Source organism: Streptomyces sp. NPDC102270, from assembly GCF_044766405.1.
GTDB lineage: Bacteria > Actinomycetota > Actinomycetes > Streptomycetales > Streptomycetaceae > Streptomyces.
The window spans coordinates 1-113910 of record NZ_JBIWLX010000011.1; the positions used below are offsets into that span (position 1 = coordinate 1).

At 70.8% G+C, this 113910-nt stretch carries 102 protein-coding genes, 3 tRNA genes, 3 pseudogenes and 1 riboswitch (1 of these 109 only partly in view); of the genes and pseudogenes, 69 read left to right on the plus strand and 39 right to left on the minus strand.

The annotated features are described in order from the left end of the window. Together ACIRP7_RS23445 and ACIRP7_RS23450 are read right to left on the minus strand one after the other, a co-directional pair. The coding region (locus ACIRP7_RS23445) for an amidohydrolase family protein (RefSeq protein WP_403662754.1) at window positions 1-566 on the minus strand (566 nt) is incomplete at its 3' end. Between the two features lie 278 nt (window positions 567-844). Beyond that, window positions 845-1444 (minus strand): TetR/AcrR family transcriptional regulator, encoded by a 600-nt coding sequence (locus tag ACIRP7_RS23450; protein WP_403662757.1) that lies wholly within the window; start codon window positions 1442-1444, stop codon window positions 845-847. Window positions 1445-1587: 143 nt separating this feature from the next. Here ACIRP7_RS23450 and ACIRP7_RS23455 point away from each other — a divergent pair, with 143 nt between their 5' ends. From ACIRP7_RS23455 to ACIRP7_RS23505, 11 genes are all read left to right on the plus strand, one after another. Next, on the plus strand, window positions 1588-2382 hold the full coding sequence (locus tag ACIRP7_RS23455; RefSeq protein ID WP_403662760.1) for an alpha/beta fold hydrolase: 795 nt from the start codon (window positions 1588-1590) through the stop codon (window positions 2380-2382). Window positions 2383-2410: 28 nt separating this feature from the next. After that, complete coding sequence (locus ACIRP7_RS23460) at window positions 2411-2782, plus strand: antibiotic biosynthesis monooxygenase family protein (RefSeq protein ID WP_403662763.1); 372 nt, start codon at window positions 2411-2413, stop codon at window positions 2780-2782. Between the two features lie 193 nt (window positions 2783-2975). Beyond that, entirely contained in the window at window positions 2976-4067 is a 1092-nt protein-coding gene (locus tag ACIRP7_RS23465; protein WP_403662766.1) for a chitinase, read from the plus strand. A 196-nt stretch (window positions 4068-4263) separates the two neighbouring features. Next, the gene (locus ACIRP7_RS23470) at window positions 4264-5562 is read left to right on the plus strand and encodes an extracellular solute-binding protein (protein WP_403662769.1); all 1299 of its coding nucleotides are present in this window, start codon (window positions 4264-4266) and stop codon (window positions 5560-5562) included. Beyond that, complete coding sequence (locus tag ACIRP7_RS23475; protein ID WP_403662772.1) at window positions 5562-6503, plus strand: carbohydrate ABC transporter permease; 942 nt, start codon at window positions 5562-5564, stop codon at window positions 6501-6503. Before ACIRP7_RS23470 ends, ACIRP7_RS23475 begins: the two co-directional genes overlap by 1 nt. Beyond that, window positions 6500-7321: a carbohydrate ABC transporter permease gene (locus ACIRP7_RS23480; RefSeq protein WP_403662775.1), complete on the plus strand. Its 822-nt coding sequence runs from the start codon at window positions 6500-6502 to the stop codon at window positions 7319-7321. Before ACIRP7_RS23475 ends, ACIRP7_RS23480 begins: the two co-directional genes overlap by 4 nt. Further along, a complete protein-coding gene (locus ACIRP7_RS23485; protein WP_403662778.1) occupies window positions 7318-8628 on the plus strand; it encodes a carboxylesterase family protein in 1311 nt (436 codons plus the stop codon). The genes ACIRP7_RS23480 and ACIRP7_RS23485 overlap by 4 nt, the downstream gene beginning before the upstream one ends. Further along, window positions 8622-9767, plus strand: coding sequence for an ROK family protein (locus tag ACIRP7_RS23490; RefSeq protein WP_403662781.1), 1146 nt, complete (start codon window positions 8622-8624; stop codon window positions 9765-9767). Before ACIRP7_RS23485 ends, ACIRP7_RS23490 begins: the two co-directional genes overlap by 7 nt. 30 nt (window positions 9768-9797) lie before the next feature. Further along, window positions 9798-11306 (plus strand): GMC oxidoreductase, encoded by a 1509-nt coding sequence (locus ACIRP7_RS23495; protein WP_403662784.1) that lies wholly within the window; start codon window positions 9798-9800, stop codon window positions 11304-11306. A gap of 22 nt (window positions 11307-11328) precedes the next feature. Beyond that, the gene (locus ACIRP7_RS23500; RefSeq protein WP_403662787.1) at window positions 11329-11940 is read left to right on the plus strand and encodes a nucleoside deaminase; all 612 of its coding nucleotides are present in this window, start codon (window positions 11329-11331) and stop codon (window positions 11938-11940) included. Next, window positions 11937-12905 carry a sugar phosphate isomerase/epimerase family protein gene (locus ACIRP7_RS23505; protein ID WP_403662790.1) on the plus strand — a complete coding sequence of 323 codons (969 nt, stop codon included), beginning with the start codon at window positions 11937-11939 and terminating at the stop codon, window positions 12903-12905. Before ACIRP7_RS23500 ends, ACIRP7_RS23505 begins: the two co-directional genes overlap by 4 nt. On the opposite strand, the gene ACIRP7_RS23510 is transcribed toward ACIRP7_RS23505, so the two are convergent. After that, a complete protein-coding gene (locus ACIRP7_RS23510) occupies window positions 12852-14150 on the minus strand; it encodes an MFS transporter (RefSeq protein WP_403663574.1) in 1299 nt (432 codons plus the stop codon). The genes ACIRP7_RS23505 and ACIRP7_RS23510 overlap by 54 nt on opposite strands. Before the next feature lie 156 nt (window positions 14151-14306). On the opposite strand from ACIRP7_RS23510, the gene ACIRP7_RS23515 reads away from it, so the two are divergent. Both ACIRP7_RS23515 and ACIRP7_RS23520 read left to right on the plus strand, forming a co-directional pair. Beyond that, entirely contained in the window at window positions 14307-16361 is a 2055-nt protein-coding gene (locus ACIRP7_RS23515) for a phosphocholine-specific phospholipase C (RefSeq protein WP_403662793.1), read from the plus strand. Between the two features lie 63 nt (window positions 16362-16424). Further along, the gene (locus ACIRP7_RS23520; protein ID WP_403662796.1) at window positions 16425-17297 is read left to right on the plus strand and encodes a phospholipid scramblase-related protein; all 873 of its coding nucleotides are present in this window, start codon (window positions 16425-16427) and stop codon (window positions 17295-17297) included. A 6-nt stretch (window positions 17298-17303) separates the two neighbouring features. On the opposite strand, the gene ACIRP7_RS23525 is transcribed toward ACIRP7_RS23520, so the two are convergent. Continuing rightward, complete coding sequence (locus tag ACIRP7_RS23525) at window positions 17304-18251, minus strand: hypothetical protein (protein ID WP_403662799.1); 948 nt, start codon at window positions 18249-18251, stop codon at window positions 17304-17306. Then, window positions 18248-19051 (minus strand): phosphatase PAP2 family protein, encoded by an 804-nt coding sequence (locus ACIRP7_RS23530; RefSeq protein ID WP_403662802.1) that lies wholly within the window; start codon window positions 19049-19051, stop codon window positions 18248-18250. The genes ACIRP7_RS23525 and ACIRP7_RS23530 overlap by 4 nt, the downstream gene beginning before the upstream one ends. 233 nt (window positions 19052-19284) lie before the next feature. Between ACIRP7_RS23530 and ACIRP7_RS23535 the strand changes: the two genes are divergently transcribed. Beyond that, on the plus strand, window positions 19285-19899 hold the full coding sequence (locus ACIRP7_RS23535; protein ID WP_403662805.1) for a TetR/AcrR family transcriptional regulator C-terminal ligand-binding domain-containing protein: 615 nt from the start codon (window positions 19285-19287) through the stop codon (window positions 19897-19899). A 149-nt stretch (window positions 19900-20048) separates the two neighbouring features. Here ACIRP7_RS23535 and ACIRP7_RS23540 read toward each other — a convergent pair whose 3' ends face one another. Further along, window positions 20049-21059, minus strand: a complete 1011-nt coding sequence (locus ACIRP7_RS23540; RefSeq protein WP_403662808.1) for a DUF2510 domain-containing protein — start codon at window positions 21057-21059, stop codon at window positions 20049-20051. A 248-nt stretch (window positions 21060-21307) separates the two neighbouring features. Continuing rightward, complete coding sequence (locus tag ACIRP7_RS23545) at window positions 21308-21709, minus strand: hypothetical protein (RefSeq protein WP_403662812.1); 402 nt, start codon at window positions 21707-21709, stop codon at window positions 21308-21310. 93 nt (window positions 21710-21802) lie between these two features. Here ACIRP7_RS23545 and ACIRP7_RS23550 point away from each other — a divergent pair, with 93 nt between their 5' ends. Continuing rightward, complete coding sequence (locus ACIRP7_RS23550; protein ID WP_403662815.1) at window positions 21803-24820, plus strand: ATP-binding protein; 3018 nt, start codon at window positions 21803-21805, stop codon at window positions 24818-24820. On the opposite strand, the pseudogene ACIRP7_RS23555 reads toward ACIRP7_RS23550, so the two are convergent. From ACIRP7_RS23555 to ACIRP7_RS23590, 8 genes and pseudogenes are all read right to left on the minus strand, one after another. Continuing rightward, window positions 24736-25269 (minus strand): annotated as a pseudogene (locus ACIRP7_RS23555) (SDR family NAD(P)-dependent oxidoreductase); the annotation flags it as partial. The gene ACIRP7_RS23550 and the pseudogene ACIRP7_RS23555 sit on opposite strands and share 85 nt — an antisense overlap. Window positions 25270-25318: 49 nt before the next feature. Continuing rightward, window positions 25319-26440: a 3-oxoadipate enol-lactonase gene (gene pcaD, locus ACIRP7_RS23560; protein ID WP_403662818.1), complete on the minus strand. Its 1122-nt coding sequence runs from the start codon at window positions 26438-26440 to the stop codon at window positions 25319-25321. Beyond that, window positions 26437-27768 (minus strand): 3-carboxy-cis,cis-muconate cycloisomerase, encoded by a 1332-nt coding sequence (gene pcaB, locus ACIRP7_RS23565; protein WP_403662821.1) that lies wholly within the window; start codon window positions 27766-27768, stop codon window positions 26437-26439. Before pcaB ends, pcaD begins: the two co-directional genes overlap by 4 nt. After that, window positions 27765-28370 (minus strand): protocatechuate 3,4-dioxygenase subunit alpha, encoded by a 606-nt coding sequence (gene pcaG, locus ACIRP7_RS23570; RefSeq protein ID WP_403662824.1) that lies wholly within the window; start codon window positions 28368-28370, stop codon window positions 27765-27767. The genes pcaB and pcaG overlap by 4 nt, the downstream gene beginning before the upstream one ends. A 7-nt stretch (window positions 28371-28377) precedes the next feature. After that, window positions 28378-29151 carry a protocatechuate 3,4-dioxygenase subunit beta gene (pcaH, locus tag ACIRP7_RS23575; protein ID WP_403662826.1) on the minus strand — a complete coding sequence of 258 codons (774 nt, stop codon included), beginning with the start codon at window positions 29149-29151 and terminating at the stop codon, window positions 28378-28380. An 18-nt stretch (window positions 29152-29169) separates the two neighbouring features. Continuing rightward, the gene (locus tag ACIRP7_RS23580; RefSeq protein WP_403662829.1) at window positions 29170-30372 is read right to left on the minus strand and encodes a thiolase family protein; all 1203 of its coding nucleotides are present in this window, start codon (window positions 30370-30372) and stop codon (window positions 29170-29172) included. Then, a complete protein-coding gene (locus ACIRP7_RS23585) occupies window positions 30369-31013 on the minus strand; it encodes a CoA transferase subunit B (RefSeq protein ID WP_403662832.1) in 645 nt (214 codons plus the stop codon). Before ACIRP7_RS23585 ends, ACIRP7_RS23580 begins: the two co-directional genes overlap by 4 nt. Beyond that, a complete protein-coding gene (locus tag ACIRP7_RS23590) occupies window positions 31013-31795 on the minus strand; it encodes a CoA transferase subunit A (RefSeq protein ID WP_403662835.1) in 783 nt (260 codons plus the stop codon). Before ACIRP7_RS23590 ends, ACIRP7_RS23585 begins: the two co-directional genes overlap by 1 nt. A 148-nt stretch (window positions 31796-31943) precedes the next feature. On the opposite strand from ACIRP7_RS23590, the gene ACIRP7_RS23595 reads away from it, so the two are divergent. Further along, window positions 31944-32408 (plus strand): MarR family transcriptional regulator, encoded by a 465-nt coding sequence (locus ACIRP7_RS23595; protein WP_352380817.1) that lies wholly within the window; start codon window positions 31944-31946, stop codon window positions 32406-32408. Here ACIRP7_RS23595 and ACIRP7_RS23600 read toward each other — a convergent pair whose 3' ends face one another. Next, on the minus strand, window positions 32409-33428 hold the full coding sequence (locus ACIRP7_RS23600) for a DUF3048 domain-containing protein (RefSeq protein ID WP_403662839.1): 1020 nt from the start codon (window positions 33426-33428) through the stop codon (window positions 32409-32411). A gap of 205 nt (window positions 33429-33633) precedes the next feature. On the opposite strand from ACIRP7_RS23600, the gene ACIRP7_RS23605 reads away from it, so the two are divergent. Beyond that, window positions 33634-34824: a zinc-dependent alcohol dehydrogenase gene (locus ACIRP7_RS23605; RefSeq protein WP_403662842.1), complete on the plus strand. Its 1191-nt coding sequence runs from the start codon at window positions 33634-33636 to the stop codon at window positions 34822-34824. Between the two features lie 185 nt (window positions 34825-35009). Here ACIRP7_RS23605 and ACIRP7_RS23610 read toward each other — a convergent pair whose 3' ends face one another. Beyond that, window positions 35010-36071: an ATP-dependent DNA ligase gene (locus ACIRP7_RS23610; RefSeq protein ID WP_403662845.1), complete on the minus strand. Its 1062-nt coding sequence runs from the start codon at window positions 36069-36071 to the stop codon at window positions 35010-35012. Window positions 36072-36136: 65 nt separating this feature from the next. On the opposite strand from ACIRP7_RS23610, the gene ligD reads away from it, so the two are divergent. After that, the gene (gene ligD / locus ACIRP7_RS23615) at window positions 36137-37168 is read left to right on the plus strand and encodes a non-homologous end-joining DNA ligase (RefSeq protein WP_403662848.1); all 1032 of its coding nucleotides are present in this window, start codon (window positions 36137-36139) and stop codon (window positions 37166-37168) included. Here ligD and ACIRP7_RS23620 read toward each other — a convergent pair. Both ACIRP7_RS23620 and ACIRP7_RS23625 read right to left on the minus strand, forming a co-directional pair. Beyond that, complete coding sequence (locus ACIRP7_RS23620) at window positions 37155-39347, minus strand: OmpL47-type beta-barrel domain-containing protein (RefSeq protein WP_403662850.1); 2193 nt, start codon at window positions 39345-39347, stop codon at window positions 37155-37157. The two genes, ligD and ACIRP7_RS23620, sit on opposite strands and share 14 nt — an antisense overlap. After that, complete coding sequence (locus ACIRP7_RS23625; protein WP_403662853.1) at window positions 39347-41845, minus strand: ThuA domain-containing protein; 2499 nt, start codon at window positions 41843-41845, stop codon at window positions 39347-39349. Before ACIRP7_RS23625 ends, ACIRP7_RS23620 begins: the two co-directional genes overlap by 1 nt. 198 nt (window positions 41846-42043) lie before the next feature. On the opposite strand from ACIRP7_RS23625, the gene ACIRP7_RS23630 reads away from it, so the two are divergent. Both ACIRP7_RS23630 and ACIRP7_RS23635 read left to right on the plus strand, forming a co-directional pair. After that, a complete protein-coding gene (locus tag ACIRP7_RS23630; RefSeq protein ID WP_403663577.1) occupies window positions 42044-43015 on the plus strand; it encodes a multicopper oxidase domain-containing protein in 972 nt (323 codons plus the stop codon). 14 nt (window positions 43016-43029) lie between these two features. Continuing rightward, entirely contained in the window at window positions 43030-43944 is a 915-nt protein-coding gene (locus ACIRP7_RS23635) for an ornithine cyclodeaminase family protein (RefSeq protein ID WP_403662856.1), read from the plus strand. Between the two features lie 6 nt (window positions 43945-43950). Here ACIRP7_RS23635 and ACIRP7_RS23640 read toward each other — a convergent pair whose 3' ends face one another. Then, window positions 43951-44163 (minus strand): hypothetical protein, encoded by a 213-nt coding sequence (locus ACIRP7_RS23640; RefSeq protein WP_403662859.1) that lies wholly within the window; start codon window positions 44161-44163, stop codon window positions 43951-43953. A gap of 21 nt (window positions 44164-44184) precedes the next feature. Between ACIRP7_RS23640 and ACIRP7_RS23645 the strand changes: the two genes are divergently transcribed. Next, window positions 44185-45210 (plus strand): LacI family DNA-binding transcriptional regulator, encoded by a 1026-nt coding sequence (locus ACIRP7_RS23645; RefSeq protein WP_403662862.1) that lies wholly within the window; start codon window positions 44185-44187, stop codon window positions 45208-45210. Window positions 45211-45223: 13 nt separating this feature from the next. On the opposite strand, the gene ACIRP7_RS23650 is transcribed toward ACIRP7_RS23645, so the two are convergent. Further along, window positions 45224-46018 (minus strand): VOC family protein, encoded by a 795-nt coding sequence (locus ACIRP7_RS23650; protein WP_403662865.1) that lies wholly within the window; start codon window positions 46016-46018, stop codon window positions 45224-45226. A 229-nt stretch (window positions 46019-46247) separates the two neighbouring features. On the opposite strand from ACIRP7_RS23650, the gene ACIRP7_RS23655 reads away from it, so the two are divergent. The 5 genes and pseudogenes from ACIRP7_RS23655 to ACIRP7_RS23675 all read left to right on the plus strand — a co-directional run. Continuing rightward, entirely contained in the window at window positions 46248-46520 is a 273-nt protein-coding gene (locus ACIRP7_RS23655) for a WhiB family transcriptional regulator (protein WP_403663580.1), read from the plus strand. 14 nt (window positions 46521-46534) lie between these two features. Next, window positions 46535-46608, plus strand: a tRNA-Gly gene (locus ACIRP7_RS23660). 10 nt (window positions 46609-46618) lie between these two features. After that, window positions 46619-46690, plus strand: a tRNA-Glu gene (locus ACIRP7_RS23665). A gap of 7 nt (window positions 46691-46697) precedes the next feature. Further along, window positions 46698-46770: transfer RNA gene (locus tag ACIRP7_RS23670), tRNA-Ala, on the plus strand. A gap of 28 nt (window positions 46771-46798) precedes the next feature. Then, window positions 46799-47323 (plus strand): annotated as a pseudogene (locus tag ACIRP7_RS23675) (short-chain dehydrogenase); the annotation flags it as partial. A 403-nt stretch (window positions 47324-47726) separates the two neighbouring features. Here the strand turns inward: ACIRP7_RS23675 and ACIRP7_RS23680 are convergent. From ACIRP7_RS23680 to ACIRP7_RS23690, 3 genes are all read right to left on the minus strand, one after another. After that, window positions 47727-48707 (minus strand): acyl-ACP desaturase, encoded by a 981-nt coding sequence (locus ACIRP7_RS23680; protein ID WP_352380790.1) that lies wholly within the window; start codon window positions 48705-48707, stop codon window positions 47727-47729. A 205-nt stretch (window positions 48708-48912) separates the two neighbouring features. Next, window positions 48913-49689, minus strand: coding sequence for a dimethylargininase (ddaH, locus tag ACIRP7_RS23685; RefSeq protein WP_403662868.1), 777 nt, complete (start codon window positions 49687-49689; stop codon window positions 48913-48915). A 211-nt stretch (window positions 49690-49900) separates the two neighbouring features. Next, window positions 49901-51523 carry an ABC-F family ATP-binding cassette domain-containing protein gene (locus tag ACIRP7_RS23690; protein WP_403662871.1) on the minus strand — a complete coding sequence of 541 codons (1623 nt, stop codon included), beginning with the start codon at window positions 51521-51523 and terminating at the stop codon, window positions 49901-49903. Between the two features lie 283 nt (window positions 51524-51806). On the opposite strand from ACIRP7_RS23690, the gene ACIRP7_RS23695 reads away from it, so the two are divergent. After that, on the plus strand, window positions 51807-52454 hold the full coding sequence (locus ACIRP7_RS23695) for a GPP34 family phosphoprotein (protein ID WP_403662874.1): 648 nt from the start codon (window positions 51807-51809) through the stop codon (window positions 52452-52454). A gap of 450 nt (window positions 52455-52904) precedes the next feature. On the opposite strand, the gene ACIRP7_RS23700 is transcribed toward ACIRP7_RS23695, so the two are convergent. After that, on the minus strand, window positions 52905-53321 hold the full coding sequence (locus tag ACIRP7_RS23700) for an SsgA family sporulation/cell division regulator (RefSeq protein WP_403662877.1): 417 nt from the start codon (window positions 53319-53321) through the stop codon (window positions 52905-52907). A gap of 242 nt (window positions 53322-53563) precedes the next feature. Here ACIRP7_RS23700 and ACIRP7_RS23705 point away from each other — a divergent pair, with 242 nt between their 5' ends. Together ACIRP7_RS23705 and ACIRP7_RS23710 are read left to right on the plus strand one after the other, a co-directional pair. Continuing rightward, window positions 53564-54676: a WD40/YVTN/BNR-like repeat-containing protein gene (locus tag ACIRP7_RS23705; RefSeq protein ID WP_403662880.1), complete on the plus strand. Its 1113-nt coding sequence runs from the start codon at window positions 53564-53566 to the stop codon at window positions 54674-54676. Between the two features lie 50 nt (window positions 54677-54726). Next, window positions 54727-55056 (plus strand): plasmid stabilization protein, encoded by a 330-nt coding sequence (locus ACIRP7_RS23710; RefSeq protein ID WP_352380776.1) that lies wholly within the window; start codon window positions 54727-54729, stop codon window positions 55054-55056. A gap of 3 nt (window positions 55057-55059) precedes the next feature. On the opposite strand, the gene ACIRP7_RS23715 is transcribed toward ACIRP7_RS23710, so the two are convergent. Continuing rightward, entirely contained in the window at window positions 55060-55356 is a 297-nt protein-coding gene (locus ACIRP7_RS23715) for a YciI family protein (protein ID WP_403662883.1), read from the minus strand. A gap of 42 nt (window positions 55357-55398) precedes the next feature. On the opposite strand from ACIRP7_RS23715, the gene ACIRP7_RS23720 reads away from it, so the two are divergent. Further along, window positions 55399-56100 (plus strand): endonuclease V, encoded by a 702-nt coding sequence (locus ACIRP7_RS23720; RefSeq protein ID WP_403662886.1) that lies wholly within the window; start codon window positions 55399-55401, stop codon window positions 56098-56100. 73 nt (window positions 56101-56173) lie between these two features. Next, window positions 56174-56332: a morphogenic membrane protein MmpA gene (gene mmpA / locus ACIRP7_RS23725; RefSeq protein ID WP_403662888.1), complete on the plus strand. Its 159-nt coding sequence runs from the start codon at window positions 56174-56176 to the stop codon at window positions 56330-56332. A 43-nt stretch (window positions 56333-56375) separates the two neighbouring features. Here the strand turns inward: mmpA and ACIRP7_RS23730 are convergent, their stop codons facing one another. Next, window positions 56376-57554, minus strand: coding sequence for a saccharopine dehydrogenase family protein (locus ACIRP7_RS23730; protein ID WP_403662891.1), 1179 nt, complete (start codon window positions 57552-57554; stop codon window positions 56376-56378). A gap of 90 nt (window positions 57555-57644) precedes the next feature. Here ACIRP7_RS23730 and ACIRP7_RS23735 point away from each other — a divergent pair, with 90 nt between their 5' ends. The 5 genes from ACIRP7_RS23735 to ACIRP7_RS23755 all read left to right on the plus strand — a co-directional run bounded on the left by ACIRP7_RS23735 (window position 57645) and on the right by ACIRP7_RS23755 (window position 63882). After that, complete coding sequence (locus ACIRP7_RS23735; protein ID WP_403662894.1) at window positions 57645-58025, plus strand: MmcQ/YjbR family DNA-binding protein; 381 nt, start codon at window positions 57645-57647, stop codon at window positions 58023-58025. Between the two features lie 116 nt (window positions 58026-58141). Then, window positions 58142-59272: a CaiB/BaiF CoA transferase family protein gene (locus ACIRP7_RS23740; RefSeq protein WP_403662897.1), complete on the plus strand. Its 1131-nt coding sequence runs from the start codon at window positions 58142-58144 to the stop codon at window positions 59270-59272. Further along, window positions 59269-60411, plus strand: a complete 1143-nt coding sequence (locus tag ACIRP7_RS23745) for an acyl-CoA dehydrogenase family protein (protein WP_403662900.1) — start codon at window positions 59269-59271, stop codon at window positions 60409-60411. The genes ACIRP7_RS23740 and ACIRP7_RS23745 overlap by 4 nt, the downstream gene beginning before the upstream one ends. A 21-nt stretch (window positions 60412-60432) precedes the next feature. After that, complete coding sequence (locus ACIRP7_RS23750) at window positions 60433-61647, plus strand: acetyl-CoA C-acetyltransferase (RefSeq protein WP_403662903.1); 1215 nt, start codon at window positions 60433-60435, stop codon at window positions 61645-61647. A gap of 42 nt (window positions 61648-61689) precedes the next feature. Further along, the gene (locus ACIRP7_RS23755; protein ID WP_403662906.1) at window positions 61690-63882 is read left to right on the plus strand and encodes a 3-hydroxyacyl-CoA dehydrogenase NAD-binding domain-containing protein; all 2193 of its coding nucleotides are present in this window, start codon (window positions 61690-61692) and stop codon (window positions 63880-63882) included. 66 nt (window positions 63883-63948) lie between these two features. Here the strand turns inward: ACIRP7_RS23755 and ACIRP7_RS23760 are convergent, their stop codons facing one another. After that, on the minus strand, window positions 63949-64680 hold the full coding sequence (locus ACIRP7_RS23760; RefSeq protein WP_403662909.1) for a MerR family transcriptional regulator: 732 nt from the start codon (window positions 64678-64680) through the stop codon (window positions 63949-63951). A 221-nt stretch (window positions 64681-64901) separates the two neighbouring features. On the opposite strand from ACIRP7_RS23760, the gene ACIRP7_RS23765 reads away from it, so the two are divergent. Continuing rightward, window positions 64902-66368 (plus strand): amino acid permease, encoded by a 1467-nt coding sequence (locus ACIRP7_RS23765; protein WP_403662912.1) that lies wholly within the window; start codon window positions 64902-64904, stop codon window positions 66366-66368. Window positions 66369-66403: 35 nt separating this feature from the next. Further along, a pseudogene (locus tag ACIRP7_RS23770) lies at window positions 66404-66658 on the plus strand (adenosine kinase); the annotation flags it as partial. A 60-nt stretch (window positions 66659-66718) separates the two neighbouring features. On the opposite strand, the gene ACIRP7_RS23775 reads toward ACIRP7_RS23770, so the two are convergent. Then, complete coding sequence (locus ACIRP7_RS23775; protein ID WP_403662915.1) at window positions 66719-68212, minus strand: M1 family metallopeptidase; 1494 nt, start codon at window positions 68210-68212, stop codon at window positions 66719-66721. A gap of 161 nt (window positions 68213-68373) precedes the next feature. On the opposite strand from ACIRP7_RS23775, the gene ACIRP7_RS23780 reads away from it, so the two are divergent. The 4 genes from ACIRP7_RS23780 to ACIRP7_RS23795 all read left to right on the plus strand — a co-directional run bounded on the left by ACIRP7_RS23780 (window position 68374) and on the right by ACIRP7_RS23795 (window position 75096). Beyond that, window positions 68374-70350, plus strand: coding sequence for a Xaa-Pro dipeptidyl-peptidase (locus ACIRP7_RS23780; RefSeq protein WP_403662918.1), 1977 nt, complete (start codon window positions 68374-68376; stop codon window positions 70348-70350). A 129-nt stretch (window positions 70351-70479) separates the two neighbouring features. Continuing rightward, window positions 70480-72180 carry a BCCT family transporter gene (locus ACIRP7_RS23785; protein WP_403662921.1) on the plus strand — a complete coding sequence of 567 codons (1701 nt, stop codon included), beginning with the start codon at window positions 70480-70482 and terminating at the stop codon, window positions 72178-72180. A 195-nt stretch (window positions 72181-72375) separates the two neighbouring features. Beyond that, on the plus strand, window positions 72376-73404 hold the full coding sequence (locus tag ACIRP7_RS23790) for an oxidoreductase (protein ID WP_403662924.1): 1029 nt from the start codon (window positions 72376-72378) through the stop codon (window positions 73402-73404). A 48-nt stretch (window positions 73405-73452) separates the two neighbouring features. Beyond that, the gene (locus tag ACIRP7_RS23795) at window positions 73453-75096 is read left to right on the plus strand and encodes an ABC-F family ATP-binding cassette domain-containing protein (RefSeq protein ID WP_403662927.1); all 1644 of its coding nucleotides are present in this window, start codon (window positions 73453-73455) and stop codon (window positions 75094-75096) included. A gap of 55 nt (window positions 75097-75151) precedes the next feature. Here ACIRP7_RS23795 and ACIRP7_RS23800 read toward each other — a convergent pair whose 3' ends face one another. From ACIRP7_RS23800 to ACIRP7_RS23810, 3 genes are all read right to left on the minus strand, one after another. Beyond that, on the minus strand, window positions 75152-77518 hold the full coding sequence (locus ACIRP7_RS23800) for a Tex family protein (RefSeq protein ID WP_403662930.1): 2367 nt from the start codon (window positions 77516-77518) through the stop codon (window positions 75152-75154). A 93-nt stretch (window positions 77519-77611) separates the two neighbouring features. Beyond that, on the minus strand, window positions 77612-77743 hold the full coding sequence (locus tag ACIRP7_RS23805) for an LPFR motif small protein (protein ID WP_403662933.1): 132 nt from the start codon (window positions 77741-77743) through the stop codon (window positions 77612-77614). A gap of 88 nt (window positions 77744-77831) precedes the next feature. Next, window positions 77832-78701 (minus strand): hypothetical protein, encoded by an 870-nt coding sequence (locus tag ACIRP7_RS23810; RefSeq protein ID WP_403662936.1) that lies wholly within the window; start codon window positions 78699-78701, stop codon window positions 77832-77834. Between the two features lie 113 nt (window positions 78702-78814). Here ACIRP7_RS23810 and ACIRP7_RS23815 point away from each other — a divergent pair, with 113 nt between their 5' ends. Together ACIRP7_RS23815 and ACIRP7_RS23820 are read left to right on the plus strand one after the other, a co-directional pair. Continuing rightward, entirely contained in the window at window positions 78815-79774 is a 960-nt protein-coding gene (locus ACIRP7_RS23815; RefSeq protein ID WP_403662939.1) for a GlxA family transcriptional regulator, read from the plus strand. 11 nt (window positions 79775-79785) lie between these two features. Further along, window positions 79786-80421 carry a DJ-1/PfpI family protein gene (locus ACIRP7_RS23820; protein WP_403662942.1) on the plus strand — a complete coding sequence of 212 codons (636 nt, stop codon included), beginning with the start codon at window positions 79786-79788 and terminating at the stop codon, window positions 80419-80421. Here ACIRP7_RS23820 and ACIRP7_RS23825 read toward each other — a convergent pair. Beyond that, window positions 80408-81166, minus strand: a complete 759-nt coding sequence (locus tag ACIRP7_RS23825; protein ID WP_403662945.1) for an enoyl-CoA hydratase/isomerase family protein — start codon at window positions 81164-81166, stop codon at window positions 80408-80410. The genes ACIRP7_RS23820 and ACIRP7_RS23825 overlap by 14 nt on opposite strands. 69 nt (window positions 81167-81235) lie before the next feature. Between ACIRP7_RS23825 and ACIRP7_RS23830 the strand changes: the two genes are divergently transcribed. Both ACIRP7_RS23830 and ACIRP7_RS23835 read left to right on the plus strand, forming a co-directional pair. After that, window positions 81236-81841 carry an HdeD family acid-resistance protein gene (locus tag ACIRP7_RS23830; protein WP_403662948.1) on the plus strand — a complete coding sequence of 202 codons (606 nt, stop codon included), beginning with the start codon at window positions 81236-81238 and terminating at the stop codon, window positions 81839-81841. Between the two features lie 126 nt (window positions 81842-81967). After that, on the plus strand, window positions 81968-82537 hold the full coding sequence (locus ACIRP7_RS23835) for an ATP-binding protein (protein WP_403663583.1): 570 nt from the start codon (window positions 81968-81970) through the stop codon (window positions 82535-82537). Between the two features lie 15 nt (window positions 82538-82552). Here the strand turns inward: ACIRP7_RS23835 and idi are convergent, their stop codons facing one another. The 3 genes from idi to galE all read right to left on the minus strand — a co-directional run bounded on the left by idi (window position 82553) and on the right by galE (window position 85401). Then, the gene (idi, locus tag ACIRP7_RS23840) at window positions 82553-83146 is read right to left on the minus strand and encodes an isopentenyl-diphosphate Delta-isomerase (protein WP_403662951.1); all 594 of its coding nucleotides are present in this window, start codon (window positions 83144-83146) and stop codon (window positions 82553-82555) included. A 202-nt stretch (window positions 83147-83348) separates the two neighbouring features. After that, window positions 83349-84290, minus strand: coding sequence for a cation diffusion facilitator family transporter (locus ACIRP7_RS23845; RefSeq protein WP_403662954.1), 942 nt, complete (start codon window positions 84288-84290; stop codon window positions 83349-83351). Between the two features lie 142 nt (window positions 84291-84432). Continuing rightward, complete coding sequence (gene galE / locus ACIRP7_RS23850) at window positions 84433-85401, minus strand: UDP-glucose 4-epimerase GalE (RefSeq protein WP_403662957.1); 969 nt, start codon at window positions 85399-85401, stop codon at window positions 84433-84435. Window positions 85402-85678: 277 nt separating this feature from the next. Between galE and ACIRP7_RS23855 the strand changes: the two genes are divergently transcribed. From ACIRP7_RS23855 to ACIRP7_RS23950, 20 genes are all read left to right on the plus strand, one after another. Then, complete coding sequence (locus ACIRP7_RS23855; protein ID WP_403662960.1) at window positions 85679-87487, plus strand: DUF5941 domain-containing protein; 1809 nt, start codon at window positions 85679-85681, stop codon at window positions 87485-87487. Continuing rightward, entirely contained in the window at window positions 87484-88245 is a 762-nt protein-coding gene (locus ACIRP7_RS23860) for a sugar phosphate nucleotidyltransferase (protein WP_403662963.1), read from the plus strand. The genes ACIRP7_RS23855 and ACIRP7_RS23860 overlap by 4 nt, the downstream gene beginning before the upstream one ends. Then, the gene (locus tag ACIRP7_RS23865) at window positions 88233-89294 is read left to right on the plus strand and encodes an iron-containing alcohol dehydrogenase family protein (RefSeq protein WP_403662966.1); all 1062 of its coding nucleotides are present in this window, start codon (window positions 88233-88235) and stop codon (window positions 89292-89294) included. The genes ACIRP7_RS23860 and ACIRP7_RS23865 overlap by 13 nt, the downstream gene beginning before the upstream one ends. Continuing rightward, window positions 89272-90051, plus strand: a complete 780-nt coding sequence (locus ACIRP7_RS23870) for a CDP-alcohol phosphatidyltransferase family protein (protein ID WP_352380721.1) — start codon at window positions 89272-89274, stop codon at window positions 90049-90051. The genes ACIRP7_RS23865 and ACIRP7_RS23870 overlap by 23 nt, the downstream gene beginning before the upstream one ends. A gap of 8 nt (window positions 90052-90059) precedes the next feature. Beyond that, window positions 90060-90932, plus strand: coding sequence for a glycosyltransferase family 2 protein (locus ACIRP7_RS23875; protein WP_403663585.1), 873 nt, complete (start codon window positions 90060-90062; stop codon window positions 90930-90932). Between the two features lie 95 nt (window positions 90933-91027). After that, entirely contained in the window at window positions 91028-91957 is a 930-nt protein-coding gene (locus tag ACIRP7_RS23880; RefSeq protein WP_352380717.1) for an ABC transporter permease, read from the plus strand. Further along, a complete protein-coding gene (locus tag ACIRP7_RS23885; RefSeq protein WP_403662969.1) occupies window positions 91950-92729 on the plus strand; it encodes an ABC transporter ATP-binding protein in 780 nt (259 codons plus the stop codon). The genes ACIRP7_RS23880 and ACIRP7_RS23885 overlap by 8 nt, the downstream gene beginning before the upstream one ends. Before the next feature lie 388 nt (window positions 92730-93117). Continuing rightward, window positions 93118-94020, plus strand: coding sequence for a squalene synthase HpnC (gene hpnC / locus ACIRP7_RS23890; protein WP_403662972.1), 903 nt, complete (start codon window positions 93118-93120; stop codon window positions 94018-94020). Then, window positions 94017-94967: a presqualene diphosphate synthase HpnD gene (hpnD, locus tag ACIRP7_RS23895; RefSeq protein ID WP_403662975.1), complete on the plus strand. Its 951-nt coding sequence runs from the start codon at window positions 94017-94019 to the stop codon at window positions 94965-94967. Before hpnC ends, hpnD begins: the two co-directional genes overlap by 4 nt. Then, the gene (locus tag ACIRP7_RS23900) at window positions 94967-95116 is read left to right on the plus strand and encodes a DUF6380 family protein (RefSeq protein ID WP_352380709.1); all 150 of its coding nucleotides are present in this window, start codon (window positions 94967-94969) and stop codon (window positions 95114-95116) included. The genes hpnD and ACIRP7_RS23900 overlap by 1 nt, the downstream gene beginning before the upstream one ends. Next, complete coding sequence (hpnE, locus tag ACIRP7_RS23905) at window positions 95113-96507, plus strand: hydroxysqualene dehydroxylase HpnE (RefSeq protein ID WP_403662978.1); 1395 nt, start codon at window positions 95113-95115, stop codon at window positions 96505-96507. The genes ACIRP7_RS23900 and hpnE overlap by 4 nt, the downstream gene beginning before the upstream one ends. 71 nt (window positions 96508-96578) lie before the next feature. Next, window positions 96579-97643, plus strand: coding sequence for a polyprenyl synthetase family protein (locus ACIRP7_RS23910; protein ID WP_403663588.1), 1065 nt, complete (start codon window positions 96579-96581; stop codon window positions 97641-97643). Window positions 97644-97764: 121 nt separating this feature from the next. Continuing rightward, entirely contained in the window at window positions 97765-99756 is a 1992-nt protein-coding gene (shc, locus tag ACIRP7_RS23915) for a squalene--hopene cyclase (protein WP_403662981.1), read from the plus strand. Further along, window positions 99756-100397: a 1-hydroxy-2-methyl-2-butenyl 4-diphosphate reductase gene (locus ACIRP7_RS23920; RefSeq protein ID WP_403662984.1), complete on the plus strand. Its 642-nt coding sequence runs from the start codon at window positions 99756-99758 to the stop codon at window positions 100395-100397. The genes shc and ACIRP7_RS23920 overlap by 1 nt, the downstream gene beginning before the upstream one ends. Window positions 100398-100402: 5 nt before the next feature. Next, entirely contained in the window at window positions 100403-101425 is a 1023-nt protein-coding gene (gene hpnH, locus ACIRP7_RS23925) for an adenosyl-hopene transferase HpnH (RefSeq protein ID WP_352380702.1), read from the plus strand. Window positions 101426-101429: 4 nt separating this feature from the next. Continuing rightward, the gene (ispG, locus tag ACIRP7_RS23930; RefSeq protein WP_403662987.1) at window positions 101430-102587 is read left to right on the plus strand and encodes a flavodoxin-dependent (E)-4-hydroxy-3-methylbut-2-enyl-diphosphate synthase; all 1158 of its coding nucleotides are present in this window, start codon (window positions 101430-101432) and stop codon (window positions 102585-102587) included. 27 nt (window positions 102588-102614) lie between these two features. Continuing rightward, complete coding sequence (dxs, locus tag ACIRP7_RS23935; RefSeq protein ID WP_403662990.1) at window positions 102615-104513, plus strand: 1-deoxy-D-xylulose-5-phosphate synthase; 1899 nt, start codon at window positions 102615-102617, stop codon at window positions 104511-104513. After that, a complete protein-coding gene (locus tag ACIRP7_RS23940; protein ID WP_403662993.1) occupies window positions 104510-105895 on the plus strand; it encodes an aspartate aminotransferase family protein in 1386 nt (461 codons plus the stop codon). The genes dxs and ACIRP7_RS23940 overlap by 4 nt, the downstream gene beginning before the upstream one ends. 75 nt (window positions 105896-105970) lie before the next feature. After that, the gene (locus tag ACIRP7_RS23945) at window positions 105971-106576 is read left to right on the plus strand and encodes a helix-turn-helix domain-containing protein (protein WP_403662996.1); all 606 of its coding nucleotides are present in this window, start codon (window positions 105971-105973) and stop codon (window positions 106574-106576) included. Further along, window positions 106573-106695: a DUF6126 family protein gene (locus ACIRP7_RS23950; protein WP_037716072.1), complete on the plus strand. Its 123-nt coding sequence runs from the start codon at window positions 106573-106575 to the stop codon at window positions 106693-106695. The genes ACIRP7_RS23945 and ACIRP7_RS23950 overlap by 4 nt, the downstream gene beginning before the upstream one ends. A 12-nt stretch (window positions 106696-106707) precedes the next feature. Here the strand turns inward: ACIRP7_RS23950 and ACIRP7_RS23955 are convergent, their stop codons facing one another. Then, window positions 106708-107505, minus strand: coding sequence for a tyrosine-protein phosphatase (locus ACIRP7_RS23955; RefSeq protein ID WP_403663000.1), 798 nt, complete (start codon window positions 107503-107505; stop codon window positions 106708-106710). A 207-nt stretch (window positions 107506-107712) separates the two neighbouring features. Between ACIRP7_RS23955 and ACIRP7_RS23960 the strand changes: the two genes are divergently transcribed. From ACIRP7_RS23960 to ACIRP7_RS23970, 3 genes are all read left to right on the plus strand, one after another. Continuing rightward, a complete protein-coding gene (locus tag ACIRP7_RS23960; protein WP_403663003.1) occupies window positions 107713-109788 on the plus strand; it encodes an alpha-galactosidase in 2076 nt (691 codons plus the stop codon). A 306-nt stretch (window positions 109789-110094) separates the two neighbouring features. Continuing rightward, a riboswitch (cyclic di-AMP (ydaO/yuaA leader) is annotated at window positions 110095-110256 on the plus strand. A 4-nt stretch (window positions 110257-110260) separates the two neighbouring features. Then, complete coding sequence (locus ACIRP7_RS23965; protein ID WP_403663006.1) at window positions 110261-111175, plus strand: peptidoglycan DD-metalloendopeptidase family protein; 915 nt, start codon at window positions 110261-110263, stop codon at window positions 111173-111175. A gap of 258 nt (window positions 111176-111433) precedes the next feature. After that, window positions 111434-112219 carry an SGNH/GDSL hydrolase family protein gene (locus ACIRP7_RS23970; RefSeq protein WP_352382485.1) on the plus strand — a complete coding sequence of 262 codons (786 nt, stop codon included), beginning with the start codon at window positions 111434-111436 and terminating at the stop codon, window positions 112217-112219. Between the two features lie 92 nt (window positions 112220-112311). On the opposite strand, the gene ACIRP7_RS23975 is transcribed toward ACIRP7_RS23970, so the two are convergent. Together ACIRP7_RS23975 and ACIRP7_RS23980 are read right to left on the minus strand one after the other, a co-directional pair. Next, window positions 112312-112920: a TetR/AcrR family transcriptional regulator gene (locus ACIRP7_RS23975; protein ID WP_403663009.1), complete on the minus strand. Its 609-nt coding sequence runs from the start codon at window positions 112918-112920 to the stop codon at window positions 112312-112314. Window positions 112921-112968: 48 nt separating this feature from the next. Then, on the minus strand, window positions 112969-113910 hold the 3' portion of the coding sequence (locus ACIRP7_RS23980) for a Glu/Leu/Phe/Val dehydrogenase dimerization domain-containing protein (RefSeq protein WP_403663012.1). Its footprint extends 237 nt past the window's final position; the window shows 942 of its 1179 coding nt (coding positions 238-1179); its start codon lies off the right edge, out of view; the stop codon is at window positions 112969-112971.

Here is a 113910-nt window from a genome sequence, read left to right on the forward strand (position 1 = left end):
TACAGCGGCGCGAAGGAGGGATCGCCCAGGTAGGTGCCCTGGTAGTTGGTGAGCAGGCAGATGCCGTCGAGATCCAGTTCGCCGAGCGCGCGGTCCACCTCGGCCACCGAGCCCTCGATGTCGGGCATCGGGGTGACCGCGAAGATCCCGAAGCGGTCGCCGCGGGCCTGCACGAGGTCGCGGGCGTAGTCGTTGACCGCGCGGGCGGTGGCGCGCCGGTCGTCGACCGGGCCGACGGTGACCTGGAGGTCGCCGAACGACAGGACACTGGCCTGGATCCGGTACTGGTCCATGAAGGCCAGGTGCCGCTCGACCGACCACGGACCGTACGCCCCGGTGATGGCCCCGAGCAGGCCGTAGCGCTTCAGGTAGTCGTTGTACACGTCGGGGCTGTAGTGCGCGTGGGTGTCGATACGCCAGTTGCCCTTCGGCAGCCCCGGCCCGGACGCCGTCGCCTCCGGACTGGCCATGGCGGCAGGCATCGTCGCCGCGGCCGCCGTGACAAGTGCCGCCGCCGATGCCCCTTCGATCATCCTTCGACGCGAGATGTTCCGTCGCAGGTTCATGTCCAGGTCTCCTCTTCACGCTGTGCGCGTCGGGTCGTATGTGCGTGCGTCACTGCGGAGGCCGCTGCCGCGGGTAAGTCGCGCCTGGGCAGGGCCAATTGCCGCCGACAGCGATCCCGCGCCCGGGCGTGGGAGCCGACGTGTCCCCGTCGGCCGGCCGTCGCCTGCGGAGCGGACCGTGTGCGGCGGCACCGAGTGCGTGCATGACCGCCAGGCAACAGCCGCCTCATCAAGCACGTACCGCTCAGCGCATGAAGCTTCTATGAAGGCAGTGACCGCTACCGGGAGTCCTGCGGTGCGTCGGCGGGCCGCAGCGTGGTGAGCCACTGGGTCACGACGGCGTCGATGAAGGCGTCGGTGACCTGGCCGCGGTCGAGGAAGAGCCGGGCGAGAAGGGGCCCGTACAGCAGAGTGAACTCGTCCTCGCTGATCTGGACGCCCGCAGGCTCCAGCAGCTTGTTGAAACCCGCGTGGCGGTCTTCGCCGATGCGGACGAGCGCCCGGGCGCTGTCGGGGTCGTGGTCGGCCTGGGCGGTGACCGCCAGGGCGGCGGTGCGCACGGACGGCACGCTGACGCCGGCGCGCAGGCTCTTCAGCCAGGCGGTGGCCACCTCGCGCACGTCGCTGCCCGGTTCGGGATAGGTGCCGAGATCGGGGCCTTCGAGGACGAGGTCGAAGAGCAGCGCGGCTCGGGTGGGCCAGTGCCGGTAGAGCGTCTGGCGGGTGACGTCCGACCGCTCGGCCAGCAGGGCGTAGGTCAGCCCGGCCGGTCCGACCTGAGGCAGCAGTTCCCGCGCGACGGCCAGTACACGGTTGCGGGTGCGCTGCACGCGCGGGTTGCCCGGGGTCGGCTGACGGCGGTGAAGGGGCTGCTTCATGCGGCCACCCTACCGGCACATCATACGGTGCGTGTGATTGACGTCACAGGCCCGAATCATACGCACTGTGTGATAGACCTTAGGGAGTAATCACACGCACTGGATGATTCCAGTGTGTCGGCGCATTCGAAAGGCAGACGGCCATGTCACCTCGCACCCTGAGCGCACCCACTTTCGCCCGCACTCGCCTCGGCTCCGGCCCCGGCCTGCTCCTCGCCCACGGCGCCGGCAGCAGCCTGGCCGGCACCTACGGCCCCGTCCTGGAAGCCCTCGCCTCCCGCCACACCGTCGTTGGCGTCGACTACCCCGGCAGCGGCGACACCCCCCGCTCCACCACCGCGCTGTCCGTCGACGACCTCGCCGGCCAACTCGTCGCCGCCGCCGACGCGGAGGGTCTCGACCGCTTCGCCGTGTCCGGCTACTCCCTCGGCGGTCCGGTCGCCGTGCGCGCCGCCACCCGCCACCCCGAGCGCGTCAGCGCACTCGTCCTGACCGCCGCCTTCCCGCACCGCGACAACCGGCTCGCGCTCGCCTCCTCGGTCTGGAGCAAGATCGCCGCCTCCGGCGACCGTGAGCTGCTCGCCGAATTTCAGCTCCTGATGGCCCTCGGTACCCAGGCGCTGGAGTCGATGCCGGCCGAGCACCTCCAGCAGACCCTCGGCTACGTCGCCGCCGGTTCGGCCGACGGCAGCTCCGAGCAGACCGACCTAGTCGGCCAGGTCGACGTCCGGGACGACCTCGCCGGCATCACCGTCCCCACCCTGGTCGTCTCGACCACCGACGACCGCCTCGTCTCCACCGCCCTGCACCGCCACCTCGTCGAGGCCATCCCCGGTGCCCAGCTCGCGGAAATCGCCACCGGTCATCTGCCGATGCTGGAGCGGACCGACGAGTGGCTGCAGCTCGTCACCGACTTCCTCGACAAGCACAACGCCTGATCACCACACGAGAGTTCTTGGAGGAACCATGCTCACCTTCGGCCACCTCGACGCGTCCACCCACTTCCGCGACCAGCAGAAGGAGGAGACCGGTCCGGTCACCATCATCAACACGTTCGTCGCCCCGGAAGGCAAGGAGGACGAGGTGCTGGCCGCCTGGGCGGACGACGCGGACTACATGAAGAGGTCGGGGAACCTGCTCTCGGTGCAGCTGTACCGGGGCATCGGCGGCAGCCGGCTGTTCACCAACGTCGCGGTCTGGAAATCCACCGGGCACCTCCGCGCAGCGCTCGGCACACCGGAGTTCGCCTCGCACCTCGCGAACTACCCCGACGGCACCGTCGCCTACCCGCACCTGTACCAGAAGTTCGCGGTCGAGGGCGTCTGCGAAGGGGAGTGACGACCGCTTCCGGGGGTTCGGGCCCCGAGGGACGGAGGAGGAAGGCCGGGCACCGCGCCCGGAACGGACTCGGCAAGCTAACTGTAAAGAACCTTGACAGTTATGTGGTCTAGTCCAATCATGGGCACGGTTCCTCTTCCCGCGGTTCGGCCATTCCGCTGTCCCCGCATGCCCATTCCCCCTGGGAGCGTCAGTGAGACGACCTGGTCACCTTCGTGCGTTGCTGTCCTGTCTGAGCGTCAGCGCGCTGTCCGCAGGGCTCGTCGGACTCGGGGGAGGGGGCGCGCTCGCGGCGCCGCTCTCGCCTTCGCCGGCGTCCTCGCCCGCGGCCTTCGGCAAGCCCCTGCCGGCCCATGTGGCCGCCCCCTACGTCGAGTCGTGGACCGGCGAGAGCCCGGCCGCGCTCGCCGCCGCCTCCGGCAACAAGTACCTCACGCTGGCTTTCCTCCAGACGGCCACGGCGGGTTCGTGCACCGCCTACTGGAACGGCCGGACGGACCAGCCGATCGCCAAGGCGTCCTTCGGCCGTGACATCGCCGCCATCCAGGCACGCGGCGGCGATGTCATCCCCTCCTTCGGCGGCTGGTCCGCGGACACCACCGGCACCGAACTGGCCGACAGCTGCGCCAGTGTCGACGCCGTCGCCGGGGTGTTCGAGAGCCTCGTGACGACGTACGGCATCAGCCGCATCGACCTCGACGTCGAGGGCGACTCGATCAACAACGCCGCCGGGATCGACCGCCGCAACAAGGCGATCGCCCAGGTCCAGCGCTGGGCCGAGCGCACGGGCCGCACCGTGCGGTTCTCCTACACCCTCCCGACCTCCACGAAAGGCCTCGAGGCCAACGGCCTCGCCGTGCTCCGGAACGCCGTCGACAACGGCGCGCGTGTGGACGTCGTCAACCTCATGACCTTCGACTACTACGACGGCGCCACGCACGACATGGCCGCCGACACCCGGACGGCCGCCGAGGGTCTGCACGGCCAGCTCGCCGCGCTCCACCCGCACAAGAGCTCCGCGAAGCTGTGGAGCATGATCGGCATCATCGAGATGCCCGGCATCGACGACTACGGCCCCGAGGAGACCTTCACCGTCGAGGACGCGGTCGCGGTGGAGAAGTGGGCCGAGGCCAAGCAGATCAACACGCTCTCCTTCTGGGCGCTCCAGCGTGACAACGGCGGCTGCCCGGGCACCGGCGGCTCCGACTCCTGCTCCGGCATCACCCAGGACACCTGGGCCTTCAGCCACGCCTTCGAGAAGTTCACGAGCGGCGGTCACAGGTAAGGGGACACCCCGCGAGGCGAGGGCCCGGTGCGCGTCTCCTGCGCACCGGGCCCTCGTCACGCCGATTTCGCTACAAGTTCCGAAATTATTCGGGGCGAGGACCGCCACGTGGCCGAAACACGCGGTTCATAGCGTCGGGACACATCACGCCACCGCCCTCAGTACTCGTGAGGAATCTCGTGTCACAGGAGTCCCCGTGCCCAACCTCTCCCGTCGCACCGCCCTGCGGCTGACCGCCGGACTGGCGCTCGGCGCCGCGCTTCCCCTGGCCGGCTGCGGGCGCGACAACGACGCGCCCGCCGCTTCCGCCGCAAAGAAGGTCGACGCGTCCCCGGCCACCGGCACCGTGAACGTCTGGGCCGCCCAGGGCGACGCCGACGTGCTCGGCACGGTCGTCAAGCCGTTCAAGGCCGCCAACCCCGACCTGGTCGTGAAGACCACGCTGATCCCGAACGCGGAGTACTACACCAAGCTCCAGGCGGCGATCGCGGCGGGCAAGGGACCCGACATCGCCCAGTTCTTCCCCGAGTCGCAGGCGCAGTTCCTCAACCCGTCGACCCTGCATCCGGTGCCGGACGGCCTGGTGGATCCGGGCGGCTTCTTCAAGAGCCTCTGGGACGCCGGAGTGGTGGACGACGTGGCCTACACGGTGCCCTGGTACGCGTACACGTACGCGCTCGTGTACCGATCGGATCTGGCCAAGAAGGCGGGCGTTCAGGCGCCGACCACCTGGGCCGGCATGGAGCCCTTCCTCAAGGCCCTCCAGGGCGCCGGAGCTTCCGACGCGCTCGGGGCCGACATCGGGTGGGACATCTTCAACGGCCAGGACGTCGCCATGTACGCCTGGCAGGCCGGAGGCTCCCTCGTCACCTCCGCCGGCAAGTGGAACCTGAACACGCCCCAGATGGTCGACGCCCTCGACTACAACGCGTCCTTCTTCACCGCCGGGACCGCCGACACCGGCGGGCCGACCTTCCTCGACGCGCAGCCGTACTTCGTCTCCGGCAAGACGGCGAGCATGATCACCGGGCCCTGGGTCATCGGCCAGCTCGACACCGCCGCCAAGAAGAGCGGCTGGACGGCCTCCCATGTCGCCACCGCTCCGCTGCCCGCCGGTGCGTCGAGCGGCGTCTCCTTCTCCGCGGGCGGCACCTGGGGCGTCCTCGCCGACAGCGGCAACACGGACGCCGCCTGGAAACTCGTCCGGCATCTGGCCGAGCCCAGCACACAGGTCGCGCAGTACAAGGCGTACGGCTCTCTGCCGGCCGTCATCTCCGCCTGGGACGACCCGGCGATCAAGGGCCAGCCGCTGCTGGCCGCCTTCTTCACCCAGCTCAAGAACACCCGCGCCTTCCCGCAGGTCAGCACGTGGCAGCAGGTCGCGACCCGGCTGGGCAAGGAGGTGGAGGCAGTCGCCAAGGGCAAGCAGACCGCGGCGAAGGCGGCCGCGAACATCCAGGCCTACGCCGAGAGCGTCGGCACGGGCACGCAGTGATGACCACGACGCTCGCACCGGCCGCCCAGAAGGCGACGGCCGTACCGAAGCCCGCGGCACACAGGACGTCCCGCGCCCGCCGCACCGCCGTCGCCTGGCTCTTCCTCGCCCCCTTCGGCCTCGTCTTCCTGGTCTATACGGCGATCCCCACGGTCGCCGCGCTCGCCCTGAGCCTCACCGACATCCGCGGCGCCGACCTGCGCACCCCGTTCGCCGTCGACTTCACCGGAATCGACAACTACCTGAGGCTGTTCCAGGACGACACCTTCGTACGGGACATCCTCAACACCGCCCTCTTCGTGGGCGTGGGCGTACCCCTGACGATGGGCATCGGCTTCGCCCTGGCCCTCGCGCTGAACTCCGGCATCAGCCGGCTGCGCGGTGTCCTGCGCACCGTGTTCTTCGCGCCCGTCGTCACCAACGTCGTCGCCGTCGCGCTGATCTGGCAGTACGCCTTCCACATCGACGGCACCGTGAACAAGCTGCTCGGCGCGGTCGGATTCGCCGGACCGAACTGGCTGGACGACCCCCACCTGGCCATGCCGGTGGTCATCCTCCTCGGCGTCTGGCGCAACTTCGGCATCGCGATGGTGCTGTTCCTCGCCGGTCTCCAGGCCGTCCCGCGGGACGTGTACGAGGCCGCCGCCCTGGACGGGGCCGGCCGGTGGCGCCAACTCCGGCACATCACCCTGCCGTTGCTGCTGCCCACCACGCTCATGGTCTCCGTCCTGCTGACCGTCTTCTACCTCCAGGTCTTCGACGAGCCCTACCTCCTCACCGGCGGCGGCCCGCTCGGCTCCACCGAGTCGGTCGCGCTGTACACCTACCGCCAGTTCGGGGCGGGCGAGTTCGGGATGTCCTCGGCGGCGTCCTTCGTGACGCTCGCGCTGGTGACCGTGGTGAGCGTCGTCCAGTTCCGGCTGCTGAGGTCCCGCACATGAACCGTGCCGCCCGCCCCGCGCTGTACGCCGCCCTCGTGCTGTGCGCCCTGCTCACCACGCTGCCCTTCGCCTGGGGCGTGAGCGGCTCGCTGCGCAGCCTGGACGAGATCCGCTCCGACCCCGGGGCCCTGTTCCCGCACCACCTCACCTTCGGCAACTTCACCCGGCTGTTCGAGACCCAGGGCTTCGGCCGGTTCCTGGTCAACAGCGTGGTCGTCGCGCTGATCGTGGTGGCCGGGAACATCGTGGCCGCGTCGGCCGCCGGATACGCCCTCGCCAAACTCGACTTCGCGGGTCGGCGGCTTGCGTTCGGCGCGGTCATGGCGGCGATGATGGTGCCGTTCACCGCGGTGTTCGTCACCCAGTTCGTGATCACCGTGGACCTGGGCCTCGCGGACACCCTCACCGGAATCGCCCTGCCCGGCGCGGCACTTCCGCTGTCGGTGTTCATCGTGCGCCAGTACGCCCTGTCGGTCCCCGACGAACTCCTCGAAGCGGCCCGCATCGACGGCGCGGGCGAGTTCCGGATCTTCTTCAGGATCTTCCTGCCGCTGGCCGGTCCCGCCGTCGCCACCATCACGATCATGTCGTTCCTCAACTCCTGGAACAACTTCATCTGGCCGCTGGTGGTCGCCCAGAGCATGTCCACCTACACCCTCCCGGTCGGCCTCGCCGCCACCAGCCAGGCCGCCGCCCACGTCACCGACTACGGCCTGCTGCTCGCCGGAGCGATCGTCGTGATGCTGCCGGTCCTCGTGCTCTTCCTCTTCCTGCAGCGGTACTTCGTGCAGGGCATCGCGGGAACGGGGCTGCGATGAGCACGCCGGTCACCGTCCGGACCCCGGCGGGCACGGTCGTCGGCCGCCGACACCGGGGCGTGCGGCGCTTCTCGGGCATCCCGTACGCCGAAGCACCCACCGGCCCACGGAGGTTCGCCGCGCCGTTCCCACGCGGGCCCTTCACGGAGCCGTACGACGCCTCCCGCCCCGGCGCCACCGCGCAGCGCGTGCCGCTGTTCGCCACCACCACCATCCCGGAACCGACGGTGCCGGGCGACGACATACTGAACGTCTCCGTCACGACCCCTGACGCGGACGGCTGCCCGGTGCTCGTGTGGATCCACGGCGGCGGCTTCCTCGCGGGCAGCCCGGCCGGCCCCTGGTACGACGGCCGCGCCTTCGCCCGCGACGGAGTCGTCACCGTCACCGTCGGCTACCGGCTCGGCGTCGACGGATTCGCCGTACTGGACGGTGTCCCCACCAACCTCGGGCTGCGGGACGTGCTCCTCGCGCTCGACTGGGTGCGGGAGAACATCGCCGCGTTCGGGGGCGACCCGGACCGGATCACCGTCGCGGGCCAGTCGGCCGGGGGAGCGATGGTGCTCGCACTGCTGTCGTCACCCGCCGGACGCGGCCGGTTCCAGCGGGCGGCCAGTCTGTCCGGCGGCCTGTTCGAGGTGGAGGCGACCCGGACCCGCGACCTCCTCGCACGGCTCGGCGAGCACCTGGGCGTGCCGCCCACCCGGGCCGGATTCGCCCTGTGCACAACTGAGTCGCTCCAGCGGGGCGTGCTCGACCTGCGCAGGGACGACGACCAACTCCTGCTCGGCCCGGTCGTCGGCGACGACCTCCTGCCGCTGCCGCTCGCCGAGGGGCTGGCCGGGCACGGACAGGACGTCCCGCTGCTGCTCGGCGCCACGGGCGACGAGTTCGACGGCGACGGGGGGCGCGGGTCACGCGCGGCCGGCACCCGGATCACGGACACCCTGTTCCGCTCCGCGTGCCCCCGCACGGCGGCCGCCCGCCGCGAGGCACCCGCCGGTACCTGGCTGTACTCCTTCGAATGGCCCTCCCCGACCCTCGGCGGCGCCGTCCACTGCGTCGACCTCCCCTTCTTCTTCGATGTGCTCGACGCGCCCGGCGTCCCCGAGGCGCTCGGCCCGAACCCGCCCGCTGAACTGGCCGCCCGGATGCACGCCGACCTCGCCACCTTCGTCCGCGGCGAGACCCCGGCCTGGGGGAGGGCGACCGGACGGCTCGGCGACCCGGCCCGTGAGTACGGCCGACCGCTCGTGGCCGACACCCGGGGCCTGTACGACCCGGTGACCGGAGGCGACACGTGCTGACGGCGGGAATGAACCAGAGCGCCGTACGGCGGGTCAACACCTCGGTGATCCTACGGGCGTTGGCGGTATCGGCCGGGCCGCGCAAGCTCACCGAACTCGCCGCGCAGACCGGCCTGTCCCGCCGCACGATCGAGCTGATCCTGGACTCGCTCGTCGAGGCGGGCTGGGTCGCCGAACTCGACCGGACACCGCACAGCGGCTGCGCCGGACGCCCGGCCCGTCGCTACGAACTGCGTGCCGAACACGCCCTGTTGGCGGCGGTACGGGTCACGACCGTCGACGCCTCCGCCGTCGTCGCCGATGTCCGCGGCCACATCCTCGGCCGGGCACACCGGCCGCTGCGCGCCTACAAGGACCCGCACACCACCCTCGACGACGCCGCTGAACTGGTCCTCCGCGCCCTCGACGACGCCGGCGGCTCGGTGGACCGGCTGCGCGCCGGGGCCATCGCGGGCGGCGGTGCCATCGACGACGACGGAGTCGTACGGCGCCTGGTGCACACCACGCGCTGGGAGGGCGTGCACCTGCCCGAGGAACTCGGCCGTCGCGTCCCGGTGCCCTGGTTCGCCGACAACGACACCAACCTCGGTGCGCTGGCGGAGCGTTGGCGGGGAGTGGCCGCCGATCACGACAACGTCGTCTGGGCGATGCTCGGCAACCGGACCGGCCTCGGCATTCTCATCCGGGGGGCCGTGCACCGCGGACTCGACGGTGCCGCGGGCGAGATCGTCGAGGCCCCCTCGATGCCCGCCGGGTCGGTCGAGAACCGGCCCGTCGCCGCCCTCACCTCACCGCTGCCCGCAGGACGCGCCCTCGCCCTGGCCCGGTTCGAGGCGGCCCGCAAGGGCGACGCCGCCGCACTCGCCGAGGTCGACGAGTTCGTGGAGAACATCGCGTCGATCCTCACCACCCTGTCCTGGACGGTCGCCCCTTCGCTGATCGTCCTCGGCGGCGGCCTGGAGGACGCGGCCGACGTCCTGTTGCCCCGGGTGCGGGCAGCGCTGCGGGCCGCCCGCGCCCCCGCGGTCGAACTGCGCGCCACCGCGCTCGGCCACGACGCCCCGCTCATCGGCGCGGTGAAACTCGCCCTGGACCGCATGGACACCGAACTCTTCGGACCGCTCGCCCCGGTCGACTGACCCCCACAACCCACTTACCCGGAGCTCCAGTTGACCCACACCCCCCGTACCGACGTCCTCGTCGTGGGCAGCGGCATCATGGGAGCCCTCGTGGCCCGTCTCCTGCGCGAGAGCGATCCCGCCCTGCACATCACCATGGCCGACGGCGGCACCCCGATCGGCGGCACGCCGGGACGGCATCTGCACGACCTCGACGACCCCGACCTGTGGTCCCGCTACAACGAAAGGGTCGCCACCGGCATCCAGGGCATGTACACGGGAGCGGAGGTGGTCCGAGAGGTCGCGGGCAGCCTCCCCGATCTCACCCCCGGCATGTTCCACGCGCTCGCCTTCGGTCAGGACGCCGAGGCGATGCCGCAGGCCGCGCTCGCCTGGAACACGGGCGGCATGGGCGTCCACTGGACCGCCGCGACCCCATGGCCCGCCGGGGACGAGGTCTTCGACTTCGGTGCCCCCGACGCCTGGGCGGCCGACCTCGCCACCGCATGCCGCCTGCTCGCCGTCACCCCCGCGGCGATCGGCCCGACCAAGGTCGGCGAACTCGTCCTCGACGTCCTGCGCCGACGCTACGGCGGTGTCGGGCCCGCCGACCGGGCCCCGCAGCCCATGCCCATGGCCGTCACCCCCACACCCTCGGGCCCCATGCCCCGCACGGCACCCGGGACGATCCTCCCCGCACTCGCGCAGGGCGGCGATCCGGCCTTCACCCTGCTCACCGGCACACTCGTGACCGCCCTCCTCCGGGACGCCGGCCGGGTCACCGGGGCCCGGCTGCGCCGCGTCGCAGACGGCACCGAGACCGAACTCCGCGCCGACACCGTGGTGGTGTGCGCCGACGCCCTGCGCACCCCGCAACTCCTGTACGCCTCCGGCATCCGCCCCGAGGCCCTCGGCCGTCACCTCAACGAGCACGCCTTCGTCACCGCCCGCGTCCTGCTCGACCTCGACCGGTTCGGCCTCGACCCCGACGCGCTGCCCCTGCCGCGCCCCGGCGAGTTCAGCACGGACTCGCTGTGGCTGCCGCGCAACGGACCCGCCCAGCCCTTCCACGGCCAGATCATGAACCGTACCTACGTCGACGAGACCGGCCGGCCCCTCGCGCACTCCGTCGGCCTGTCGCTGTATGTCCCCGTCGAGTCGCGCCCCCAGAACCGGCTGGTGTTCTCGGCGAGCGAGACCGACCTCGCCGGGCTGCCCCGCATCCGCGTCGAGTTCGACTACTCCGAGACCGACCGCGCGCTGATCCGGCGGGCGCTGGACGAAGTGCGTTCCGTGGCCGAGGAGTTCGGCCCCTTCGATCCGGCGACCGAGTCCACGGTGCTTCCGCCGGGCTCGTCGCTGCATCTCACCGGCACGGTCCGGGCAGGCGTCACCGACGACGGCACCAGCGTGTGCGACCCGGACGGCCGGGTGTGGGGCTTCGACAACCTGTTTCTGGCGGGCAACGGAGTCGTCCCCACGGCGATGGCCGCCAACGTCACCCTGACCGGCGCCGTCACCGCGGTACGGGCCGCCCGTGCCGTCACCGCACGCACCTGAACCATCCGAGAGGAACAGCACAGTGATCGACATCGCCAAGGAATACCGCGTGGCCCTGCCCGCCTGGATCGACGACGAGCTCACCGACGTCCCCGCCACCGTCCCCTTGCGCGAGGACCGGATGCGTCTCGTGCACCGCCTCGCCGACCGCAACTGGCGCGAGGGCAACGGCGGCCCGTTCGCGGCACTGGTCGCCGAGCGCGACTCCGGCCGGATCGTCTCCGTCGGCGTGAACGTCGTCCTGTCCAGCGGAGTCTCCAGCGCGCACGCCGAGGTCGTCGCGCTCGGCCTCGCGCAGATGGCGACCGGCAGCTGGGACCTCGGCGGCGAGGGCCTGCCCTCGCACGAACTGGTCGTCAACTGGCGCCCCTGCGTGCAGTGTTACGGCGCCACGATGTGGTCCGGGGTACGCGGCCTGGTGGTCGCCGGTCAGGGCCCGGAGCTGGAGGAGATCACCACGTTCGACGAGGGCCCGCTCGGCGCGGACTGGGCCGAGCAGTTCGAGACCCGGGGCATCGAGGTCGTGGGCGACGTCCTGCGGGACGAGGCGCTCGCGGTGTTCCGCAACTACCGCAAGGCCATTGACGAGTCGGACGAGGTCGTCGTCTACAACGCGCGCGGGGGAACGGAATGAGCCCTCGCTACGCGACCGACGTCATCACCTTCTACCACCCCGGATTCTGGGACCTCGACTCCGCCGCCGCGGTCCGCTCCTGGGCCGCGGATCACCCGGACCGCTTCTGGCAGCGGGTCATGCACACCCTCGCCGAGACCGAAGTGACCGGCATCGAGCTGACGTTCGCGCCCGGGGACGCGGACTCGGCCCTGCGCGCCTTCGGCAGCGCGGAGGCGTTCCGCCGTGAACTGTCCGCGCGGGGCCTGGCCGTGGTCAGCGCCTTCGTCGCCGACAGCGACGCCCCCGACTGGCGACAGGGCGACCTGCCCGCGATCGTCGCCGACGCCGAGCGCCGCGCCGCCTTCCTCGCCGAGGTGGGCGCCGAAATCCTCGTCACCGGACTGCCGATGAGGACGACGTACGGCACCCGACCGCCCTTCTTCGTCGACGCCGCCTACATGACCCGCATGGCCGACATCGCACACGCGGTGGGCGAGGCGGTGTCCCGGTACGGGGTGCGGCTGGCCTTCCACACCGAGTCCCACAGCACCCTCTGGTACGAGCGGGACATCGACCTGTTCATGGCCCTGACCGACCCGCGCTACGTGTGGCTGTGCCCCGACTCCTGCCACATCGCCCTGGGTGGCGGCGACCCCGTCGCGGTGGCCCGCCGCCACGCCCCGCGCACCGCGCTGGCCCACTGGAAGGACGCGGTCGGCCCGATCGACGTCCACCTCACGATCGACGACACGGTGTACTCCCAGCAGCAGCCGTACATGACGGAGTTGGGCACGGGAATCGTCGACTGGGCGGGCTGGGCGGACGCCATGTCCGGGACGCCCGGCGCGGACACGGTCCTGATCGAACTGGACGAGGCCGCCGATCCCGTGGCCGCGCTGAGGGCTGGCACAGCGGTGGCGAAGCGGGTGCTAGCGGCGCAGTTCAGTGTGGGCGGTCTCCGGGAGGCGCAGATAGACCAGTGACGAGCCGAGGCACAGGACGGCCACATACCACGGGAACAGTCCCGTGTGCCCCAACTCCTTGAACAGCGTGCCCACATACGGTGCCGTCCCGCCGAACAACGCCACCGTCAGGGAGTACGGGAACCCGATCCCGGCCGCCCGCACCCGCGCAGGGAACACCTCCGCGTTCACCGCCGCACTGATCGATGTGAACCCGGTCAGCAACACCATCCCCGCGCACTGCACGAGCAGCAGCACCACGAACGAGTCCCGCAGCGCGTGCAGCAGCGGCACGCTCAGCAGCGCGAAACCCACCCCGAAGAAGAGCAGCAGCGGCCGCCGCCCGAAGCGGTCCGACAGCAGCCCGCCCAACGGCTGGAGCACTCCGAAGAAGGCGAGCGAGATCGTTCCCGCGAGCAAGGCGTCCGACGTGTCGACACCGGCGTTGAGTTCGGCGTACGTCGGCAGGTACGAGGTCCACGTGTAGTACGCGATGGTGCCGCCCATCGTGATCCCGCAGATCAGCAGGGACTCGCGCGGATGGCGCCGCAGCCCGTCCAGCAGCCCGGGACGTGGCGCCCGCCGCTGCTCCTCGCTGCGTGTCTCCTGGGCACCCTGCCGGATCCAGAACCCGACCAGGGACAGCACGGCCCCGAGCACGAACGGCACCCGCCACCCCCAGGCGTCCATCCGGCCCTCGCTCACCGTGTCCACCAGCAGCGTGGCGATCCCGGACGCGAGGAGCTGCCCCGCCGTGGTCGACACGTACTGGAAGCTGGAGAACAGCCCGCGCCGGCCGGGCGCCGCCGACTCGACGAGGAAGGTCGTCGAAGCCGCGAACTCACCGCCCACGGACAGCCCTTGGAGCAGTCGCGCGAGCACCAGCACGACCGGAGCGAGGACGCCGACCGCCGCGTACGTGGGTGTCAGCCCGACCAGCAGACTGCTGCCGCCCATCAGCAGGATCGTGACCGTCAGCGCGGCCCGCCGCCCGTGCCGGTCCGCGATCGCCCCCATCAGCAGGCCGCCGACCGGCCGCATGAAGAACCCCACTGCGAACACCGCGAACGTCGAAAGGAGCGGCACCAGCGAGTTGTCCGCGCCCTTGGGGAAGACCGCGGCGGCGATATAGGTCGCCAGGAACGTGTAGGCGTACCAGTCGTACCACTCGACCGCATTGCCCACGGAGGCGGCGAGCAGCTGGCGTACGGGCCGTTTCGTGGGCGGCGCGTCCGGAAGTGGCGTCTCTGTCATGATCGCGACCATCCCCCGATCGAGGTCCGGCACACCTCCCGTACCCGCGACTTTCACATCAGCGACACCGGACCCTTCCCTGACGTTTGGTGCACTTGGAACACTCGCTGCGCGCACCTTCCGTCACCTTCGGGCCATCGATGCGCAGGATTGAGAGGTCCCTCACTCATGTCCGACGTCAACCGGCGCAGATTCCTGCAACTCGCGGGCGCCACCACCGCCTTCACCGCCCTGTCGAACAGCATCCAGCGCGCCGCCGCCCTTCCGGCCCACCACCGCACGGGCACGATCGAGGACGTCGAGCACGTCGTCGTCCTGATGCAGGAGAACCGGTCCTTCGACCATTACTTCGGCTCGCTCAGGGGAGTTCGCGGCTTCGGCGACCCGCGCCCGGTGACGCTGGAGAACGGCAAGTCGGTCTGGCACCAGACGGACGCCAACGGCAAGGAGATCCTGCCGTTCCGCCCCCAAGCCGACGATCTGGGCCTGCAGTTCATCCAGGACCTCCCGCACGGCTGGAACGACGGACACGCCGCCTTCAACGGGGGTAAGTACGACAAATGGGTCCCGAACAAGGGGTCCACGACCATGGCGTACCTGACCCGCGAGGACATCCCCTTCCACTACGCCCTCGCCGACTCCTTCACCGTCTGCGACGCCTACCACTGCTCGTTCATCGGCTCCACCGACCCGAACCGCTACTACATGTGGACGGGTTACACGGGCAACGACGGCCAGGGCGGCGGCCCGGTCCTCGGCAACGACGAGGTCGGCTACGGCTGGACCACCTACCCCGAGCGCCTGGAGAAGGCCGGCGTCTCCTGGAAGATCTACCAGGACGTCGGCGACGGCCTCGACGCGAACGGCTCCTGGGGCTGGATCCCGGACGCCTACCGGGGCAACTACGGCGACAACTCGCTCCTCTACTTCAACCAGTACCGGAACGCCAAGCCCGGCGACCCGCTGTACGACAAGGCCCGCACCGGCACCGACTACACCAAGGGCGAGGGCTACTTCGACCGGCTGAAGGCCGACGTGAAGGGCGGAAAGCTGCCCCAGGTCTCCTGGATCGTCGCCCCCGAGGCCTTCACCGAGCACCCCAACTGGCCCGCGAACTACGGCGCCTGGTACATCGCCCAGGTCCTGGACGCGCTCACCTCCGACCCGAAGGTGTGGGCGAAGACGGCCCTGTTCATCACCTACGACGAGAACGACGGCTTCTTCGACCACGTGGTCCCCGCCTTCCCCGCGGGTTCCGCGGCGCAGGGCAAGTCCACGGTCGACCCCGCCCTCGACCTGTACAAGGGCGACACCGGCCACCCGGCCGGCCCCTACGGCCTCGGCCAGCGCGTGCCCATGCTCGTCGTCTCCCCCTGGAGCAAAGGCGGTTACGTCTGCTCCGAGACGCTCGACCACACCTCGATCATCCGCTTCCTGGAGACCCGCTTCGGCGTCCACGAGCCCAACATCTCGCCCTGGCGGCGCACGGTCTGCGGCGACCTGACCGCCGCCTTCGACTTCTCCCGCAAGGACACCAGGCCGGTCGCCCTCCCGGACACCGACGGCTACGAGCCGCCGGACCGCGAGCGCCACCCCGACTACGTGCCCGTTCCGCCCGCTGTCGGCGCCGTTCCGAAGCAGGAGCGCGGCCTGCGCCCCGCCCGCCCCCTCAAGTACGCCCCGCACGTGGACGGTTCGGTCGACGCGAGGACCGGCAGGTTCACGCTCACCTTCGCCTCCGGCGCCAAGGCCGGTGCCGCGTTCCTGGTGACCTCCGGCAACCGCACCGACGGACCCTGGAGTTACACCACGGAGGCCGGAAAGACCGTCTCGGACACCTGGAACTCCGCGTACTCCAAGGGGTCGTACGACCTGACCGTGCACGGCCCGGCCGGTTTCCTGCGCGTCTTCAAGGGGCCGAACAAGAACGCCGGTCCCGAGGTCACCGCCCGTCACACCGGCGACGACGTCGAGCTGACCTTCTCCAACAAGGGCTCCGGCACGGCCCGTCTGAAGGTCGTGAGCGGCTACGGCGCCCCCGCGAGGACCTTCACCGTGCGGGCCGGCGCCACCGCCCGGCACACCTTCCGTCTCGCCAGGAGCCGTCGCTGGTACGACCTCACGGTCACCTCCGACGCCGACCCGGCGTTCCTGAGGCGATTCGCCGGACATGTCGAGAACGGGCGTACAGGAGTGAGTGATCCGGCCGTCATCACCAGGTAAAGCCGCGGCCGGAGCTGTCGTTCACCTGGCCGGATCGCTGTGGTCCCGGGGTAGTGTGCCCCGGTGACCACGCATTCGAACACACCTACAGGCTGGTACCCCGATCCGCACGGGGCGGCCCAGACGCTCCGGTACTGGGACGGCGCGCAGTGGACCCAGCACACCCACCAGGACCAGCAGGGGGCGGGCCAGGGTACCGCTCAGGTCGTGCAGGCCCCACCCGCCCCGCCGGTCCAGCAGGCACCGCAGATGCCTCAGCAGTCGGCCGGTCCCGACCAGCGCGTGCAGCGTCAGGTGCAGCAGCAGGCCGGGGTCAGCGGGGGCGGGGCGGGCGGCGGCACGCTGTTCACCGAGCCGGTGCTCGTGGTCAACCAGAAGGCCAAGCTGATCGAGCTGACCAACGAGTACAAGGTCATGGATCAGAACGGCAACCAGCTCGGCTCCGTCACCCAGGTCGGGCAGAGCGCCTTCCGGAAGATCGTGCGGTTCTTCTACAGCATCGATCAGTTCATGAAGATCAAGCTGGAGATCCGCGACGCCCACGGGCAGCCGCTCATGCTGCTGACCCGGCCGGGGAAGATCTTCAAGTCGCGGGTGATCGTGGAGCGTCCGGACGGTTCGCCGGTCGGTGAGATCGTCCAGCAGAACATGATCGGGAAGATCAACTTCGCGCTGATGGTGAACGGGCAGCAGGTCGGCGCGATCAAGGCGGAGAACTGGCGGGCCTGGAACTTCGCGATCGTCGACCACACGGAGAACGAGGTGGCCCGCATCACGAAGACGTGGGAGGGGCTCGCCAAGACGATGTTCACGACCGCGGACAACTACGTGCTGCAGATCCACTACCAGCTGCCCGAGCCGCTGTTGAGCCTGGTCGTCGCCACCGCGTTGACCGTGGACACGGCGCTGAAGCAGGACGCGCGCGGGTTCGGCTGAGCCTGTCTAGAGCGGTGTGAGGTGCCCCGGCTCCTGTTGCCGGGGCACAGTCATGTCCCGCAGGGACGGTTCCACGGACGCCGTCGACGGCTCCAGGGCCAGCACGGCCGCCACCGGGTGGTCGTCGTCCGCCGGCACCGGGGGCTTGCGGGTCAGCAGCACCACACCCCAGGCCGCCAGGCCCGCTCCCGCCAGCGCGAGCAGCATGCCCGCCGCGCCGCCCCGCAGGCCCTCGCCCAGCAGGGACAGGCCGATCACCGCGGCGGCCAACGGGTTGGCCAGGGTCACCACCGCCAGCGGGGCGCCCAGTCCGTCACGGTAGGCGGTCTGGGAGAGCAGGAGTCCGCCCGCGGCGAAGGCCGCCACGAGCAGGGCCACGCCGATCACCTGGACGCTGAGGAGCGACTCGGAACGGTCCGTCGCGGCCACCGTCACGGTCTGGGTGAGCGCGGAGGCCACGCCCGAGGCGACCCCGGACGCCGAGGCGTGCCGTATGCCGGGCCGGGTGCCCGGACGGGCCAGGAGACCGATCAGCGCCGCCGTAACGGCGGCCACGGCCACCGCCTCGGAGGTGCTCAGCACCCTCCCGGGCGTGGATCCGGACGCCACCACGAGGATCGCGGCGAGACCGGCCAGCGTGTACGCGGTGCCCCGCCACTCCGTCGCGCTGACCCGGCGCCCCGCGATCCGCGCGCCCAGCGGCACCGCGGCGACCAGGGTGAGGGCGCCGAGCGGCTGGACCACGGTCAGGGGGCCGTACTTGAGGGCGACGACGTGCAGCAGTGCGGCCGCCGCGTTGAGCGCGACCGATCCCCACCATGCGCCCGAACTCAGCATCCGCAGCACACCGGGGCCGGGGTCGCGGGAGGCGAGGCGCTCCTGGGCGACGGCGGCGGCCGCGTAGGCGACGGAGGAGAGCAGGGAGAGGGCCAGGGCGAGCAGGGTGGCGTTCATCGGCCCGCTCCGACCAGAACGTTGCTCTCGGGTTCGGCCGGGGTGAGCTTCTCCTGCGCCCGGCCCGCGGTCGTGGCCGTGCGCTGCGGCACCTGGATGACCGCCAGGGCGATGCCGAGCAGGGCCGTGGCCACGATCGCGTCCATCCAGTAGTGGTTCGCCGTCCCGACGATCACCAGCAGGGTCACCAGCGGATGCAGCAGCCACAGCAGGCGCAGGCGCGAGCGGGTCGCCACGATCAGGCCGATCGCCACCATCAGCGCCCACCCGAAGTGCAGCGAGGGCATCGCGGCGAACTGGTTGGAGAGGGTGTCGGTCTGCGGCGGGCCGTACACCGAGGGGCCGTAGACCTTCGCGGTGTCGACCAGGCCGGCCGCCGCGAGCATCCGGGGCGGGGCCAGCGGGAAGACGAGGTGCAGTACCAGGGCGGCGCCGGTGAGGGCGGCCAGGACGCGGCGGGCCCAGACGTAGTGGGCGGGGCGCTTCAGGTACAGCCAGACCAGGAAGGCGACCGTGGCCGGGAAGTGAACGGTCGCGTAGTAGGTGTTCGCGAGGTGCGCGAGGGTGTCGCCGTGCAGCAGCAGCGACTGCACCGAGCCCTCCGAGGGCAGGTGCAGGGCCCGCTCCCAGTCCCACACCCGGCCGGCGTTGCGGAAGGCCTCGGGGGTGTGGCCCGTGACCAGTTGCCGGCCGAACTTGTAGACGAGGAAGAGTCCTACGACGAGCAGGAGCTCACGGACGAGCGGCGGCCGCGCTGTGGCGCCCGGCTCCGCTTCTGAAGGCTCGGTGCGGGCGTTCATTCCCCCGGCCCTTTCGCTGGCGGTGGTGCAGGTGGGGAATCCGAACAAGGTGGTGACCCGTTCCGATTCCAAAAACTCATCGGTACGACACCGTACCGATACGCCAGTGTACCGATACGGTCGGGTACCGGTACACTGGCGTTTCGATTGACATACGACACACTGGAATCCGGGAATGAAACGCGACGGCCGTGCAGCAGGCCGGCCGGCGGAGCGAGTGAAGGGGAGAGCTGATGACGTCGCAGGCCGCGGACGGACCGGAGACGGTCGCCGCCTCGCGCCGCTCCAAGATCACGCCCGAGCGTGAGCAGGAGTTCTTCGACGCCGTGCTCGAACAGGTCCGCGAATGCGGATACGACGCTGTGACCATGGAGGGCGTGGCCGCCAGCACCCGCTGCAGCAAGTCCACCCTCTACCGGCAGTGGAAGACCAAGCCGCAGTTCGTGGTGGCCGCCCTGCGCTCCCGCCGCAGGTCGAAGTTCGACGGGATCGACACCGGTTCGCTCGCCGACGACCTGCGCGAGGCCGCCCGGGCCGCGGGCCGGTGGTCGATGCAGGACACCAAGCTGCACCAGGCCCTCGGCCACGCCGTCACCCAGGACGCGGAGCTCGCGCAGGCCCTGCGTGAGGCGCTGATCGACCCGGAGATCGCCGCGCTGAGGCACATCCTCCAGCGTGGGGTCGACCGGGGAGAGATCGCCGGCGGACACCCGGCGCTGGAGTACATCCCGGCCCAGATGTTCGGCGTCATCCGGGCCCGGCCCGTCATCGACGGTGAGTACGCCGACCCGGACTACCTGGTCCGCTTCGTGGAAGCCGCTCTGCTTCCGGCACTCGGGCTGAGCTGAGACCCAGGCCGCCGTCCACGGGATGACCGGACGGTGACCTGCTCGCGCCGCACCGTGGGGACGGGGGCGGCGCGCACCCCCCGGCCGGGTGGGGTTCCTCTCGAGCGGAGAGGCGCCCCTCCCGGCCGACCGGGTGTGCGGGGCCGGCGTCAGACGCCCTGGCCGCTGCCGCCGCCCGTCGACACCTTGATCCCCTTGGTGATGTCGTCGATCACGCTCTGGCCCTCCTCGACGTCGACACCGAAGCGCACCACGACGATCTGCTGCGGGTTCGCGGGGGACGGGAAGGCCAGCGACTCGACATAGCCGTCGGAGCCCTTGCTGGTGACCGCCTTCCAGCGGACCAGATAGCCCTTCTGTCCGGCCACGGTCACCGCCTTGGAGGCGAGGACGTCGTGCGAGGTGATCGAACCGTAGGTCTTGCCGCCGTAGGACTGCTTGGCGTTCGCCTCGATGTCGGCCTTGGCGACCGCCTCGGGCGTACTGCCCTTGGTGCGCAGGGCCAGCGCGGGCGCCGAGTAGGCACCGCCCTTCGTGCACTTCTCGGAGGTGTCGCCGGGGCAGGCGTAGGAGGCGTTCGAGGTCACGGACGCGCCGACCTGGATCTCCTGGCCGTACCAGTCGTCCGGGATGGGCAGGCTGATCCCGTCGATCGAGTCGGTCACCGAACCGCTCTCGATCTTCGGTGCCTCGGACCCCTGCGGGGAGGGCGACGCGCCCCCGGAACCCCCACTGCCGCCGGAGCCGCCGGACCCTCCGTTGCCGCCGAAGGGCCCGCCCTGGCCCCCCGTGCCGCCCGGGCCGCCCTGGCCTCCCGGCCCCTGCGAGGTGGCGGAGTCACCGTTGTCGTTGCCGCTGTCGGCCAGTGCGTAGACACCCACGCCTATGCTCGCCAGGACCACGACCGCCACCGCCACGGCTATGCCCATGCGGCCGCGCCGCGATCCGGCCGGCGGCTGCGCGGGATACGGCGGAAAGGCCGGGTACTGCCCGGCGTCCCCGGGGCTCGCGACCTGTTCCGGGGGACCCCATGCGGCGGCCGAGCCGGCGGGCCGGGTCCGCTCCGTCCACGCCTTGCCGTCCCACCAGCGCTCGGCGGCGGGACCGTCACTTGTCTGCCCGGGATCGGGGTACCACCCGGGGGGAGTCTCCTGCGTCATGCCCCCACCGTATGAGCACTCGGTGAAAGAGGGATGAGAGGGCACCGGCCGATTCCGGACGACCCGCACGGGAACGCCCGGGGCGGCGCGTGCGCGGGCGCGTGTGCCGGGCACGTGTGCTCGCCGGTCCGCTGCCGGGAAGGCTGTTGCGTGGTCAGCGCGTGGGCGACCGTGCGCGCCGTGCGGAAGGGTGGCGACGACGCCCGCCGACAGCCTGTCGAGCCCGGCCGGCGCCTGTCGCAGAGGTCTCAGGTGGAGCGGGTGGGGCGCTTGCCGATGGGCTGCGGGGTGCTCTGCGGGATGTCGAGGTCGAGGCGGTCGCGCAGGACGAGGTGGCGGCCCTCGTCGGCGACGTCCTGGTCGTGGAGGCCGACGGCGATGGGTGGCCTCCCGCAGTTCGGCCAACCCGAGTTCGACAAAGGTGTCCGCCTCGGTGCGCGCGGTTTGCGCGCGGCCTTCGGGGCGAGCACGATCCCGGGCCTCGGTGTCCCGCGCCCGCCGCTGCCGTGCGAGGTGATCAACTCGGCGCGGACGAAGCACAGTTCGCCGGCGGCGTGTGCGGTGGCGCACGGCTGACTGCCGGTCAGGTGCGTCGGCGGCAGGTCGCGGGCAGGGCGCGTCGCCTGCCCGTACCGCAGGTCACCCGTCAAGGCAACAGGTACCCCGACCGTCCTCCGCTTCCGCACCCGGACGGCTACGCTCGAGATCTGCACGTCGTTCGGGCGACTTGGGGAGGTAGCGGGATGACGGAGGTACGGCCCATTGCGGCCGCCCCGGCCTCGCTGTGGGAGCGTGACGAGGAACTCGCCGCCGTCGAAAGGGTTATTGACTCCCTGTGCGCGGACCGCGCGTCCTCGGGCAGCGTGCTGGTGATCCGCGGCGAGGCGGGCTTCGGCAAGACCGCCCTGCTCGCCGAGACCCGCCGCATCGCCGAGGCCCGCGGCTGCACGGTCTGGTCGGCCCGCGGCGGCGAGACCCTCAGGTCGGTCCCCTTCAACGTCGTACGACAACTGCTGCAGCCCGCCCTCCTGTCGCTGATGCCGGAGGAGGCCCGCGAGTACCTCGGCGACTGGTACGACATCGCAGGCCCCGCCCTCGGCATCGCGGACCCGGGGGAGCGCCAGGCCGACCCGCAGGGCGTGTGCGACGGACTGGTCGCCGCGGTGCGCCGGCTGGCCCGCCGGGACTGGCCGCTCGTGCTGATGGTCGACGACGCCCACTGGGCCGACCAGGAGACCCTGCGCTGGCTCGCCGCCTTCGCCGAGCGCCTGGACGACCTGTCCGTCCTGGTCGTGGTGGCCCGTCGCCCCGGTGAGGCCGACGGCGAGCGCGCCCGCCTCCTGGAGACCGTGGCCGGCGCCGCGGGCCGCCCCGTCACCAGCCTGAGCGCCCTCACCCCGGAGGCCACCGCGGGGCTCACCCGCGCCACCCTGGGCGAACACGCCGACTCCCCGTTCTGCCGCGAGGTGTGGGCCGTCACCGGCGGCAACCCGTACGAGACCGTCGAGCTCCTCGCCAAGGTCCGGGACAGCGACATCGAGCCCAGCGAGGGCTCGGCGAACGAACTGCGCGAACTGAACCGCTCCGCCCGCGGCGGCGGACTCGTCGCCCGCCTGGAGGAACTCGGCATCGACGCCACCCGGTTCGCCTGGGCGGCCGCGATCCTCGGCACCGACATCTCCGTCGGCCTGGTGGCCAGGCTCGCCACCCTCAAGCCGGACCAGGCCGCGCTCTGCGCCGAACTCCTGCGCAACGCCCGCATCCTGACCGATTCCGGCGCGGAGGACGACGAGCTGGAGTTCGTGCACCCGCTGATCGCCACCGCCGTCTACGAGTCCATCCCCGACGCCCTGCGCAAGGCCATGCACGGCATCGCCGCCCAACTGGTCACCGACTCCGGGCTCGGCGCCGCGGCCGCCTCCCGGCACCTGCTCCAGGTCCACCCGGACGACGACGAGGAACTCGTCGAGCAGCTGCGCGAGGCCGCCCGCGAACACCTCCTCGTCGGCGCCCCCGACGCCGCCCGCCGCTGCCTGGAGCGCGCGCTGCTGGAACCCCCGCCGCCCGAGGTCCACGCACGCGTGCTCTTCGAACTCGGCTGCGCCACCCTCCTGACCGCCCCCGCCAAGACCATCGGCCACCTCCAGACCGCGCTCGCCATGCCGGGCCTGGAGGGCTCCGCGCGAGTGGACGCCGTCGTCCGCCTGTCCCAGGCACTCATGCACAACAACCAACTGGAGGAGGCGGTCCGCACGGTCGAGGCGGAGGCCGCCCGGCACGACGAAGGCACTGCCCGACTGCGCCTCCAGGCCGTGCAGTACACCTGGGAAGGCCTCTACCCGGGCGAGGCCACCTCCCCGGCGCGCTCCGAGCGCCTCGCCGCGCTGGCCGCCACCTGCACCGGCCGGGACAACTCCGAGCGGGCTCTGCTCATCCTGCGCGGATTCGACGCGATGGCCCACGGCGAGAGCGCCGAGGAGATCGCCGAAGTGTGCGACCGCGCCCTGGTCAACGGCCGCCTCGCGCCCGGACTCGGCTGGACTGACACCGAGTGGGGCCTCGAACTTCCGCTGATGCTGGCCAGCGCCTACGCCTTCACGGACCGGCTCGACCGTGCCGAGGCCCTGTACACCGACGCCCTGCGCACCTACGAGTCGGCCGGCTGGAGCGGCGGCCACCTGGCGCTCGCCCATGCCTACGTCGGCCTGGGCCACCGGCGGCGCGGGCGGCTCCGGGAGGCGGAGACCTCCCTGCGCGAGTCTCTGCGGCTCGCCGAGCGAGTGGGGCGAGGACTGCCCCTGTACTGGTCGGCGACCTGCAACCTCGTCGACACGCTGCTCGCGCGCGGGCATGTCGAGGAGGCGTGGGCGATCGCCGAGCAGTACGGGTTCGCGCCGCCGTATCCGTCCACGATCGTGCTGCCCGATCCGCGGTCCGTGCGGGGGCGGCTGCTGCTGGCCGTCGGCAGGACCAAGGACGGGATCAACGAACTGGAGGCCGCGGAGAAGGCGGCGGCGGTCCGGGGACACCACAATCCAGTGCTGGTGCCGTGGGCCGTCGATCTCGCGCGTGCTCTCGCCGTCGAGGACCCGGTGCGGGCCGCCCAGTTGGCCACGGAGGTGCGCCGGCATGCCGAGCGGCTCGGCACGGACACGGCGATCGGCGAGGCGCTCAGGTGCGCTGCCGCGCTGGAGACCGGGCAGCGGGCGGTACGGCTCGCCGCGCAGGCGGTCGCCTACCTGGAGGCGTCGCCCTGTCAGTACGAGCATGCGGCGGCGCGGGTGGAGTACGGGATCGCGGCACGGTCCGTGGCGGAGCTCAACCGGGGCCTGGCGCTGGCGCGTTCATGCGGGGCGGACGGGTTGGCGGCGCAGGCCAGGGAGGTGCTGGAGACGGGTCGGGGACTGCGGGGACCGGCGTTTTCGCCTCCTCAGGACACCAGTAGCCGGTCGGTGACGGCCGACAGGCGCTTCTGCACCTCCCTGTCGTACGTCCCCTCGTGTGCCCGCGCCGGATTCGTCCCGTCGAAGAAGCCGCCCGTGCCCAGGTCCTGGGTGGCCAGGGCCAGCACACCCGGAGCCCCGTCCGCCACCGTCGACCACGGAGCCACCCCGCCCTCGCGGACCATGGCCGTGTCCATGAAGGTCGCCGGGTGCAGGACGTTGACCGCGACCTCCGTTCCCGCCAACTCCTCGGCCAGGGCGAAGGTGTGGGCCGCCAGGGCGAACTTGGCGCGGCGGTACGCGGTGAAGCCGTTGTAGCCGCGGGTGAACTCGACGTCGTCGAAGTCGACCGGCTCCTGGCCGACCGACCCGACGTTGACGATCCGCGCCGGCCGCGTCGGCAACAGTGCTCTGGTCAGCGCGACCGGCGCCAAGTAGTTCACCGCCAGCCGCAGTTCATGCCCGTCCGCGCTCACCTCCCGCCCCGAGCCGGGCGAACCCGCGCCCACACCCGCATTGTTGATCAGGACATCGAGCCCGGGGTGGGCCTCGGCGACCCGCGCGCCCAGCTCGCGCACCTGGGCCAGGGAGGCGAGGTCGGCCACGAAGCCCTCGGCCGCCCCCTCGGAGCGCAGCTCCTCCACCAGGGTCCCGGTACGGCCCGGGTCCCGGCCGTGCGCGAGGACGGTGTGACCGGAGCGGACCAGTTCGAAGGCGACGTAGCGGCCGAGACCGGAGGTGGCACCGGTGATCAGAATGGTCGACATGCCCCTACCGTAGGCACATCCGCGCAGCCGGCGCCTGTCCCTGCCGGGGTCACCCTTCCGTCTCCTCCGCCAGCACCCGCTGCGCCGTGGCGAACGCCGAGTTCGCCGCCGGCACCCCGCAGTAGACGGCCGTCTGGAGCAGTACGGCCCCGATCTCCTCCGGCGTGAGGCCGTTGCGCCGCGCCGCCCGCACATGCATGGCCAGCTCGTCGTAGTGGCCGTGCGCGACCAGCGCCGTCAGCGTGATCATGCTGCGCTCGCGGCGGCTGAGCGTGGGGTCGGTCCAGATCTCGCCCCACGCGTAGCGGGAGATGAAGTCCTGGAAGCGGGCGGTGAACGGCGTCTGCCGGGTCTGCGCCCGGTCCACGTGCGCGTCCCCGAGCACCTCGCGCCGCACCTCCATGCCCCGCTTGGCACCCCCGTCGAGGTGTGCGCGCAGCGCGGTGAGGACGGCTTCCGGGCACTGCGCCGGTGCCAGATGCGAGGCCCCCGGGAGTTCGACGAGCGTGGCGCGCGGCACCGCGTCGGCGATCTCCCGCAGATGGGGCGGCGGGGTAGCCGGGTCCTGGCGGCCGGCGATCAGCAGGGTCGGCGCGGAGATCTGGGCGAGCCGGTCGCGCAGGTCGAAGGAGCCCAGGGCGTCACAGCAGGCGGCGTACGCGGAAGGATCGGCCTCGGCGTGGTCCCGCACGAGCTCCGGCACGGTGAAGTCGCCCGCGAACCAACGGGAGTTCGCGCTCTCCAGCAGCCACTCCAGCCCCTCCCGGCGGACCCGCTCGGCCCGCTCCTCCCAGGGGCCCGGCCCGTTGAAGTGGGCACTCGAACAGATCACGGCCAGCGACCGGACACGTTCCGGGTGGTGCACGGCCAGGTGCAGACCGACCGCGCCGCCCAGCGACACCCCGGCATACGCGAACCGCTCCACGCCGAGCGAGTCGGCGAGCGCCAGTACCAGGTCGGCGAGGTCACCCACGGTGGCACCGGCACCGATCAGACCGGCCGCCGAACCGCCGTGTCCGGGCAGGTCCCAGCGGACCACCCGGTGGCTGATGGACAGCTCGGGCGCCACCTTGTCCCACAGGGCGTACGAGGTCCCGAGCGAGGGCCCGAGCAGCAGCGGGGGAGCGGAAGCGGGGCCCTCGGCGCGGTGGTTGAGGAGTTTCTCGGTCAACGTCGCTCCAGAGCACGATCGGTGAGGGCACCGGCGGAGCCGGTGTAGCGGGTGGGGTCGGTGAGCTCGTCGAGGTCGACGTCCTTCAACTCGGGCTCCTGGGCGAGGAGTTCCCCCAGCGACACGCCTTCGGCATAGGTCCGCTCGGCGAGCTGCGTGAGCAGGGCCTTGGCGCGGGCGCGGCCCAGCACGGACGCCAGCTCGGCGGAGAGCCGCTCGGAGACGATCAACCCGTGGGTGAGGTCGAGGTGTTCGCGCATGGTGTCCGGGTGGACCCGCAGCCCCTCGGTCAGTTCGGCGGTGTCCCGGGCGGCTCCGCCGACCAGCCGCAGCAGGTCCCTGAGCGGCTCCCACTCGGCGTGCCAGGCACCGGCCGGCCGCTCGTCCTCGGCGGCGAGGGAGCCGTACAGCGTGGCGGCGAGCTGCGGCGCGCGCCGGGCGGCGGCGGCGATCAGCGTGGACCGTACGGGATTCGCCTTGTGCGGCATGGCCGAGGAGCCGCCTCCGCTGCCTTCCGCGAGCTCGGCGATCTCGGTACGGCCGAGCACGAGGACATCCGCGGCGATCTTGCCCAGCGCGCCGGCGGTGAAGGCGAGACATCCGGTGAGGTCGGCGACCGGGGTACGGAGGGTGTGCCAGGGAAGCAGCGGCGTCCGGAGTCCCAGCTCCGCGGCGAAGGCCGCCGTAAGCGCCTGGGTGTCCTCGCTGCCGTACGCCGTGAAGGCCGCCGAGGTCCCGGCGGCGCCGCCGAGTTGGGCGGGGAGGGAGTCCCGTACGGCCGCGACCCGGTCCCGCGCGTCCAGCACCAGGGACCGCCACCCGGCCGCCTTCAGCCCGAACGTCGTCGGTACGGCGTGCTGGGTGAGCGTTCGCCCCGCCAACGCGGTGTCCCGGTGCTCCGCGGCCAACCGGGCCAGGGCCTGCTGGGCGCGGTGGAGGTCCGCCAGCACGAGGTCGAGCGTGCGCGCCGCCACCAGCATCGCCGCGGTGTCCAGGATGTCCTGGCTGGTCGCGCCTCGGTGCACATACGGGCCGTACTCCTCGCCGACCGCCTCGGTGAGGTCGGCGACCAGGGGGATGACCGGGTTGCCGCCGCCGCGCGCACGCCCGGCGAGGGACCGTACGTCGAAGCGGTCCGCGTGGGCCGCCTCGGTCACCGCGTCGGCCGCCCCGTCCGGGGCGAGACCCAGCCGGGCCTGTACCCGGGTCAGTGCGGCCTCCGCGTCGAGCAGCGCCTGGAGGTAGGCGCCGTCGGCGGTCGCGGCGGCGGCGGGGGAGCCTGCCCATCCGGGGGCGAGCAGGCCGGTGTCGGGATCGGGAGAAGTCACTGGTACTCCAGGAAGACCGTCTCGCCTTCGCCCTGAAGGCGGATGTCGAAACGGTAGGTGCCATCACCCTGCCGGCGTGCGATCAGCGTGTCGCGCCGCTCGGCCGGGACCCGGGCCAGCAGCGGGTCGGCGGCGAGGACCGTTGCGTCGTCCGGCAGGTAGATCCGGGTGTACAGGTGCACCAGCAGCCCGCGCGCGAAGACGCATACGCTGATGTACGGGGCGCTCCGCCCGCGCGCGCCCGGCCGCAGTGTCCGCGCGGTCCAGTGGCCGTTGGCGTCGGTCTGGATGCGGCCCCAGCCGGTGAACTCCACGCCGTTGCGGCCCAGGTAGCCGCCGCTCGCGGGGTCGCGCCGGATGGAACCGTCGGCCTGCGGGATGTTGCCGTCCGGGTCGGCGCCCCACAGCTCCACGAAGGCGTCCGGCAGCGGGTTGCCCTCGCCGTCGGTGATGTAGCCCTGGAGGGTGATGGTGTCCGGGTGGCCGACGGGCGCGATGTCGCCGCCGCCGGGGAAGGGCAGGGCATGGCCGTAGAAGGGGCCGACCGTGTGCGACGGGGTCGGCAGCACGGTCTCCGGACGACTGGTGTCGATCTTCGTCATGGCTGGGTCAGCGTCCTTCTTCGATCCAGGTGGCCTGCGGTCCGTCGAGCACGATGTCCCAGTGGTAGCCCATCGAGAACTCCGGCACCGACAGGCTGTGGTCGTAGGTGGCCACGAGCCGCTGACGGGCCGCGTCGTCCGTCACGGACTGAATGATCGGGTCGTACGGGAACAGCGGGTCGCTGGGGAAGTACATCTGCGTCACGAGCCGCTGGGTGAACGCCGTGCCGAAGATCGAGAAGTGGATGTGGGCCGGCCGCCAGGCGTTGACGTGCTGGCGCCACGGGTAGGGGCCCGGCTGGACGGTGGTGAAGCGGTAGCAGCCGCTGTCGTCGGTCAGCGTGCGGCCGACGCCCGTGAAGTTCGGGTCCAGCGGGGCGTCGTGCTGCTCGCGCTGGTGGGCGTAGCGGCCGGCCGAGTTCGCCTGCCAGATCTCGACCAGCTGACCGCGCAGCGGACGGCCGTCGCGGTCGAGGAGCCGGCCCTCGACGGTGATCCGCTCGCCGATCGGCTCCCCGGTGTGCTGCCGGGTCAGGTCGTTGTCGACCTCGGTGATGTCCCGCTCCCCGAAGGCGGGCGAGTGCAGCTCCACCAGCTCCGGGTCCTGGGACACGTCGATGCCGATCGGCTGCTGTTTCGGGTGCCGCAGCACCGAGGAGCGGTAGGGCGCGTAGTCGCGGCGCGGCTGGTGTTCGACGGGAGCGCCGTCGGCGAGCCGTTTCTCGTAGGCGGCGTGCTCGGCGGCGATTTCCCGGTCGATGTCGTGCTGGGTGAGAGTCATGGCGATTCCTGCGTTCCGTTAACGTTCGAGGACGAGAGCGAGACCCTGGCCGACGCCGATGCACAGGGTGGCGACGCCGACTCCGCTGCCCCGGCGGGCGAGTTGATGGGCGACCGTGCCGGCCAGACGCGCGCCGGATGCACCCAGCGGATGGCCCAGCGCGATCGCCCCGCCCTGCGGGTTGAGGATCGCCGGGTCGAACTCGGGCCACTCGGCGACGCAGCCCAGCACCTGGGCCGCGAAGGCCTCGTTCAGCTCCAGTACTGACAGGTCGTCAAATCCCTTGCCCGCCTTGGCAAGTGCCCGGTTGACCGCCTCGACGGGGGCGAGCCCGAAGTAGTGCGGGTCGAGCGCGTCGACCCCGGTCGCGGAGATCCGGGCCAGCGGCTCGCGACCGGTCGCGGCAAGGCCTTCGTCGTCGACGAGCAGCAGAGCGGCGGCCCCGTCGTTGAGCGGAGACGCGTTGCCCGCGGTGACCGTGCCCCCGTCCTCGCGGAACGACGGCTTGAGCTTCGCCATCGCCTCCAGCGACGCGTCCGGCCGTACGCACTCGTCGGCACCGAAGACGACCGGCTCACCCTTGCGCCGCGGGATCGACACCGGCGCGAGCTCGGCGTCGAACAACCCTGCCGCCTGGGCCGCGGCCGCCTTCTGGTGCGAGGCCAGCGCGAACTCGTCCTGCTGCTCGCGGCCGATCTTGTGCTTGTCGGCGATGAGCTCGGCCGACTCGCCCAGCGGGATCGTCCACTGCGGCTCCATCCTCGGGTTGACCATGCGCCAGCCCAGCGTGGTCGAGTACAGCTCGGTGTGCCCGGCCGGGAACGGCTTGTCGGACTTGGGCAGCACGTACGGCGCCCGGGTCATCGACTCCACGCCACCGGCCACGGCGATGGAGGCGTCCCCGAGAGCGATGGCCCGGGCCGCCTGGATCACGGCTTCGAGGCCCGAGGCGCACAGGCGGTTGACGGTCACGCCGGGCACACTGGTCGGCAGGCCCGCCAGCAGCGCGGACATACGGCCGACGTTGCGGTTCTCCTCGCCCGCGCCGTTGGCGTTGCCGAAGTACACGTCCTCGATCCGGGCCGGGTCCAGGTCGGGCGTACGGCCGAGCAGTTCACGGATCGCGTGTGCGCCCAGGTCGTCCGGGCGTACCGAGGAGAGAGCTCCGTTGTAGCGGCCGACCGGAGTACGGACCGCGTCGACGATGTAGACGTTCTTCACTTGAGGCCCTCCGCGACACTCAGCTCGGCGTCGGTCTTGGCGGTGATCTCCTCGACGCCCACCCCGGGCGCCGTCTCGACCAGCACCAGGCCGTCCCCGGTGACGTCCAGGACGCCGAGGTCGGTGATGATCCGGTTCACACACGCCTTGCCGGTCAGCGGCAGCGCGCACTCGGTGAGGATCTTGGGCGAGCCGTCCTTGGCGGTGTGCGTCATCACCACGATGACCGTGCGGGCGCCGTGGACCAGGTCCATCGCCCCGCCGATCCCGGTGATCAGCTTGCCGGGGATGGCCCAGTTGGCCAGGTCGCCGGTCTCGGACACCTGCATGGCGCCCAGTACGGCCACGTCGATGTGCCCGCCCCGGATCATCCCGAAGGACAGCGCCGAGTCGAAGAAGGACGCCCCCGGCAGCACGGTGACGGTCTCCTTGCCCGCGTTGATCAGATCGGGATCGACCTGGTCCTCGGTGGGATAGGGGCCGGTGCCCAGGATGCCGTTCTCGGATTCGAGGATCACCTCGACGTCCTCGGGGAGGTAGTTCGGGATCAGCGTCGGCAGGCCGATGCCGAGGTTGACGTACTGACCGTCCTGGAGCTCGCGTGCGGCCCGCGCGGCCATCTGTTCCCGTGTCCAGGCCATCAGCCGCTCACCGTCCCTCGTGCCGCAGGCGTGGAAACCGTCCGCTGCTCGATCCGCTTGTCCGCCGCCTGCTCCGGCGTCAGCGCGATCACCCGCTGCACGAAGATGCCCGGCAGGTGCACTGCGTCCGGATCGATCTCGCCGGGCTCCACCAGTTCCTCCACCTCGGCGATCGTGACCCTGCCCGCCATGGCCGCGAGGGGGTTGAAGTTCCGGGTGGATTTGTTGAAGACCAGGTTGCCGTGCCGGTCCCCGCGAGCCGCCCTCACCAGGGCGAAGTCGGTCCGGATGCCGCGCTCCAGGACGTACTCGGTGCCGTCGAACTCGCGGACCTCCTTCGGCGGGGAGGCCACCGCGACGCCGCCGGAGCCGTCGTAGCGCCAGGGCAGGCCGCCGTCGGCGACCTGGGTGCCCACACCGGCCGGCGTGAAGAACGCCGGGATCCCGGCGCCGCCCGCCCGCAGCCGCTCGGCGAGCGTGCCCTGCGGGATCATCTCGACCTCCAGTTCACCGGCCAGGTACTGGCGGGCGAACTCCTTGTTGGCGCCGATGTAGGAGCCGGTCACGCGGGCGATCCGTCCGGCGGCGAGCAGGACCGCGAGGCCCGACTCCATCGCCCCGCAGTTGTTGGAGACCACCGACAGCGAGCCGGTGCCCTGCTCGTACAGGGCCTGGATGAGTACGTTCGGAACACCGCTCAGCCCGAAACCGCCGACCGCGAGCGACGCGCCCTCCGGCACATCCGCCACCGCCTCGGCGGCTGTGGCGACCACCTTGTCCATCCGCGTAGCCTCATCTCTCCAACTGCTCAGTGCACTGAGTATTTCAGCGAGGTTTCTCTTAAGCTGCCACTGTGGCAGCCTGGCGTCAAGGCTCACTACTCTTCAGTGCACCGACCAAAACGCCCACCAACCTGACTCGGGAGCGCACATGGCCGCGGTGGATCTCACCACCCACCCCGGGCACCTCGCCCGGCGGCTCCAGCAGGCGCACTACCTGCTGTGGAACACGATGGTCTCCGAGGAGATCACCTCGCCCCAGTTCGCGGTCCTGAACGCGCTCGTCGCCGAGCCGGGGCTCGACCAGCGCACGGTGGGGGAGCGGGTGGGGCTCGACCGGTCCACCATCGCCGAGGTGATCAGCCGGCTCGGCCGGCGCGGACTGCTCGACAAGGTGCGCGACCCCCAGGACGGCCGCCGCTTCCTGCTGCGCCTGACCGAGGACGGGGTGCGCACCCACCGCAAGCTGACCGTGCGCACCGCCCGGATGAACCAGGTCTTCCTGGCCCCGCTCTCCGCCGAGGAACAGGGTCGCTTCTTTGAGCTGATCCGCCGGGTCGCGGACGCGGCGGAGGGGCTCCGCAATCCCGCGGAACCCCTTCTCACCCAGCGCTGATCAGGACGCCTTCGCGAAGACGACCCACACCTGGCCCTCGGCGAAGTTCACCGCGGAGCCGTCCTTCGTGGTGAACTCCGTACCGTCCGTGGCCTTCGCCCGCTTCCAGTTCACGTCGTAGGCGCGGCCGTCGCGCAGCACCTTCGCCTTGCCGGAGCCCACGGTCACCGTGTAGGGCGTGTAGTTGCCGAGGAAGTCGTGGAAGGCGGACTTGCGGACCTTCACGTACTGCACGACGACCGTGGCCGGGGCCAGCCGCTTCCCGTCGGCCGTGATGTCCGGGGCGCCGTCCATCGAGACCAGCCAGCGCTCCCGGCTCTGTGACCAGGTGAAGGAGAAGCGGGCGGCCGGGAAGCGGACCGTCTCCGAGGTGTCCTTGGTGCCGCCGGCGGGCGCGGGGCCGTAGTGGAAGCCGGTCGTCAGTGCGGCGGCGCCCGGCGTGGCGGGCACCAGGCTCTTGGGGCGCAGGAAGAGGTTGTGCGGGGAGACCTTGTCGGCGCCGCGGAAGTAGGCGCCGGTTGCCTTCTCGGGGGTCCGGGCGACCAGCGGCGCCCCGTTGATCAGGGGCATCAGTTTGCTCTGGGCGCCGGAGAAGGCGAGCGTCGGGTCGTCGAACTGCCGCAGCAGCTCCAGGTCCGACTCGCGGGCGCTGCGCACGGGGCCGACGGCCTTCGGCAGTTTCGTCGCGTACACCGCCATGAGGCGGCTGAGGCCGCCCTCGACCTGCTCGGCGTAGACGACGTCGGCGGAGTCGATGCCGGTCTGCGGGCGCGCCTCCCGCACGTTGTCGATCTTCACGGCGAGCACGGAGGGACCGTGGGCCTTCTTGCTCGGTTCCGCTGTGTTCGGTGGTGACGTGCTCGGTTGATCCGTGCGGAACTGTCCGCGTCCGTCGTCGGCCGGGACCCGTGGTGTGCCGTGTCCCGTACAGCCCGCGACGAAGAGGCCCGTGACGGTCAGCAGCGCCGCCGCCGCCGTACGGGCGCGCCGCGTGCGCGCCCCTTGCTCCCTACCCACCATGCCCACCATGCCCACAGTGCCCGCCCGTCTCGTGTCTTTGATTGTGCGCTTATAAGTTCATTGATGGCCATACCCGTCCGTTTCTGATTCGTCGCGTCGACTAGGCCGATCGGCCCTGGATCGCGGTTCGACAGGAGTCCGCCCGGGTACCCGGGGCGCCTTACCCCAGGACCGACACACGACGTGACGGAGGGAGAGCCGGGCGATGAAGGCTGTGACCTGGCAGGGCAAGCGGGACGTACGGGTGGAGGAAGTGCCCGATCCGAAGATCAAGGAACCGACGGACGCGATCATCAGGATCACCTCGTCCGGGCTGTGCGGCTCCGACCTGCATCTCTACGAGGTGCTCACCCCGTTCATGACGCCGGGCGACATCCTCGGCCATGAACCCATGGGCATCGTCGAGGAGGTCGGCGCCGGGGTGCCCGACCTCTCGGTGGGCGACCGGGTCGTCGTGCCCTTCCAGATCGCCTGCGGCAAGTGCTGGATGTGCATGACCGGGCTGCCGACCCAGTGCGAGACCACCCAGGTCACCAGCGAGGGCATGGGAGCCGCGCTGTTCGGCTACACCCGCCTGTACGGCGCCGTACCGGGCGCCCAGGCCGAGTACCTGCGCGTCCCGCAGGCCCAGTTCGGACCCATCAAGGTCCCCGAGGGCCCGCCGGACGACCGTTTCGTCTACCTCTCCGACGTGCTGCCCACCGCCTGGCAGGCCGTTGCCTACGCGGACGTCCCCGAGGGCGGCAGCGTGGCCGTGCTCGGACTCGGGCCCATCGGTGACATGGCCTGCCGCGTCGCGCAGGTGCGCGGCGCCGGGCGCGTCTTCGGCGTGGACCTCGTGTCCGAGCGGCTGCGCCGGGCCCGCACGCGGGGCGTGGAGACGTACGACCTCAGGAGCTTCGACAGCGAGAAGGAACTGGTCCAGGCGATCCGCGACGAGACCGACGGACGCGGACCGGACGCCGTGATCGACGCCGTCGGCACCGAGGCCCACGGCAGCGCGGTCGCCCGCCTCGCCCAGAACGCCTCGGCCCTCCTGCCCAGGAAGATCGGCGGGCCGTTCGCCGAACGCTTCAGCGTCGACCGGCTCGCCGCCCTGCACACCGCCATCGAACTGGTGCGCCGCGGCGGCACACTCTCCCTCACCGGCGTCTACGGCGGCATGGCCGACCCGCTGCCCATGCTCACGATGTTCGACAAGCAGATCCAGATCCGGATGGGCCAGGCCAATGTGCGCCGCTGGGCCGACGAGATCATCCCCTACCTCACGGACGAGGACCCGCTCGGCGTCGACGACTTCGCGACCCATCACGTGCCCCTGTCGGACGCCCCGCACGCCTACGAGATGTTCCAGAAGAAGCAGGAGGGCGCGGTCAAGGTACTGATGCGGCCCTGACGTCGCGGCGCCGGCGGCGGAAGCGGGCGGTGTGGCGGAATCGTGGGCCGTTCTCCATGTGGTGGTACGCCACCTCCGCCACCCGCTCGGGTCTGAGCGGCGCCCAGGAGAGGTGCCTCTTTCCCGCCCAGGGGTGTCCGGAGACGTCCTTCGTTCGCGTGCTGATGCGCCCCTGACCTCACGGCTCAGCCCAGGATTTCGTCGAGGTCGTAGCGCACCGGTTCCTCCAGTTGCGCGTAGGTGCAGCTCTGCGGGGTCCGGTCGGGTCGCCAGCGGCGGAAGCGGGCGGTGTGGCGGAATCGTGCGCCGTTCTCCATGTGGTCGTACGCCACCTCCGCCACCCGCTCGGGTCTGAGCGGCACCCAGGACAGGTCCTTCTTGCCCGACCAGCGGCTCGGCGCCCCGGGCAGCCGGGCGCTCTCGTGCGCGGCCTCCTCGGCCCAGGCCGCCCACGGGTGTCCGGAGGCGTCCTCCATCCGGAGCGGCTCCAGTTCGTCGATCAGCTCGGCGCGCCGCTTCATGGGGAAGGCCGCGGACACGCCGACATGCTGGAGGACGCCCCGGTCGTCGTGGAGCCCCAGCAGCAGGGAGCCCACGACAGGGCCGCTCTTGTGCAGCCGGTAGCCCGCCACCACCACGTCCGCCGTGCGCTCGTGCTTGATCTTGAACATGGCGCGCTCGTCCTGGAGATAGCGCAGGGTGAGCGGCTTGGCGATGACACCGTCCAGGCCCGCGCCCTCGTACTCCTCGAACCACTGCCGGGCCACCTCGATGTCCGTGGTCGCCGGTGCGAGGTGCACCGGGGCCGTGACCCCGGACAGAGCCGCCGTGAGCAGCTTCCTGCGGTCGGTCAGCGGGACGTTCAGCAGTGATTCGTCCTGGAGTGCCAGCAGGTCGAAGGCCACGAAGGAGGCCGGCGTCCGCTCGGCCAGCGTGCGCACCCGGGAGGCCGCCGGGTGGATCCGCTCGGTGAGCGCGTCGAAGTCCAGTCGGCCGTCCCGCGCGATCACGATCTCGCCGTCCATCACGCACCGCTCGGGCAGCCGCGCCGCGAGTGCCTCCACCAGCTCGGGAAAGTACCTGGTCAGCGTCTTGCCGGTACGGCTGCCCAGCTCGACCTCCGCCCTGTCCCTGAAGACGATCGCCCGGAACCCGTCCCACTTCGCCTCGTAGTGCATGTCCGGCGGGATCTTCGCCACCGACTTGGCGAGCATGGGCTTCACGGGGGGCATCACGGGCAGATCCATGGTCCGATTCTGCACGTGCATGCCCCGAAATGCCTGATATGCCGGGCTCGCTTACCGTGGCTCGCATGGGTGACGCGGTGGAACTGGAGGCGGGCGGCCGGACCGTACGGCTGTCCAGCCCGGACAAGATCTTCTTCCCGGAGCGCGGGTTCACCAAGCTGGACCTCGCCCGCTACTACCAGGCCGTCGCCCCCGGCATCCTGCGCGCCCTGCGCAACCGGCCCACCACCCTGGAGCGCTACCCGGACGGCGTGACCGGCGAGAACTTCTTCCAGAAGCGGGCGCCCAAGAACATGCCCGACTGGATCCCGACCGCCCACATCACCTTCCCCAGCGGCCGCAGCGCCGACGAGATGTGCCCCACCGAGGAGGCCGCCGTCCTGTGGGCCGCCCAGTACGGCACCCTCACCTTCCACCCCTGGCCGGTCCGCCGCAACGACGTCGACCGCCCCGACGAACTCCGCATCGACCTCGACCCGCAACCCGGCACGGACTACGACGACGCCGTGCGCGCGGCGCATGAACTGCGGTCGGTGCTGGAGGAGTTCGGGGGTCTGCGCGGCTGGCCCAAGACTTCCGGCGGTCGCGGTCTGCACGTGTTCGTGCCGATCGAACCGCGCTGGACCTTCACCCAGGTGCGGCGGGCCGCGATCGCGGTCGGGCGGGAGATGGAGCGCCGGATGCCGGACCACGTGACCATCAAGTGGTGGAAGGAGGAGCGGGGCGAGCGCATCTTCATCGACTACAACCAGACGGCCCGCGACCGTACGATCGCCTCCGCCTATTCGGTACGGCCCCGCCCGCACGCCCCCGTCTCCGCACCCCTGCGCTGGGAGGAGGTCGGCCAGGCGCACCCCCAGGACTTCGACATCGCGACCATGCCCGCGCGCTTCGCCGAACTCGGCGATGTGCACGCGGACATGGACGATCACGCCTTCTCGTTGGACGCCCTGCTGGACCTGGCCCGCCGTGACGAGCACGACCACGGGCTCGGTGATCTGCCGTACCCGCCCGAGTATCCGAAGATGCCGGGGGAGCCCAAGCGGGTACAGCCGAGCCGGGACACGTCGAGGAAGGCGCCTCCTACAGCTCCTTGATCCTGATGTCCCGGTACGAGACGACGTCCGTCGTGCTGTGCACCTGGAGCCCGATGTAGCCGGAGGAGAACCGCCGCCCGTCCGTGCCCGGGTCGTCCGAGCGGGCCGGGTAGAAGTCCTGGCCGCCGATGTTGTCGAACTCGTTGATCAGCACGCCGTTGCGGTAGACCGAGTAGTGCTGGTCGACCACCCGGATCTCGTAGTCGTTCCACGTGCCCTTCTGGGTGACGCCGGCACCGGCGAGCCCCACCCGGTCGAAGCCGTAGACCGACCCCGTCTTGTACATGTCGCCGTCCGGCCGGTCGAGCACCTGCACCTCGTGGCCGTACTTGATGGCGACCCACTCGGGGCGGGACTCCTCCGGGTGGTCGTGGACCCACGGGAACCGCACGAACACACCGGAGTTGGCGTTCCCGGTGCCCGGGGCGTCGTCTCGCCACTGGAGCTTGAGCGAGAAGTCCCCGTACTTGCGCTCGGGGAACCAGAGCATGCCGAGGCCGTCCTTCGTGGTGCCGGACGTGATGGACCCGTCGCCGTTCGGCGCGAACGAACCGCCGCCCACCTGCTGCCACTTGGCGAAGGAGGCCGCGCTGCCGTCGAGGATCGTGCGGTACCCCTCGGTCTGCCCGGGCTTGCCGATCCCGGACTCACGGGCCGCCGCGTCGATCGCGTCGTACTCGCGCTCGTCGACGACCCCGTCCCGGAAGAGCTTGTCCAGGACCGTCTTCACGTGCTTGAGGAACAGCGCGTGGGACGTCCACTCCTTCTCGTCCTCGATCAACTCGTTGATGCGGCACCGGCTGTTGGTGATCCGGTTCGGGACCCCGGAGTCGACCGTGCCGACGATCACCGTCAACCGCTCGTCGAATTCCGCGCAGTTGGGCGCCGGGACCTGACCGGCGACCACCGTGAAGGTCACCGTGCGCGCGGCCGAGGTGTTGCCCGCCTTGTCGGTCGCCCGGTACGCCAGGGTGTGGGTGCCCGCCCGGTCGACGACCACCGGAGCGGTGTACGCCAGGTAGGGCCCGGCGTCGATCGAGTACTCGACGCCCGCGACACCCGAACCGCCCGCGTCCGCGGCGCTCACGGTCACCTTGGCATTGCCCACGTAGGCCCCATCCGAGTTCCGGGTGCCGTCCACGGTCACTCCGGTCACCGGCGGGGTGGTGTCCTGCGGGGCCGCCGCGACCACCGTGAACCGGACGCTCTTCTCGGCGGCCACGTTGCCCGCCTTGTCGGTCGCCCGGTAACGCACGGTGTGGCTGCCGACCTGGTGCACCATCACGGGCATGGTGTACGGCTGCCAACTCCCGTCGTTCACCGCGTACTCGATGGTGTTGACGCCGGATCCGGTGTCGGAGGCCGACACGGTCACCGTCGCCATGTCGATGTACGTGCCGTCCGGGTTCTGCTCGCCGCTCACCGTCGCCGAGGTGTCCGGCGGGGCGGTGTCGTCGGAGGGCGGCGGGACGACGGTGAAGTCGACACTCTTCTCGGCGGAGACGTTGCCCGCCTTGTCGACGGCCCGGAAGCGGACCTTGTGGCTGCCCACCTGGTCGACGACGACCGGGGCCGTGTACGGCTGCCATGCGCCCGTGCCCCCGATCGCGTACTCGATCCGGTCGACGCCGGAGCCGCCGGCCTCGTCGGTCGCCGTGAGGGCCACGCTCGCGGAGCCGACGTACTGGCCCTGCGCGTTCTGCGTGCCCGTCACCTGCGCCTGCGCCGTCGGCGCCGTGGTGTCCTCGCCGGTGCCCTCGGTCACCACGAGGATGCCCTGCATCTGGCCGTGGCCCGGGATCGTGCAGTGGTAGAAGTACCGGCCCGGCGTGAGCGTGACCTCGGCGGTGTGGCGGCCGCCCATGCCGTCGTTGGGGTTGGCGAGGATGTTGAGCTGCACGTCGTTGTTGAACTCGGGGTCACTGGTCACGAAGGTCAACGTGTGCGGCATACCGGTGGTGTTGCCGGTGGCCGCGCTGTTCTCGAAGACGATCGTGGCCGTGCCGGCGACGGCGGTCGTCGGGGCTGAGGTGTACTTGGTGATGTCGTCGCCGGCGGTCCAGGTGAGTTGCTGGGCCGCCGCCGGGATCGTGTCGGGCTGTGCCTGGGACGTCGACTGGAGGCCGAGCACCATGAGCAGGGCGGCCACCAGGACGGCCAGAGCTCCTCGGGGGCGCATCACTGCCCTCCTCTCACCAGTTGTCCGGCGGCCGGCGTCGGACCGCCGCCCGTGTAGGTGACGCGCCACAGGGCCGACTTGGCGTCCGAGGTGAAGAACCCGCGCCCGTAGTCGAGGACGTACAGCGCGCCGTCCGGGCCGAACTTCCAGTCCATGAGGTTCTTGATGCCGTCGTTGCCGATCGGCACGATCTTCTTGAGCGACTCCGCATGGACGGGCAGTCCGCCCTCCCCGTGGGTCTTCGGGTCGGTGATGACCGCGTTGCGCGGCTGGTCGGCGTCGTAGAAGTCACCGACGAACCACTTGCCGTCCCAGTAGGCGGGCCACTTGACGGTGCTGGTGGCCGAGGCGGCGTCGTAGCGGTAGACCGGCCCGTTCATCGCGGCCTGGCCGCCGCCCTTGAGCCACGGCAGCAGATAAGTGGCGTCCTCCTGCTTGTAGGAGGGGATGCCGTTCGCGTCCCGCGGGTAGTCCGGGGCGCCGCCCTGCGGGGAGTACCAGATGTTGTTGCCGGTGACCGGCGGGAGATTGACCAGACCGTCGTTGTTGGGCGACTCGTTCTTCGGGTGGTCGCAGTCGTACCAGCCCAGCGGCTGGTCGGGGTTCGGCAGGTTGCGGTCCCGGTAGGGCTGCTTGTTGCCCATGCAGTACGGCCAGCCCCGGTTGCTCGCCTTGGTGATGACGGCGAAGGTGTCGTACTTGGCCGGGCCCCAGGTGGTCGAGGGCTCGCTCGCGTCCGGGCCGACCCATCCGGCGTACAGGATGTCGGTCTTCTTGTCGACGAAGATGCGGGCCGGGTTCCTGACACCCATCACATAGATCTCGCCGCGGGTCTTGCCGCCGCCCTCGGCGGTCTCCTTGCCCGTGAAGAGGTTCCCCTCGGGCAGCGTGTACGTCCCGTCGGGCTCCGGGTGAATGCGCAGGATCTTGCCGTTGAGGTTGTTGGTGTTGCCGGCGGTGCGGCGCGCGTCCGCGAAGGAGACGCCCTTGTAGTTCGGCTGCGGGTTGTTGCCCGAGTAACCGCCGCTGAAGCCACTGGAGTTGTTGTCACCGGTCGCGATGTACAGGTTGCCCTTGGAGTCCCAGGACATCCCGCCACCCGCGTGGCAGCAACTGTGCACCTGGACCGGCCACTTGAGCAGGACCTTCTCGCTGTTCAGGTCCAGCTTGTTCGTGGCGAGGTCGAGGGTGAAGCGGGAGACCCGACGCTCGGCGATCCGGGTGTCGCGGTCGAGCCGGGAGTGCGGGGTGTAGTGCAGATACACCCAGCCGTTCTGCTCGAAGCGCGGGTCGAGCTCGATGCCGAGCAGTCCCTCCTCGACCTTCACCAGCTCGTCGCCGCCGCCCTTGTTGCCGAAGACGGTCAACTCGCCGGCCAGGGTGACCTTCTTGGTCGCGGGATCGTAGACGTGGATCTGACCCTTGCCCTTGCCGACGTCCGGGTTGTTCCAGTCGGTGATCACGGGCTGGGAGGAGTCGGCGCCGCCCCGCCCGATGTACAGGACCCGCCCGTCGGGGGCGGTGACCAGCCCGTGCGGTTCGCCGATCTGGTCGTTCTGCCCCGCCTGGTTGGGCTGGGTGAGGCGTTCGGCCTTGTAGTTGCCGTTGATGGTCGCCTTGCAGTCGGCCTGCACGAGCCGCGAGGTCCACAGGAGTGCCCCGCGCAGATGGGTCCGGAAGTCGGTCTCGTCGTACGAGGACACCGTGCCGCCCATACCGGTGTAGAAGGACCGGCCGCCGTCGTAGTCCCGGCACCAGCTCACCGGATGGTCCCAGCCGTTGGCGCTCGCGCCGGGCTGGTACGTCGACTCGCGCACCCGCGCCACGGTGTGCACGTCACCGGACGGGTTCTTCGTCCAGTTGAACCACTGGTCGGGGCGCTTCCACTGCACCGGCAGCTCCCTGGTCGCCGGATGCTGCCGGTCGCCGACCTCAACGGTTGCCCGCTGTACGGTCGTTGGACTGGAGGCGGCCGGACGGGCACCCACCAGCCCCGTGAACCAGTCGGAGTACGGCTCGGCGCGGGCCGCGTCATGGATGCCGACGAAACCGCCGCCCGCCTCCATGTAGGCCTCCAGACCGGCCTCCTGCTCGGGGTCGAGGACGTCCCCGCCGCCGGTCAGGAAGACGATCGCGTGGTAACTCCCCAGCGCCCTCTCGTCGGTGAAGACTCTGGCGTCGTCCGTGGCCTCGGTCTCGAACCGCTGGTTCACCGGACCGGACCGCCCGATCTGCTCGACGGCGGCGATCCCGGCATTGACGACCGGTGACTCGTCCCCGGCCGCCGCGGACCCGTAGAAAACCAGCACCCGTACATCGGCGCCGCCCGGCGGCGACTTGACAGACATCGTTGTCGCGGACGGATCGGGAACCGGCAGCGCCCGCGCGGCCGGTCCGGACATCAGCCCGGCGGCGACGACCCCCGCGGTCACGGTGGCCGTCCAGACCCGTCTCCTCGCGCTTCCTCCGCTTCTCGCGCTCAACCCTCGTAAGTGCATGGGCACCTCCTCGGTCACAGCAACAGCGCCATGGAAGCTAGACCCCTTTGCGCCGCTCGCCAATACCTATGACCGGGATCGCACGAACTTTGTCCTGAGTGTGGATAAACGACTCGGGGGCCGGTACCGTCTCACAGGTTCATCACAGGTACGTCTCCGCAAAATCCGTATCACGGTGGGGAGTTCTGCGTGGGTGCACTGGACAGACGTGGCTTCAACCGGCGGGTGCTGCTCGGTGGTGCGGCCGTGGCGACATCGTTGTCCCTGGCGCCGGAGGCCCGGAGCGACACAGGTCCGGCCAAGGCGGCCCCGGGCGGCGGTGAGGTCAAGCGCATCAAGCTGTACGCCGAGAAGCTCGCCGACGGGCAGATGGGCTACGGCCTCGAGAAGGGGAAGGCGACGATCCCCGGCCCGCTGATCGAGCTCAACGAGGGCGACACCCTGCACATCGAGTTCGAGAACACCATGGACGTCAGGGCGAGCCTGCACGTCCACGGTCTGGACTACGAGATCTCCAGCGACGGCACGAAGTTGAACAACAGCGACGTCGAGCCGGGCGGCACCCGCACCTACACCTGGCGCACGCATCTGCCGGGCCGCCGCGGCGACGGCACCTGGCGGCCGGGCAGCGCGGGCTACTGGCACTACCACGACCACGTGGTCGGCACGGAGCACGGCACGGGCGGTATCCGCAAGGGCCTCTACGGACCGGTGATCGTCCGTCGCAAGGGCGATGTCCTCCCGGACGCGACCCACACGATCGTCTTCAACGACATGCTCATCAACAACAAGCCGGCGCACTCGGGGCCCAACTTCGAGGCCACGGTGGGTGATCGGGTCGAGTTCGTGATGATCACGCACGGCGAGTACTACCACACCTTCCACCTGCACGGTCACCGTTGGGCGGACAACCGCACGGGCATGCTCACCGGACCCGACGACCCGAGCCAGGTCATCGACAACAAGATCGTGGGCCCGGCGGACTCCTTCGGCTTCCAGGTGATCGCGGGGGAGGGGGTCGGGGCGGGCGCGTGGATGTACCACTGCCATGTGCAGAGCCACTCCGACATGGGGATGGTCGGGCTGTTCCTGGTGAAGAAGACGGACGGGACGATTCCGGGGTACGAGCCGCACGAGCACATGGAGCACCAGGCCGGGCACGCGCACTGACGGATCATGGACGGGTGACTCTTCTTCTCACACGTGGTGATCTGGAGGCGGTGCTGGAGCCGGAGGCCTGCCTCGACGCACTGCGGGACGGCTTTCGCACCGCGGACAGCGAGTCGATCGCGGGACAACGGGTGCGCACGGACCTCCCGTTCCCCGGTACGGCCACCGCTCTGATCCCGGGCCTGCTCCCCGGCGTCCCTGCCTACACGGTGAAGGTCAACGCCAAGTTCCCCGCCGCCCGGCCCGCCCTGCGCGGGGTGATCTGCCTGCACAGCGGCACCGACGGCGAGCTGCTGGCGCTGCTCGACTCCGCGACGGTCACGGCGTGGCGGGCGGGGCTCGCGGCCGCCCTGGGCACCGATCTGCTCGCCGGCCCGGGAGATGTGGTCGGAGTGGTCGGGGCGGGAGCGCAGGCCGAGTTGATGGTGCGGGGGCTTGCGGCGCTACGGCCCCGCAGCGCCCTGGTCGTCCAGGACACGTCCGCCGACCGCGCCGCGGAGTTCGCCGCGCGGCACGGTGGCCGTGTGCTGTCCTCCGCCGCGGAGGTGGCCATGGCAGCCGACCTCGTCCTGTCGGCCACCTGGTCGAGGCAGCCGCTGCTGCACCTGCGGGACACCAGGCCGGGCCAGCACTTCACGAGCCTGGGCGTGGACGAGCCGGGCAAGGCGGAACTGGCGGCGGATCTCCTGGACGCGGCGCTGCTGGTCGTCGACGACCGTGAACTGGCCTCACGCGTAGGCGTGTTGCCGCCGGCCGATGCCACCCTCGGCGAGCTCTTGCGCTCGGAACACCCCGGCCGCACGAACGACACGGACCGCACGGTCTACGCACCCGTGGGCCTGCCCTGGCAGGACCTCGCCCTGGCCTGGACGGCGTACGAGCGGGCCGAGCGGGAGGGACTCGGACGACGGGTGGATCTGCTGGCCTGAACCCGGTCACGAGATGGCCGGCAGGGACCGGTCGGCGGCCGACGGATCCGCCCGCCGCCCGCCCGGAGCCCGGTCGGTGCGCAGCCAGTGCGCCCGGGCGTACCTGCCGACCGTGCCATGGGCGAGGTGCCGGTCGTGATACCTGCGCGGCACGTCCCTCCCGCCCACCTCGAGAGCGCTCTCACCGGTGACCTCGTCCGGGGCTATCCTGATCCGCACCCGCCGACGAGGAGCCCCGAAGTGACCGAGACAGCGCCGCGCCCCACGCTGGAGGCCGTGGCGGCCCGGGCCGGGGTGTCGCGGGCCACCGTGTCGCGGGTGGTGAACGGCGGGGACGGGGTCAGGGAACCGCTCGTCGAGCGGGTGCGCAGGGCCGTCGAAGAGCTCGGTTACGTGCCCAACCAGGCCGCCCGCAGTCTCGTCACCCGACGCCACGACGCCGTCGCCGTGGTCGTGGCCGAGCCGGAGACCCGGGTCTTCGCCGACCCCTTCTTCGCACTGCAACTCCGCGGAATCAGCAAGGAGTTGACCGCCCACGACAATCAACTGGTGCTGCTGCTCACCGAGGGCCGGGACGACCACGCCCGCGTCGGACGCTACCTCGCCGGAGGACACGTCGACGGCGCGCTCGTCTTCTCCCTGCACCTGGACGACCCGCTGCCCGGACTGATCCAACGGGCCGGGGTCCCCACGGTGTTCGGCGGACGGCCCGGCTGGAGCGACGGGACGACGGAGGTCGTGTACGTCGACAGCGACAACCGGGGCGGTGCCCGCGAGGCCGTACGGCATCTCACAGGGCTGGGGCGCACCCGCGTCGCCCACATCACCGGCCCCCTCGACCAGACCTCCGCGGCCGACCGGCTCGACGGCTACAGGGACGTCATGGGCGACGCCGACCCGCGGCTCGTCGTGCCCGGGGACTTCACGCCGGCCGGCGGGGAGCGGGCGATGCGGACGCTCCTCGACACGTTCGAGGACGTGGACGCGGTCTTCGCCGCCAACGACCTCACCGCGTCCGGCGCCCTGCGCGTGCTGCGCGAGCGCGGACGCCGGGTGCCCGAGGACGTGGCGGTGATCGGCTTCGACGACATGCTGCCGGTCGCCGAGCAGACCGATCCGCCGCTGACGACGGTCCGTCAGGACATCGAGGAGATGGGCCGGCTGATGGCCCGCCTGCTCCTGGGAGGTCTCGACCCCGGGGCTGCGGGGGCCGCACCAGCTGGTGTCGTGCTGCCCACCACGCTGGTACGGCGCGCCTCGGCGTGAACCCTGCCGCCCCCTATGGCCTCTGCTGCGGCGCGCTCTTGATCACCGCGAAGCGGGCGCCGTACGGGTCGGCCAGCTTGGCCACCCGGCCGACGCCGGGCACGTCCGTGGCGGGCAGCCGGACGCTGCCGCCCAGCTGCTGTGCCTTGGCCACCGTCTCGTCCGTGTCCGTGACCTCGAAGTACGGCATCCAGTACGCCCCGTCCCGCGCCTCCAGCGGGTCGTCGGCGAGCGGGACGATGCCGCCGAACATGCCGTCCTCGCTCTGCCCGTCCGGCAGCACGGTGGTGTACGTGCCGCCGGGGAATTCGACCCCGTAGGTCTCCAGGCCGAGCGCCGCGCGGTAGAAGTAGGCGGCCATCGGCAGGTCGGCCGTGTACAGCTCGACCCAGCACAGCGAGCCCGGCTCCTGGGTGACGTCGAGCCCCTTGTTCCGCCCGGGCTGCCAGATGCCGAAGGGCACGCCCGCCTTGTCGGCGAGGATCGCCATGCGGCCCTGGTCCATCACGTCCATGGGCTGCATCAGCACCGAGCCGTGCGCCTCCTCGGCCGCCTTCGCGGTGGCGTCCGCGTCCGGGGTCTGGAAGTAGACGGTCCAGGACGGCGGCCCCTGTTCCGGTGTGGTCTGCATACCGCCTGCGGCGGTCTTGCCGGCGAGCTGGAAGAAGCCGTAACCGCCGGCTTCGGGCGGACCCGGCTGGAACTCCCAGCCGAACAGGCCGCCGTAGAAGGTGGTGGCGCCGTCGATGTCGGGGGTGCCGAGGTCGAGCCAGTTGGGAGCGCCGGTGACGTAACGGGTCGTGAGCATCTCTGCCCTCCTCTGAGGGGTCCCGCTGCCTGTACCGCCGAGTCTTGCACCGTCCACTGACAATCGCCGCCGGTACGCCGATGCGGGCCGGTCGGCAGTCGAACCCTTTCCGCGCGCCGCCGTGCACCCCCGCACCGGGCGGAGGACCATCAAGGTGGCCGGGGGCATGAACGCCATCGTTGATCCCGCGTTGATCGAACGTTTTTCGTTGCCCGGCACGATCTCGGCCATGCACATCGACACCATCACCCCGACCGACCCCGCCTGGCAGGCGCAGGCGTTGTGCGCGCAGACCGGGGCGGACTTCTTCTTTCCCGAGCCGGGCAGCTCGGTGCGAGAGGCGAAGCGCATCTGCGGCATGTGCGAGATGCGCCCGGCCTGTCTCGAGTACGCCCTGGCCAACGACGAACGCTTCGGCGTCTGGGGCGGCCTCTCCGAGAAGGAACGGCTGGCCATCAGGCGGCTGGAAAACCGTGAGCCGACGGGCCGGCAGTGCGGTTAGGATCCCGGAGCGCACCCGGGCGCAGCGCAGGGGCAGGCGCACCGCCTTGCCAAGGCGACATACATCGGTTCGAATCCGATCCCCGGGCTGCGTCCGCGGGCCCTGTGGAGCAGAGGCAGACTCGCCGCCTTCTCAGGGCGGATACGCCGGTTCGAATCCGGCCGGGGCCCATGGCAAGGGCTCGGTAGCGCAGAGGCAGGCGCACCTTCACCGCATGAAGGGAACGTCGGTTTGAATCCGACCCGGCCCGCGACAGGGCACGAACGGGGCGGGGACGCATGGGGGACACGATCGACGAGGGCGAGCTGGCCGCCTTCCACCGCATGGTCGGCAGGCTGCGCGAGCTGCCCGTCGACGACCCCGTGCGGTTGCGCGCCGAGCAGGTCGCCGCGTCCTTCGCCCGGGACGGGCGGCTGCGGCGGCGCAAGGCACGGGGTGCCGAGACGGTGGCCGCCGACGCGGGGGCGATGGCGGCCACCGCGACCGGCGCCCACGACCGGCGCGAGGACGCGCCCCTGACGGCGTCCGGCGAGGCGGGCGTCTACCGCAAGCCCCGCAATTGCTCTGTCTGCAAGTCGTCCTATCGACAGGTGGACGCCTTCTGCCACCGCCTCTGCCCGCGCTGTGCCGCCGACAACACGGCCCGCCGGGCCCTGACCACCGACCTCGAGGGGCGCCGCGCGCTGCTCACCGGCGGCCGCGTGAAGATCGGCTTCCAGCTGGCCCTGATGATGCTCCGGGACGGCGCGGAACTGCTGGTGACCAGCCGTTTCCCGCCGGGCTCGTCCGCGTGCTTGAGCAGGACGCGGTCCACGGGCAGGGGCCCGTGCGGCCCGGACCGAACGGCACGCCCCGCAGCACCGCCCGCCGCATCGTCGGGTCGGCCGAAGCGTGCCCGTAGACGGCCGTGGTGAGCTTCGGGTCGTCCTCCTCCAGGATCCACACCAGCACGGAGGACGGGACCGGGGTCCGCTTGAGGACGGCGTGGGCAACCCGGTGTGCGTTCGCGCCCGGCGGCGGCGCGCCGACCCGCCGCCGTATTCGTGCGGCGGAGTCGGCGTCGATCAGGCCCAGCAGGAAGCCGACGGCCCGCTGGTCCATGCTGTTGTCACGCATGGCCGCATGACGCCCCGGCCGACGGGCGGCCCGCACCGGATATTCGGCATGCGGCCCACACCGGCGATTCGGCGGCCGACCGGACCGGCGTCAGGCCCCTGCCGCGCGGGCCGCCATCCGCGCCTTGCGCGCCGCCAGCTTCTCGTCGAACTTCGACGCCTCGGAGTCCAGACCGCTCATGTACAGGCCGAGTTCCTCCTGGGCCTTGAGGCCCTCGGGGCCGAGACCGTCGATCTCGAGGACCTTCAGGAAGCGCAGGACCGGCTGGATGACGTCGTCGTGGTGGATGCGCATGTTGTAGATCTCGCCGATCGCCATCTGCGCGGCGGCCCGCTCGAAGCCGGGCATGCCGTGGCCGGGCATCCGGAAGTTCACGATGACGTCGCGCACGGCCATCATGGTGAGGTCGGGCGCGAGCTCGAAGGCCGCCTTCAGCAGGTTCCGGTAGAAGACCATGTGCAGGTTCTCGTCGGTGGCGATGCGCGCCAGCATGCGGTCGCAGACCGGGTCCCCGGACTGGTGGCCGGTGTTGCGGTGCGAGACGCGGGTCGCGAGCTCCTGGAAGGAGACGTAGGCCACCGAGTGCAGCATCGAGTGGCGGTTGTCCGACTCGAAGCCCTCGCTCATGTGGGCCATCCGGAACCGCTCCAGCTGGTCCGGGTCCACCGCGCGGGAGGCGAGCAGGTAGTCCCGCATCACGATGCCGTGCCGGCCCTCCTCGGCGGTCCACCGGTGCACCCAGGTGCCCCAGGCACCGTCACGGCCGAACAGCGAGGCGATCTCGTGGTGGTAGCTGGGGAGGTTGTCCTCGGTGAGGAGGTTCACGACCAGGGCGATCCGGCCGATCTCGGTGACCTTGGACTGCCCCTTCTCCCAGGCCTCGCCGTCCTCGAAGAAACCGGGGAAGTTGCGGCCGTCGCTCCACGGCACGTACTCGTGCGGCATCCAGTCCTTGGTGACCTTCAGGTGCCGGTTGAGTTCGTTCTCGACGACTTCCTCCAACGCGTACAGCAGACGGGCGTCGGTCCAGGCCGAGGACGGGCTGCCGAGGTGAGGGGAAGTGATCGTCACAGGTACTCCAGGGGGACGCGGCAAACATGTGAGGGGGTCGGCGAGCGGTGCCGATAACTTACGGAATCGTAGGCTACGAAACCGTAGGTTACGAGACCGTAGGTTAAGAACGCCGTAAAAGATCCCTGATCAGCCGTGTTCCCCGGACATGACACGCGGTCCCGGAACCGCAGGTCGGGGCCGCTGGAATGACGGGCCCGCCCGGTCAGGCGTACAGGTCCCGCAGCCGTACTGAGAGGCACGTCACACAGCCTTCGAGCTTCTCGAACTCGCTGATGTCCACCACCACCGGTTCGAATCCGAGGTCGGTGAGCAGCTCCGCGGTCTTGGGCGCGCTCGCGGCCATGAGCAGCTTGGGGCCGCCGAGCAGGACGACGTGGGCGCCGGCCTCCTCCGGCACGGACAGGAAGCGCGGGAAGAGCGCGGGCCGGTCCACCTTGGGGATGTGCCCGATGACGGTCCCGTCGGGCAGCGCGGTGACCGCCGACTTCAGGTGCAGTACCTTGCTCACCGGTACGGCGACGACCTGCGCCCCGAGCGGTTCGAAGGCGGCCCGCAGTTGCTGGACGCCGGCCGCGTTGGTGCGCCCGCCCCGGCCGACGTAGATCGTGTCGCCGATCTTCAGCACGTCGCCGCCGTCCAGGGTGCCCGGCTCCCAGACCCAGTTCACCGAGCAGCCCAGACGCGCCACGGCCTCCTCGACGCCGATGGTCTCCTCGCGCCGGGACTCGGCGCCGGAGCGCGCGATCAGCGCGACGTTCTTGTACATGACCACGGTGTCCTCGACGAACACCGAGTCCGGGCAGTCGTCCTCCGGGTCCACCTCGACGGTCTCCCAGCCGTGCGCGCGCAGCGCCTCGACGTACGCCTCCCACTGTTCGAGCGCGAGCTCGACATCGACCTTCTCCCGCTCGACGTGCGTCACCAGACCTTCGGCGAGGCGGGGGCTGGGGCGGCGGACGAGGGCCTTCTTGCTGGGCACGAGGGAACTCCGTATCGGCGGGACAGGGACGGCTCCCGTGACGGGCGCCGGTCAGCCATCATGCAGCGCCGGTCCGTGTCGACAAAACCCCCGTGCCCAGGCTGTGCCCCTCCTGAGACGCGCACGGCAGACGCTCCACGGCTCAGAGCGCCGCCGCACCGCACGCGCACGACGTGGAGTGCCTGAGGTGATCCCGCCGCCGCCGCGGACGCTACCCCGGGAGCTCCAGGGTCTCCGGAGTGACCTCCCGCAGCTCTCCGTCCAGCATCAGCCAGCGCGTGACACCGATCGACTCCAGGAACGGCGGGTCGTGACTGGCCACGATCAGCGCGCCCTCGTACGACTCCAGGGCCGAGGTCAGCTGTCGCACGCTCGCCATGTCGAGGTTGTTCGTCGGCTCGTCGAGCATGAGCAGCTGGGGTGCGGGCTCCGCCAGCATCAGCGCGGCCAGCGTCGCCCGGAAGCGTTCGCCGCCGGACAGCGTCGACGCCTGCTGGTCGGCCCGGGCGCCCCGGAACAGGAAGCGGGCGAGACGGGCCCGCACCCGGTTGTTGGTGGCGCCCGGCGCGAACCGGGCCACGTTCTCTGCGACCGACAGCTCACCGTCGAGGACGTCGAGGCGCTGGGGCAGGAACCGCAGCGGCACATGCGCCGTCGCCTCTCCCGACACCGCCGACAGCTCCCCGGCGATCGTCCGCAGCAGCGTCGTCTTGCCCGCGCCGTTGCGCCCGATCAGCGCGACCCGCTCGGGGCCTCGCACATCGAAACCGCCCTTGACCCGTGCGCCGTAGGCCAGTTCCAGGTCCATGAGGGTCAGGACCGTACGGCTCGGCGGCACGGCCGTGTACGGCAGGTCGACGCGGATCTCGTCGTCGTCCCGTACGGCCTCCACCGCCTCGTCGAGCCGGTCCTTGGCCCCGGCGAGCTTCTCCTCGTGCATGATGCGGTGTTTGCCCGCGGACTCCTGCGCCGAGCGTTTGCGCGCCCCCATGACGATCTTCGGCTCTCGCTTCTGCTCGAACATCTTCTGGCCGTATCGCTTGCGCCGGGCCAACTTGACCTGCGCGTCCGCCAGTTCGCGCTTCTGCTTGCGGAAGTCGGACTCGGCGACCCGCACCATCCGCTCGGCCGCCTCCTGTTCGACGGCGAGGGCCTCCTCGTAGGCGGAGAAGTTGCCGCCGTACCAGGTGACCTCGCCCGCGCGCAGATCGGCGATCTGGTCGACCAGGTCGAGGAGTTCGCGGTCGTGGCTGACCACGACCATGACCCCGGGCCAGGAGGCGACGGCCGTGTACAGCCGCCTGCGGGCGTACAGGTCGAGGTTGTTGGTGGGCTCGTCGAGGAGCAGGACGTCCGGGCGGCGCAACAGCAGTGCCGCCAGCCGCAGCAGCACCGACTCGCCGCCCGAGACCTCGCCGATCCCGCGGTCCAACCCGACGTGCCCGAGCCCGAGTTCACCGAGGGTGGCCAGGGCCCGCTCCTCCACGTCCCAGTCGTCGCCGACCGTCTCGAAGTGCTCCTCCGCCACGTCACCCGCCTCGATGGCGTGCAGGGCGGCGCGCTGAGCGGAGATGCCGAGCGCCTCGTCGACCTTCAGGCCGGTGTCGAGGGTGACGTTCTGCGGGAGGTATCCGACCTCGCCCGCGACGCGCACGGCGCCGTCGGCCGGGGTGAGTTCACCGGCGATCAGCTTCAACAGGGTTGATTTTCCCGAACCGTTGACGCCGACGAGGCCCGTCCGGCCGGGGCCGAAGGCGATGTCGAGGCCGTCGAGGACAGGGGTGCCGTCGGGCCAGGAGAAGGTGAGCGAGGTGCAGGTGATGGAAGCAGACATACAAGTCTCCGCGGTTGCTCGAAGCGAGAAGGGGCAAACGCGTATCGAGACACCCGCGACCACGGGAGACGACGGAAAACCGGAGGGCACGGACCAGGTCCTGCTCGTCGGAACGGCTCGTATGCCGAGGTCGCACGCGGCGCACACACCTCAGGTGTGTGACACGGTGTCTCAGGACCTCAGACGAGCAACGTCCTTCTCCGATCGACGGCAACAGAAGCGTTCTACACCGTACGAGGCGGCCCTAGGGCTGTCAACGAGTTAATGCGCCTTAGGAGGCCCCGTGCCCGACGGCTCGCTCTCTCTGCCGGCCCACCTCTATCTGCTGGCATGGGACACCTCGAAGGCCGAGACCGCCGGCGTTGGCCAGGTGCCCCAGCTGGTGCGGGCCGGGGCCCTGACCGAGCTGGCCCGGCGCGGTCTGCTCCTCGACGAGGACGGCATCGCCACCCCCGTCGACATGGACGCCGAGACCGGGGACCCCGTGCTGGACGGGCTGCTCGAACTGGTCCGCGAATCCCGGCCGCACCGGTGGCGGGGCTGGGTGACACCGCACACCCGGATCACCCTGGACGCCGTACGGGAACAGCTCACCGCGGGCGGACAACTGCGCGCCCGGAAGAGGCGGGCCCTCTGGCTGTTCCCCACGGTGGAGTACGACCTGGCCCGCCCGGTGGTCGTGGAGGCGCTCCAGGAGGAGGCCCGGCAGGTCCTGCGGGGACCGGTGCCGGGCGTGGACGTCTCCGACCGGGACGCGGCCCTCGTCGCGCTCGCCGCCGCGGCCGGGCTGCGCACCCTGCTGCCCCGCGGGGAACGCCCCGAGACACGGGTCGAGGAGCTGATCGAGCGCAGCGGGCAGGTCGCTCCAGTGCTGCGGGAGCTGGTCCACGGGGTGCGCGGGGCGGCGGCCTCGGTGACGGCGCGCGCCTGAACGTCGACGGCGGAGCCTGCCGGCGCTGTCGCGGGCGAAGCCGGTCGGGCCAGGCGCATGACGAACCAGGACACGCTCCGCGAGCGCGCCCTCGCCTTCCGTTCCCTGCACGTCCCCGACACCCCGCTCGTCCTGCGGGGGTGAACCGCTGCGGCCCGGGCGGTGGCCGACATGGAGGGCATGTTGCTCGTCAACGCCCGTATCGACTCGTCCCTGCCCGGCGCCGGAACCGTCGACCCGGGGACCGTCGAGCTCCTCGTCGACGGGACCGACCGTCCGCTGAACGTCATGGCCGGACCCGGCGCCCCGTCCGTCGCCGATCCGGCCTCACTCGGGCCGCGCACGCTCTGGTCCGCCGCGCCGCGCGGGAGCTGCTGGGGGCGGGGACGTACGACGTGCCGGCCGGCGGGCTCGACCACGGCGAGCGCAACGCCCGCCATGGCGACCGCGTCAGTGCGCGTCGCGCATCAGCTCGGCCAGGTCGTGGTCGAGGTCGAGTTGGAGGTGCTCCAGACCGGTCGGCACGAGGTCGTTCGTGGCCTCCAGGAACCGGCGCAGCTCTCCCGTGCGCACATGCACGACGGCGGTGCCCTCGGGGGCGTGGAACTCGAGAACGGTGCGGTCGTAGCCGTACGGCCGCACCCGGACGTCGCCGTGGCCCTCGGGCTCGTGCAGGCCGGTGGTGAGCAGTTCGCGGCTGAAGGTCCAGCAGACCTCGACGCCCTCCAGGGTGGCCGGGGCGGGGAAGGTCATACGGACGGCGAACGGATCACAGCGGTCGTAGTGCAGGGTGGCGGGAATGCTCGGCATCCGCGGTGCCGCGGCGACGAGACGGGCCTCTACGGGCTGCTCGATGACGGTGGACAACGCCTTGCTCCCTTGTGACGGCTGGTTGGGCTTCCGGGGTGGGACGGGCACTGGAAGAGACGTCGGAATGAGCCAATCCGTGTACACGAAAGTCGAGTGACCTCTGTCACCGTCTTCATGCCCCGGTGGGATCCGGTCCTTCTCCCGTGCCCCGAGAGTCACTTGTGACACCCCGCGCACCGCTCGGCGGGCGGCCGAGGGCATCTGGACGGCACCGGGAGCGTGGGCTAGCTTCGCCCGCCATGAGGCGCTTGGGGAACACGCGAGGCAAGAGACGAACGGGTCCGGTGTTCCGGACCATCACCGCGGGCGCGGTCTCGGCGGCGGCGCTGGCCGCCCTGACCGCCGTACCGGCCGAGGCGCACGACCCGGACGGCCGTACACCGCACTGGGCGCTCAAGGACAGCGGCACCCCCGAGGTGCGGTTCCGCGGGCTGTCGGCGGTCAGCCGCAACGCCGCCTGGCTGGCCGGCACCCAGGGCACCGTGCTGCGCACCACGGACGGCGGGGCAAGCTGGCGAAACGTCTCACCGCCCGGTGCCGCCGAGCTCCAGTTCCGCGACATCGAGGCCTTCGACGCGCACCGGGCGGTGGTGCTGGCCATCGGGGAGGGCGAGGCGTCCCGCCTCTACCGCACCGAGGACGGCGGCGCGACCTGGACCGAGTCCTTCCGCAACACCGACGCCAAGGCCTTCTACGACTGCCTCACCTTCTTCGACCGCCGCCACGGCCTGGCCATGAGCGACCCGGTGGACGGGAAGTTCCGTGTGCTGTCGACCTCCGACGGCGGCCGCTCCTGGAAGGTGCTGCCGGACAAGGGCATGCCGGCCGCACTCGACGGCGAGGCGGGCTTCGCGGCGAGCGGCCAGTGCCTGGTCAGTTCCGGGCCCCGGGACGTCTGGCTGGCCACCGGCGGCGCCGCACGCGCGCGTGTGCTGCACTCCGCCGACCGGGGGCTGACCTGGACGGCGTCCGACACGCCGATCCCGGCGGGCGACCCGGCCAAGGGCGTCTTCGCGCTCGCCTTCCGCGACCGCGCCCACGGACTCGCGGTCGGCGGCGACTACCGGGCCGACCAGAGCTCTCCCCAGGCCGCCGCCCGCACCGACGACGGCGGCGCGACCTGGCGGCCCGCCGCGGCCCCGGTGACCGCCTACCGCTCCGGAGTGGCCTGGCTCCCGCACAGCCGCACGGCAGCCCTCGCGGTCGGCCCCACCGGCACGGACCTCACCGGGGACGGCGGCCGGACCTGGCGGACCGTGGACACCGGCTCGTACGACACCGTGGACTGCACGGCCGACGGCGGCTGCTGGGCGGCCGGGGAGAAGGGGCGAGTGGCTCGTCTGGAGAAATGAGTGGCGGAATGTGGGTACCCGGTCGCCGACGGCGAAAGGAGTGATCCCCCATGCCAGCCGGCTCCAACTCGAAGCGCGAACGCCAGTACGAGCACATCAAGGAGAGCGCCCAGGACCGGGGCGAGAGCACCGGACGGGCCAAGGAGATCGCGGCGCGGACGGTCAACAAGGAGCGCGCCCGCTCCGGCGAGTCCAAGACCGCCAGCCGCACCTCGACCCAGGACATGTCGTCCGGCAAGCGGGGCGGCCAGCGGTCCGGCAAGGGCTCCCAGGGTCCGACGTACGACCAGCTCTACGAGGAGGCCAAGCGCAAGGGCGTCAAAGGCCGTTCGGACATGAACAAGAGCCAGCTCCAGCGCGCCCTCGGCAACAAGGGCTGACCGTCAGCCGGGCGTCTCCCGGTACGGCTCCAGCGCCGGGGCCGTCTTCGTCGCGGCGAACTCGGTGACGCGGTAAGCGCACACCCCGGCCGCGACGAACGGGTCGCCCGCGGCGATCTCCTCGATCCGCGCACGGTCCTCCGCGACGGCGACGATCACCCCGCCGTCGCGGGGGTTCTTGGGCCCGGACGCCAGGAAGACGCCCTTCTCGTACTGCTCGTCCAGCCAGGCGACATGCGCCGGCAGTACGGCGTCCACGGCATCGAGCGCGGCGGTGTAGGTGAGTTCCAGTACGAACATGATCGCGAGCCTACGCCGCCCCGCCGTACGCTCGTCCCCACCATGACGACAGTGGACATTCCCGCGGGTTGGCCCGCGACCGAGGAGCAGGCCCGCGCGGTCCAGGACGAGTTGAGGGCGAGCACGGTCCTCGACGAGACGGGCCCGCCGCCGGGCACCGGTCATGTCACCGGGGTCGACGTGGCCTACGACGACGAACGGGACGTCGTCGCGGCGGCGGCCGTGGTGCTGGACGCGGCCACTTCGGAGGTCGTGGCCGAGGCGACCGCGGTGGGCCGGATCTCCTTCCCGTACGTCCCGGGCCTGCTCGCCTTCCGGGAGATCCCCACGGTCCTCGCCGCCCTCGACGCCCTGCCGTGCCCGCCCGGTCTGGTCGTCTGCGACGGCTACGGCCTCGCCCACCCCCGCCGCTTCGGCCTCGCGAGCCACCTCGGCGTCCTCACCGGCCTGCCGACGATCGGGGTCGCCAAGAACCCGTTCACCTTCACGTACGACGATCCCGGCGCCCGGCGCGGCGCGTGGACGCCGCTGCTGGCGGGCTCGGAGGAGGTCGGCCGGGCCCTGCGCACGCGCGAGGCGGTGAAACCGGTCTTCGTCTCGGTCGGCCACCGCGTGAGCCTGGGCAACGCCTGCGCCCACACCCTCGCGCTCACGCCGGCGTATCGCCTGCCGGAGACGACGCGCAGGGCGGACGCACTGTGCCGTCGGGCGCTGCGCGAGGCGACGTCCCGGCAGGGGGCCTGAGGGGGGACTGAGTACGTCGTCTGAGTATCTGTACGGATGTGGGTGCCCCGGTGTGCTCGGCAGGCTGTCCCGCATGACGACGCACCGCGTGACCCACCGTTCTGCCAAGCCCCTCGCCGACCCGAACCGGCCCGTCGAGCGCGCCGTGACCGCCGCGCTGGTCCTCGGCGTGCTCGCCGGGCTCGGCTGGATCGTGGGGATGATCTACACGGTGGCGGGCTGGTCCTTCTAGGCCCGGTTCACCGGTATGCCAGGCCCGAGTGCACGGTCCGCGCTCACCGGCTCGAGGCCACCCGGAAGGTGATCCCGGCCCGTCGCAGCCGCTCGATCAGGGCGTCACCCATCGCGACCGCCGTGGTGACCTGGCCGGACGTCTCCCGAAGGTCGTCGAGGGCCAGGGACAGGGCCGACTCGGCGAACATCTTCGCCGTCTCGTCGTACCCCGGATCGCCGCCCGCGACCTCCGTGAACACCCGCCGGCCACCGCCCTCGCCGACGAAGCGCACCGAGAACCAGCTCTTCGCGCGCTTCTCCGCGCTCGGCCCGTCCCCCGGCTTGAGGCGGTCGGACAACCAGTGCCGCGCGGGCGGCAGTTGGGCCGCCGTGACGAGCGCGCCCATCGCCGCCACACTGCCCAGCGCGACCGGCAGACGCCGTACGGCCGCGTAGTGGCGGTAGCGGAAGTCGGGGCCGTAACGATCGAGCGCCTTCGCCGACCGGCGCACGATCTGCGGGTCGATCGTCGGCAGCGGCAGCGCCCACGCGCCGATCTCCTTGGCGAACCGGGGCGCGCCCGTCGGCGCGGCGGCACGCCGGCCCACCAGGCGCGGCTCGTGTCGCCGCCGGTCCCGCTCGGCGGCCAGCATCGGCCGCAGCCGCGAGAACTGGTTCAGCGCGGACGCGAACGTACCGCCCGAGAAGGTGGCGTCGGCGGTGACGAACCCGTCGACCGTCAGCGGCACGCCCTCGGGCAACTGCTGGACGGTGAAGTAGGCACCCAGGTCGTGCGGGATCGAGTCGAACCCGCAGGCGTGCACAAGGCGCGCGCCGGTCTCCCGCGCGCGTGCGTCGTGCCGGACGTACGTCAGGTCCACGAACTCCGGCTCGCCGGTCAGATCCAGGTAGTCGGCGCCGGTGTCCGCGCAGGCCGCGACGAGGTCCTCGCCGTAGTTCACGTACGGCCCCACGGTCGTGGCCACCACGCGCGCGTGCGCGGCGAGTTCGCGCACCGAGCCCGGCTCGGCCACGTCGGCGCGCAGCACTCCGACGCTCTCGCCGCCCGTCAGCCGTTCGCGCAGCCGTTCCAACTTTCGCTCGCTGCGGCCCGCGACGGCCCAGCGCAACCCCTCGGGGGCGTGCGCGGCGAGATACTCCGCGGTCAGTGTGCCGACGAAGCCGGTGGCTCCGAAGAGCACGATGTCGTACGGACGGTCCGTTCCGTTCAGCCTGCTCATGACACTCCTCGGTCCGCACCACGCGCCGTTGTCGGTGGCCGAGGCTAGCGTGAGGAGTGGGGAGCCCGACGACGAGCCCGGAGGTGGAAGGTGACCGTGCCCGAAAACGCCCTGAGGAAGAGGGAGAAAGTGCGTGAATTCGTCCTCGGGCTGCCGGGAGCCGTCGAGGAGTTCCCGTGGGGTGAGTCCGTGGCGAAGGTCAAGGGGAAGGTGTTCGTCTTCCTCGGCGTCGACGACGGCAGCCACCCGCCGGGCATGACGGTGAAGCTCACCGACGAGGCCGTCCACGCGCACGCGCTGGCCTGTCCCGGCGCGGCGCCGTCCGGGTACGGCCTGGGCAGGGCCGGCTGGGTGCGCGTCCCGCTGGAGGGCAAGGGCGTCCCGGCCGCGGAGCTGCTGTGCGACTGGGTGGAGGAGAGCTACCGCGCGATCGCGCCGAAGCGGCTGACAGCCGAGCTGGACGGACGCTGACCCCCGACAATTGGCTAAGCGCTTGCTCGCTCAGGACTTGTGCTCGGTGGAACACGTTCTTAGCATCGCTGGTGTTACATCGGTTGTGTCGTACCCGTGGGACTTCTGGGGGCCGGATGGCGACGACGCCAGGACAGGGGCCGCTCACCGGCGTGCGCGTCGTCGAGCTGGCCGGGATCGGGCCGGGCCCGTTCGCCGCGATGCTCCTGGCCGACCTGGGCGCCGACGTCGTGCGCGTCGACCGACCCGGCGGAGTCGGCCTGGCGATCAGGCAGGAGTACGACGTCACCAACCGCAACAAGCGTTCCGTGGTGGTCGACCTGAAGTCCCCGGACGGCCCCGCCCGCGTCCTCGACCTCGCCGCCCGCGCCGACATCCTCATCGAGGGCAACCGCCCCGGCGTCGCGGAACGCCTCGGCGTCGGCCCCGAGGACTGTCACGCGCGCAACCCCGCCCTCGTCTACGGCCGCATGACGGGCTGGGGCCAGGAGGGGCCGCTGGCCCAGCGCGCCGGGCACGACATCGCCTACATCGCCCTCACCGGCACCCTCGGCCTGATCGGCGAACCGGATCGCCCCCCGGCCGTCCCCGCCAACCTCCTCGGCGACTACGCGGGCGGCTCCCTCTACCTCGTCGTCGGTGTCCTCGCCGCCCTGCACCACGCGCGCGCGACCGGCACCGGCCAGGTCGTGGACACCGCCATCGTCGACGGCACCTCCCACCTCTCCGCGATGCTCCACGGCATGGCCGCGGCCGGCGGCTGGCAGGACCGGCGCGGCGCCAACCTCCTCGACGGCGGCTGCCCGTACTACGGCACCTACGAGACCGCCGACGGCAAGTACATGGCGGTGGGCGCGCTGGAGCCGCAGTTCTACGACCTGTTCCTCGACCTGCTCGGCCTGCCGGACTTCGCGGACGCCCGCAAGGACTGGACCCGCTGGGGCGACCTGCGCGAGGCGGTCACCGCCCGCTTCACGTCCCGTACGAGAGACGAGTGGACGGCCGTCTTCGAGGGCACCGACGCGTGCGTGGCGCCCGTGCTGTCGCTGCGCGAGGCCCCGCACCACCCGCACCTCGCCGCCCGCGGCACCTTCACCGACCACGGCGGCATCACCCAGCCCGCCCCCGCGCCCCGCTTCTCCGCGACCCCCACGGCCGTCCGCACCGGGCCCGCCCGGGCCGGCGCCCACTCGGCGGACGTGGCACGCGACTGGGACGTACCGGATCTTCTGAAAGGCCCTGAATGAAGCGGCAGCTCTTCGCGCCCGAGCACGACGCGTTCCGCGCGACCGTGCGCGCCTTCCTGGCCAGGGAGGTCCTGCCGCACTACGCGCAGTGGGAGAAGGACGGCATCGTCTCCCGCGAGGCCTGGGGGGCGGCCGGCAAGCGGGGCCTGCTCGGACTCGCCGTGCCCGAGGAGTTCGGGGGCGGCGGCACCACCGACTTCCGCTACGCCACCGTCCTGGCCGAGGAGTTCACGCGCGCGGGCACTCCCGGGCTCGCCCTGGGCCTGCACAACGACGTCATCGGGCCCTACCTCACCGGCCTCGCCACCGAGGAGCAGAAGCGCCGCTGGCTGCCCGGCTTCTGCGACGGCTCGCTCGTCACCGCCATCGCCATGACCGAGCCCGGCGCGGGCTCCGACCTCCAGGGCATCCGCACACACGCGCAGGACCGCGGCGACCACTGGGTGCTGAACGGCTCCAAGACCTTCATCTCCAACGGGATCATCGCCGACCTGGTGATCGTCGTCGCGAAGACCACCCCCGAGGGCGGGGCCCGCGGACTGTCGCTGCTGGTCGTCGAGCGCGGCATGGACGGCTTCGAGCGCGGCCGCAACCTCGACAAGATCGGCCAGAAGGCCCAGGACACGGCCGAGCTGTTCTTCCACGACGTACGCGTGCCCAAGGAGAACCTCCTCGGCGAGCGCGACGGCGCCTTCGGGCACCTGATGACCAACCTCGCGCAGGAGCGCCTGAGTATCGCCGTCGCCGCGATCGCCGCCGCCGAGCACCTCCTGGAGATCACCACCGAGTACGTCAAGGAGCGCGAGGCCTTCGGGCGGCCGCTCGCCACCAAGCAGCACATCCGGTTCGAGATAGCCGAGATGGCCACGGAGTGCGCCGTCACGCGGACGTTCGTCGACCGCTGCGTCGAGGACCACTGCGACGGGGGACTGGACGCCGTCCATGCCTCCATGGCCAAGTGGTGGGCGACCGAGCTCCAGAAGCGGGTCGCGGACCGCTGCCTGCAACTGCACGGCGGATACGGCTACATGAGCGAGTACCCGGTCGCGCGGGCCTTCACCGACGGCCGGATCCAGACCATCTACGGCGGCACGACCGAGATCATGAAGGAGATCATCGGCCGTTCCCTGCTGAGCTGACCCTCATTGAAAGGCTTCCTCGTGAGCACCGAAGCGTACGTGTACGACGCGATCCGCACCCCGCGCGGCCGCGGCAAGGCGAACGGCGCCCTGCACGGCACCAAGCCCATCGACCTGGTCGTCGGACTCATCCACGAGATCCGCGCCCGCTTCCCGGACCTGGACCCGGCGGCGGTCGACGACATCGTGCTCGGCGTCGTCAGCCCGGTCGGCGACCAGGGCTCCGACATCGCCCGCACCGCCGCGATCGCCGCGGGCCTCCCGGACACGGTCGCGGGCGTGCAGGAGAACCGCTTCTGTGCCTCGGGCCTGGAGGCCGTCAACCTGGCCGCCGCCAAGGTGCGTTCGGGCTGGGAGGACCTGATCCTGGCGGGCGGTGTCGAGTCGATGTCCCGGGTGCCGATGGCCTCCGACGGCGGCGCCTGGTTCAACGACCCGATGACCAACCTCGCCGTCAACTTCGTGCCGCAGGGCATCGGCGCCGACCTGATCGCCACGATCGAGGGATTCTCCCGGCGTGACGTCGACGAATACGCCGCTCTGAGTCAGGAGCGTGCCGCGACGGCCTGGAAGGAGGGCCGCTTCGACCGCTCCGTCGTCCCCGTGAGGGACCGCGCGGGCCTGACCGTTCTCGACCACGACGAGCACCTGCGCCCCGGCACCACCGCCGACTCCCTCGCGGGGCTCAAGCCGTCCTTCGCGGACATCGGCGACCTGGGCGGCTTCGACGCCGTGGCCCTGCAGAAGTACCACTGGGTCGAGAAGATCGACCACGTCCACCACGCGGGCAACTCCTCCGGCATCGTGGACGGCGCCTCGCTGGTCGCGATCGGCTCCCAGGAGGTCGGCGAGCGCTACGGCCTCAGCCCGCGCGCGCGGATCGTCTCCGCCGCGGTCTCCGGCTCCGAGCCCACCATCATGCTCACCGGCCCCGCGCCCGCCACCCGCAAGGCGCTCGCCAAGGCCGGGCTGAGCATCGACGACATCGACCTCGTCGAGATCAACGAGGCCTTCGCGGCGGTCGTCCTGCGCTTCGTGCGGGACATGGGCCTGTCGCTGGACAAGGTCAACGTCAACGGCGGCGCGATCGCGCTCGGTCACCCGCTCGGCGCCACCGGCGCCATGATCCTGGGCAGCCTGATCGACGAACTGGAGCGCCAGGACAAGCGGTACGGCCTCGCGACGCTCTGTGTGGGCGGCGGCATGGGCATCGCCACGATCGTCGAGCGCATCTGACCCCCTCCCACGGATACGACGGATCACACGGAGCACTTCCACATGAGCACTCAGCCCACGACCATCCGCTGGGAACAGGACCGCACGGGCGTCGTCACCCTCGTCCTCGACGACCCGAACCAGTCCGCCAACACCATGAACCAGGCGTTCCGCGACTCGCTCGCGGTGATCACCGACCGCCTGGAGGCCGAGAAGGACACCATCCGCGGGGTCATCATCACCTCCGCCAAGAAGACCTTCTTCGCGGGCGGCGACCTGCGCGACCTCATCCGGGTCACACCTGAGACCGCGCAGGACCTCTTCGACGGCGGCCTCGCCATCAAGCGCAACCTGCGCCGGATCGAGACCCTCGGCAAGCCGGTCGTCGCCGCGATCAACGGCGCGGCCCTGGGCGGCGGTTACGAGATCGCCCTGGCCTGCCACCACCGGATCGCCCTCGACGCCCCCGGCTCCAAGATCGGCTGCCCCGAGGTCACGCTCGGCCTCCTCCCCGGCGGCGGCGGAGTCGTCCGCACAGTACGCCTCCTGGGCATCGCCGACGCCCTCCTGAAGGTCCTGCTCCAGGGCACCCAGTACGCCCCGCAGCGCGCCCTGCAGAACGGCCTGGTCGACGACGTGGCCACCACACAGGACGAGCTCCTCGCCAAGGCCCGCGCGTTCATCGAGGCCAACCCCGAGTCCCAGCAGCCCTGGGACAGGCCGGGCTACCGCATCCCCGGCGGCACCCCCGCCCACCCGAAGTTCGCGGCGAACCTGCCCGCCTTCCCGGCGAGCCTGCGCAAGCAGACCAACGGCGCGCCCTACCCGGCCCCGCGCAGCATCCTCGCGGCCGCGGTGGAAGGCGCCCAGGTCGACTTCGAGACCGCGCAGGTCATCGAGGCGCGCTACTTCGTCGAGCTGGCCGCCGGCCAGACCTCGAAGAACATGATCCAGGCGTTCTTCTTCGACCTCCAGGCGGTGAACTCCGGCGCCAACCGCCCCAAGGGCGTTTCACCCCGCCAGGTCCGCAAGGTGGCCGTGCTCGGCGCCGGGATGATGGGCGCGGGCATCGCGTACTCGTGCGCCCGAGCGGGCATCGACGTGGTCCTCAAGGACGTGTCCCCGCAGGCGGCGGCCAAGGGCAAGGCCTACTCGGAGAAGCTCTGCGCGAAGGCGGTCTCCCGCGGCCGTACGACGCAGGAGAAGGCGGACGCGCTCCTGGCCCGCATCACGCCGACGGCGGACCCGCAGGACCTGGCCGGCTGCGACGCGGTCATCGAGGCGGTGTTCGAGGACACGGCGCTGAAGCACAAGGTCTTCCAGGAGATCCAGCACATCGTCGAGCCCGACGCGCTGCTCTGCTCCAACACCTCGACCCTGCCGATCACCGCGCTGGCCGAGGGCGTGGAACGCCAGAACGACTTCATCGGCCTGCACTTCTTCTCACCGGTCGACAAGATGCCGCTGGTCGAGATCATCAAGGGCGAGCGCACCGGCGAGGAAGCCCTGGCGCGCGCCTTCGACCTGGTGCGGCAGATCAGGAAGACCCCGATCGTCGTCAACGACTCCCGCGGCTTCTTCACCTCCCGTGTGATCGGCCACTTCCTCAACGAGGGCGTGGCGATGGTCGGCGAGGGCATCGAGCCCGCGTCGATCGAACAGGCGGCGGCGCAGGCGGGCTACCCGGCGAAGGTCCTGTCGCTGATGGACGAACTGACGCTGACGCTCCCGCGCAAGATCCGCAAGGAGACCAGGCAGGCGGTCGAGGAGTCGGGCGGCACCTGGACCCCCCACCCCGCCGAGGCGGTCATCGACCGCATGGTCGACGAGTTCGGCCGCACCGGCCGCAGCGGAGGCGGGGGCTTCTACGACTACGGCGACGACGGCAGGCGCACCTCCCTGTGGCCGGGCCTGCGTGAACACTTCACGCGTGCGGGATCGGAGACCCCCTCCGAGACGGTGCCTTTCAAGGACATGCAGGAACGCATGCTCTTCTCCGAGGCCCTGGACACGGTCAAGCTCCTGGAGGAGGGAGTCCTGACCTCCGTCGCCGACGCCAACATCGGCTCCGTCTTCGGCATCGGCTTCCCCGGCTGGACGGGCGGCGTCCTCCAGTACATCAACGGCTACGAGGGCGGCCTGCCGGGCTTCGTGGCACGCGCGCGTGAACTGGCGGACCGGTACGGCGAGCGCTTCACGCCTCCGGCGCTGCTGGTCGAGAAGGCGGAGAACGGGGGCCGTTTCGCGGACGAGTGAGACGGACGCCGCGCACGCCGGGCGAGCGATGTCGGCTCGCCCGGCATGCGGGGCTCCCTCACCTTGTCAGGACGCCCCGCCCACCTCTGACGTCCACTGGCGCAGCTCCTCCTTCAGGGACCGCTGGAACGTCGTCAACAGGGCCTGCACGACCAGGGGTTCCATGTGCGCGGACAGCGACCTCACGTCCTGCGCGTCCCGCTGTGCCACCTCGCCCCGGAACAGCTGCGACAACTCGTGGGCGGCGGCCCGGGAGTGCTCGATGAGCACCTTCCGCGAGGCGAGGATCGCCTCATGGGACAGCGGGACGTCGAGCAGTCCGACGCCGAGCCGGAGCAGACCGAGGTCGACGCGGTAGCCGTCGCCGTCCCGCCGTACGACGTCCATCGCGGCGAGCCGCTCCAGGTCGTCGTCGCTCAGCGCCCGCCCCGCCCGCCGCCGGAGTTCCTCGCGCGTCACCCGCTCCACCACGTCCGGGGCCCAGGAGGCCACGACCGCCCGGTGGATCGCGAGGTCATGGGCGCTCAGGTCGGCCGGGAGCTGCTGCAGGTACCGCTCGATCGCCGCCAGCGTCATCCCCTGGTGCTGCAGCTCCTCGATCAGCGCGAGGCGCGCGAGGTGCTCGCGGCCGTAGTGACCGACCCGGCGCGGACCGATCACCGGCGGCGGCAGCAGTCCTCGGGTGCCGTAGAAGCGGACCGTGCGGACCGTGACCCCCGCCCGCGCGGCCAGCTCGTCGACGGTGAGGGCCGGCTCCTCGGCATCGGCATCGGCATCGGGGGAGGGGGCGGTCGTCATGTGCAGCAGTATCGCTGTCTCACCACTGCTGTGACACCCGGTCGGCAGCTCCTCTCCGATCAGGTGAGGTGCCTCCCTCTGTGATGTCCGCCACCGCGTGCGGGGGCGTTTCGAGGGAAGGCGAGCCCTCGGCCGGTGCCTTGTGCCAGGAGGCAGGGGCCGACGCACGTCCGGAGACCCGGGCGAGACCTGCCGGGGCGCACCAGAGAGTGGAACCACCTGTGAGCAAGGACGCCGTGCAATCGGCACAGGCCGCCTCCCGCACCGACGTGGCCCAGGCGCCCGCCGACGCGGGCGACGCCGGCTACAGCAAGGACCTCAAGGCCCGCCACGTCAACATGATCGCCATCGGCGGCGCGATCGGCACCGGCCTCTTCCTGGGCGCCGGCGGACGACTGCACACCGCGGGCCCGGCGCTGGCGCTGGCCTACCTGGTCTGTGGCATCTTCGCCTTCTTCGTCGTCCGCGCCCTGGGCGAGCTGGTCCTCTACCGCCCGTCCTCGGGCTCCTTCGTGTCGTACGCGCGCGAGTTCCTCGGCGAGAAGGGCGCCTACGTCGCCGGCTGGATGTACTTCCTGAACTGGTCGACGACCGGCATCGCCGACATCACCGCGATCGCGCTCTACACGCACTACTGGAGCCTGTTCACCGACATCCCGCAGTGGACGCTGGCGCTCATCGCCCTCGCGGTGGTGCTGACCGTGAACCTGATCTCGGTGAAGATCTTCGGCGAGATGGAGTTCTGGTTCGCCATCATCAAGGTCGCCACCCTCGTCGGCTTCATGCTGATCGGCATCTTCCTGCTGGTCACCCAGCACGAGGTGGGCGGCGGGACACCCGGCACGAGCGTGATCACCGACAACGGCGGCGCCTTCCCGCACGGCGTGATGCCGGTCGTCCTCGTCATGCAGGGCGTGATCTTCGCGTACGCCGCGCTGGAGCTGGTCGGTGTCGCGGCGGGGGAGACGGCGGAGCCGGAGAAGGTCGTCCCGCGCGCGGTGAACTCGATCATGTGGCGGGTGGCCCTGTTCTACGTCGGCTCGGTCGTCCTGCTGGCCCTGCTCCTGCCGGCCTCGCTCTACTCGGCCGACGAGAGCCCCTTCGTCACCGTCCTGTCGAAGATCGGGGTTCCGGCGGCCGGTGACGTGATGAACCTGGTGGTCCTGACGGCGGCGATGTCCTCGCTGAACTCGGGCCTGTACTCCACGGGCCGCATCCTGCGCTCGATGGCGACGGCGGGTTCGGCCCCGAAGTTCACGGCCCGCATGAACCGCAGCCAGGTCCCCTACGGCGGCATCCTGCTCACCTGCGCGGTCTGCGTCCTCGGCGTGGGCCTGAACTACCTGATGCCGAGCCAGGCCTTCGAGATCGTGCTGAACGTCGCCTCCCTCGGCGTCATCAGCACCTGGGTGATCATCATGGTCTGCCACCTCGTCTTCGTCCGCCGCGCCCGGACGGGCCTGCTCACTCGCCCCTCCTTCCGGCTCCCGTTCAGCCCGGCCACCGAGATCACCACGATCGCCTTCCTGCTGGCCTGCCTGGGCATGATGTGGAACGACCCCGAGGTCGGCCGCAGGACGCTCCTGCTCATCCCGCTGATCGCGGTACTCCTGGTGGGCGGCTGGTTCGGCATCCGCCGCAGGGTCGAGCAGACATCGGACCGCGAGCTGACCGACCTCACGGACTGACGGGGCACCGGGTGGTGCCCTCTACGGTGGTGTCATGGGCCCTCGCTGCCGACGGGGTCTTCCTGTCCGCGGCCGCCCTCCCCGACCCCGAGCACACCCTGCGCGACATCGCCGGGCGCGGCCGTGCCGAGGTGGTCGTCGCCGCTACCTTCCTCTTCGGCCGCCTGACCGGCGAGCCCCCGCACCGGTGCGCCCTGTACGGCGCGGTGGCCGGCGCCCACGCCTGCACGGTGCCGTCGACCGAGACAGACGCGATCACCCGGGGCGCACTCCTCATCCGGACCGGGTGAGGAGTGCGTCGGAGCGGCCCACACCTCGACGCGAGTCGAAGGACGGGCCGCCCTCAACCCCTAGTCGGTGTGCACGTCGTTCGTCGCCGCGATCTGCTTCCACGACTTGGGCTGCACCGGAGCCTGCGCGGTCCTCGCGATCGACGCACCCCGCGCCGCGGGCGCCCCCGGCTTCGACGGCTGGAACAGCCACGTGTCGAACAGCGCGGCCAGCGACTGCCCCGACACCTCCTCGGCGTACTTCTGGAACTCGGCGACGGAGGCGTTGCCGTACGCGTACTTCTGCGGCCAGCCCTTCAGCACCGCGAAGAACGCGTCGTCGCCGATCTCGTTCCGCAGCGCCTGCAGGGCCAGCGCGCCCCGGTCGTAGACCGCGATGTCGAACTGGTTCTCCGGCCCGGGGTCACCCGGCTTCACCGTCCAGAACACGTCGTCGGCCGGGTGCGAGGCGTACACGTAGTCGGCGAGTTCCTGCGCGGTCCCCTCGTCCTCGTGCTCGGACCACAGCCACTGCGCGTACCGCGCGAAGCCCTCGTTGATCCAGATGTCCTTCCAGCCGTGCACCGACACCAGGTCGCCGTACCACTGGTGGGCCAACTCGTGCACGACCACGGAGGTGTTGGACCCGTTCGCGAACTGGCGCGGGCTGTAGAAGGGCCGGGTCTGTGTCTCCAGCGCGTACCCGGTGTTCGTGTTCGGCACATAGCCGCCGAGCGCGTCGAAGGGGTAGGGCCCGAAGTACCCGCTCAGCCAGTCGGCGATCTCCCCGGTCCGCTCGACACTGGCCCGCGCCGCGCCGTAGTTGGCCCCGAGGTCCTTGCTGTAGGCGTTGACGACCGGAAGGCCACCGTCTGTCGTCCCGGTGGTGAGGTCGAACTTCCCGACGGCGAGTGTCGCGAGATACGTGGCCTGCGGCTTGTCGGAGCGCCAGTTCCAGCGGGTCCAGCCGAGGCGTGAACTCGTCGACTGGAGCGTGCCGTTGGAGATGGCCTGGCTGCCGTCCGGCACGAGGACCGACACGTCGTAGGTGGCCTTGTCGAGCGGGTGGTCGTTGCTGGGGAACCACCACCAGGCCGCCTCGGGCTCGTTCGCCCCGACCCCGCCGTCCGGAGTGCGGTGCCAGCTCGTGAAGCCGTACGCCTGCTTCGACGACGGCACCCCGCTGTAGCGGACCACCACCGTCACGGACGTTCCCTTGGCCAGCGGCGACTTCGGCGTGATCTCCAGCTCGTGCTCACCGGAGGTGGTGAACGACGCCCTGGCGCCGTTGACCCGCACCTCGCTCACGTCGAGGAGAAAGTCCAGATCGAAGCGGGACAGGTCCTGCGTGGTGCGCGCCAGAAGGGTGGCCGTGCCCTCCAACTCGTCCGTCGCCGGCTGGTACTTCAGCCGCAGGTCGTAGTGGGAGACGTCGTATCCGCCGTTGCCGTAGTCCGGGTAGTAGGGGTCGCCGATGCCCGGAGCGCCGGGGGAGAAGCCCGCCGCCGACGCCGGGATCGCCAGCATCAGGGAGGCCGCCGCGAATGCGCCCGGTGCGATGAGTCTGCGGTGCACGAAAGCTCCAAGTCGTGGGGAGATGAAGTCTGTTCGCAGCCTATTCACCACCTGTGAGCCGGAAGTGTCCACGGTCCCTCCTGTCACACGATCGCCATTCGGCCGTCATGGACTCAATGGGCCCTCTTTTGTGCGGGAGTTGACCGCAGTACCGTCCGCCCATGTCGATACGCACGCGCTTCACGACCTGGAGACCGCTCGCGACAGCCGCCGCGGCCACCGCCGCCCTGCTGGCGACCTTCCTCGCGCCCGCGACCGCACAGGCACAGACCCGCACGGCCCCGCGCGAGAGCCAGCCGATCTACTCGTACGAGAACGCCGTCCGCGAGGCCGTCTGGGTGGACACCCGGCTCGACGGCGACGGTGACGGAAAGACCGACCGTGTCGCCGTCGACATCGTCCGGCCCCGCGAACCCGCCCAGCGGGGCCGCAAGGTCCCGGTCATCATGGACGCCAGTCCGTACTACTCCTGCTGCGGACGCGGCAACGAGAGCCAGCTGAAGACGTACGACGCCCAGGGGAACGTCGTCCGGATGCCGCTGTTCTACGACAACTACTTCGTGCCCCGCGGCTACGCCTTCGTCGGGGTCGACCTCGCCGGCACCAACCGCTCCGACGGCTGCGTGGACGTCGGCGGCCGCTCCGACATCCAGTCCGCCAAGGCGGTGGTCGACTGGCTCAACGGCCGGGCCACCGCGTACACCAGCCGCACGGGCACAGCGAAGGCCAGGGCCACCTGGACCAACGGCAGGACCGGCATGATCGGCAAGAGCTGGGACGGCACCATCGCCAACGGCGTCGCCGCCACCGGCGTCAAGGGACTGAAGACCATCGTCCCGATCAGCGCCATCTCCACCTGGTACGACTACTACTTCTCCCAGGGCGCCCCGCTCTACGACTCCGGGCCCGACTGGCTCTCCGACTACGTCGACAGCCCCGACGCCCGCGCCAAGTGCGCCGCCGTCCAGCAGAAACTCGTCGACCAGGCACCCCGCACCGGCGACTGGACCCCGCTGTGGACCGAGCGCGACTACGTGAAGGACGCGCGCAAGGTCAAGGCCAGCGTCTTCCTCGTCCACGGCATGCAGGACCTCAACGTCCGTCTCCAGCACGTCGGTCCGTGGTGGAACGCCCTCGCGAAGAACGGCGTCGAGCGCAAGATCTGGCTCTCCCAGACCGGCCACGTCGACCCCTTCGACTTCCGGCGCGCGGAGTGGGTCGACACCCTGCACCGCTGGTTCGACCACGAACTCCTCGGCTACGACAACGGCATCGACCGCGAGCCCATGGCCGACATCGAACGCCACCCCGACCAGTGGGTCACCTCCAAGTCCTGGCCCCCGCGCGGCACTTCGGCGACCACTCTGCGCCCCGCCCAGGGCACCGAGCCGGGTGTCGGCACCCTCGGCCTGACCAGGGCCAAGGGCACCGAGACCGTCACCGACGACCCGGCGCTCAGCGAGACCGACTGGGCCGCCCGGATCGACACCTCCACCCCCGACAAGGCGGGCTTCACGACGGGCACCCTCACCAAGGACCTCCGTCTGTCCGGCCCCTCCAAGGTCACGGTCACGGCGACCCCGACCACCTCAACGGCCCATCTCTCCGCCGTGCTCGTGGACCTCGGCCCCGACACCATCCGTGACTACGCGGCCGGCGGTGAGGGCATCACCACCCTCACCGACCGCACCTGCTGGGGCGTGAGCACGGCCGGCGACAGTGCCTGCTTCAAGGAGACCCGGGCGAAGACCACGGCGGTCGACTACACGGTGGTCAGCCGCGGTTGGGCCGACCTGGGCAACCACGCCTCGGACCGCAAGGGCGTCCCGCTCACCCCGGGCAGGGCGTACACCATCACCCTCGACCTCGGCGCCACGGACCACGTCGTCCCGGCGGGCCACCGCCTCGCCCTGATCGTCGCGGGCACCGACAAGGACCTCATCGACCCGCCGTCCACCAAGCCCACCCTCACGATCGACCTGACCCGCACCTCGGCCCGCGTCCCGCTGGTCGGCGGCGCCGCCGCCTTCGCGCACGCGACGAAGGGCGCCGAGACGGTCGTACCGGATGCGGCGCGAGCCCTCGACGGTGTCCGCGCCCCGCGCACCACCCAGCGTCTCCCGGAGGCGGGACAGTGACCGGAGCCGTCACCGCCGGGGGGCCCGGCACCGGCTGCTGAATCGGTCGAGATCTGCGGCACCTGTGGTAGGTCCTGGGGAACTGTGTGAAAACCGGCGTATCCACCGCCCCAGGGGAAGGTGCCGCAGATGACTGAAGACCTGAAGAAGAGAGGTGGCCGGGAAGGTGCCGCGGGCATCCTCGGCCACGAGACCGACCGGGTGGTGTTCGGTGTCACCGCCGTCATCACCCTGGCCTTCGTGATCTGGGGCTGGGCCGCGACGGACTCCCTGGAGGACGTCTCCACCACCATGCTCAAAGGGCTGATCCACAACGGCGGTTGGGCCTTCATGCTGGCCGCCTCGTGCTTCGTGGTGTTCGCCCTGTGGCTCGCGATGAGCCGCTACGGCCGCATCCACCTGGGCGCCGAGGGCGAGGAGCCCGAGTTCAAGACGGTGTCCTGGGTCGCGATGATGTTCAGCGCCGGCATGGGCATCGGCCTGATGTTCTACGGCGTCAGCGAGCCCCTCTCGCACTACACGACCCCGCCCCCGGGCACGACCCCCGCCAACTCCGGTGAACGCATGGAGACGGCGATGGCCACCACCCTCTTCCACTGGACCCTGCACCCCTGGGCGATCTACGCGGTGGTCGGCCTCGGCATCGCCTACAGCACCTTCCGCAAGCGCCGGCGGCAGACCATCAGCGCCGTGTTCACCCCGCTCATCGGGGAGAGGCACGCCAACGGCACCGTCGGCCGGGTGATCGACATCCTCGCGATCATCGCCACCGTTTTCGGCTCCGCGGCCTCCCTGGGCCTCGGCGCCCTCCAGATCGGCTCCGGTTTCCGGGAACTCGACTGGATGCACGACGTCAGCACCGGTCTGCTCGTCACGATCATCGCCGTGCTGACCCTGGCCTTCGTGCTCTCGGCCGTCTCCGGCGTCGAGCGGGGCATCCAGTGGCTGTCCAACACCAACATGGTGCTGGCCCTGATCCTCGCCGTGTTCGTGTTCATCGCGGGCCCCACCATCATCGTGCTCGACCTGCTGCCCACCTCGGTCTTCTCCTACCTCGGCGACCTGCCCCAGCTCGCCGGACGCACCGAGGCGAGCGGCGGCAAGGGCGTCGCGGACTGGCTCGGCAGCTGGACCGTCTTCTACTGGGCCTGGTGGATCTCCTGGACGCCCTTCGTCGGCATGTTCATCGCCCGCATCAGCCGCGGCCGCACCATCCGGCAGTTCGTCGGCGGCGTCATCCTCGTGCCCAGCACGGTCACCCTCGTCTGGTTCGCGATTTTCGGCGGTACGGCCATGAAGCTGAAGGAGGGCGGCGCGCTCCGCGGCGAGTCGACTCCGGAGGGCCAACTCTTCGGCGTGCTCCAGGAGTTCCCCCTCGCCACCGCGACGAGCCTGCTCGTGATGATCCTGGTCGGTATCTTCTTCGTGTCGGGCGCCGACGCCGCGTCCATCGTGATGGGCACGCTCTCCCAGCGGGGCGCCCTCGAACCCGGCCGGTTCGTCGTCGTGTTCTGGGGTGTGGTCACCGGAGCGGTCGCCGCCATCATGCTGCTCGTCGGCAGCGGCCAGGGCGACGCGCTCACCGGCCTGCAGAACCTCACCATCCTGGCCGCCGCGCCCTTCGTGCTGGTGATGATCGGCATGTGCGTCGCCCTCATGCGCGACCTGCGCCGGGACCCGCTCATCGTGCGCGGCGAGATGGGCTCCGAGGCCGTCGAACTCGCCGTGATCGAGGGCCACCGGAAGTACGACGGCGACTTCGGGATCCAGATCGGCCCGGGCCCCGGCACCGAGACGGAGGGCGACCCGCTGGGCCACGACCACAGCTGATCCGGCGCACACCGAGGAGGCGGTCACACCCTCTCCGACCGGTCCTCCTTCGACCATGCGTACGCCGCTGACGCCGGGCCGCGCCGCCAACTCCCCGTACCCGCAGAGGTGCACGTCGGACGACCGCGCCGCCCGGCGTGAGCGGAATGACCCATGCCGTGCTCAGACCGGCCCAAAGCCGGGAATACTCACACCATGTCTGCCGCCTACGCGACCTTCGGCCTGGCACCGGCGATGCGTGCCGGTGGAGTCCTCGCCAACGGTGACTTCCAGGTACACCGGGACTTCGTGGACTTCATCGTCGACGGCCGCCCCCTCCTCTTCCAGCTCTCCGACCTCGACGCCGTCTCCCCTCTCGCCTCCGACGTGCCACCCGCGATCTTCACCGCCCAGGTCCGCAGCCTCCTGGGCGAGACGGACGCCCCGCTTCCGAGCGGTCGTCACGTCATCTACGGCTGCCCCGAGTGCGAGGACCTCGCCTGCGGAGCCGTCACCGCCGTCATCGAGCGGGACGGCGACGATGTCATCTGGAAGGACTTCGCCTGGCAGAGCACCGAGGGCGTGGACCTCCGGCTCAGCGGCTACCACGGCATCGGACCGTTCCGTTTCCGGGGCGCCGAGTACCGTGCGGCGCTCGACTCCCTGCTCCGGGGCGGCAACGGCTCGGAGGGAGCCCGACGCCGGGTCCTGCTCATCGGCGCCCGCGTCGCCGTCCTCGCCAAACTCGCCGCCGCCCTGCGCACCATCGGCATCGGCGCCGACATCACCCACGAGGTGGGAGCCGTCCACCCCGACGAACTGCGGGGCTACGGCGCCGTCGCCTTCGGCCGCGCGGTCACCGAGGAGGAACGTGCCGCCGTACGCCGCTCCTTCGAACGCGCCGGCGTCGACGTCGCCTACGTCGAGGGTCTCGCCCCGATCGTCCCGCTGCTCGTGGCCCAGGTAGAGCACGCCCTTGACCGCAGCCCCGTCGAACAGCGCCGGCTGACCCGGCTGGTCGCCGCCGCAGGCGAGGCGGGTGTCGAGGTCACCTCACCGTGCCGGGTGCGCCTGACGGCGTACCGCCTCGACCGCCTCTACCGCACCCACGCCCAGGAGGTCTTCGACGGCGTCCTGGAAGCGGGCCGGCACCGGATCGCCCTGGACGCCAAGGCGGTGAAGGGAGAATCGTTCGTGGTGGCGCGGACCTCGGGAAGTGTCCTGGTGGAGGCGATGGCCCGCTGAGAAACCGGGCGCCGGGCAACCGCCACCGCCGTTAGGATCGACGGTCTGATGACTGCCACCCTCGTCGCCAAGAACCTCGCCGCCGGCCACGGCGACCGTTCCCTGTTCAGCGGGCTCGACCTCGTCGTCGCGCCCGGAGATGTGATCGGCCTGGTCGGGGCCAACGGCGCGGGCAAGTCCACGCTGCTCAGGATGCTCGCGGGACTGCTCGCGCCGGAGGAGGGGGAGCTCAGGCTCTCCCCGCCGACGGCCACCGTCGGGCACCTCCCGCAGGAGCCGGAGCGGCGCCCGGGGGAGACCGTGCGCGCGTTCCTCGCCCGCCGCACCGGAGTCGCCGAGGCCCAGCGGGTGATGGACGAGGCGACCCAGGCCCTGGTCGACGGGGCCCCGGGCGCCGACGACGCGTACGCCACCAGCCTGGAGCGCTGGCTCGACCTCGGCGGCGCCGACCTCGACGAACGCGCCGAGGAGGTCACCGACTCCCTGGGACTCGCGGTCGACCTGGACCTCCCGATGACCTCCCTGTCGGGCGGCCAGGCGGCCCGCGCGGGCCTCGCCTCCCTGCTGCTCTCCCGCTACGACGTCTTCCTCCTCGACGAGCCGACCAACGACCTCGACCTGGACGGCCTGGAGCGCCTGGAGCGGTTCGTGAAGGGCCTGCGCGCCGGCACGGTGGTGGTCAGCCACGACCGCGAGTTCCTCACCCGCACGGTCACCAAGGTCCTCGAACTCGACCTGGCCCAACAGCGGATCACCCTCTACGGCGGCGGTTACGAGGCCTACCTGGAGGAGCGCGAGGTGGCCCGCCGGCACGCCCGGGACGACTACGAGGAGTACGCCGACAAGCGGTCCGTCCTCCAGGACCGGGCGCAGATGCAGCGCTCGTGGATGGACAAGGGCGTGAAGAACGCGCGCCGCAAGGCGAGCAACGACAACGACAAGATCGGCCGCAAGTTCCGCAGCGAGGCCAGCGAGAAGCAGGCCGCCAAGGCCCGCCAGACCCAGCGCATGATCGAACGCCTCGACGTCGTCGAGGAGCCGCGCAAGGAGTGGGAACTGCGCATGGAGATCGCCTCGGCCCCCCGCTCGGGCGCGGTCGTCGCCACCCTGCGGGACGCCGAGGTACGCCACGGCGACTTCGTCCTCGGCCCGGTGTCCCTCCAGATCGACTGGGCGGACCGGGTGGCGGTCACGGGCGCGAACGGAGCGGGAAAGTCCACCCTGCTCGGCGCCCTGCTGGGCCGGGTGCCGCTGACCTCCGGCCAGTCCTCCCTGGGCTCCGGCGTCCTGATCGGCGAGGTCGACCAGGCCCGCCAGCTCTTCCACGGCGAGGAGTCCCTGCTGGACGCCTTCTGCGCGGCGGTCCCCGACACGGAACCGGCGGAGGTCCGCACCCTCCTGGCCAAGTTCGGCCTCAAGTCCGACCACGTCACGCGCTCGGCGGCGACGCTGTCACCGGGGGAGCGGACGAGGGCGGCCCTGGCGCTGCTGCAGGGCAGGGGAGTCAACCTCCTGGTCCTGGACGAACCGACCAACCACCTGGACCTGCCGGCCATCGAACAGCTGGAGTCCGCCCTCGACGCCTACGAAGGCACTCTTTTGCTGGTCACCCATGACCGCCGAATGCTGGACGCCGTGAGGGTGACCCGCCGCTTGGAGATCGAATCAGGCAAGGTGACGGAAACTCCCTAGGGGCGCGGGGAACTGCGCGACCAGCCAGAGCGGGCCCGCAGCTCCCCACAACCCGCTACCGCCCCTTTTTCTTGGAATCGAGCAGCCCCGCCTTACGCAGAGCATCAGCCATCGCACCGTTGGCCGGAGCAGGCGCCGCCTGCCGTTGCTGCCGCTGCTGAGGCGGCCGCCCACCCCGCTGCGGCTGACGACGCTCCCCACCGGAAGGCTTCGCCGCCGCTTCGTCATCGAGCCGCAGCGTCAACGAGATCCGCTTCCGCGGAATATCGACCTCCAGCACCTTCACCTTGACGATGTCGCCGGGCTTCACCACATCGCGCGGATCCTTGACGAACGTTTTCGACAGCGCGGAAACATGCGCCAGACCGTCCTGGTGGACGCCGACGTCGATGAACGCCCCGAACGCCGCCACGTTCGTCACGACCCCCTCCAGCACCATCCCGGAGACGAGGTCGGAGATCTTCTCGACGCCCTCCTTGAAGGTCGCCGTCTTGAAGGCGGGCCGAGGGTCGCGCCCCGGCTTCTCCAGCTCCTTGAGGATGTCCGTCACCGTGGGCAGACCGAAGGTCTCGTCCACGAAGTCCTGCGGCCGAAGCGAACGCAGCGTCCCCGTGTTGCCGATGAGGGAGGCGACGTCCTGCCCCGCGGTCTTCACCATCCGCCGCACCACCGGATACGCCTCGGGGTGCACGCTGGAGGAGTCCAGCGGGTCGTGGCCGTCACGGATCCGCAGGAAGCCCGCGCACTGCTCGTACGCCTTGGGGCCCAGGCGGGCCACCTTCTTCAGTTCGGTGCGGGCCTTGAAGGGGCCGTTGGCGTCCCGGTGGGACACGATGTTCTCGGCCAGCCCGGAGGTGATCCCGGAGACCCGGGCGAGCAGCGGAGCGGACGCCGTGTTGACGTCGACGCCGACGCCGTTCACGCAGTCCTCCACCACCGCGTCCAGGGAGCGCGACAGCTTCACCTCGGACAGGTCGTGCTGGTACTGGCCGACGCCGATCGACTTCGGGTCGATCTTCACGAGCTCGGCCAGCGGGTCCTGGAGCCGGCGCGCGATGGACACCGCGCCGCGCAGTGACACGTCCATGTCCGGCAGTTCCTGCGAGGCGAACGCGGAGGCCGAGTACACGGAGGCGCCCGCCTCGGACACCATCACCTTGGTGAGCTTCAGCTCCGGGTGCTTGGTGATGAGTTCACCGGCGAGCTTGTCGGTCTCGCGGGACGCCGTGCCGTTGCCGATCGCGATCAGCTCGACCGCGTGCTCCTTGGACAGCCGGGCCAGCTTGGCGATCGCCTCGTCCCACCGGTTGGCGGGGACGTGCGGGTGGATGACGTCGGTGGCGACGACCTTGCCGGTCGCATCGACCACGGCGACCTTCACGCCCGTACGGAACCCGGGGTCCAGGCCCAGCGTCGCGCGTGTGCCGGCCGGGGCGGCGAGCAGCAGGTCGCGGAGGTTGGCCGCGAACACGTTGACCGCCTCGTCCTCGGCGGCCGTCCGCAGCCGCAGCCTGAGGTCGATGCCGAGGTGCACGAGGATGCGGGTCCGCCAGGCCCAGCGAACCGTGTCCGTCAGCCACTTGTCGCCGGGGCGGCCGCGGTCGGCGATGCCGAACTTCGCGGCCACGATCCCCTCGTAGGAGGAAGGACCGGGCTGCTCGGACGGCTCCTCGGGTTCCAGGACGAGGTCGAGGACCTCCTCCTTCTCGCCGCGCAGCATCGCCAGGATGCGGTGCGAGGGCAGATTCGTGAAGGGCTCGGCGAAGTCGAAGTAGTCGGCGAACTTGGCGCCCGCCTCCTCCTTGCCGTCGCGCACCTTGGCGACCAGCCGCCCGCGCACCCACATGCGCTCGCGCAGCTCGCCGATCAGGTCGGCGTCCTCCGAGAAGCGCTCGGTCAGGATCGCCCGGGCGCCGTCCAGGGCGGCCTGCGCGTCGGGTACACCCTTGTCGGCGTCGACGAAGGCGGCGGCCGCGGCGAGCGGCGCGACACCCGGGTCCCCGAGCAGGCCCTCGGCGAGCGGCTCCAGACCTGCCTCGCGGGCGATCTGTGCCTTGGTGCGCCGCTTCGGCTTGAACGGCAGGTAGATGTCCTCCAGGCGCGCCTTGGTCTCCGCGCCGCGGATCCGCGCCTCGAGCTCCTCGGTGAGCTTGCCCTGCTCGCGCACCGAGTCGAGGATCGCCGTCCGCCGCTCCTCCAGCTCCCGCAGATACCGCAACCGCTCCTCGAGCGTGCGCAGCTGCGCGTCGTCGAGCATCTCGGTCGCTTCCTTGCGGTAGCGGGCGATGAAGGGAACCGTGGAACCGCCGTCCAGCAGCTCCACGGCAGCCTTCACCTGCCGCTCCCGTACGCCGAGTTCCTCGGCGATCCTGCTTTCGATCGACCCTGCGCTGGTGGACCCGCTGGACCCGGGTGTCGTCACGATCCCGTACCGCCTTCTCACTGAGGTTGCGCGGCAATTGTGGCAGGTGGCACCGACAGTCGGGATCAGGGCGCGGTCATCAGGCCGTGGTCGTCAGGCCCTGCGGCTCCTCGTGGAGCCGGACGCACCGCCGAAGAGCCGGGCCACTGCCCGGAAGGGCAGGGTCACCACGGTGGCGACGGCGCCACCGATCTGTCGCAGGACGTCTGCGATCGCGCGGAACATGTGGATCCCCTTTCCTCTCCCGGCCAGGACGACCGGGAAGGGAACGGGTACCTCCGAGACGGCCGGGCAATCTTGGTGACCCGAAATGTCAGCGCTTGCCGATCAGGTCCGCGGGATAGGCCCCGGCCGCCATGGCGGCCCGCGCGAACCCCACCGCGAGCTCTGTCAGCCGTCGTACGCCGTCGGCCCCGAGGTGCTCGTACGGGGCCCGGTCCAGGCGGTCCGTCTCCGCCTCGATCTCCTCCCGCAGGGCGACACCCCGCTCGGTCAGCTCACCGTCGGCGTCCAGCAGTCCGCGCTCCCGGAGCCGGCCGGCGGCCGCGTCCCACTCCTGGCGGGTCCACCCGCGGGTGGTGAACACCCATGACGGTGTCATGCCCCGGCCCGTCGCGGTGTGGGTCACCAGGGCCTCCAGACCGTCCAGCTCCGCGGACATCAGGGCGGCGAGATGTCCGTCGCCCCGGTGCTCGCGCAGCAGCGTCGCGGCGTGCCAGAACGCAAGGTGGGGCTCCTGGGGCACCGGCAGGTCGGCGTGCGCGGAGTACAGCGGGCGGGCGGCGCGCGAACAGGCTTCCGTGGCCCGCAGCGCGAGCCGCGCGGCCTCGGCCATCCCCTCCGACGCCACGGTCTCGTCGCCGAGCAGGCGGCGCAGGGTCGAGTCGACGGCACGCGCGCGTGCCGCCAGGACCTGTTCGGGCGTGGCGGTCCGCCACACGGCGGGCACGTGCTCGGCGACCAGCTCGTGCTTGTAGTTGTAGAACGCCGCCGTGACCGCCCCCGGGCCGACCGGACCCAGCGCGGCGGCCCGCACCGCGAAGTTGACGGCCCTCGGATGGGTGACGCCGATCGCGGCCAGCTCCTTGTCCAGGTCGGGAGAGAAGTAGTGCGCCGCGTGCAGGGAGTTGAGCGGGTTGTGACAGCGGCGTCCGGCACGTGGTTCCAGGGCGGCAGTAGTCATGGCCAGCAGGTTACCGACCGCTTGGTATCCGTTCGACGGGTGTGCCGGGCATGGCAGAAAAGGTGGGGAACTCGTCATTGCCGCCATCGCGCCCCGCCCCAAGAATCAACGGCATGGCCCAGCGAACCGTTCTCTTCGTCCTCTTCGACGGCGTCCAGAGCCTCGACGTCACGGGCCCGCTTGAGGTCTTCGCCGGGGCCGAACAGCTCACCCCGGGCACCTACCGCATCCGTACGGCCTCGCTCGACGGCGCTCCCGTACGCACCTCCAGCGGCCTGACCGTCGTACCGGACGAGGCCCTCGCGCGGGCGGATGCCCCGCACACCCTCCTCGTGCCCGGCGGTCGGGGCACCCGGCGCCCCGACGCCCGCCTCGCCGACTGGCTGCGCGAGCACGGGCCGCGGGCCGACCGCCTGGTCTCGGTGTGCACCGGCGCCATCCGGCTCGCCGAGGCGGGGCTCCTGGATGGCCGCCGCGTCACCACCCACTGGGCGTACTGCGACAAGCTCGCCCGCGACCACCCGGCCGTGGAGGTGGACCCCGCCCCGATCTATGTGCGCGACGGACACGTGTCGACGTCCGCCGGCGTCACCTCGGGGATCGACCTCGCGCTCGCCCTGGTCGAGGAGGACCTGGGCCGGGACGCCGCCCTCGTCATCGCCCGCCACCTGGTCGTCTTCCTGCGCCGGCCCGGCAACCAGGCCCAGTTCAGCGCCCAGCTCGCCGCCCAGACCGCCCAGCGCGAGCCCTTGCGGGAGGTCCAGCAGTGGATCACCGAGCACCCCGCCGACGACCTGAGCGTTCAGACCCTCGCCGCCCGGGCCCGCCTCTCGCCCCGCCACTTCGCCCGCGCCTTCCAGACCGAGACCGGCATGACACCGGGCCGGTACGTCGACCGGGTCCGGCTGGAACACGCCCGCCGCCTCCTGGAGGACACGTCCGACGGCATCGAGGAGATCTCCCGCGCCAGCGGCTACGGCACCCCCGAGGGCATGCGCCGCGCCTTCGTCAAGGCCCTCGGCACGGCCCCCTCCGAGTACCGCCGCCGCTTCCATCCGACCCCGGCCCGCTGAAAGGACTCCCTGTGCAGATCGCCATCGTCCTCTACGACCGCTTCACCGCCCTGGACGCCGTTGGACCGTACGAGACCCTCGGGCGCCTGCCCGACTCCGAGGTCGTGTTCGTCGCCGAGGAGACCGGCCCCGTGCGCACCGACACCGGCAGGCTCGCCCTCACCGCCGACCGGACGCTCGCCGAGGTGCCGAGCCCCGACATCGTGATCGTGCCGGGCGGTCCCGGGCAGACCCCGCAGATGGAGAACACGGTGCTGCTCGACTGGCTGCGTGCCGCCGACGCCACCAGCACCTGGACCACGTCCGTGTGCACCGGCTCCCTGCTGCTGGCGGCCGCGGGTCTGCTCCGGGGCCGCCGCGCGACCTCCCACTGGCTGGCCCTGGACTTCCTGGAGCAGTTCGGCGTCGAACCCACGGGGGAGCGGGTCGTGTTCGACGGGAAGTACGTCACCGGGGCGGGTGTCTCCGCCGGCATCGACATGGGACTCACGCTGCTCGGCAGGATCGCGGGCGACGAACACGCCCAGGCGGTACAGCTGTTGACCGAGTACGACCCGCAACCGCCCTACGACGCCGGTTCGCCCCAGAAGGCGCCCGCGCACCTCGTCGAGGAGTTCCGCTCCAAGAGCCGCTTCATCCTGACGTAGTCCAGGTGAAGCGCGGTGTCCTGCGCTCGAGGAACGCGGCGACCCCCTCCGCGGTGTCGCCGCTGCCCCGCGCCTCACGGCTCCAGTACGCGTCCCGGTCCGTACGGCCGTTCGTGAACTCCTTCGCCGCGGCCTGCGCGAGCTGCGAACGGGACGCCAGGGTCCGGGTGAACTCCCCGACCCGCTTGGCCAGTTCACCCGTCGGCAGCACCTCGTCGACCAGGCCCGTGCGCAGCGCCCGCTCCGTGTCGATCAACTCACCGGAGAACAACAGGTACTTGGCGGTGGCGGGACCGACCAGCGACACCAGTCGCCGGGTGGAGGACGCCGGATACACGATCCCGAGCTTCGACGGTGTCACCCCGAACAGCGCGCCCTCCTCGGCGAACCGGAGATCGCACGCCGCTGCGAGCTGCGAACCGCCGCCCACACAGTGCCCCCGGACCACCGCCAGCGTCGGCTTCGGAAACGCGGCGAGGGCCTCCTCGGCACGCACCGCCAGCCCCTGCGCCTCCTCGGGCGATTCACGCAGCGTGGAGATGTCCGCGCCCGCACAGAACGTCCCGCCCTGACCGGTCAGCACGAGCGACCTGACGTCCGGATCGGCGGCCAGCGTGTCAAGGAGCGGCGGCAGCGCCCGCCACATCGCGGCCGTCATGGCATTGCGCTTGGCCGGATGGTGCACTACGACGGTAGCGACCGAGTCGGTGACGGTGTGCAGCAGCTGCGGCTCCGGGAGCTCCATGTGTCGGATGCTAGCCCCACGCCCCGACCGTACGATCAAGAAGGGGCCCGCAGCGCGAGGAGGGCCCGCATGACAGTGCACAAGGCGGAGAACCCCGAAGCGGCCAAGCTCAGCCGCGGTTTCGGCTGGCTGGCGGTGCTGGGCGTGATCCTGGTGATCGCCGGACTCGTCGGGCTGATCTACACCGGGGTGGCCACGCTCACCTCGATGATCCTTTTCGGCTGGCTCCTGCTGATCGGCGGCGTGGTCGGACTCCTGCACGCGGTCCAGGCCCGGGACTCCAACTTCTTCTGGCTCGGTGCCGTGGTCGCCGCCCTGAACATCGCGGCCGGCGTGGTCGTCATCGGGCGACCGGAGGCGGCGGCAGCGGCACTGACCATGTTCGCCGCGCTGCTCTTCCTGACCGGCGGGGTGTTCCGGCTGGCCGGCAGCCTGGTGGTGCGCGGACCGCAGTTCGGCTGGACGCTCGTGCAGGGCGCCTTCGACCTGCTGCTCGGCATCCTGGTGCTGGCGTCCTGGCCGAGCAGCAGCAAGTACGTGATCGGTTGCTTCTTCTCGCTCGCCCTGCTCTTCGACGGCCTCGGCCTCGTCGCCACCGGCTTCGGCGGACGCAAGGTCGTCGGCATGGTCACCGAGCGGCAGGAGGCGGCCGCGAAACCCACACATCTTGAATAGTTCCGTGCGGAAACGGTCAGAGCCACTCGATATGCGCTGACTTCTGTTCAGTACGGCGGGCCGGGGTGACATGCTGCCAACACTCGACGTGTGGTGACAATCGAGCGCAAGGGTGGCGACCGAAGAATGGACGACCATGGGCGTGGGTCCGGCCCTCGCCCAACGGACAGCGGAGAAGACCCCCTCGAACCGGACCCTCTCGAACAGGATCCCCCCGGCCCGGATCCCCTCGGACCGGGCTCCCTCGACCCGGGCGCACCGGACCCGCTGCCGTACGAGGGCGTGTGGCGGTTCACCGCCCCCGCCGTCGACGCGTCGGTCCCACAGGCGCGACACGCCGTGCGGGACCTGCTGTACCGCCAGGGCGTGCCCGTCTCGGACGATCTCGTCCAGGGCCTCCTGCTGATCGTGTCCGAGCTCGTCACGAACGCCGTGCGGCACGCGGCCCTGCTCTCGCCGATGCTCGCCGTGGAGGTGGCCGTCGGCGCGGAGTGGGTGCGGGTGTCCGTGGAGGACAACCACCCCTACCGGCCGACCGCCCTGGAGACCGACCACAGCGGCGAGGGAGGCCGGGGACTGCTCCTGGTCCGCGAGATCACCCGGGAGGCGGGCGGGGTCTGCGACGTCGAGCACACGGCCAGTGGCGGCAAGGTGATCTGGGCCGCCCTGCCGCTCATGGCCGTGCGCGTGCCCTGAGCGCCCGAGAGTCGCTCACCAGCCGGCGGACGGGCCCGTCAGCTCCCTGACCGCGGGACGGGCCGCGTCCAGCACCGTCATGAACCACGCCGAGAAAACATCCTTCGCGTGCCGCTCCGCCAGCTCGTCCGGGGTCACGAAGGCGGTCGTGGCGACCTCCTCCGGGTCCGGGGCGAGCGAGGACTGCACCATGCCGACGAAGAGGTGGTTGTACTCCTGCTCGACCAGGCCCGAGTCCGGGTCCGGGTGGTTGTAGCGCACCGTGCCCGCCTCGGCGAGCAGCGACGGGGAGACCCCCAGCTCCTCGTGCGTCCGCCGGGCCGCCGCCGCGAAGGGCGCCTCGCCCGGGTAGGGGTGGCCGCAGCAGGTGTTGGACCACACGCCGGGGGAGTGGTACTTGCCCAGCGCGCGCTGCTGGAGGAGCAGCCGGCCGCGCTCGTCGAAGAGGAACACCGAGAAGGCGCGGTGCAGTTGTCCCGGGGGCTGGTGGGCAGCGAGCTTCTCCGCGGTGCCGATCGTCACACCGTGCTCGTCGACCAGTTCCAACAGGATCGCGTTCGCGGCGCCGTTCGACGGAGTGTGCGTCGTGGTGGCAGGTGTGGTCGGCATACCCATCCTTCACATCGGTCTTCGCGCCCCAAGTGTGCCGCACGGAGCGGGCACTCCCGGCAGTTGATCGTGCCCGGCGCGGCGGGCGGGGAACCGCTCGGGGCGGTGCTGTGCGGTGGAGGACGCAAAGGTGCGCCGGATCGCTGCATTCCGTCAGAACGGGCGTTTCATGCACCGTACACGTGTGTCACTGCCACACCCGTCAGTGGCACAGCCGTGCCTCGTGTTCCGCGTGCCCGCTCGGCTCCAGCTGGAAGGTGCAGTGCTCCACGTCGAAGTGGTCGCCGAGACAGTTCTGGAGCTCGTGCAGCATCTTCTCGTGGCCGATCGCGCTGAGCACGTCGGAGCGCACCACCACGTGCGCGGACAGCACCGGCATCCCCGAGGTGATCGTCCAGGCGTGCAGGTCGTGGACGTCCTCCACGCCGTCCAGGGCCAGGATGTGCATCCGCACCTCCGACATGTCGACGTCCTTGGGCGCCGACTCCAGCAGGACGTCGAGGGTCTCGCGCAGCAGCTTGACGGTGCGCGGCACGATCATCAGGCCGATGACGAGCGAGGCGATCGGGTCGGCGGCCTGCCAGCCCGTGGTCAGGATCACCGTCGCCGCGATCAGCACCGCGAGCGAGCCCAGCGCGTCCGCCGCGACCTCCAGGAACGCCCCGCGGACGTTCAGGCTCTCCTTCTGACCGCGCATCAGCAGGGTCAGCGAGATCATGTTCGCGACCAGACCGATCGCACCGAACACGATGGTCAGCCCGCCCTCGGTGTCGGCCGGCGTGACGAACCGCTGGATCGCCTCGTACAGGACGTAGCCGCCGACCCCGAGCAGCAGCAGACAGTTCGCGAGGGCGGCGAGGATCTCGGCGCGGGCGTACCCGAAGGTGCGGTTGCCGGTCGCCGGACGGTTCGCGAAGTGGATCGCGAGGAGGGCCATGCCGAGACCCAGCGCGTCCGTCGCCATGTGCGCCGCGTCCGCGACCAGGGCGAGGGAGTCCGCGACGAAGCCGCCGACGATCTCGACCACCATGACGGTGAGCGTGATCGACAGCGCCACCCGCAACCTGCCGACGTACGCCGCGGTCGCCGTACCGCCGGTCGGCGCATGCGAGTGCGCGTGCCCGTGATCGTGCCCTGCCCCCATGGAAGCCGCCTCCTGCGCGTCGATCCGGAACACCCGTCCGGGATCACAGTGAACTACGGGCGGGGGGTATCCGGCAACGCGGCACTGAACACCGTTGTCATATGTCCTGACCTGCGGAAACGAACCGCAGGTCAGGACAGCCTCATGGGTGGTGCAGCAGCCATCCGCGCCAGGCGGACTCGATCATCTCGCGCACCCCTCGCCGCGCGCTCCACCCGAGCGTCTCGGCGGCCAGCGCGGCCGAGGCCACCGACACGGGCGCGTCCCCGGGGCGCCGGGGCTCCACGACCGCGGGCCGCCGGTCACCGGTCACCTCGCCGATCACCGTGACCATCTCGCGTACGGAGACGCCCTCGCCGCGACCGATGTTGACCGTCAGGTCACCGCTCTGTCCGCCTTCCGACAGTCGCCGGGCCGCCGCGAGATGCGCCTCGGCGAGGTCGGACACATGGATGTAGTCACGGACGCAGGTGCCGTCCGGCGTCGGATAGTCGTCGCCGAAGATCCGCGGGGCCTCGTCGCGGGTGAGGCGGTCGAAGACCATGGGCACGATGTTGAAGACACCGGTGTCCGCGAGCTCCGGCGCCGCGGCCCCGGCGACGTTGAAATAGCGCAGGCAGACCGTGGTGATCCCGTGTGCCTGCCCGGCCGCCCGCACCAGCCACTCCCCGGCGAGCTTCGTCTCGCCGTAGGGGTTCACGGGGGCGCACGGCGTCTCCTCCGTGATCAGTTCCGCCGCGGGATTGCCGTAGACGGCCGCCGAGGAGGAGAAGAGGAAGCGCTCGACGCCGGCCTCCGCGACCGCCTCCAGGAGGGTCGCGAGACCGCCGACGTTCTCCTGGTAGTAGCGGGTCGGCTGCGCCACCGACTCGGCGACCTGCTTGCGCGCCGCGAGATGCACCACACCCGTCACCGCGTGCTCGGCCAGCACCCGCTTCAGCAGGCCGCCGTCCAGCGAGGTGCCCCGCACCAGCGGCACGTCAGCGGGCAGCCGCGCGGGTACCCCCGCCGACAGGTCGTCCAGGACGAGCACCCGCTCCCCGGCCCCCGTCATGGCCCTCGCCACATGCGCCCCTATGTACCCGGCACCGCCGGTGATCAGCCACGTCATGGTCGCCCACCCTATGCCGAGGCACCCGGACCCACGCGATGTCCTGGATGTCCGCTCTGTGGAGCGTGGTTTGTGGGCGGGGGCCCACATCACCGATGATGATCGCGGCAAAGGCCGGGGGAGACGGTGTTGATCGGCCCGTGAACGGGCGGTGAACGCGGCCTTCTTGGCATCCGATAGCCTCTGCCGACATGCCGCCCGCCTGGTCCAGCCAAGGGGCGCCCCCATCGTGCACATGACCGGCGCCCGCGCGTCGGCACCCAGGGAGTGAGTTCGGTTGTCGACCGCCATCCTCACCGGTCAGCCGGTCCCCGGATCGTCGATCGAGGGTGATCTGCGGTCCCTCGGCTTCGACGTGCAGGTCGCCGCGGACGCCGCCGACGCCGAGCGACTGATCGCCGAAGTGCCCTGCGACCAGCGCGTCGCCCTCGTCGACGCCCGGTTCGTCGGCCATGTACACGCGCTGCGCCTGGGCCTCACCGACCCCCGCTTCCCCCTCGCCGAGCTGCCCGGCGCCGTCACCGCACAGCCCGACGGCCGCGTGACCCTCACCCGCGCCGTGGCCCGCGAGAATTCCGCGGGCGGCGGCACGGCAGTCGCCGTGGACAGCCTTCCCGACCGCATCGTCACCGCGCTGGCCGACGACGGCGCCGAGGTGTACCGCCCCGAGCTCGGCAGCCTGGTCGCCACCGTCCCCGCCGACCCGCAGGCCCGTAACGAGGCACGGCAGGCCGTCGCGGACGTCGACGACGAGGCCGTTCGCCTGAAGTCCGCCGTGAAGTCCCGCGACGGGTTCTTCACCACCCACTTCATCAGCCCCTACTCCCGTTACGTCGCCCGCTGGTGCGCCCGTCGCGGCCTGACCCCGAACCAGGTCACCACGGCCTCCCTGATCACCGCCCTCGTCGCGGCGGCCTGCGCGGCCACCGGCACCCGGGGCGGCTTCGTCGCCGCGGGCGTCCTGCTCATCGCGTCCTTCGTCCTGGACTGCACCGACGGCCAGCTCGCCCGTTACTCCCTGCAGTACTCCACCCTCGGCGCCTGGCTCGACGCCACCTTCGACCGCGCCAAGGAGTACGCCTACTACGCCGGCCTCGCCCTGGGCGCGGCCCGTGGCGGTGATGACGTGTGGGCCCTGGCGCTCGGCGCGATGATCCTGCAGACCTGCCGGCACGTCGTCGACTTCTCCTTCAACGAGGCGAACCACGACGCGACCGCCAACACCAGCCCCACGGCGGCCCTTTCGGACAAGCTCGACAGTGTCGGCTGGACGGTGTGGGTCCGGCGGATGATCGTCCTGCCCATCGGGGAGCGCTGGGCGATGATCGCGGTGCTCACGGCGGTCACGACTCCACGGATCACCTTCTACGCCCTTCTCGTCGGGTGCGCCCTCGCGGCGACGTACACGACGGCGGGCCGGGTACTGCGGTCGCTGACCCGCAAGGCGCGGCGGACGGACCGGGCGGCGCAGGCGCTGGCAGACCTCACGGACTCGGGCCCGCTCGCGCAGGGCATCGCGGGGCTCCTCAAGGCTCCCGCGCGCCGCCTGCCCGGTTTCGCCGCTCCTGCTCTGGCCCTGCTCGGCGGTCTCGTCCTCGTCGGTCTCGCCTGGCAGCCCGGCTTCGGCGGACCGCTGACAGTGGTCGGAGCCGTGATCTACGCGGTCACCTCGGCCCTGGCCGTCGCCCGCCCCCTCAAGGGCGCCCTCGACTGGCTGGTCCCGCCCTTCTTCCGCGCCGCGGAGTACGGCATCGTCCTGCTGCTCGCGGCCGAAGCGGACGTGAACGGGGCCCTTCCTGCGGCTTTCGGCCTGGTGGCCGCCGTCGCCTACCATCACTACGACACGGTGTACCGCATCCGCGGCAACGCCGGAGCGCCCCCGGCCTGGCTGGTGCGTGCCGTCGGGGGGCAGGAGGGGCGGACACTCCTCGTCGTCGTTCTGGCCGCGGCGCTCACCGCCTCGCAGTTCACGCTCGCGCTCACGGTCCTGGCCGTGGCCGTGGCCCTGCTGGTGCTCGTCGAGAGCATCCGCTTCTGGGTGTCCGCAGGGGCGCCCGCCGTACACGATGAAGGAGAACCCGCATGATCGGCCTCGTGCTGGCGGCCGGCGCCGGACGCCGTCTGCGCCCCTACACCGACAGCCTTCCCAAGGCTCTGGTGCCGGTGGGGCCCGCGGGCATAGAGGGCGGCCCCGATGAGGTCACAGTTCTCGACCTGACCCTCGGCAACTTCGCCGAGATCGGTCTGACCGAGGTCGCGGTCATCGTCGGCTACCGCAAGGAAGCCGTGTACGAGCGCAAGGCGGCCCTGGAGCAGAAGTACGGCCTCAACCTCACCCTCATCGACAACGACAAGGCCGAGGAGTGGAACAACGCCTACTCCCTGTGGTGCGGCCGTGACGCCCTCAAGGACGGCGTGATCCTCGCCAACGGCGACACCGTGCACCCGGTCTCCGTCGAGAAGACGCTGCTCGCCGCCCGCGGCGAGGGCAAGCGGATCATCCTCGCCCTGGACACCGTGAAGTCCCTCGCGGACGAGGAGATGAAGGTCGTCGTCGACGCCGAGAAGGGCATGACGAAGATCACCAAGCTGATGGACCCGGCCGAGGCCACCGGCGAGTACATCGGTGTCACCCTCATCGAGGGCGCCGCCGCCCCCGAACTGGCCGACGCCCTGAAGACCGTCTGGGAGACCGACCCGCAGCAGTTCTACGAGCACGGTTACCAGGAGCTCGTGAACCGCGGCTTCCGTATCGACGTCGCGCCGATCGGCGACGTCCCGTGGGTGGAGATCGACAACCACGACGACCTCGCCCGTGGACGGGAGATCGCGTGCCGCTATTGACCAGGCTGATCCCCTCACCGGTCGTCGTGGACATCCGCCCGGGTGCCCTCGACGACCTGGCCGGTGTGCTCGCCGACGAACGCATCTCGCACTCCGGCAAGCTGGCCGTCGCCGTCAGCAACGGCTCCGGCGCCAAGCTGAAGGAACGGCTCGCGCCCGCCCTGCCCGGCGCCACCTGGTACGAGGTCGGCGGCGGCACCCTCGACGACGCGATCCGGCTGGCCGGCGAGATGAAGGCCGGCCACTACGACGCGGTCGTCGGACTCGGCGGCGGCAAGATCATCGACTGCGCCAAGTTCGCCGCGGCACGCGTCGGCCTGCCCCTGGTCGCCGTACCGACGAACCTCGCGCACGACGGCCTGTGCTCGCCCGTCGCGACCCTCGACAACGACGCGGGCCGCGGCTCCTACGGTGTGCCCAACCCGATAGCGGCCGTCATCGACCTGGACGTCATCCGCGAGGCCCCGGTGCGCTTCGTGCGCGCGGGTATCGGCGACGCGATCTCCAACATCAACGCGATCGCCGACTGGGAGCTCGCGAGCCGCGTCAAGGGCGAGAAGATCGACGGACTCGCGGCCGCCATGGCCCGCCAGGCCGGCGAGGCAGTGCTCCGGCATCCCGGCGGGGTCGGCGACAACAACTTCCTCCAGGTGCTCGCCGAGGCACTCGTCCTCACCGGTGTCGCGATGTCGATCTCGGGCGACTCACGGCCCGCGTCCGGCTCGTGCCACGAGATCAACCACGCGTTCGACCTGCTCTACCCCAAGCGCGCCGCCGCCCATGGCGAGCAGTGCGGCCTGGGCGCGGCCTTCGCGATGTACCTGCGCGGAGCCCACGAGGAATCGGCGTACATGGCCGAGGTCCTGCGCCGGCACGGACTTCCGGTACTGCCGGAGGAGATCGGCTTCACGCCCGCGGAGTTCGTGCGCGCCGTGGAGTTCGCCCCGCAGACCCGCCCCGGCCGCTACACCATCCTCGAACACCTCGACCTCAAGACCGACCAGATCAAGGACATCTACACCGACTATGTCAAGGCCATCGGTAGCTGAACTCCGTCCGGTCGTCCACCCCGCAGGGGTCAAGGACCGGCGCAGCGGTGAGCACTGGATGGGACGCCTCTACATGCGTGAGGTGTCCCTGCGGGTGGACCGCTACCTGGTGAACACCAGGGTCACGCCCAACCAGCTCACGTACCTGATGACCGTCTTCGGTGTCCTCGCGGCCCCGGCCCTCCTGGTGCCGGGGATCCCGGGAGCCGTGCTCGGCGTGGTGTGCGTCCAGATGTATCTGCTGCTCGACTGCGTCGACGGCGAGATCGCGCGCTGGAAGAAGCAGTACTCGCTCAACGGCGTGTACCTGGACCGCGTGGGCGCGTACCTGACCGACGCGGCCGTGCTCGTCGGCTTCGGTCTGCGCGCCGCCGACCTGTTCGGCAGCGGCCGTATCGACTGGCTGTGGGCCTTCCTCGGCACGCTGGCCGCCCTCGGCGCGATCCTGATCAAGGCCGAGACCGACCTGGTCGGTGTCGCTCGCCACCAGACCGGGAAGCCGCCGGTCCAGGAGGCGGCCGCCGAGATGCGCTCCTCCGGCATGGCGCTGGCCCGCCGGGCCGCCGCCGCGTTCAAGTTCCACCGGCTGATCCTCGGCATCGAGGCGTCCCTGCTGATCCTGGTCCTCGCGATCGTGGACCAGATGCGCGGCGACCTGTTCTTCTCCCGGCTCGGCGTCGCCGTGATGGCCGGCATCGCGCTGCTCCAGACGCTGCTGCACCTCGTGTCGATCCTCGCCTCCAGCAGGCTGAAGTGAGTACGGGCATGAAGGTCGGCGCGGTCATCATCACCATGGGCAACCGCCCCGAGGAGCTGCGTGCCCTGCTCGACTCGGTCGCCAAGCAGGACGGCGACCCGGTCGAGGTGGTCGTCGTCGGCAACGGCTCGCCCGTCCCGGACGTCCCCGCCGGCGTGCGGACCATCGAACTGCCCGAGAACCTCGGCATCCCCGGCGGCCGCAACGTCGGCATCGAGGCCTTCGGCCCCAGCGGCCGCGACGTCGACATATTGCTTTTCCTGGACGACGACGGTCTCCTCCCGAACCACGACACCGCCGAGCTGTGCCGCGAGGCGTTCACCAAGGACCCCAGGCTCGGCATCGTCAGCTTCCGCATCGCCGACCCCGACACCGGGGTCACCCAGCGCCGGCACGTCCCCCGGCTGCGGGCCGCCGACCCGATGCGCTCCTCCCGGGTGACCACCTTCCTCGGTGGCGCCAACGCCGTACGCACCCAGGTCTTCGCCGAAGTCGGCGGCCTTCCGGACGAGTTCTTCTACGCCCACGAGGAAACCGACCTTGCCTGGCGGGCCCTCGACGCGGGCTGGATGATCGACTACCGGTCCGACATGGTGCTGTACCACCCGACGACCGCGCCCTCGCGGCACGCGGTCTACCACCGCATGGTCGCCCGCAACCGCGTCTGGCTCGCCCGCCGCAACCTGCCCGCGCTGCTCGTCCCGGTCTACCTCGGTGTCTGGATGCTGCTCACCCTGGTGCGCCGCCCCTCACGGCCCGCTCTGAAGGCCTGGTTCGGCGGCTTCCGGGAGGGCTGGAGCACTCCGTGCGGACCGCGCAGGCCGATGAAGTGGCGTACCGTCTGGCGACTGACCCGACTGGGCCGGCCCCCGGTCATCTGACAAGCTCGTTCCCGAGAGCGGCAGGGCCGCACCGCGGCCCGCGCTCCCGCCCTGTCCGCACAGGCGCGCATCCCGAAGAGGAAAGCTATCCATCAGTGAGTGAGACAACGCACGACGGCACGGTCGCGGTGAGCGCGCCCGCGTCGCCCGACGAGGGCCTCACGGCGGCACAGCTCGCCGACCGGTACGGCCTGACCGTGAGCGGCGCCAGGCCCTCACTCGTCGAGTACGTCCGCCAGCTCTGGGACCGGCGCCACTTCATCCTCGCGTTCTCGCGGGCGAAGCTGACCGCCCAGTACAGCCAGGCCAAGCTCGGCCAGCTGTGGCAAGTGGCGACGCCGCTGCTGAACGCGGCCGTGTACTTCTTCATCTTCGGCGTCATCCTGAACGCCAGCCGGGGCATGCCGAAGGATGTCTACATCCCGTTCCTGGTCACGGGTGTCTTCGTGTTCACCTTCACGCAGAGCTCCGTCATGGCGGGCGTCCGCGCCATCTCCGGCAACCTCGGCCTGGTCCGCGCACTGCACTTCCCGCGGGCGTCCCTGCCGATCTCCTTCGCGCTCCAGCAGCTCCAGCAGCTGCTGTTCTCGATGGTCGTGCTGTTCGCCGTGGCGATCGGCTTCGGCCACTACCCGGATCTGTCCTGGGCGCTCATCGTGCCGGTGCTGATCCTCCAGTTCCTCTTCAACAGCGGCCTGGCGCTGATCATGGCCCGCGCGGGGGCCAAGACCCCCGACCTGGCGCAGCTCATGCCGTTCGTGATGCGTACCTGGATGTACGCGTCCGGCGTGATGTTCTCCATCCCGATCATGCTGGCCGACAAGCCGCAGTGGGTCGCCACGGTGCTCCAGTGGAACCCGGCGGCCATCTACATGGACCTGATGCGCTTCGCCCTGATCGACGAGTACGGCGCCGAGAACCTGCCCGACCACGTCTGGGCGGCCGCGGGCGGCTGGGCGGCGCTCTTCGCGCTCGGCGGCTTCGTGTACTTCTGGAAGGCGGAGGAAAGGTACGGCCGTGGCTGAGGACACCAGGGGCGAGCACACCCCCACCGTCATCGCGGACGAGCTGCACATCGTCTACCGCGTCAACGGCGCCAAGGCCGGCAAGGGCAGCGCGACCGCCGCGCTGAGCCGCATCCTCAAGCGCGGTGAGGAGCGGGGCGTGCGCAAGGTGCACGCCGTCAAGGGCGTCTCCTTCGTCGCCTACAAGGGCGAGGCGATCGGCCTGATCGGTTCCAACGGCTCCGGCAAGTCGACGCTGCTGCGCGCCATCGCCGGCCTGCTGCCCGCCGAGAGCGGCCGCGTCTACACCCACGGCCAGCCGTCCCTGCTCGGCGTCAACGCGGCCCTGATGAACGACCTGACGGGCGAGCGCAACGTCATTCTGGGCGGCCTCGCCATGGGGATGACCCGGGAGCAGGTCAAGGAGCGCTACCAGGAGATCGTCGACTTCTCCGGGATCAACGAGAAGGGCGACTTCATCACCCTTCCGATGCGCACCTATTCGTCCGGCATGGCGGCCCGTCTGCGCTTCTCCATCGCCGCGGCCAAGGACCACGACGTCCTCATGATCGACGAGGCCCTGGCCACCGGTGACCGCAAGTTCCAGAAGCGTTCCGAGGAACGCATCCGGGAACTGCGCAAGGAGGCCGGCACGGTGTTTCTCGTCAGTCACAACAACAAGTCGATCCGTGACACCTGCAACCGCGTCCTGTGGCTGGAACGCGGGGAACTGCGCATGGACGGCCCGACCGACGAGGTCATCAAGGAGTACGAGAAGTTCACGGGCAAGTAGTCCACCCCGCCGCGGACGAAAATGACCGCTCCGCTCGACCTGGCCCCGCCGGAACTGTTTCGGCGGGGCCACACGTCTGCAAAGGAAGCGTCAACTTCGGCGCCCCTTAGGAATCTTGAGACCAATCGGTGTGTTGTTGTGATGTGCAGGACACCCCGACGATCCTTGCCGCGTTGTACAACGTAAGCTGTACCGGTGCCCAATCGCGGCAAGTGGGGCGATAATGCGCGACACCCGATCACAGGGGACGTCGCGCGGACCGCCGGGCGGCGTGTCCGAAATAGTGTGCCTTGGGTCGGCGGTGTAGAACGGGAGATGTGACGGCGATGGCTACGGAAACTCCCCAGCTCAACGCAGCACGTGCCGTCCCCGCCGCGGGCAGGCAGCGATGACGGAGACCGGCACGACGCGCCCCGGAGCGACGGAGCGCGGAACGCTCGACAAGGCCGCGGCGGAGAACTTCCCCGTGGCTCCGTTCTTCCTGCCCAAGGAGTGGCGCACCGACCTCATGGCGGTCTACGGCTTCGCGCGCCTCGTCGACGACATCGGTGACGGCGACCTGGCCCCCGGCGGCGCCGACGCCGCCCTGCTCGGCGTGTCCGCCGCGGAGGCCGGGGACCGGCTGGTCCTGCTGGACGCCTTCGAGGCCGACCTGCACCGCGTCTTCTCCGGAGCCCCCCGCCACCCGTTGCTGCGCCGCCTCCAGCCCACGGTCCGCCGCCGTACCCTCACTCCCGAGCCCTTCCTCGGCCTGATCGCCGCCAACCGCCAGGACCAGCTCGTCACCCGCTACGAGACCTACGACGACCTGCTCGCCTACTGCGAGCTGTCCGCCAACCCCGTCGGCCGTCTCGTGCTCGCCGTCACCGGCACCTCGACCCCCGAGCGGATCCGTCTCTCGGACGCGATCTGCACGGCCCTTCAGATCGTCGAACACCTCCAGGACGTCGCCGAGGACCTCGGCCGCGACCGGATCTATCTGCCCGCCACGGACATGAAGCGCTTTCACGTCCAGGAGACGGACCTCGCCACGAAAACCGCGGGCGCATCGGTGCGCGCTCTGGTTGCATACGAGGCACAACGCGCCCGTGAACTCCTGAATGAAGGCGCCCCCCTGGTGGGTAGCGTCCACGGCAGACTGAAGCTGCTGCTCGCAGGGTTCGTGGCGGGGGGAAGGGCGGCGCTCCGCGCGATCGCCGCCGCCCAGCACGACGTACTTCCCGGCCCGCCCAAGCCCGGCAAGCTCCAACTGCTGCGCGAGGTGGGCGTCGCTCTGCGAGGAGAGGGGTGATCCGGACCGTGGAGTCACCTTCGCACGTGTCCGCACCGGTACTCGCCGCCTACAGCTACTGCGAGACCGTGACCGGACAGCAGGCCCGTAACTTCGCGTACGGCATCAGGCTGCTGCCGACGTCCAAGCGGCGTGCGATGTCGGCGCTCTACGCGTTCTCGCGGCGCGTCGACGACATCGGTGACGGCGCCCTGGCGGACGGGGTCAAGGCCGCGAGACTCGAGGACACCCGGGCGATGCTGACCCGGGTGCGTGAGGGCTCGGTCGGCGAGGACGACACCGATCCGGTGGCCGTCGCCCTCGCCCACGCCGCCGAGACCTTCCCGATCCCGCTGGGCGGCCTGGACGAACTGATCGACGGCGTCCTGATGGACGTACGCGGCGAGACCTACGAGACCTGGGACGACCTGAAGGTGTACTGCCGCTGTGTGGCCGGCGCCATCGGCCGGCTCTCGCTCGGTGTGTTCGGCACCGAACCCGGGGCGCGTGCCGCCGAGCGCGCGCCGGAGTATGCCGACACGCTCGGTCTCGCGCTCCAGCTCACCAACATTCTCAGAGACGTCCGTGAGGACGCCGAGGGCGGGCGCGCCTATCTGCCCGCCGACGACCTCGCGAAGTTCGGCTGCTCGGCCGGCTTCAAGGGGCCGAAACCACCGGAGGGCGCCGACTTCGCGGGCCTCGTCCACTTCGAAGTGCGACGGGCCCGCGCCCTTTTCGCCGAGGGCTACCGACTGCTGCCCATGCTCGACCGGCGCAGCGGTGCCTGTGTCGCCGCCATGGCCGGCATCTACCGCCGACTGCTCGACCGCATCGAGCGCGACCCCGAGGCGGTGCTGCGCGGCCGGGTCTCACTGCCCGGACGCGAGAAGGCGTACGTCGCCGTCCGCGGCCTGTCCGGCCTGGACGCCCGGCATGTGACGCGGCGGACGGTCAGGAGGCGGGCCTGATGGGTGAGGTGGACAATTCGGTCCAAGGTGATGCCGCCGGAGAAAAACGGCACGCAACCCTCCGCTCGAGGACGGCGTCCCTGACTGCAACGGCCGGCCGTGCACCGTTCAAGCACCACGGCGTCCGGGCAGGAGAGGATGTGCGATGACCGACGGACAGCGGTCCGGACGGGATGCCGTCGTGATCGGCGGTGGGCTCGCCGGTATCACCGCCGCGCTCGCGCTCGCCGACGCCGGAGTGCGCGTCACCCTGCTCGAAGGCCGGCCACGCCTGGGCGGACTCGCCTTCTCCTTCCAGCGTGGCGAACTGACCGTCGACAACGGACAGCATGTCTACCTGCGCTGCTGCACCGCCTACCGCTGGTTCCTCGACCGCATCGAGGGGACGGCGCTGGCGCCGCTGCAGGATCGTCTCGACGTGCCCGTACTCGACGTGGCCCGGCCCGCGGGCCGACGGCTCGGCAGACTGCGGCGCGACGCGCTGCCGGTGCCCCTGCATCTGGGACGCAGCCTCGCGACCTATCCGCATCTCTCGCTCGCCGAGCGGGCCAGGGTGGGGCGGGCCGCGCTCGCGCTCAAGGGGCTCGACCTCACCGATCCGAGCCTGGACGCACAGGACTTCGGCAGCTGGCTGACCGCACACGGTCAGTCGGCGCGTGCCGTCGAGGCCCTGTGGGACCTGGTCGGGGTCGCCACCCTCAACGCGGTCGCGGGCGACGCCTCGCTGGGGCTCGCCGCGATGGTGTTCAAGACCGGTCTGCTGTCCGACCCGGGCGCGGCCGACATCGGCTGGGCGCACGTCCCGCTGGGTGAACTGCACGACCGGCTCGCCCGCAAGGCGCTCGACTCCGCGGGCGTGCGTACCGAGGTCCGTACACGCGTCACCTCCATCTCTACTGACGAGAACGGCACTTGGAGCGTTCAGGTTCCCGGGGAGACGATCCGGGCCGACGCGGTCGTGCTCGCCGTCGCCCAGGGCGAGGCGTGTGACCTGCTGCCGGAGGGTGCGCTCGACGCCCCGGAAAATCTTCGCGAGATCGGCACCGCGCCGATCCTCAACGTCCATGTCGTCTACGACCGCAAGGTCCTCGACAAGCCGTTCTTCGCGGCCCTCGGCACCCCGGTGCAGTGGGTCTTCGACCGCACCGACGCCTCCGGGCTGCGCGAGGGCCAGTACCTCGCCCTGTCCCAGTCGGCCGCGCACGACGAGATCGACGAGCCGGTGGCCGTACTGCGCGAGCGGTATCTGCCCGAGCTGGAGCGGCTGCTGCCGCTCGCGCGTGGCGCCGAGGTGAAGGACTTCTTCGTGACCAGGGAGCGCACGGCGACGTTCGCCCCGGCCCCCGGCGTCGGACGGCTGCGGCCCGGCGCCCGTACGAAAGCCCCCGGCCTCTACCTGGCCGGCGCGTGGACCGCCACAGGGTGGCCCGCGACCATGGAGAGTGCGGTCCGCAGTGGTGTGAGTGCGGCGGACGCCGCCCTCGCCGCCCTGGGCCGGCCCCGCCCCGCCCGTCTCTTCGAGTTCGAGGAGGCCGCGTGATGCTCGACCAGCACGGCGTATCCGGCCCCAGCACCTCCGGTACCGCAACAAGAGGAGAGACTGTGCCCACTGTGCCCCCGGCCGAGACGGCCGCTGCGAGGAACGCGGTGGACGTGACCGCGCTCCTGGAGCGCGGCCGGACCCTGGCCACTCCGGTGCTGAAGGCGGCCGTCGACCGCCTCGCATCCCCGATGGACACCGTTTCCGCCTACCACTTCGGCTGGATCGACGCCCAGGGCAACCCCGCGGACGGCGACGGCGGCAAAGCCGTGCGCCCCGCCCTCGCCGTCCTCTCCGCCGAGGTCACCGGCGCCCCGCCGGAGACCGGCATCCCCGGCGCGGTCGCCGTCGAACTGGTCCACAACTTCTCCCTGCTGCACGACGACCTGATGGACGGCGACGAGCAGCGCCGCCACCGCGACACCGTCTGGAAGGTGCACGGCCCCGCCCAGGCCATCCTGGTCGGCGACGCCCTGTTCGCCCTGGCCAACGAGGTTCTGCTGGAGCTCGGCACCGTCGAGGCGGGCCGCGCCACCCGCCGTCTGACCACCGCCACCCGCGCCCTGATCGACGGCCAGGCCCAGGACATCTCCTACGAGCACCGCGACCGGGTCAGCGTCGAGGAGTGCCTGGAGATGGAGGGCAACAAGACGGGCGCCCTGCTGGCCTGCGCCAGCTCCATCGGCGCCGTGCTCGGCGGCGCGGACGACCGCACCGCCGACACCCTGGAGAAGTACGGCTACCACCTCGGCCTCGCCTTCCAGGCCGTCGACGACCTCCTCGGCATCTGGGGCGACCCGGTCTCCACCGGCAAGCAGACCTGGAGCGACCTGCGCCAGCGCAAGAAGTCACTGCCGGTCGTGGCAGCGCTCGCGGCGGGCGGTTCCGCCTCCGAGCGGCTCGGCGAGATCCTCGCCGCCGACGCCAAGAGCAGCGACTTCGAGAACTTCTCCGAGGAGGAGTTCGCGGCCCGCGCCGCCCTCATCGAGGAGGCGGGCGGCCGCGAGTGGACGGCCGCGGAGGCCCGACGTCAGCACACCATCGCCATCGAAGCCCTGAACGCCGTCGACATGCCGGACCGCGTCCGGGACCGGTTCACGGCGCTCGCCGACTTCGTCGTCGTACGAAAGAGATGATCACTATCGGTCGAATAGCCCTCGCGTAGTCGCCGGCCGGTGCTGCGAGGAAAGGACAGGCACCGGCCGACGGCGGACCCACAGCAGAGCACCACATTGCACACTGCACGAAGGGGAAGCCATGACAGCGACGACCGACGGAAGCACCGGGGCCCTGCAGCCCCGCGCTGCCGCGGCCAGCGAAACCCACCTCGACATTCCCGTCGCGGCCGGGATACAAGAAGCCGCCGTGCGTGCCGTCCAGCGCGCCACCGACCACCTGCTCGCCCGGCAGGACGCCGAGGGCTGGTGGAAGGGCGACCTCGAGACCAACGTCACGATGGACGCCGAGGACCTGCTGCTCCGTCAGTTCCTGGGTATCCGCGACGAGTCGACCACCCGCGCCGCCGCCAAGTTCATCCGCGGCGAGCAGCGCGAGGACGGCACCTGGGCCAGCTTCTACGGCGGGCCCGGCGAACTGTCCACCACCATCGAGGCGTACGTGGCCCTCCGCATGGACGGTGACGCCCCGGACGCACCGCACATGGCGAAGGCATCCGCCTGGATCCGCGCCCAGGGCGGTATCGCCGCGGCCCGGGTGTTCACCCGGATCTGGCTCGCCCTGTTCGGCTGGTGGAAGTGGGAGGACCTGCCCGAACTCCCGCCGGAACTCATCTACTTCCCCAAGTGGTTCCCCCTCAACATCTACGACTTCGGCTGCTGGGCCCGCCAGACCATCGTCCCGCTGACGATCGTCTCCGCGAAGCGCCCGGTCCGGCCCGCGCCCTTCCCGCTCGACGAACTGCACATCGACCCGGCCGACCCGAACCCGGCCAAGCCACTCGCCCCGGTGGCCAGTTGGGACGGCGCCTTCCAGCGTCTGGACAAGGCGCTGCACCAACTGCGCAAGGTCGCCCCGCGCAGACTCCGCAGAGCCGCCATGAACAGCGCGGCCCGCTGGATCATCGAGCGGCAGGAGAACGACGGCTGCTGGGGCGGCATCCAGCCCCCGGCCGTCTACTCGGTGATCGCCCTGCACCTGCTCGGCTACGACCTCGAACACCCGGTCATGCGGGCGGGGCTGGAGTCCCTGGACCGGTTCGCCATCTGGCGCGAGGACGGGTCCCGGATGATCGAGGCCTGCCAGTCGCCGGTCTGGGACACCTGCCTCGCCACCATCGCGCTCGTCGACGCGGGCGTGCCCGCCGACCACCCGCAGCTTGTCAGGGCCGCCGACTGGATGCTCGGCGAGGAGATCGTGCGGCCCGGCGACTGGTCGGTCAAGCGACCCCAACTCCCCCCGGGAGGCTGGGCCTTCGAGTTCCACAACGACAACTACCCGGACATCGACGACACCGCCGAGGTCGTCCTCGCCCTGCGCCGGGTCAGACACCACGACCCCGAGCGGGTGGAGAAGGCCATCGGGCGCGGGGTGCGCTGGAACCTCGGGATGCAGTCGAAGAACGGGGCCTGGGGCGCCTTCGACGTCGACAACACCAGCCCCTTCCCCAACCGGCTGCCGTTCTGCGACTTCGGCGAGGTCATCGACCCGCCGTCCGCCGACGTCACCGCCCACGTGGTGGAGATGCTCGCGATCGAGGGCCTCTCCCACGACCCGCGCACCCGGCGCGGCATCGAGTGGCTGCTCGCCGAACAGGAGCCGGACGGCTCGTGGTTCGGGCGCTGGGGCGTCAACTACATCTACGGCACCGGGTCGGTGGTGCCCGCGCTGACGGCGGCCGGACTGCCCGTCTCGCACCCGGCGATCCGGCGGGCGGTGGCCTGGCTGGAGAAGGTGCAGAACGACGACGGCGGCTGGGGCGAGGACCTGCGCTCCTACAAGTACGTCAAGGAGTGGAGCGGCCGCGGCGCCTCCACCGCCTCGCAGACGGCCTGGGCCCTGATGGCGCTGCTGGCCGCGGGGGAGCGGGACTCCAAGGCCGTCGAGCGCGGCATCGAGTGGCTCGCGAGCACCCAGCGCGAGGACGGCTCCTGGGACGAGCCCTACTTCACCGGCACCGGCTTCCCCTGGGACTTCTCCATCAACTACCACCTCTACCGGCAGGTCTTCCCGCTCACCGCCCTGGGCCGTTACGTCCACGGAGAACCGTTCTCCCGGACCGAGGCCCGCTGATGACCACCCAGCCCGCCACCACCCCGCTGCTGATCGCCTGCGCCCTCGGCATCGAGCACCTCGCCCTGCGCACCGGCGACCGCGGCGGGGCCGGCGGGCCGGTCACCCTGCTCCGGACGGGCATGGGCCCCAAGGCGGCACAGCGCTCCGTCACCCGGCGCCTGGCCGACCCCGCCCTCGCCGGGGCCGCCGTACTGGCCACCGGGTTCTGTGCCGGCCTTGCCCCCGGGATGCACCCCGGCGACCTGGTCGTCGCCGAGGAGACCCGGGATCCGGACGGAACCGTTCCGTGTCTGGAGACCGACCTGCTCGTCAAGGAGCTCGTACGGGTCCTGCCGGGACGTACCGTGCACACCGGACCCCTCACCGGATCCGATCACATCGTCCGTGGTCACGAGCGGTCGCAGCTGCTCGCGACCGGTGCGATCGCGGTCGACATGGAGTCCGCGGCCACGCTCCTGAGCGCCGTGCGCACGGGCGAGCGCCCGGTTGCGGCCGTCCGGGTGGTCGTGGACGCTCCACAACATGAACTCGTCCGGATCGGCACGGTACGCGGTGGAATATCAGCCTTCCGCGTTCTTCGTTCCGTCCTTCCCGCTTTTTACGAATGGCACCGTTCCTTGCTGCTCCCCAGGAGGTGAGCCAGATGGCCATGCCGCTGCGCCAGTCCATCAAGGTCGCTACATACTTGGCCGAACAAAAGCTCCGTAAGCGGGAGAAGTTCCCGCTGATCGTGGAGCTGGAACCTCTCTTCGCATGCAACCTGAAGTGCGAGGGCTGCGGCAAGATCCAGCATCCGGCGGGTGTGCTGAAGCAGCGCATGCCGGTGGCGCAGGCCGTCGGGGCGGTGCTGGAATCCGGTGCGCCGATGGTGTCCATCGCCGGCGGTGAGCCGCTGATGCATCCTCAGATCGACGAGATCGTGCGGCAGTTGGTGGCGAAGAAGAAGTACGTCTTCCTCTGCACCAACGCCATGCTGCTGCGCAAGAAGATGGACAAGTTCACGCCCTCCCCGTACTTCGCCTTCGCGGTGCACATCGACGGGCTGCGCGAGCGCCACGACGAGTCGGTTGCCAAGGAGGGTGTGTTCGACGAGGCGGTGGAGGCGATCAAGGAGGCCAAGAAGCGCGGCTTCCGGGTCACCACCAACTCGACCTTCTTCAACACCGACACCCCACAGACCATCATCGAGGTGCTCAACTTCCTCAACGACGACCTCAAGGTCGACGAGATGATGATCTCGCCCGCCTACGCCTACGAGAAGGCGCCCGACCAGGAGCACTTCCTGGGCGTGGAGCAGACCCGCGAGCTGTTCAAGAAGGCCTTCGCGGGCGGCAACCGCAAGAAGTGGCGGCTCAACCATTCCCCGCTCTTCCTGGACTTCCTGGAGGGCAAGGTCGACTTCCCGTGCACGGCCTGGGCCATCCCGAACTACTCCCTGTTCGGCTGGCAGCGGCCCTGCTACCTGATGAGCGACGGATACGTGCCGACGTACCGCGAACTCATCGAGGAGACCGACTGGGACAAGTACGGCCGCGGCAAGGACCCGCGCTGCGCCAACTGCATGGCGCACTGCGGCTACGAGCCGACCGCCGTCCTCGCCACCATGGGCTCGCTCAAGGAATCGCTGCGCGCCATGCGCGAGACGGTCTCCGGAAACCGCGAGTAGCGCCATGACCGCCATTCCCTTGGGCGTCCCCGAGGTACCGGTCCGGCCGATCGCCGAGCGGCGCCTGTCGCGGCAGATCATGGTCGGGCCGGTGGCGGTCGGGGGCGAGGCCGCGGTGTCGGTGCAGTCGATGACGACGACCCGTACGTCCGACATCGGCGCCACCCTCCAGCAGATCGCCGAACTCACCGCGTCCGGCTGCCAGATCGTCCGCGTCGCCTGCCCCACGCAGGACGACGCGGACGCTCTCGCGACCATCGCGCGCAAGTCGCAGATCCCGGTGATCGCGGACATCCACTTCCAGCCCAAGTACGTGTTCGCGGCGATCGAGGCAGGCTGCGCGGCCGTACGCGTCAATCCCGGCAACATCAAGCAGTTCGACGACAAGGTCAAGGAGATCGCGCGGACCGCGAAGGACCATGGCACGCCGATCCGGATCGGGGTCAACGCCGGGTCGCTGGACCGGCGGCTGCTCCAGAAGTACGGGAAGGCGACTCCGGAGGCGCTGGTCGAATCGGCGTTGTGGGAGGCGTCGCTGTTCGAGGAGCACGGCTTTAGGGACATCAAGATCTCCGTCAAGCACAACGACCCCGTGGTGATGGTGGCCGCCTACCAGCAGCTCGCCGAGCAGTGCGACTACCCGCTGCACCTGGGGGTCACGGAGGCCGGTCCAGCCTTCCAGGGGACGATCAAGTCGGCGGTGGCCTTCGGGGCGCTGCTGTCCAGGGGGATCGGCGACACCATCCGGGTGTCCCTGTCCGCGCCGCCCGCCGAGGAGGTCAAGGTCGGTATCCAGATTCTGGAGTCGCTCGGGCTCAGGCAGCGGCGCCTGGAGATCGTCTCGTGCCCGTCCTGCGGGCGCGCGCAGGTGGACGTGTACAAGCTGGCCGACGAGGTCACGGCGGGCCTGGAAGGCATGGAAGTGCCTTTGCGGGTCGCGGTGATGGGGTGTGTGGTCAACGGTCCCGGTGAGGCGCGGGAGGCGGACCTGGGGGTCGCCTCCGGCAACGGCAAGGGGCAGATCTTCGTGAAGGGCGAGGTCGTCAAGACCGTCCCGGAGTCGAAGATCGTGGAGACCCTCATCGAGGAGGCGATGAAGATCGCCGAACAGATGGAACAGGACGGCGTCGCGTCGGGGGAGCCGGCCGTCACCGTGAGTTGAACAGCACGGACCGAAGGGGGCCCGAGCGTGACCATTCTGGAGAACATCCGGGGACCACGCGACCTGAAGGCGCTGTCCGAATCGGATCTCGGCGAACTGGCCGAAGAAATCAGGGAGTTCCTGGTGCACGCGGTCGCCAGGACCGGCGGACACCTCGGGCCCAACCTGGGGGTGGTGGAACTGACCATCGCGCTCCACCGGGTCTTCGAGTCGCCGGTCGACCGCATCGTGTGGGACACCGGCCATCAAAGCTATGTGCACAAGATCCTGACGGGGCGTCAGGACTTCTCCAAGCTGCGCGGCAAGGGCGGCCTGTCCGGCTACCCCTCGCGCGAGGAGTCCGAGCACGACATCGTCGAGAACAGCCACGCCTCCACCGCGCTCGGCTGGGCCGACGGACTCGCCAAGGCCCGCCAGGTGCAGGGCGAGAAGGGACATGTCGTCGCGGTCATCGGCGACGGCGCCCTGACCGGCGGCATGGCCTGGGAGGCGCTGAACAACATCGCGGCCGCCAAGGACCGGCCGCTGATCATCGTCGTCAACGACAACGAGCGGTCGTACTCGCCGACCATCGGCGGCCTCGCCAACCACCTGGCCACCCTGCGCACGACCGACGGCTACGAGAAGGTGCTGGCCTGGGGGAAGGACGTGCTCCTGAAGACCCCCCTGGTCGGCAACACCGTCTACGAGTCCCTGCACGGCGCGAAGAAGGGCTTCAAGGACGCCTTCGCGCCCCAGGGCATGTTCGAGGACCTCGGGCTGAAGTACGTCGGTCCCATCGACGGACACGACATCGGGGCCGTCGAGTCCGCTCTGCGGCGTGCCAAGCGCTTCCACGGTCCGGTGCTGATCCACTGCCTCACCGAGAAGGGGCGCGGATACGAGCCCGCCCTCGCCCACGAGGAGGACCACTTCCACACCGTCGGTGTGATGGACCCCCTCACCTGCGAGCCGCTCGCCCCGTCCAACGGGCCTTCCTGGACCTCGGTGTTCGGCGACGAGATCGTGGCGATAGGGGAGGAGCGCGAGGACGTCGTGGCGATCACGGCGGCCATGCTGCATCCGGTGGGGCTGGGCAAGTTCGCGGTGCGTTTCCCGGACCGGGTGTGGGACGTCGGCATCGCCGAGCAGCACGCGGCGGTCTCCGCGGCCGGTCTCGCGACGGGGGGCCTGCACCCGGTCGTCGCCGTGTACGCCACCTTCCTGAACCGGGCCTTCGACCAGCTCCTGATGGACGTCGCCCTGCACCGGTGCGGGGTCACGTTCGTCCTCGACCGGGCCGGGGTCACGGGGGTGGACGGGGCCTCGCACAACGGCATGTGGGACATGTCGATCCTCCAGGTCGTGCCCGGACTGAGGATCGCCGCGCCCCGCGACGCCGACCAACTGCGGGCGCAACTGCGGGAGGCGGTCGCCGTGGACGACGCGCCGACCCTGGTGCGGTTCCCGAAGGAGTCGGTGGGGCCGGTGGTCCCGGCTGTGGACCACGTGGGCGGCATGGACGTGCTGCACCGCGGGGAGCGGCCCGAGGTGCTTCTCGTCGCCGTCGGCGTCATGGCGCCCGTCTGCCTCCAGGCCGCCGAGCTGCTGGCAGCGCGGGGCGTCAACTGCACGGTCGTGGACCCGCGTTGGGTCAAGCCTGTCGACCCGGCACTGCCGGGCCTCGCGGCGGAGCACCGGCTGGTGGCCGTGGTCGAGGACAACAGCCGGGCCTCCGGAGTGGGCGCAGCGGTGGCTTTGGCGCTCGGTGACGCCGACGTCGACGTGCCCGTACGGCGGTTCGGGATCCCGGAACAGTTCCTCGCGCACGCCAAACGGGGCGAGGTACTCGCCGACATCGGCCTGACGCCGGTCGAGGTGGCGGGACGGATCAGCGCGAGCCTGGCCCTGAAGGCACAGGCCGACGTCAAGGAGAAAGCTGAATGAGCACGGAGTTCGACCTCGGCAGACTCCTGGCCGAGCGCGGAGCCGAACGCTACGAGCTGCATACCAGGTACCTGAACCACCAGCTCCCGCGCATGCTGCACACCATCGGCTTCGACAAGGTCTACGAGCGCGGCGAGGGCGCCTACTTCTGGGACGCGGACGGCAACGACTACCTGGACATGCTCGCCGGGTTCGGGGTGATGGGCCTGGGGCGCCACCACCCCGTCGTCCGCAAGGCACTGCATGACGTCCTCGACGCCTCTCTCGCCGACCTCACCCGCTTCGACTGCCAGCCGCTGCCGGGGCTGCTGGCGGAGAAGCTGCTCACGTACACCCCGCACCTGGACCGGGTGTTCTTCGGCAACAGCGGCACCGAGGCGGTGGAGACCGCGCTCAAGTTCGCCCGGTACGCCACCGGGAAGCCGCGGGTCCTTTACTGCGACCACGCCTTCCACGGGCTGACCACCGGCTCCCTGTCCGTCAACGGTGAGTCCGGTTTCCGGGACGGATTCGCACCCCTGCTGCCCGACACCGCCGTACCCCTCGGCGATCTGGACGTCCTGGCAAGGGAGTTGCAGAAGGGCGACGTCGCCGCCCTGGTCGTCGAGCCGATCCAGGGCAAGGGAGTGCACGAGGCGCCGCCCGGCTATCTGCGCGCCGCGCAGGAGCTGCTGCGCCGGCACAAGGCGCTGCTCATCGCCGACGAGGTGCAGACAGGGCTCGGCCGGACCGGGGACTTCTACGCGTACCAGCACGAGGACGGGGTCGAGCCCGACCTGGTGTGCGTGGCCAAGGCGCTCTCCGGTGGCTATGTCCCGGTCGGCGCCACCCTCGGCAAGGACTGGATCTTCAAGAAGGTCTACTCGTCGATGGACCGGGTGCTGGTGCACTCGGCGAGCTTCGGATCCAACGCGCAGGCGATGGCGGCCGGGCTCGCCGTCCTGTCGGTCATGGAGAACGAGCAGATCGTCGCGAACGCCCGCGCCACCGGTGACCTGCTCAGGTCCCGGCTCGCGGCCCTGGTGGACAAGTACGAGCTGCTCGCCGACGTGCGAGGCCGGGGCCTGATGATCGGCATCGAGTTCGGCAGACCGAAGTCGCTGAAGCTGCGCAGCCGCTGGACCATGCTCCAGGCCGCGCGCAAGGGCCTGTTCGCGCAGATGGTCGTCGTCCCCCTCCTGCAGCGGCACCGGATCCTCACCCAGGTCTCCGGCGACCACCTGGAGGTCATCAAGCTCATTCCGCCGCTCGTCGTCGGGGAGAGGGAGGTGGACCGGTTCGTGGACGCCTTCACCGACGTCATGGACGACGCGCACAGCGGTGGCGGACTGATGTGGGACTTCGGAAAGACGCTGGTGAAGCAGGCGGTGGCCAACCGGTAACGGCTCCACCCGAGAGGCTTTTGCCTCTGAGGCAAGAAATTTGCCGCAGAGGCAAGTCTCCGGCTCAATGGAGGTATGACCTCCCCGGAAGCCTTCACGGAGCTGCCCTCGGTGGCTCCCCAGCTTCGCGCGCTGCGCCGTCGCGCCTCACTCACCCTGGAGGCGGCGGCCGGTGCCGCGGGGCTGTCTCCCGCCCATCTCTCCCGGCTGGAGACCGGACAGCGCCAGCCCTCGCTGCCAATGCTGCTCGCGCTGGCCCGTATCTACGGTACGACGGTCTCGGAACTTCTCGGTGAGACGGCCGCCGATCGTGACGCGGTGGTCCGCGCCGCCGACATGGAACCCACCGAGGCGGGCGGCTGGACCTACGTCCAGGCGGGTGCGGCCGGCCGTGGAATGCAGGCCCTGCGCGTGCAGGTGCCGCACGGCTCCCAGGGCGACATCGTGCGCGTGCATCCCGGCGAGGAATGGCTGTATGTCCTCAAGGGGCGGCTCAGGCTCCGCCTCGGGGACACCACGCACCAGCTCGGCCCTGGCGACAGCGCGCACTTCGACTCGCTGACCCCGCACCGCATCGCCGCCCTGGACCCCGACGGCGTCGAGCTCCTGTTCGTCCACACCCTGCTGCAGAGTCCCACGGCCACGCTGTGCCTGGGCCCCACCCCTGGAGACACGCCATGAGCGACATGGAAGAGAAGTTCCCCCGCGCCCTGTGGGTGCGCCTGATCATCTACCTCGCGGTCGGCCACGTCTTCGCGGCCTTCATCTACTTCCTCTTCGAGGTGGGAGCCGGGCAGTAGCCGCCGTACGCCTCAGTCGAGCAGCCGCTCCCGCAGCCGCTCACGGATCTCGGGGGTCAGGCCGAGGCCCTCTTCCAGATACGCCTCGACACTGCCCCACGTCTCCTCGATGGTCGCGAAAGCCGCCGTCAGATACTCGGCGCGGGCCTCGAACAGGGGGCTGAGCAGCTCCATGACCTCGGGGGAGTAGGCGTCGGCGGAGGTGCTGGTGCGCCGCACCTTGTAGCGGCGGTGCTTGGCGTTCGACTCCAGGTAGTCGGCGATGATCGCCTCACGCTCCACGCCCAGGGCGAGCAGGGTCACGGCGACGGCCAGACCCGCGCGGTCCTTGCCGGCAGCGCAGTGCATGAGAGCGGGCACGCTGTCCTCGGCGAGGGAGTGCAGCACCTGGGAGTGCTGGGCGGTGCGCTCCTTGATCATCGTGCGGTAGGAGTTGGTCATGCGCTCCGCCGCCTTGCCGTCACCGAGGAGCTCGCGCAGCTGCTCTATGTCGCCGTCGCGGACCATCTTCCAGAACCAGGTGCCCTCCGCCGGGTCGCTCAGCGGCAGGTTCACATTGGTGACGCCCGGCAGCTCGACGTCGGGGCCCTCCAGCTTCTGGTCCGCCGTGTTGCGGAAGTCGAAGATCGTGTGCAGGCCGAGCGAGGACAGGAAGGCCGCGTCGTCCTCCGTCGCGTGCGCGAGGTGGCCGCTGCGGAACAGCACTCCGTACCGCACCCGCCGCCCGTCCGCCGTCGGCAGCCCGCCCACGTCGCGGAAGTTGCGCACACCTGCCAGCTCGGGTTCGGTCGACGGGATCTGCTGCGTCACGGGGGGTCCTCCCAGCCAGGTTCCGTCGGCGCGGCTCGCCGGCGGAGGCACGCTCTCGACGATACGACATGATTCCTGGGGCAATGAGTTGTCCACAGGGCCGGCAACGACTTGTCCACAGCCGTTGCCACCAGGGCCGGTGCCCGCTGATGATGTTGGGGCCTGAGTGCACCTGTTGGCACCTGTTCGATCCTGTGAGGAAGCGCCATGCTGGAGATCGCCGAGAACGGCCGTACGTGGATTCTGTCCGGGCCGGCCAGCAGTTACGCCCTGCACCTCACCGCCGAGGACGAACTGCTGCACCTGCACTGGGGTCCGAGGATCACCCTGGCTGACGCCGAGGCCCTCGCCGTCCGTCCGCTGCCCGAGTACTGGCCCTTCGAGTCCCCGCTCGACGGACGCGAGGAGTACCCCGTCGAGGGCGGCCCCCGCTTCACCCGCCCCGCCCTGTCCGTGCGCACCGACGAGCGGCGCGGCACCGAGTGGAGCTTCGAGGCGTACGACACCGAGGGCGACGAGCTGCGGCTGCGGTTCCGCGACGGCGGGCTGGCCATCACGCTGCACTACCGGATGCGCGACGACGTCCTGGAGCGCTGGGTGACCCTGGACAACCAGGGGCAGGACCCGGTCGAGCTGCTGCGCGCCGACTCCGCCACCTGGACCCTGCCCGACCGCGAGGACGGCTGGCGGCTGTCCCAGCTGCACGGCCGCTGGGCCGCCGAGTCCCTGCTCACCCGGTCCCCCCTCACCTACGGCGAGAAGGTCATCGGCAGCCGCCGCGGCCACACCGGGCACCAGCACCTGCCGTGGGTCGCCCTCGACACCGACGCCACCGAGGAGCACGGCGAGGTCTACGGCGTCGCCCTCGGCTGGTCGGGGTCCTGGCGGATCGCCGTGGCGCAACTGCCCGACGCGCGCGTACAGATCACCGGCGGCGCCGGATACGACGACTCGGGTCTGTTCCGGCTGGCGGCCGGGGAGTCCTTCACGACACCCGTCTTCGCCGGACTCTGGAGCGACGGCGGCTTCGGCGGCGCGAGCCGCACCTGGCACGCCTACCAGCGGGCCCACGTCATCCCGCACGCGGACCAGGACCGGCCCGTGCTGTTCAACTCCTGGGAGGCCACGAACTTCGACATCTCCGAGGAGCAGCAGCGCACCCTGGCCCGGCGGGCCGCGGCGATGGGCGTCGAGCTGTTCGTGGTCGACGACGGCTGGTTCGGTGCCCGCACCAGCGACCGGGCCGGGCTCGGCGACTGGACGCCCAACCCCGACCGCTTCCCCGCCGGCCTCAAGCCGCTCGCCGACTACGTGCGCACCCTCGGCATGCAGTTCGGCATCTGGGTCGAGCCGGAGATGATCAATCCTGACAGCGAGCTGTACCGCGCCCACCCGGACTGGGTGCAGTACCAGACGGGACGGAAGCGGACGGAGTTCCGCAACCAGCTCGTACTGAACCTCGCGCGCGAGGACGTCCAGGAGTACCTGTGGGAGCAGCTCGACGCTCTCCTCTCCTCGGCCCCGATCGACTATGTGAAGTGGGACTTCAACCGCTGCTTCACGGACACGGGCTGGCCCGGTGAGTCCTACCCGCAGCGCCTGTGGGTGGACCATGTACGCGGCTTCTACACCCTCTTGGACCGGTTGCGGGAGGCCCACCCGGGCGTGGCCTTCGAGTCGTGCTCGGGGGGCGGCGGCCGGATCGACCTCGGGGTGCTCAGCCGCACCGACCAGGTGTGGACCTCGGACAACACCGACCCGCTCGACCGGCTCGCCATCCAGCACGGCTTCAGCCAGATCCATCCCGCGCGTGTGATGGCCGCGTGGGTGACCGACAGTCCCAACACCCAGCTCAACGACCGGGTGAGCTCGCTGCGATTCCGGTTCGTCAGCGCGATGGCCGGGGTGCTGGGGGTCGGCGGGGACCTCGCGGAGTGGACCGAGGAGGAGCTCGCCGAAGCCGCTCGGTGGGTGGGTCTCTACAAGGAGATCCGGCCTGTGGTGCAGCGCGGCGACCTGTACCGGCTTCGGCCTCCGCAGGGCGGGCTGAGCGCGGTGCAGTACCTCCTCGGGGACGAGACCGTCGTCCTCGCCTGGCTGCAGGCGCAGAAGTACGGCGAGCCCGTCCCCTCGCTGCGGCTGCGCGGGCTCGACCCGACAGTGTCGTACGAATGCCTCGAAACGGGCGAAGTGCACCGAGGTGCCGTATTGCTTCATCACGGACTTCGTACCGGTTTGCGCGGCGACCTCGATGCGACGGTTATCCGACTGCGTCGCATCTAGGGCTTGTGCCCGAATTGGCAGGTTCTCTCCCAACTCCTTTCGGTTTGAGGGTTCCTGTGAATTCGTGACGTGAGCAGCGTCATATCCGTGACGGTGTGTCGCCCGTCATGTTCACGTAATTCGCAGGTTTTCCAAGGGGATTCGGGTCGGGAGAAGGGCGTCCGATTCACGCAGGGTGACCGGTAATTCTCATACGGGATCAATGGGAACGCAGGCAAAGGGAACCCTTCACTTGTCCCTTTGCGTCTTGCTCGCTTACGTTCACCCCCGATCCGGTCGGACGCCCAATCCTGCCGCCGAGCGGATTCCCCACACTCACCCACCCGTGCAAGGCAGGAGCGGGGGACCCACAGGTAAAACCGCCTGTTCCGGTCTCCGGAACGGCTTGGGGTTAAGGCGCGTCCAGGCGCGTCCGGGCATCTCCAGCCCGCACCCGACAGCTCACCTCGCAGGCGCCGGAGAGGAATTCGTCATGCCCGCGAAGGGTAAGCACCGCCGTCCGAAGTCCCAGCGCTTCACCCGTTCGATAGCCGTCGCCGGAACCGGGGGCGCCGCGCTCGCCCTCCCGCTCATGGGGGCCACCGGCGCGCACGCCGCCACTCCCCAGTCCGTGTCGGAAAAGGCCGTTCAGTCGCTTCCGGTCGCGCAGAAGTCCGCCGAAAAGACGGCCGCGAAGAAGACCTCGACAGTGCGCACCTATTCGGTGCGCGTCGGCGACTATCTTTCGAAGATCGCTGATGAGCAGAACGTCAGCGGTGGTTGGAAGAAGCTGTACGCCGACAACCGTTCGGCGATCGGAGACGACCCGTCGCTGATCCATCCCGGTCTGAAGCTCTCGATCGGCAAGAAGGCCAGGACGAGCACGACGAAGACCGAGTCCTCTGCTTCGTCCTCGGCGAAGACCGAGAAGGCCGAGTCGAAGAAGTCCTCCTCGAACTCGACGGCCGCCACCCAGAGCGCCGCCACCACCAGCTCCAGCGGCTACACCCTTCCGGTCACCGGCGCCACGATCGGCACCGGCTACCGCGTGGCGGGCAGCATGTGGTCCAGCGGCTACCACACCGGCGTCGACTTCGTCGTCCCGACCGGCACCTCGCTCAAGGCCGTGGCCGCGGGCACGGTCGTCTCCGCGGGTTGGGGCGGCGCCTACGGCAACCAGGTCGTCATCAAGCTGAACGACGGCTACTACGCGCAGTACGCCCACCTGTCCCAGCTCTCCGTCTCGGCCGGCCAGACCGTGACCGAGGGCCAGCAGATCGGCCTCTCCGGCGCGACCGGCAACGTCACCGGCCCGCACCTGCACTTCGAGATCCGCACGACGCCGGACTACGGCTCCGACGTGGACCCCGTCGCCTACCTCCGCTCGAAGGGTGTCGCCGTCGGCTGACGATCCTCCTGTGCCACCGGAGGCCGGACCCCGATCCCCGGGTCCGGCCTCCGGTGTTTCCTCATGATCACTTCGTTGCGTTCTTGTGGCGGTCGCAACGTCAACATTCCTGATGATGGGCCTATTCCTGGTTTGGCCAACACTTTAGGAGTGGCTTATCTCACCGCCCGTCAAGCTCTTCTTACGGTCGCGTAGGTCACATTCGAAGGTGAATCATGAACGGCTGTGGCAGACGATTCGAAGAACGACAGCAGCTCAGTGATCGGGTCGTACGTGGCGGTGGGGGACAGCTTCACCGAGGGCGTCGGCGACCTCGGCCCCGACGGGGCGTTCGTCGGCTGGGCCGACCGGTTCGCGGTGCTTCTCGCGGACCGGCGGCCCGAGGGCGATTTCAGGTACAGCAATCTCGCCGTACGCGGGAAGCTCCTCGACCAGATCGTCGAGGACCAGCTTCCGCAGGCCGTCGAACTGGCACCGGACCTGGTGTCGTTCTGCGCCGGCGGCAACGACATCCTCCGGCCCGGTACCGACCCCGACGAGGTCGCCGAACGCTTCGAGCGGGCCGTGGCCCGGCTCACGCAGGCGTGCGGCACCGTCATGGTGACGACCGGCTTCGACACCCGTGGTGTGCCCGTGCTCAAGCATCTGCGCGGCAAGATCGCCACGTACAACGGACATGTGCGGGCCGTCGCCGACCGGTACGGGTGCCCGGTGCTCGACCTGTGGTCCCTGAAGACCATCCAGGACCGGCGGGCCTGGGACGGCGACCGGCTGCATCTCTCCCCTGAGGGGCACACGCGTGTGGCGCTCCGTGCGGGACAGGTGCTGGGACTGGAGGTGCCGGCGGATCCCGACCAGCCCTGGCCGCCGCTTCCCCCGCGCGGGCCGCTGGACGTGCGGCGGGACGATGTGCACTGGGCCCGGGAGTTTCTGGTGCCGTGGATCGGGCGTCGGCTGCGCGGCGAGTCCTCCGGGGACCACGTGACGGCCAAGGGCGTGCTGTCGCCGGACGACATCAAGAGCCGGATCGCTCCGGTGGCCTGAGTCGTGTGCGAGGCCGGTGCCGGGCGGGACGGATCTCGCCCGGCGGCCGCCGTGAGGCCCTCCGCCCGGGCGACCCGGCCCGCGTGTCGCAGCTACTCGGACCTCGTGCCGTCCAGGCCGAGTTCCCGTGCCAGGGCCTCGTCCACCCACTCCTGGGCCCGGGACCTGGCCACCGCGCCCGCGTAGGACGTCAGTTGGACGGCCAGGCCGTCCAGGAGGGCGGTGAGGCGCAGGGCGGTGGCTTCCGGGTCCGGGCAGGAGAACTCGCCCGCGGCCACGCCCTCGGCGATCACCTCCGTGAGCGCCGCCTTCCAGCGTCTGTCCAGGTCACGAATGACCTCCTGGAGCGCCGGCTCACGCAGGGCCACCGCCCAGCCCTCGATCCACAGCCGCCAGCCCTTGGCCTGGCCTGTCGGGGCGTACCAGCGCACGGCCGACCGGAGCCGGCGCAGGGCGCTCGTGCGGCGGCCGAGGAGCTTGCGCAGATGGGCCAGGTCGTCCTCGGCGGCGTAGGTGAAGGCGGCGGCGACCAGCTTCTCCTTCGTGGAGAAGTGATAGAGCACCAGGGCGTTGCTCACCCCGAGCGCCGAGGCCACGTCGGCGATCCTGACGGCCGCGACGCCCCGCGTCTCGATCTGCTCGATGGCGGCCCGCAGCAGCTCCTCGCGCCGCTCCGCCACTGTCAACCGCACTCTCGCCACGGGATCACCCTAGCCGTCCCCCTGCGGGTCCTCGCGCGTCGGGCCAGGTCAGCGGTACCAGCCGAACCGCTCCGCGATCACCGGCAGCCGGTCCGCGACCAGTGCGTGCGCGGCGGCGCGCGGTGAGGTGCCGTCCGCCTCGGCGCGCGCCAGCAACTGCCCGACCAGGGCGCGCATGGAACGTCCAATGTGCGCGAAGGCCTCGTCCGGATCCGCGCCGATGTCGCCGAACAGGGTCCACCACCACCAGGCGTTCGTCCCGGAGTTGACCACGACGTCCGGCAGTACGGTCACCCCGCGCGCGGCCAGCAGAGCCTCCGCCGCGGGCAGGACGGGCATGTTGGCCGCCTCGACGATCCAACGCGCCCGGATCCGTTCCTGGTTCCCGGTGTCGATCGCGTACGAGACGGCCGCAGGCACGAGTACCTCGGCGTCGAGCGACAGCCAGGCCTCACCGGGCAGTTCGCGGTCGGCGGGGCGCAGGGCGGAGCGGTCCACGGTGCCGTAGGCGTCCCGGGCGGCCAGCAGCGCCTCGACGTCGAGCCCTGCCGCGTTGAAGATCGTGCCCTTGATGTCGGCGACGGCCACGACCGTCAGCCCCGCGCGCGTGAGGAAGCGGGCCGTGGCCCCGCCCATGGTGCCAAGCCCCTGCACGGACACGCGCGTGCCCGCGTACGGAACTCCGGCCGCGTCCAGGGCCGCGAACGCCGACTCGGCCACCCCGCAGCCGCCCGCCAGCTCGTCGAGCCCGATGCCGTCCACCTCCGCGGCGAACGCGTCCGCGAGCCGCCGCCGGGCCACGGCCTCGTCGTCGAGCAGCGGATAGACCGCCTGGATCGAGGAGACCAGACCGGCCTCCACGGCCGCCCGGTCCACCAGGTCCTGGCTGAGACCGAGGTCCTCACCGGTCGTCCAGCAGCTTTCGACGTACGGCCGCATGGCGCGCAGGTAGCGCACGAGCAGGCCGTACGCCTCCGGGTCCCGGGGGTC

Excerpts from the sequence above, each read along its gene's own strand:
- ACIRP7_RS23450 (WP_403662757.1), bottom strand. The coding sequence starts at position 1,444 with ATGAAGCAGCCCCTTCACCGCCGTCAGCCGACCCCGGGCAACCCGCGC.
- ACIRP7_RS23455 (WP_403662760.1), top strand. The coding sequence starts at position 1,588 with ATGTCACCTCGCACCCTGAGCGCACCCACTTTCGCCCGCACTCGCCTC.
- ACIRP7_RS23460 (WP_403662763.1), top strand. The coding sequence starts at position 2,411 with ATGCTCACCTTCGGCCACCTCGACGCGTCCACCCACTTCCGCGACCAG.
- ACIRP7_RS23475 (WP_403662772.1), top strand. The coding sequence starts at position 5,562 with ATGACCACGACGCTCGCACCGGCCGCCCAGAAGGCGACGGCCGTACCG.
- ACIRP7_RS23480 (WP_403662775.1), top strand. The coding sequence starts at position 6,500 with ATGAACCGTGCCGCCCGCCCCGCGCTGTACGCCGCCCTCGTGCTGTGC.
- ACIRP7_RS23485 (WP_403662778.1), top strand. The coding sequence starts at position 7,318 with ATGAGCACGCCGGTCACCGTCCGGACCCCGGCGGGCACGGTCGTCGGC.
- ACIRP7_RS23505 (WP_403662790.1), top strand. The coding sequence starts at position 11,937 with ATGAGCCCTCGCTACGCGACCGACGTCATCACCTTCTACCACCCCGGA.
- ACIRP7_RS23510 (WP_403663574.1), bottom strand. The coding sequence starts at position 14,150 with ATGGTCGCGATCATGACAGAGACGCCACTTCCGGACGCGCCGCCCACG.
- ACIRP7_RS23515 (WP_403662793.1), top strand. The coding sequence starts at position 14,307 with ATGTCCGACGTCAACCGGCGCAGATTCCTGCAACTCGCGGGCGCCACC.
- ACIRP7_RS23525 (WP_403662799.1), bottom strand. The coding sequence starts at position 18,251 with ATGAACGCCACCCTGCTCGCCCTGGCCCTCTCCCTGCTCTCCTCCGTC.
- ACIRP7_RS23530 (WP_403662802.1), bottom strand. The coding sequence starts at position 19,051 with ATGAACGCCCGCACCGAGCCTTCAGAAGCGGAGCCGGGCGCCACAGCG.
- ACIRP7_RS23535 (WP_403662805.1), top strand. The coding sequence starts at position 19,285 with ATGACGTCGCAGGCCGCGGACGGACCGGAGACGGTCGCCGCCTCGCGC.
- ACIRP7_RS23540 (WP_403662808.1), bottom strand. The coding sequence starts at position 21,059 with ATGACGCAGGAGACTCCCCCCGGGTGGTACCCCGATCCCGGGCAGACA.
- ACIRP7_RS23550 (WP_403662815.1), top strand. The coding sequence starts at position 21,803 with ATGACGGAGGTACGGCCCATTGCGGCCGCCCCGGCCTCGCTGTGGGAG.
- pcaG (WP_403662824.1), bottom strand. The coding sequence starts at position 28,370 with ATGACGAAGATCGACACCAGTCGTCCGGAGACCGTGCTGCCGACCCCG.
- pcaH (WP_403662826.1), bottom strand. The coding sequence starts at position 29,151 with ATGACTCTCACCCAGCACGACATCGACCGGGAAATCGCCGCCGAGCAC.
- ACIRP7_RS23585 (WP_403662832.1), bottom strand. The coding sequence starts at position 31,013 with ATGGCCTGGACACGGGAACAGATGGCCGCGCGGGCCGCACGCGAGCTC.
- ACIRP7_RS23590 (WP_403662835.1), bottom strand. The coding sequence starts at position 31,795 with ATGGACAAGGTGGTCGCCACAGCCGCCGAGGCGGTGGCGGATGTGCCG.
- ACIRP7_RS23595 (WP_352380817.1), top strand. The coding sequence starts at position 31,944 with ATGGCCGCGGTGGATCTCACCACCCACCCCGGGCACCTCGCCCGGCGG.
- ACIRP7_RS23600 (WP_403662839.1), bottom strand. The coding sequence starts at position 33,428 with ATGGTGGGTAGGGAGCAAGGGGCGCGCACGCGGCGCGCCCGTACGGCG.
- ACIRP7_RS23605 (WP_403662842.1), top strand. The coding sequence starts at position 33,634 with ATGAAGGCTGTGACCTGGCAGGGCAAGCGGGACGTACGGGTGGAGGAA.
- ACIRP7_RS23610 (WP_403662845.1), bottom strand. The coding sequence starts at position 36,071 with ATGGATCTGCCCGTGATGCCCCCCGTGAAGCCCATGCTCGCCAAGTCG.
- ligD (WP_403662848.1), top strand. The coding sequence starts at position 36,137 with ATGGGTGACGCGGTGGAACTGGAGGCGGGCGGCCGGACCGTACGGCTG.
- ACIRP7_RS23620 (WP_403662850.1), bottom strand. The coding sequence starts at position 39,347 with ATGCGCCCCCGAGGAGCTCTGGCCGTCCTGGTGGCCGCCCTGCTCATG.
- ACIRP7_RS23625 (WP_403662853.1), bottom strand. The coding sequence starts at position 41,845 with ATGCACTTACGAGGGTTGAGCGCGAGAAGCGGAGGAAGCGCGAGGAGA.
- ACIRP7_RS23650 (WP_403662865.1), bottom strand. The coding sequence starts at position 46,018 with ATGCTCACGACCCGTTACGTCACCGGCGCTCCCAACTGGCTCGACCTC.
- ACIRP7_RS23655 (WP_403663580.1), top strand. The coding sequence starts at position 46,248 with ATGCACATCGACACCATCACCCCGACCGACCCCGCCTGGCAGGCGCAG.
- ACIRP7_RS23690 (WP_403662871.1), bottom strand. The coding sequence starts at position 51,523 with ATGTCTGCTTCCATCACCTGCACCTCGCTCACCTTCTCCTGGCCCGAC.
- ACIRP7_RS23705 (WP_403662880.1), top strand. The coding sequence starts at position 53,564 with ATGAGGCGCTTGGGGAACACGCGAGGCAAGAGACGAACGGGTCCGGTG.
- ACIRP7_RS23710 (WP_352380776.1), top strand. The coding sequence starts at position 54,727 with ATGCCAGCCGGCTCCAACTCGAAGCGCGAACGCCAGTACGAGCACATC.
- ACIRP7_RS23715 (WP_403662883.1), bottom strand. The coding sequence starts at position 55,356 with ATGTTCGTACTGGAACTCACCTACACCGCCGCGCTCGATGCCGTGGAC.
- ACIRP7_RS23720 (WP_403662886.1), top strand. The coding sequence starts at position 55,399 with ATGACGACAGTGGACATTCCCGCGGGTTGGCCCGCGACCGAGGAGCAG.
- mmpA (WP_403662888.1), top strand. The coding sequence starts at position 56,174 with ATGACGACGCACCGCGTGACCCACCGTTCTGCCAAGCCCCTCGCCGAC.
- ACIRP7_RS23730 (WP_403662891.1), bottom strand. The coding sequence starts at position 57,554 with ATGAGCAGGCTGAACGGAACGGACCGTCCGTACGACATCGTGCTCTTC.
- ACIRP7_RS23740 (WP_403662897.1), top strand. The coding sequence starts at position 58,142 with ATGGCGACGACGCCAGGACAGGGGCCGCTCACCGGCGTGCGCGTCGTC.
- ACIRP7_RS23745 (WP_403662900.1), top strand. The coding sequence starts at position 59,269 with ATGAAGCGGCAGCTCTTCGCGCCCGAGCACGACGCGTTCCGCGCGACC.
- ACIRP7_RS23755 (WP_403662906.1), top strand. The coding sequence starts at position 61,690 with ATGAGCACTCAGCCCACGACCATCCGCTGGGAACAGGACCGCACGGGC.
- ACIRP7_RS23760 (WP_403662909.1), bottom strand. The coding sequence starts at position 64,680 with ATGACGACCGCCCCCTCCCCCGATGCCGATGCCGATGCCGAGGAGCCG.
- ACIRP7_RS23780 (WP_403662918.1), top strand. The coding sequence starts at position 68,374 with ATGTCGATACGCACGCGCTTCACGACCTGGAGACCGCTCGCGACAGCC.
- ACIRP7_RS23785 (WP_403662921.1), top strand. The coding sequence starts at position 70,480 with ATGACTGAAGACCTGAAGAAGAGAGGTGGCCGGGAAGGTGCCGCGGGC.
- ACIRP7_RS23790 (WP_403662924.1), top strand. The coding sequence starts at position 72,376 with ATGTCTGCCGCCTACGCGACCTTCGGCCTGGCACCGGCGATGCGTGCC.
- ACIRP7_RS23795 (WP_403662927.1), top strand. The coding sequence starts at position 73,453 with ATGACTGCCACCCTCGTCGCCAAGAACCTCGCCGCCGGCCACGGCGAC.
- ACIRP7_RS23805 (WP_403662933.1), bottom strand. The coding sequence starts at position 77,743 with ATGTTCCGCGCGATCGCAGACGTCCTGCGACAGATCGGTGGCGCCGTC.
- ACIRP7_RS23810 (WP_403662936.1), bottom strand. The coding sequence starts at position 78,701 with ATGACTACTGCCGCCCTGGAACCACGTGCCGGACGCCGCTGTCACAAC.
- ACIRP7_RS23815 (WP_403662939.1), top strand. The coding sequence starts at position 78,815 with ATGGCCCAGCGAACCGTTCTCTTCGTCCTCTTCGACGGCGTCCAGAGC.
- ACIRP7_RS23825 (WP_403662945.1), bottom strand. The coding sequence starts at position 81,166 with ATGGAGCTCCCGGAGCCGCAGCTGCTGCACACCGTCACCGACTCGGTC.
- ACIRP7_RS23830 (WP_403662948.1), top strand. The coding sequence starts at position 81,236 with ATGACAGTGCACAAGGCGGAGAACCCCGAAGCGGCCAAGCTCAGCCGC.
- ACIRP7_RS23835 (WP_403663583.1), top strand. The coding sequence starts at position 81,968 with ATGGACGACCATGGGCGTGGGTCCGGCCCTCGCCCAACGGACAGCGGA.
- idi (WP_403662951.1), bottom strand. The coding sequence starts at position 83,146 with ATGCCGACCACACCTGCCACCACGACGCACACTCCGTCGAACGGCGCC.
- ACIRP7_RS23845 (WP_403662954.1), bottom strand. The coding sequence starts at position 84,290 with ATGGGGGCAGGGCACGATCACGGGCACGCGCACTCGCATGCGCCGACC.
- galE (WP_403662957.1), bottom strand. The coding sequence starts at position 85,401 with ATGACGTGGCTGATCACCGGCGGTGCCGGGTACATAGGGGCGCATGTG.
- ACIRP7_RS23860 (WP_403662963.1), top strand. The coding sequence starts at position 87,484 with ATGATCGGCCTCGTGCTGGCGGCCGGCGCCGGACGCCGTCTGCGCCCC.
- ACIRP7_RS23870 (WP_352380721.1), top strand. The coding sequence starts at position 89,272 with ATGTCAAGGCCATCGGTAGCTGAACTCCGTCCGGTCGTCCACCCCGCA.
- ACIRP7_RS23875 (WP_403663585.1), top strand. The coding sequence starts at position 90,060 with ATGAAGGTCGGCGCGGTCATCATCACCATGGGCAACCGCCCCGAGGAG.
- hpnC (WP_403662972.1), top strand. The coding sequence starts at position 93,118 with ATGACGGAGACCGGCACGACGCGCCCCGGAGCGACGGAGCGCGGAACG.
- ACIRP7_RS23900 (WP_352380709.1), top strand. The coding sequence starts at position 94,967 with ATGGGTGAGGTGGACAATTCGGTCCAAGGTGATGCCGCCGGAGAAAAA.
- hpnE (WP_403662978.1), top strand. The coding sequence starts at position 95,113 with ATGACCGACGGACAGCGGTCCGGACGGGATGCCGTCGTGATCGGCGGT.
- shc (WP_403662981.1), top strand. The coding sequence starts at position 97,765 with ATGACAGCGACGACCGACGGAAGCACCGGGGCCCTGCAGCCCCGCGCT.
- ACIRP7_RS23920 (WP_403662984.1), top strand. The coding sequence starts at position 99,756 with ATGACCACCCAGCCCGCCACCACCCCGCTGCTGATCGCCTGCGCCCTC.
- hpnH (WP_352380702.1), top strand. The coding sequence starts at position 100,403 with ATGGCCATGCCGCTGCGCCAGTCCATCAAGGTCGCTACATACTTGGCC.
- ispG (WP_403662987.1), top strand. The coding sequence starts at position 101,430 with ATGACCGCCATTCCCTTGGGCGTCCCCGAGGTACCGGTCCGGCCGATC.
- ACIRP7_RS23940 (WP_403662993.1), top strand. The coding sequence starts at position 104,510 with ATGAGCACGGAGTTCGACCTCGGCAGACTCCTGGCCGAGCGCGGAGCC.
- ACIRP7_RS23945 (WP_403662996.1), top strand. The coding sequence starts at position 105,971 with ATGACCTCCCCGGAAGCCTTCACGGAGCTGCCCTCGGTGGCTCCCCAG.
- ACIRP7_RS23950 (WP_037716072.1), top strand. The coding sequence starts at position 106,573 with ATGAGCGACATGGAAGAGAAGTTCCCCCGCGCCCTGTGGGTGCGCCTG.
- ACIRP7_RS23960 (WP_403663003.1), top strand. The coding sequence starts at position 107,713 with ATGCTGGAGATCGCCGAGAACGGCCGTACGTGGATTCTGTCCGGGCCG.
- ACIRP7_RS23965 (WP_403663006.1), top strand. The coding sequence starts at position 110,261 with ATGCCCGCGAAGGGTAAGCACCGCCGTCCGAAGTCCCAGCGCTTCACC.